Below are 115,343 nucleotides of genomic sequence, written 5' to 3' on the forward strand. Positions count from 1 at the left end.
ATTTGCAGGAATACCTTTCCCTGTATCAGTAATGTCAATATAGACCTTCTTGGGACCTTGCTCAAGGAGGACGGTGAGTTCTCCCTGTCCCTCCATAGCATCTACGGCATTTTTACATATATTTTCGATTACCCATTCCAACAACGGAGCGTTATGCGCCAGTATAATTTCATCTTCAGAATGCGTAAAGCGAAAAGTAACCTTTGAGGAAATCCGGGAACGCAGATAGTCAGTTACGTGAGATACTGTATCCACAATATTCTGATCTGTCAACATAGCCCCAGAACCAATTTTCTGAAATCGATCTGCTATTATTGTCAGCCGGTCAATGTCTTTATTCATCTCATTCAAATCCTCTTTGGGGACTCCTTTTGCTTCCAGTAACTGAATCCAGGCCATCAGAGAAGAAAGAGGGGTTCCTAGCTGGTGTGCTGTTTCTTTAGCCATTCCTGCCCAAACCTGATTCTGTTCGGCTTTACGAAAAGTACTGAAGACAAGATACCCGATGAGAATGAAAAGTCCGATACTTCCAAATTGCAAATAAGGATAAAAACGAAGTTGTTGTAGTTCTTCACTTTCATCAAAATAGACAACTCCGGTTTGATAATCCTGAAAACTAATTTCAAGAGAATCGTGCATTGCAGAGATTATCTTTTTTTCATCAGGAAGAAGTTTTCCTATCCGGGAGGTGAGAGAGTCAATATTTGTTTCAATGACTTCCCGGTTGTTTTTATTAATAAATACAACCGGAACAAGAGATCGGTTGTCAATCAACTCGCGGTTAAAGGCATGAATCAGCGAATCTCTCTGGTTCTCAAGATGACCTAATTTTCTGGAATCAAAATAGTAAAAACGCTGATTGATATTGCGGTACACTTCTACTTCAATAGGTTCATGCGAGTCTTGCCACGATTCACTTAGTGTCACTAATGAATCATTGAATTTTTTATCGATAGCCTTTTTGTCAGATTCAGGATATAATTCACGCAGTTTATCTTTATCAAACCCAAGGTTAATATGACTAAGTACTTTGTTGTTCCTGTCCATCAATATGACTGGAATATCATCATTTGCCTGGATAATTTCAAGCAGGAATGTGTAATCCATGTTCATATTGAAGTCCTGAGAAGGTTTGGCGAGTTCGCGGGTTGCTTTTGCCCATAATTGAACCTTCTGTCGTTCTTTTTCCCTAAGTTCATCAAACGTACGGTTTGTCAGGTTAACGAGGTCAGCTTTTTTCCGGATTGCATCGGCCCAGTGTGTAATCCGTTCCTTTTCCCGCTCGCGAACTTTAGTAACGATCTGGTTGGAGAAGAACAGGGATGCAGCAACCAGTAATATAGCAACCAGTAGTAATGCTATTTTCCATTTTTGTTTGTTGGAGTATAGATTCATTATTCGATACTAAATTCAGTTTCCTTTTCTTTTTGGTTTTCTTCACGCATTTTTTCGAGATCCATTCCGAAAAGTTTTTTCATTTTCTTTTTTTCTTTCGGGAGTTCCTCCGGATTGCTTTCTTCTTCGTTCGTAAAGATTACCTCTAGCCTTTCCTGAGGCTTTTCTTTCACGGTAAACTCACCAATAGTTGTGTCCTTACCAAAAAGTCCCATTTCGGTTTTGAACATACTTTTTATCGTCTCTTTCTCTTTTTCCCGCTGTTCTTGTCGGTGTTCTTTATTGGCTTCCGCATCCCAACCAAAATTGAGATTACTTGTACTTCCGTATACATGCAGAAAAATGCGTTTACCGGTGCCATCATCAATAACATCCCCAAATTCGGATGATTTTTTATTGAACTTCAGATCGCGTAGTCTGAAATCGAAGCGATAATCCAAATCATTATCAAATGTATGCCATCCTGAGAAATCAATATCCAACGCATTTGATCGAATAGCCATTTCCGGAATATTGATTTTTCCTTCCCGGATGGAAAGTTTGTTCTCAAGTGTTGAAAAAGTAAGATTCAGTAATTTGGCTTCCAGTGCATCAATATTTTTGCCCAGAACTGTTTTTACCAGATTACTTTCCCGCATACTGGCAGTGATCGACCGGAAAGTCTCAACATTCCTTAAGGCCCCGTTCTTTATAGTAAAATCGGCTGTAGCTTCCAATTTTTCTTTTTGTAATCCTTTTTGAAGGTTGAAAGGAAGTTTAAAATGAAGAGATACATCAGCTATTCCTGAAATCTTATCTGAGGTGATAAGTTTCTGTTCAAAGTTATCCCACTCGCTGAATAACTCCCTGAATCCAATTCCGGAGGCGCTTAAATCTCCAGAAACCTCAATTTGAGAGGGTTTGGCTTCACGTATTTCCAACGAGCCATTGGTAGTAGAACCTGCATGTTGGAATCGTATTGCAGATGCTGAATATGTTCGGTTGTTGATATAAAAACGGGATGAAATATCTTCGAATAAGTGCTTGTCCAGATAGAATTTTTGAATACTCAGGATAACCTTTCCGTTCAGGTTTTTAGGAAGTAAATAGGCTCCTGGATTACTGACTGTTTCCTGTTGTGGATTTTTATTGGAATAAAAGTCAGCCGAATACAGTTCACGTACATCTACTACAGCATCAACGGAGAGGTTTGCCTTTTCTGAGAAATAGGCAACAATATTTCGGATCGAACCGGATAATTCAATGCGTGATTTACCGGTTCTGATTGTAATTCCGGATAGTATTGCATTATCACCTGAAGTACTGACCTTCCCGGATAGTTCACTGATTTCCGGTAAATCCTCTCTGATCTTCATTCGGATTCCGGAAAAGTCAAAATCCCCTCTTGAACTGTAGAGGGTAATATTGCCTAGATCTCTTTTCGGATCATTCATTTTTAAATGAATCTGACCATCTGCAACAACTTTTCCACTGATATGATCAATACCTGAGATTGGAAAAAAGTGGAATAACGTTGCCAGATCAACGGTTCCGTTCATACTGGTTTTGATTGTCGGGGCACTAAAATTTTCGACAAGAAGCGTTCCGTCAAAAGAGCTGTTTAATGTTACGAAGTGTAGTTCACTAAGTGAGAGAACTTCATTTTTTCCATAGTTATTAGAAAATTCGCCTGTTAGTTTCACTTGTTTTAGAGCGACTTTACCGGAAGGATCTTTCAGACTTCCATTGGTAATCGTGAATCGTGCCTCTGTGAGAGGAGGTTGTTCCAAAGCGATAGGACCATGGATGCCAAGAGTGAAGTTTACATTTCCGCTGCCCTGGTATTTCTTTATAGCGTCAATACCCGACTGGTTGAAGTTTTCAGCGAAATCGGTTAGAGAAATGTTATGTCCGGAGAGTAAAAAATCAATGGAATCGCGGGCGATTTCTCCGGATACATGAAACGGAAGATTTTCGATAGCTACAGAACTCTTTTCTAACCGAAAGACTTTATTCATTTTATCGATAGAAAGAACGACATCAAAACGGGCATTTTTATTTGTAATGAGAGCAACGGATTTACTTTTGATCCGACGAACAAACAGATCTCCTGCTGTACGCATATCGAAGGATTTCTCACTGAACTCACCGAAGAAGTTTAAATGTTGTGCATGAGCCTGATAATGTTGCTGAGTGATGTAATTATCATACGTGAAATCCAGATTTTGAATATTGACTTTATCCAGAACAAACCGGAAAGCCTCCCCGGTTGAGGTAGAATCTGACCGGATAATGTCATAATTCACTTTTCCCTCTTTGTTGACTCGTAAGCCCAGTCGGGCGTTATCAATATCGATAGATTTCACAGTGTAATCTCCCTTCCAGAAATCAGAAGTATTCAGTTTCAAAAATACTCTTTCGGCATAAATCATGGTGTCGGGGACAGTCCCTTCCACAATCATCTCGTCCTTAATAAGCACTTTGTCAAATTGAATGGAGATATTCGGGAACGTTTTCCAAAATGCAATATCTATGTCATAGACATAGACCTTGGTAGTAAGATAACTGTCCAGTTGAGAGAGTGCGTAATTCTGAATGTCTTTCCTGAAAATCAGTAGTAACAGGGTGATCAGCAGAGCTAACCCTGCAATTCCTGCTATTAACCACCTGATCCATTTCAGCACTTTTCTCCACATAGTAACGTGAATATACGTTATACCTTTACGTTACTAACGTTAAAAGGAGTGAATTTATTCACTTTTACCCTTTGAAAAGCCCGATGTGGGCACTTATCAGGATGTAATTACGGAAACTTACCCCATTCGTAGGAAAGCAATTTCTTTTTCGGTAAGATGACGGAAGTGACCTCTTGGAAGATCCTTTTTGGTAAGTCCGGCAAACATGACGCGATCCAGTTTAATAATTTTATATCCTAATCGTTCAAATATTTTGCGGATTACTTGGCTTTTTTCTGATGCAATTTCAATTCCAGCCTCCCTGTTATCTCTTCCGGGAACATACTCAGCCTTTCGTACTTTTAATGAGATATGCTCGTCCATTTGTACACCTTTTGTCAGTTTGGCAAGATCTTCCGGTTTGATAGGATGATCTGTTTCTACATGAAAAAGGCTGATGGCTGTTCGTGATGGATGTAATAGTTTTTTTGTCAAATCTCCGTCATTGGTAAACAACATGAGACCTGTTGTATCGCGATCCAGTCGCCCTACAGGATAAACACGTTCTTTGCAAGCACGCGCAATTAGTGACATAACCGTCTTTCTTCCCCATGGATCGTTTGTTGTTGTGATAAAATCCTTAGGCTTATTGAGAAGTACATATCTCTTTTTCTCAGAGTTAATTGTCTCTCCGTCATATTGAACGACATCAGTAGGTTTGATCTTCATACCCATTTCAGTGACAACTTTACCATTTACGGTAACGACACCTGTTTGGATCAATACGTCTGCTTCTCTTCGCGAACAGATTCCCGCGTTTGACAAGAATTTATTCAGACGAACTTCATCTGTATTCATGTTGGGGAGCGGATCTCCTACCTTTGATTTTGACCGTTTGGGGAAGGACTTGAATTCTTTTTCGGACTGTGTTTTTTTCTGGGTTCCGAATTTACCTTTCGCATTTGTTTTTGTGTTGCGATTTTGGTTACTGCGTCCTCTCGACGGATTTTTCTTAGAATTCATACTTTGCAATTTGGAGCAAAGGTACGACCTAAATTTGTATTGTGACGTATATCTAGCTCATTATATTGGCTATGATCCTTGTTTTCGGGAACTGTTCCAGTATCGTTTTGATGAGAACTGTCAGTGGAATAGAAAGAATCATACCCGGAATGCCCCACAGGAAGCCCCAGAACATAAGGACAATAAGAACGGTTATCGTATTGATCGAAAATGTTTTTCCCATAAAAATAGGTTCAAGAATACTTCCGAATAATACCTGAACACCAGTTATGGTCAATGCAAACACAAGCAAGGTTCCGGAGGGCTCCATCTCAGCTAATGCAAACAGGGTAAGTAATACAGTCGATATTATCGAACCGATCATCTGCACAAAGTTGATGGCAAAAGTGAAAACTCCCCAGAAAAGCGGGAAGGAAACATCAAAATAAATACAGGCAAGGGAGAACCCGATACCGGTTAACAGACTAAGAATGAACTTTACTTTGATGAACTTCACCATACTTTTTTCAATCAGGCGATAAGTTCTGATAGAAGGAAAGCTTTGTTGATTAAAGATGGTTCTTTCCATGATTTGTTGTACATTCATAGATCCTGAAATCAATAGAACAAGGAAGAATAGAGTCATTAAGAGCATGGTTACTGTACTTCCCATGGAGCTGATTGTCTCGCCCGAACTACTGAAAATAGCATTAGTAACTCCTTCACTTTGCATGAGATCTGAGAAAGTTGCCATTCCCTGAAGGGATTCAACACCGAGTGTATTGAGAACCATGGTGAAGAGTGTGTCCAGTTTTGTTGTGAGCTTCTCCCAAAAACCGGAGTCTGCACTTAAGATTTCCTGAGCAGATAAACGAACCAGTAAGAATGCTGTAGAAACTCCCACTACCATCAATACCACAGAAGTAATAACAGCAATAATCTTGGGAACTTTTCGCTTGTCCATCCAACGCATCAGTGGCATAAAGAGTAACGCAAGAAGTATTGCTCCCATAAGTGGAATGAAAATAAATTTCAGAATATGAAGCACGTAAAATACCAACGGAATTACCAGGATCAGTAAAATTCTCTTTATTGTTTTGAGTTCGTTCATACAAATATCAAAATAGAAATCTCCCGGAGCGGGGCTGTAAAGATAGGAATTACTTTTTCGCAATGTTTCTGATGGTCTTGATTTTTCTCAAAAACTATCAGGAAGGATAAAAGGCATTGTCGATATGGCTTATTTCAGTTCTATATTGATTATGAACGATTGAAACAATATCAAATCGGGCATTGAGGTCTGATTCTGTTGACAAAATATAGTGTTCGGCAGTTTTGATCAGAAGCTTTTGTTTCCGTTTTGTAACAGCTTGAAAGGGTTCGCCGATTTCGGAGGTTTGCCGTGTTTTCACTTCGATGAAAACAAGTGTGTCAGCATCTTCCATAATCAAATCAACTTCTCCTTTTCCGAACCGGTAGTTTCTTGTTTTCAGTTTATAGCCTTTGGTGAGCAGGGTCTTAAGAGCGAGATCTTCGCCCAGTTTTCCCAGGTCATTGTGATCAGCCATGGTGTCTTTAGGTTGTGGTTAGTAACGTAAAAATACAAATTTTTAAATCAATTCAGATCTGAAACAGGATACGAGGAAGTCTGAATTGTAACAAGATTGACTTTTGTTCTTATTGGTTATAAAGGTTTTTAAAAAGAAAAAATCTACTTTTGTCTGTGATGAAGAAGGTACTGCTAATTTCGATTTTACTTATCGTTACTGTTCCGGTGATGGGGCAGAGAAAAAAAAGTAAGCCCAAAAATTCGTATGCGCGTGGAACACTGAATTTTTACTGGGGATATAACCGTGAGGCATATACAAGGAGTGATCTTCAACTTATTGGTAGCGGGTATGATTTTACAATAAATAAAATTCAGGCAAATGACCGCCCGGAGCCTTTTTCCTCGACCTATATCAATCCGAAGAAAATAACAGTTCCGCAGTTTAATATCCGGATCGGATATAACTTCTGGAACAACTGGAACCTTTCGTTGGGATATGATCACATGAAGTACATACTGAGTAATGGGCAGCAAACTTCAATTAATGGGTACATTGCTCCCGGAATAGATGATTTGTGGGAAGGGGAGATGAACGGGCAACCAGTCACGATAAATGATAAACACTTTCACTATGAAAATTCGGACGGACTGAATTACATTCGATTGCAACTTTCCCGTGTAGATCAGTGGTACAGAACCCGGAGAAACGGATGGTTTGCGTTTAATACACTTATGGGAGTCTCTGCCGGAATGATTCTTTCGTATAATGACTTAAATTTTGGAGGAGAGTTTACACGACGAACAATAAGTGCGAGTGGTTATGGGGTTTCCGGGCATATCGGGTTGCGTTTCGAATTTTGGCGCCATCTGTTTCTGCAAACTAATTTAGCAGGAGGATTTCTACACCAAACCCGTGTCAGAACCCGACCGGGAGGAACAGATCATGCGAAACAAAAGTTTGGATATATAGCTTCCGAAACGGCTATCGGAGTATTGTTCTACATTCGACCAACGAACGACTGTAATAGTTGTCCGCATTGGTAGAAGGAATTACTGAATTAATGTTGCTATATCTTTTTCGACAGTAAGCTTTGCTTCTTTACCCAGTATGATTGCACGGTTATCCGTGATATGTCCACCTGGAAAATGAAACGCAACGGGGATATTTCTGAACGAAAACATATTATTTATGATCTCTTCTACGCTAAATCCGGTTTTTGGAGATGTATCTTTCATATCAGTCATTCCACCGACCATAAGTCCCGAAATCTGATCCAAAGCTCCTGATTTTTCGAAACTATACCACATTCGGTCAAGTACATAAAGTTGCTCGCTTAAATCCTCAATAAAGAGAATTGCATTTTCAAAATCAGGACGGTCATCGGTTCCGAGAAGACTGTAGAGAATGGATAAGTTCCCTCCGATAACTTTTCCTTCCGCAATTCCTGATTTGGAATGGGAAGTAGAAAAATGATACGTATTGTTTTTTCCTTCCAATGCGTTAAATAAACTGTAAATAGCTTCCTGAGAATTATCGGGGAAATTCAGTGGCATAGTGGCATGAATACTTGGGAGTCCATATCGTTGAATATGTTGATGAAAAACGGTTATATCCGAAAAACCGACAATCCATTTCGGGTTTCTTAAGAATCCAGCCCAATTTAAAAGATCCACAATACGAATGCAGCCATACCCTCCTCGGGCACAAATAATTGCTTTACATTCGGTATCATCCAGAGCTTCCTGCATATCATGAGCACGTTGTTCATCCGTTCCGGAAAAATAATTCGATCGCCCGGCAGCATATTGCCCTATTTTTACCCGATATCCTTTGTCTTCAATTAATTTACGGGCATAGTCAAGAAGCTCCTGGTCAATCGCTTTGGCAGGACTTACAATGCGTATGAGATCGCCTGGCTGGAGGTGTGGAATCGATTTAATCATTGTCCTGTGTTTTATCCTTGTATTTGTTTCCGGTCACTTTTTCCGGTTTAGGAGCGCCTTCAATAACTACGACAATTTCCCCTTTTGGTTCATTTTTAAGGAAATGCTGTAAAACTTCTTGAGTTGTTCCCCTTACAAACTCTTCAAAAAACTTGCTGATTTCTCTGGCTACACAGATTTTTCGTTCTGCTCCGAAGAACTCAACCAATTGTTCCAGACACTTCTGTAGACGGTGAGGAGATTCGTACAGAACCAATGTTCTTTCTTCTGTAGAAAGTTCTTTGAGCTTTGTTTGTCTTCCTTTTTTGTGTGGAAGGAATCCTTCAAATACAAAACGATCACAAGGAAATCCACTTGCAACAAGTGCTGGGATAAACGCTGTAGGTCCCGGAAGACACTCTACAGGGATTTGTTCTTCCAAAGCAGCACGTACCAGTAAAAATCCGGGATCGGATATTCCTGGGGTTCCTGCATCAGATACAAGCACCGTCAATTCTGAGTTTTTTAGTTCCCGAAGAGCTGATTCTAAAGCCTTGTGTTCATTGTGAGCATGAAAGGGCAGCACTTTTTTATCAATTTGAAGATGCGCGAGCAATTTTCGTGTTACACGGGTGTCTTCAGCGAAAATACTATCACATTCTTTGAGATAGCGTATAGAGCGCAACGTAATATCCTCCAGATTTCCGATAGGAGTGGGAACTAAAGCTAATTTTGACATACGTTTGTATTTTGGGTAAAGATAAAAAAAGCAAACCGGATAAAATAAAAGAGCCGCAGAAGGAACTACGGCTCTTAGAGATATCATGTGGGAGATGAATTACAATCCGAAACGAGATTTTACTTCATCAACATAATCCAATTTCTCCCAGGTAAATGTTTCGATTTCTTTCGATACTTTTTTTCCTGCGTTTTCAAAAACAACTGTTTTCTTTTCAGACTTACGTCCCATGTGTCCATAGGCAGCAGTATCCGAATAGATAGGTTCGCGAAGTTTCAAACGACGCTCAATAGCTGCCGGACGCATATCAAAGACCTCTCCTACGATCTGAGCAATCTCTCCGTCGGTCATATCAACCTTTGCAGTTCCGTATGTATTTACATAAATCCCCATAGGCTCTACTACACCGATAGCGTATGAAACCTGAACAAGGATTTCATCACAGACACCTGCTGCCACCATATTTTTAGCAATATGACGAGTCGCATAAGCTGCTGAACGGTCTACTTTGGAAGGATCTTTTCCTGAGAATGCTCCACCACCGTGTGCTCCTTTTCCTCCATACGTGTCCACAATTATCTTACGACCTGTCAAACCGGTATCTCCGTGAGGACCACCAATCACAAACTTACCTGTTGGGTTGATGTGATATTTGATTTGATCATTGAATAATTTTTGTAGTTCAGGTTTCAACTGAGCTTTTACACGAGGAATCAAAATCTCAATAATGTCAGATTTGATTTTAGCTAACATTTTAGCTTCGTCTTCATCAAAATCATCGTGCTGGGTAGAAACTACAACAGCATCAATTCGTTGAGGAACATTGTCATCGCTATACTCAATAGTTACCTGAGCCTTAGCATCCGGACGAAGGTATGTGATGTCCTTCATTTCGCGACGTAGTGCAGCTAACTCGATAAGGATTTTATGTGAAAGATCAAGTGCAAGAGGCATGAAATTCTCCGTTTCCTTTGTTGCATAACCGAACATCATCCCCTGATCTCCGGCACCTTGTTCTTCCGGGTTTCCACGGTCTACTCCGCGGTTAATATCCTCAGATTGCTCATGAATAGCAGAAATAACAGCACATGACTTTGCATCAAACTGATATTCGCTTTTTGTATATCCGATTTTAGTAACAACGTCTCTGGCGATTTGCTGAACGTCGAGGTATGTATTGGATTTAACCTCACCTGCTAAACAAACCAAACCTGTGGTTACTAAAGTCTCACATGCTACTTTAGAATCCGGATCAAATGCTAGGAAATGATCGATCAAACCATCAGAAATCTGGTCGGCAACTTTATCAGGATGCCCTTCAGAAACTGACTCCGAAGTGAATAAATATGGCATTTCTTTCGAAAATTTAAAGTTTTGAATCGCCAAAAGTAAGCATTATTCTTTTGAATTGGAAAACATTTATTTTTTGTTTTACATCGGGTTTTGTTTTAATTTTTTGCGATTTGTATGAGGATATAGAATTCTGTACTATCTTTGTATCAGTTCTTTAAAAAATGCTTATAGAGAAAGGTGGAGGGACAGGCCCTGCGAAACCTTGGCAACCTCTCGGTTCTGAGACCGAAAAGGTGCCAAATCCGATTCTGACGAATTTGTTGGAAAAAGATAAGTGTTGATTCTGATTGTTCAGGCAGTCTTCAATTTTTTCATCTCTCTTTATAATTTTTTTAGAACGTATGTTTACGAAAAGAGAGATATGAGTACACAGGAAAAATCATCACGCACCCGGCTTTTGAGAGAGACACTTCTCCGACGTATTTTAGTGTTGGACGGAGCTATGGGGACAATGATTCAGCGATATAATCTTACAGAAGACGATTTTCGCAAGGGTTGGTTTGAAAATCATGAGAAACCTCTGAAAGGAAACAATGATCTTCTTTCTTTAACCCGTCCGGATGTGATTAAGGAAATTCACGCGGCTTATTTTGAGGCAGGAGCGGATATCGCAGAGACAAATACCTTTTCAGGAACCAGTATTGCCCAGGCCGATTACGGACTGGAACATATTGTGTATGATCTCAACTATCGTTCGGCGAAGATAGCAAGAGAAGTGGCAGATGAATTTACAGCTGCTAATCCGAAGAAACCCCGGTTTGTTGCCGGGTCAATAGGCCCGACAAATCGTACGGCTTCTTTGTCTCCTGATGTAAACGACCCGGGATTTCGGGCGGTTACTTATGATGAGTTGGTAAAAGCGTATTCGGAACAGGTTGAAGCGCTCATTGACGGAGGGTGTGATCTTTTGTTGGTTGAGACGGTTTTTGATACACTGAATGCAAAAGCTGCTTTATTTGCTATTGATTGTGTTCAGGAAGAAAAAGGTACGGATTTACCTATAATGGTATCGGGAACGATTACTGACGCAAGTGGAAGAACATTATCAGGTCAGACAACAGATGCATTTTTAATCTCAATTGAACACATGCCTTTACTTTCGGTAGGGCTGAATTGTGCTTTGGGGGCAGAAGCAATGCGTCCTTATTTACAAATATTGAATGAACGATCTTCATTTGCTGTGAGTGCTCATCCGAATGCAGGGTTACCGAATGAATTTGGAGAGTACGATGAAACACCCGAGAAAATGGGAAAACAAATTAAGGATTTTCTGGAGGAAGGATTGGTAAATATAGTGGGAGGTTGTTGTGGAACAACACCTGAACACATTCGCGTAATAGCTGATTTAGCAAAAGAATATTCTCCCAGACAACTTGAAAAACTAAACACTAACGATTAAAAGGAAGATCAGAATTATGTCGAAAATCATTCCCCCGCTAAAGCTTTCAGGACTTGAACCTCTGGTTATAACGAAGGAAACCAATTTTGTTAACATAGGAGAGCGTACCAATGTAACGGGGTCCCGGAAGTTCTTACGACTGATTCAGGAGGAGAAGTACGAAGAAGCGCTTGCGGTGGCATTAGATCAGGTGCAGGGAGGAGCGCAAATCATCGATATTAATATGGATGAAGGGATGATCGACGGAGAGAAAACGATGGTGAAGTTTCTTAATCTGATTGCATCCGAACCGGATATAGCACGGGTACCGGTCATGATTGATAGTTCGAAATGGGAAATTATTGAGGCGGGACTGAAATGTATTCAGGGAAAAGGAGTGGTGAATTCTATTTCTTTGAAAGAGGGGGAGGATTCTTTTATTTATTATGCAAAAAAGATCAAGCGATATGGTGCGGCTGTTATCGTAATGGCGTTTGATGAGCAGGGGCAGGCAGACACTTACGAACGTCGGATCGAAATATGTGAAAGATCGTATCGGATCCTGGTTGACAAAGTCGGTTTTCCCTGCCAGGATATTATTTTCGATCCGAATATTTTTCCGGTGGCTACCGGGATGGAAGAGCATAACAATAATGCGGTTGATTTCTTTCGGGCGACGAGATGGATTAAAGAAAATCTACCGGGAGCAAAGGTAAGCGGAGGTGTTTCTAATGTGTCTTTTTCTTTCAGGGGGAATGACAGAGTGCGGGAAGCCATGCATTCGGCCTTTTTGTACCACGCAATACGAGAAGGGATGGATATGGGAATTGTCAATCCATCTATGCTTGAGGTGTATGATGATATTGATAAAACATTGTTGGAGTATGTAGAAGATGTGTTGTTGAATCGTCGTCCGGATGCAACAGAACGATTATTGGAGTACGCTGAAACAGTAAAAGGAGAAGGAAAAAAAAGAGAGATAGATTTAAGCTGGCGGCAAGAAACGGTTCAGGAGCGGTTAGCACATGCTCTTGTCAAAGGCATAGTAGAGTTCATAGAAGAGGATGTTGAGGAGTGCCGTCATCAGTATGAACGACCTATTCAGGTGATAGAAGGACCTCTGATGGACGGAATGAATATTGTAGGGGACTTGTTTGGAAGCGGAAAGATGTTTTTGCCTCAGGTTGTAAAGTCTGCCCGGGTTATGAAGAAGGCTGTTGGTTATTTATTGCCTTTTATCGAAGCCGAAAAAGATGGGAAAAGAGAAGCCGCCGGAAAAATTCTGATGGCGACAGTTAAGGGAGATGTGCATGATATCGGAAAAAATATTGTTGGTGTAGTTTTGGGATGTAACAACTATGAAGTAATTGATTTGGGGGTAATGGTGGCTCCGGAAAAGATACTTGAAGCCGCCAACAAAGAAAATGTGGATGTGATCGGACTGAGTGGACTAATCACTCCTTCACTGGATGAAATGGTTCATCTTGCAAAAGAAATGGAAAGAGCAGGACTTTCTATTCCACTTATGATTGGCGGTGCAACAACCTCAAAAGTTCATACGGCAGTAAAAATTGAACCGCACTATACCAAAGGTCCTACAGTACATGTGCTCGATGCTTCCCGTTCCGTGACAGTAGTGGAGAGTTTACTGGGGGATAAAAAGACTGCTTTTGTAGAGGGATTACGGACGGAGTATTCTCGTATGCGTGAACATCACATGAATAATCGGGCAGCTAAGACTTATTTGTCATTACCGGAAGCGAGAAAAAAGAAACAAGATTTAGATTTTCAGGGAAATATAGTGCGACCAAAACGAACAGGATTGTTTGAGTTTAACGACTATCCATTGGAAGAGCTGACCCGGTATATTGACTGGACGCCCTTTTTTCAGACCTGGGAATTAGCCGGTCGTTTTCCGAAGATACTGGAAGATGAAATAGTTGGGGAAGCAGCGCAAAAGGTGTACGCAGATGCCCGGGAAATGTTGCGACGAATTATTGACGAAAAATGGTTGACGGCTAGTGCTGTTGTGGGAATCTGGCCGGCAAATAGTGTAGACGAGGATATTGAAATTTACTCGGATGAAACGAAAAGTGAAGTCTTGTATGTTCAACATACGTTGCGTCAGCAATTAAAGAAGGCAGAGGGAGCTTATAACCATGCTCTTGCGGACTTCATTGCACCTAAAGACTCCGGGATAACGGATTATATAGGAGGGTTTGTTGTAACAGCAGGGTTGGGAATAGACAAACACGTCCAACGATTTGAGGCGGACCATGATGATTATAACGCCATTCTTCTAAAAGCATTAGCTGACAGGTTGGCGGAAGCGTTTGCCGAATGTATGCATGAAAAAGTGCGTAGGGAGATATGGGGGTATGTTCCGGATGAACATTTTTCAAATGAGGAGTTGATCAGAGAAAAGTATAAAGGGATTCGTCCGGCACCCGGATATCCTGCCTGTCCCGATCATACGGAAAAAACCGGATTATTTGCTTTGTTGAATGCAACAGAATTGACAGGAGTTTCCCTTACAGAATCTCTGGCAATGTTACCCACAGCTTCAGTGAGTGGGTGGTATTTTGCACACCCTGATGCGAAGTATTTCGGAGTTGGGAAGATAACAATGGATCAGGTAGAGAGTATTGCAGCCAGAAAAGGACTTCCGGTTGAGGTCATGGAGCGGTGGCTTGGTCCGAATCTGGCTGAATAAAGAATGTCTGTTCGTAACAGGGTTTCTTTATCTTTGCATGAGAAAAATAACTGTTTCATGAAACTGAATTATAAGAAATACGGAGAAGGACATCCTTTTATTATTCTTCACGGACTTTTTGGGTCATTGGATAATTGGCAAACACATGCTAAAAAAATAGGAGAGTATTACGAAGTAATTCTTGTCGATAATCGGAATCACGGACATTCTCCACATGCTGAGCTTCATACGTATGATCTGATGGCTGAAGATTTGAGAGAATTAATGGATGATCTGGGGATTCAGGAAGCAATTATTCTGGGGCATTCCATGGGGGGTAAAGCGGCTATGCGATTTACGCAATTATTTCCGGATCGGGTAAAGAAATTGATTGTTGTTGACATAGGGGTGAAAGGGTATCCGATGCATCATGACGCGATTTTGGAAGGGCTTTGTTCTTTAGATTTTGACAGGATAACTTCAAGAGGTGAAGCAGATAAGCAATTGGAGCAGTATGTTGGCAATATAGCTGTTCGGCAATTTTTGCTGAAAAATCTATATTGGGTAGAGAAGGGTAAACTGGCTTTTAGAATGAATCTTGCTGTTTTACAGGAGCAGATGCCGGAAATTTTAAAAGCGCTTCCTAAACAAGAAGTGTTTACCCTGACACGATTTATAAAGGGAGAATTATCGAATTATATTCTGGATGAGGACATTCCCGAATTGGAAGAGTATTTCCCGGATAGTGATGTTGTAACTATAGAAGGAGCAGGGCATTGGGTGCATTCTGAAAAACCGGAAGAGTTTATTGAAGCCGTTCTGGAATTCTGCTTGAGATAAAAATGAAATCAAAGAAGGAGAAATATTTGTTTCTCCTTCTTTTTTGATAGCTTATTAGTGAATAACGACAAGACGTTTCGTCTGTCTGCTTTCATTATGATTCGTATACATAATGGTATAAATTCCTTGTGGGAAATCGGCTGTTTTGATTTCTATAATTTTAGATGTTCCTGAAGGTTGATACATTTTTATCAATTGCCCGGTAGTAGAGTAAACAGCTACACTCCCATTTCCTAACTGTTGACCGAAGTCAAGAATTGCGTATTCATTTGCCGGATTAGGAAACAGACTGATAGATGAGGTTTCATTTTCTGTAATTCCGTTAGTTTCATCTGTCAGATTGTAAAGGAGCTGGAAGTCATCAAAATAGAAACCATCTTCCTGAACACCTCCGTCGGCATGAAGAATGAAACGTAATTGAACCATTTCTCCCAGATAATCATTCAGGTAAATTTCTTCAAGCACCCATTCCGATTGTATTCCGTCATAAATAGGGAAGCCTACGGGTTGTATCCCTACACTTTGCCCTTGCCAGTTTGTCTGATCTACTCCCGGATTGGTGTATTGCCCACACAGTTGAGTCCAGGAATTACCATTGTCAGAGGAAATTTCGAACGCCGCGTAATCCCAATCCGGTTCAATATCCCACTTTGCGTAGAAACGCACCATGGCAGCGGTCGCTTCGGTAAGATCTATCGTTTGATGATATTTGTAAATCTTGTAATCGTCAGCCTCATAATTGGACATAGGACTATCTGTGAATGATTTGGAAGGGGAGAAGAATTCCTCTCCGGTCAGTGCCCAATCACCTATCCAGTTTCCGGTAGTAGCTGCATCATCAGCAAATTGGAGGGTTGGAGTTCCAAATGTCTTTCGTATCGTATCACGTCTGACCCAGGTGCCATTATCCGTTAGTAATTCATACACAATTTCACTGCCGGGTTGAAAATCGGGAAGTATAGAATAAGCGATTGCTCCGGATTGTTCTTCGCGTATATTCAGGTCATATTGAATGGGATTTCCTACCGAAGCTAAACCGGAAATCGGATGTATTGAAACGGTAATAGTACCATCTTCAAGTCCCAGTCTTTTGATAGAATGGTTAAACACTCCGGTAGCATTATCAAGTGTGGAAGGATCAAGATCCTTTACCAAAGCGTATCGGTGTGCAAGATGAGAAAGTACCATATTCGTAAAAAGCATTTCTTTGCAAATGGGTTCTATCTGATTGGCTGCAGGCCAGAAACTTTCACCTATTTCCGGAGTCATAGCAAAAACACTGTCTTTATTTCCAACGCCAATGTCCACTTTGTACATGTAATCGTCTGAATCACCGGATGCAGGGTACAATCCTGAACTTTTTTGCGGGAAGTAATTATTATGTTCGCACATGTGACCGGAGATATCGTCAAAATAGTCGTGGTGTTCGGCAAATTCTTCGGCTGTTGTACCTACGGGATACAGAAGTGTATTCCCATAAGTGTGAGCGTTCAGCGCAAGTTTAATAGTGTATTGCTCATTCAGCCATTTCATAGCTTGTGTTTCCGGTTCGGAAAAAGGAGCAGTTCCGGGATAGGTCTCACCATCTGTTTGATTAGAGACTCCTGTTGTATTCCATCCGTACGAGTAATTTCGGTTCAAATCTACTCCGTACGTTCCGTTGCCGTGATTCCGTCTGTTTTTGCGCCACATTCCTCCTCCGTTGGGATCAGTTGTTTCATTGTAGATGTATCCGTCAGGGTTGATAACCGGAACAAAAAGCAGCTGCGTATGGTCAACAAGATAAGTTACTTCATCGTCAGAACCATAATTTTCTAGTAAGTACCACATAAAATACATCGTTTGAGATAACGATGCCGGTTCACGAGCATGATGAATAGCAGAGTATAGAACATAGGGATCACCGTCGTCTGTATTGGGATTATTTGAAATTTTCACATGATAAACAGGTCTTCCTTCAAAGGTCTGAAACGTTGAAATAGGGGCTTTAGCTGAAACCAAACCGGGATAAGCAGTTGCCATAGCGTCCAGATCGTCCAGAAATTCAGCATAGGTATAATACCCGCCCATTGATCCTAATTCAAAATTGGAAGGGCTGATGATATTATCAATTGGGTTTTGTTGAGTTCCCGAACATATTCCCCCCTCTTTTTCCAAATTATTTTTGATGTTTGATGTATTTTGTTCTGCATAGAAGCGGCTTACATCATCAATAAGAATTTCATGACGAAATCCCGATTGTTGTATTAATTCGATCTCAAATTCAGAGAAGTCACTGATGAAAAAAGTGTTTTTTCTGAGATGTCCGTGGTCAATAGCCACACCCATTTCTGCAAGGGCTCTCAGACCTTCATTATCGGTATAAATTTTGACTTTCGAATACTTCTGCCCGTGCATGGATAGTGAGCATAGTATTGCTAATAAGACCAACGTGATCTTTTGGGTAAATATGCGTTTCATTTTGGTTTAAAATTTGTTACAATTTATGAAAAATATGAACATCTTCTAAACCAAAGTTTTCAAATTCAGATTCTTTGGTGAATTCAGCTATTTTGTGAATAGTATCTAGAATAAAGACAAACTGATTCCGAAACTGTATGGAAGTAGTTGTGAACTTTGGGAATTTGTAAACAGATCAGAGATAAAAAATGATCCGAACAAAGCCCAGTTGCGGATTCCTATTCTCGCAGTGATACCATATCGAAAACGAGCAATATCAGGATGATTAAATTCTTTGAATTTTTTTGAACCCTCTTTCCATCTTTCAAATGAACTGATTCGTACACCTGCCTTAAATCCAAGATGGAATTTAAAGTGTTGGTATCCCGGAGACCGGAATCGGAACTCAACAGGAATTTCAATATAATTAGCAACAAACTTATTCATTTTTCTGGGAGTTTCTCCCGCAAAATGTGGAGTTAGAGTAGTTGTTTCAAGCGAATCATTACTACGCAGGACACCATTGTTCATAAGGTTGACGTGAGAGAAACTCAGACCTATTCCCATTGAAGCGGTACTCTGTTTATTGAAGGGCACATCAAAAAGCAGATTAATATTGTATCCAATAGAATACCACTGTGTCTTTGTCCCATTTTTATCTCCTAGCCAGTCGTTATAACAGATGTCAACAACAAGCCGGTCATATTTTTCACCCTCTTTTCCGTAACGGGGCTCAAAGCCGGTAAAGCGCCATAGTAATCCGGGGTTGTACCTGCTCTGTGTATCTTGTTTTTTAATGGTATCTGCCTGAGAAAAGCTGTTTTTCGTAAAAAACAGACAGATAAAAGAAACGAATATAATTAATCTGTAATTCATTGTTTTCTGTACTTTTTTTCCCATTCCCAGGCATCCTTTACTGCATCCCTGACAGAGAATTTTGCGTTCCAGTTTAATACGTGTTCTGCTTTATCAACTTTTGCGAAAATTTCTGGAACATCTCCTTCGCGTCGGGGGGCAAACTCCCAATTAACTTCAATAGCATTAACCTCTTCAAAAATACGAATTATTTCGAGGACAGAAGTTCCTTTGCCCGTGCCGATATTAATTGCGTCAATGAAAGCTTCTTCCTTCTTGTGCATCATTGTAATTGCTGAAACGTGAGCACTTGCCACATCACAAACATGGATGTAGTCGCGGATACACGATCCGTCAGACGTCGCATAATCGTTACCGAACACGGCAAGTTTTTCCCGTATACCCATGGCCGTTTGCGTAATATAAGGAAGCAGGTTATTTGGAATTCCCTGTGGTAATTCACCTATTTTCCCTGAAGGGTGTGCCCCGATCGGATTAAAATACCGTAATAATGCGACCCGCATTTGTTTTTTATGCCGGACTACATTTTCAAGCATTTTCTCTCCGGCCAGTTTTGTAAACCCATAGGGTGATTGTGGATCCTTGAGAGGTGTTTCCTCAGTGACAACCGGGTCATCGGGGTCACCATAGACTGTACAGGAAGAAGAGAATACCAGATTTCTGATAGAAAACTTATCCATAGCTATTAGAAGCTGGTTTAATCCGTTGATGTTGTTATCAAAATAAGCAAGAGGTTTGTGTACGGATTCTCCAACGGCTTTAAAAGCGGCAAAATGGATTACTGACGAGATCTGGTGTGAAGAAAAAATCTTATCATAGATGGCTGCATCACGACAGTCACCTTTGTAAAAAGCAGGTTTCACTCCCGTAATATCCTGAATAGCATCGAGAATGCCTTCATGACTGTTGGAGAGATTGTCCAAAATTATTGGCTCAAATCCCTGAGTTATTAACTCTACTACTGTATGGGATCCGATATAACCTGTTCCGCCTGTGACAAGGATTTTTTCTGACATTGTCAAAATTTGTTTTTCCAAAGGTAAAAAAACCACTTAATTTTGTAAGCAGATGTCAGAAAAGGACAACATAAAGTTTAACTTCTCGCAATACCGAAGGCATTCGAAAAGTTACAGATACCTGATCAGGATAGGAATTTATATTCTCATCCTCGGGGTTCTTCTGTGGTTGATACAGGTCAAACAGCAAAAGAAGAGCAGACCTGCAGAAGATATCTATGTTCCTGAAATCATTCAGGAGTAGGAACAGTGGCAGGTAATTCAGAGAAATAATCATAATTCTGTTTACATTTGTCGTTTTAATCCGATAGTTCATGCAAAAAACCAGATATACAGTTACAGCGGCGCTACCATACGCTAATGGTCCATTACACTTAGGTCATGTTGCCGGGGTTTATTTACCGGCTGATATTTTTGTACGTTTTCTGCGAATGAATGATGAAGATGTAGCTTTTATTTGCGGGAGCGATGAGCATGGAGCTGCAATTACCCTACGGGCAAAAAAAGAAGGTATCACTCCTCAGGAAATCGTAGATAAATATCATGGCATTATAGGGAAAGCATTCAAAGATTTTGATATTTCTCTGGATATTTTTCACCGGACATCTGCTCCGCTACATTATAAAACAGCTCAGGATTTTTTTAAAAAACTGGATGATGAAGGACAGTTTATCCAGGAAACTACAGAACAATATTATGACGAGGAATACAAACAATTCCTTGCGGACAGATACATAACCGGAACGTGTCCGAATTGTAACAGTGAGGGGGCGTACGGAGATCAATGTGAAAAATGCGGGACGACTTTAAGTCCCACTGAGTTGATTAACCCGATATCAACGTTGAGCGGATCGCGTCCTGTGTTGAAATCAACCTCTCATTGGTTCCTTCCAATGGACAGGCATGAAGAATGGTTGAGAGGATGGATTAAAGAGGGTGTGTTGGAAGGGAAACAGCATCATGATCCTAAACAATGGCGAAACCAGGTAATAGGTCAGTGTATGTCCTGGATCGACGGGGGATTAAAACCCCGTGCAATGACAAGAGACCTTGACTGGGGAATTCCCGTTCCTGTCGAAGGTGCTGACGGAAAAGTATTATACGTTTGGTTAGATGCACCGATTGGTTATATTTCAGCTACTAAACAGTGGGCAGAAGATACAGGGAAGAACTGGGAAGATTACTGGAAAAATGAAGATACAAAATTGATTCATTTTATAGGAAAAGATAATATTGTTTTCCATGCGATCATCTTCCCTATCTTACTGAAAGCTCATGGCGAGTTTATCCTTCCGGATAACGTTCCTGCTTCCGAGTTTTTAAATCTGGAAGGAGACAAATTTTCAACATCCCGAAACTGGGCAGTGTGGCTGCACGAATTTTTAGCGGATCATCCGGATAAAGTGGATGAATTGAAATATACCCTAACAGCTATTGCTCCGGAGTCGAAGGATGCTGAATTTACCTGGAAAGAGTTTCAGGCGCGCGTAAATAATGAGTTAGCTGATATTCTTGGTAATTTCATTAACCGGGCTTTGGTATTATCTCATAAGTACTACGAAGGGACAGTTCCTCCTCAGGGAAAATTAACAGAGGAAGACAAAAAGCTTATGGCTGAGGTAAAACAGGTTCCAGAGCGAATCGCTACCCTAATTCATAGGTATAAGTTTCGGGAAGCTCAAAGTGAAGCTATGAATCTGGCACGTATGGCAAATAAGTATCTTGCCGATACGGAGCCATGGAAACTGGTAAAACAAGATCCTGAGCGCGTAAAAACAATTATGAACATTGCATTACAGATTTCAGCTAATTTGTCTGTTGTTCTTCGTCCTTTCTTGCCGGGTACAGCGGATAAAATTGCCGACTTCTTAAATCTGTCGGAATTGAAATGGGCAGAAGCCGGACGCATGAATCTTTTACAGGAAGGTGATATGATAAACAAGCCTTCCATATTATTTGGTAAGATTGACGACGAATTTGTTGAACAGGAGTTGGAGAAATTGAAAGCATCACAAAAATTAAATGCTGATAAAGCGAGCGATATGACACCACAAAAAGAGCTTATTAATTTTGATGATTTTGTCAAGATGGATATTCGATTGGGTAAAATCCTCGAAGCGGAACGTGTTCCTAAAGCGGATAAACTTCTAAAACTTTTAGTCGATACCGGAATTGATAAAAGAACGATCGTTTCTGGCATCGCTGAGCACTATTCAGCAGAAGAGGTTGTTGGAAAGACAGTTAGTGTTTTACTTAATCTGGCTCCAAGAAAAATCAGAGGAGTTGAATCTCAGGGAATGATTTTGATGGCAGAAGACGCTAACGGAAACCTTGCTTTTGTTTCTCCGGAAAAGGAGATGAATCCGGGGGGAGAAGTACGCTAAAATCAACTATTTTTTGATCGGGACTAATTTTTTGTGAACTTAATCTACGGAGGGTTGTTCTAACCGTATGGCAGAGTACAAGATAAAAGATCTTGAAAGTTTAACGGGGATCAAGGCGCATACGATACGTATGTGGGAGAAGCGTTATAGCTTGTTGGAACCTTGTCGTACCGATACGAATGTAAGAACATATTCAGATGAAGATCTACAAACAATATTGTTAGTTTCAGTTCTGGTTAATAGTGGATTAAAGATTTCTTTTATAGCAGAAATGACACCGGAAGAACGGTCGTCAAGAGTACAGAAGTTATATAATAAATCACTTGAAAACAGTTCTGTTGAGCAGTTAGTGCTTTCATTATTACGATTAGACGAAACCCTTTTTAATTCGGTCTTTGATGATCTGGTAAAAGAGAAAGGGATGGAGGTTGCATTTTCACATTATGTTATTCCTTTTCTCGACAAAATCGGTATCATGTGGCTTGTCGGCACAATTAATCCTGCACAGGAGCACTTTGTAGCCCACCTAATTCGTCAGAAGATTATCGCTTCCATTGATAAGGTAAGGACGAAAGTAGAAAATCCCGAACGTAGAGCTGTACTTTATCTTCCAGAGCATGAATGGCATGAGTTGGGACTGTTGTTTTATCATTATATTCTAAAAGAGGAGGGATGGAAAGTTTTCTATCTGGGACAATCAGTTCCTTTGGATGCACTGGAGGCGATTGTAAAACAGATCCAACCTGATTTTTTGGTGACTTCCTGGGTGGTAAATGCAGATGATAATGCACTTGATGAGCATGTTCGAAAGGTGAGAGAGTTTTACTCCGGAGTATTGGCGATTGGAGGAAAACAGGTAATGGAAAAGGGGAAAAAAGACTTTTTAGTGATACAAAATCACGAAGATTTACACCGGATTATTTCTGATTTGAAATAAAGTTATGACCTTGTTATTCATGGTGATATGGCTCATTCCGAAGAATCGTCATTGCTCTGTACGTTTGTTCCAGAAAAAAAAGACGAATCATCTGGTGTGAAAAAGTCATTTTGGAGAGAGACAGCTTTTCATTGGCTCTTTGATATACGGTTTCACTAAAACCATACGGACCTCCAATTACAAAAACAGTTGTTTTTATTCCCCTGTTGAATAGGTTCTGATAGTAGTCTGCAAACTGAACAGAGGTATACATCTTACCCTTGTCGTCTAATAAGACAAGATGATCACCTGATTGAATTTTGTTAAGAATTGCAGTTCCTTCCTGTTCTTTTACTTGTTCGTGGGTAAGCTTTTTCGCATTTTTTATATCCAGGATTTCAATTTTTTCAAAGGGGACATATTTGACTAATCGTTTTATGTATTCTTCTTCTCCTTTCTCCAGAAAATCTTTCCCTGTTTTTCCTACACAGACTAACTTTATCTTCATGAATCGCGAATTTACGCTGATTTTTCCGATTTTTTCAAACTTTCAATCCATGAGAAGGCTTCATCGGAAGAGTCAAATCGCGCAAACGGAATTTTTCTCTTGTTAAGTTTTACATAATTGTCTACAATTATTTTCTGTGCCAGATTTCGGGTGATAAAAGCTTCGGCTTTAAAAGGTTCATCTGTTCTGTTCATTGAAAACAGGCGTGTATCTAGGTCTGTAGTTGAAAATTCCCCGAACTCAAGAATAAGGTAAGCATCTTCAATACCATATTCTTTACGAAAGTCAATAGATTTTCTTAGACAATCCAAGGTCATTGTTTCGTCTTTTTTTAGTCGGGCATAGTATATAGCACCATCCAGATAGGCGATTTCGATAGTCCCAAGATCATACCATTTTCCGATAATAATTTTTTTCATGGTAATTTCCACCAACATTATTTTGTGCCTAGTTTTGGGTTACACAACTCAAATATATAGACAAACAATTGATTTTACAAGATAAAACAGTATAATAAGCAGATTGTTTTTGTTTTTCGGTATTTATACTTAATGAAGTCTCTTAAACAGACTTTTGCGTTCAGCGAAATCTGTGTATTTTTAGCGAAAAGTACCTTAGAATGAATAAGTGGTTGTTGGTCTTATCTTTTTTTACAGCTTTACCAGGGTTCTCCCAAAAAGCAGAGTTGACGCATGAGCAATACGATGAGTGGAAGTCGTTGAAAAATACCGGAGTTTCCCGATCGGGAAAAATACTATTTTTTGAAACAGCCCCTTATAGAGGAGATGGTTTTTTAAGCTACAAAAACCTGAATGGTACTGACGCAGATACATTAGTACGTGGATATGATTTTCAAATTGGAAATAATGATTTGTTCTTTGTTGCCAAAATCAGACCACAGTTTGATACAATTCGGAAATTGGAAATCGAAAAGGTAAAAAAGGAAAAACTTCCAAAGGACACTTTGTGGATCCATATTCCAGGGCAGGATACATCATTTTATCTTGCAGATCTTCTGGATGTTAAAGTCTCTTCTTTTTCTGATTGGTTAATGTACCGAACGAATTCAAATGAATTGCCTCTTGAAAAAGGGAAGAAGAAAAAAAAGAAAAGAAAGAAGAAAGGAAAGGAACGACCTGATTCAAAAGGAAAATTGGTTACCTTATTCAACCCGATTACGTATGAAAAAGAACAAATATTGGATGTTACGGACTATCATTTTAGTGATAGTGGAAGCTATATAAGTTTTGTTACACACCAGAAAAGAGAAGGTAAAGATGTGTACACGTTAGATGTTCGTAATCTGAAAGACCCTTCAAAAAATCAATTTTTCGGACCTTTTACTTTTGTAGGTAGGATGGTTTGGAACTCCGGAGAGGGTAAATTTGCTTTTTTGGCGAGCAGGGATACTGTTGAAAAGAATAAACATTTCGAACTATTTATTACTGATTTGGAAACGGATCAGCCTCAATTAGTGATTGACAGCTTATTTAGAGGGATGCCTAAAGGTCATGGTCCCAGTGAGTATGGTAATCTTATGTTTGCAGAGGATGCCGATCGATTATTCTTTGGGACATCTCCGCTTCCTGAAAGAGAGCAAAAAGATACACTAACAGAGGATGAGAAGGTAAAAGTAGATGTATGGGGATGGCAAGATGAAGAAATTCAACCCCAACAGTTGGTGAGTTTAAAAAGAAAACAAAAAGAAAATTTCCTCAGTTTCTATGACTGGCAAACCGGAAAGTTAGGAATTTTAGAAAGTGACTCGATGCAGGTGGTTTCTTTTAGTAAACATCGTACAGGACACTTTTTACTTTCCAGTAATGAGCGTTACAGATGGGAGTCCGGGTGGAGTTTTCCCTGGAAAAATGATTACTATTTTGTACGAATTGAGGACACTGAACCACAATTGTTTTTAGAAGGATGTACAGAGTCTTTGCATTTAGATCCGGAAGGAACAAAAGCAGTGTATTTTGATTCCAAAAAGGAAGAGTACATGTTACATGATTTTGTTGCCGATAAGATCAATTGTCTGACATGTGGGTTTGATGCAGATTGGTTGGAGGATAATAATGGACAACCATACAAACCTACTGCGATTAATAAAGTGTATTGGGAAAACAGCAAAACACATCTTTGGCTAATGGCCAAACACGATCTATACAGAGTCCGGTATAATGGGACATCTTACCGGAATATTTCAATTGCTTCGGAAAAGAGTTATCCTCAAAATTATGAAGTAATACAATGGGATAAAGATAGTTTGTATTACGACCCACATCGGGTGTGGATCAAGTCTCAGGATGATAAAACAAAGCAAGAAGCAATTTTCACCATTGATGAGCAATGGAATCTTGTAAAGCGAATGGAGGACAATGCGGCTCTATTTGGTTTTAATAAGTCAGAGGAAAGTGATGTAGTTACCTATCGAAGATCAACGGTAAGCGAGTATCCGGAGCTGTGGGTGACAGATGTACAGTTCACAAACCCTAAAGTGGTAACACATACGAATCCGCAACAAAAGGACTATAATTGGGCGAATGTTGAGTTGATTAAATGGAAAACCCCTTCAGGAAAGAGGCTTCAGGGATTGCTCTATACACCGGAAAATCTTGATCCAAAGAAAAAGTACCCACTATTGGTGTATTTCTATGAATTGAATAGTGATAACCTACACAGGCATTGGGTTCCCCGACCAACAGCGTCCATTATTTTTCCTACGGAGTACGCTTCATCAGGATATGTCGTATTCATTCCGGATATCAGGTATGATGCAGGGAATCCAGCAGAGTCAGCTTACGATTGTATTGTTTCCGGGACAGATTATGTCTTAAAGAAATATCCGTTTACTGATTCAGGAAGAATGGGACTTCAGGGGCAGAGTTGGGGAGGTTATCAGACAGCGCAACTCATAACTATGACGAATAGATATAAGGCTGCCATGGCTGGTGCTCCGGTGGCAAATATGTTCTCTGCTTATGGAGGAATTAGATGGGGAAGTGGTTTTAGCCGGATGTTTCAGTACGAGAGAACGCAAAGTCGTATTGGAGGAACCATTTGGGAAGAACCGGAACGTTATGTAGAAAACTCACCGTTATTTGGTCTTCCGAATGTAAAAACACCTCTTTTAATTATGCACAATGATAATGATGGTGCTGTTCCATGGTATCAGGGAATAGAGTTGTTTATGGGATTACGTCGATTAAATAAACCCGTTTGGTTGTTAAATTACAACGGCGACAAACATAACCTGATGAAGGAATCTAACCGACGAGATTTAAGTATACGGATGAAGCAATTTTTCGATCATTATTTGTTGAACAAGCCTGCACCTAAATGGATGGTAGACGGAATCCCTGCGATAGATAAAGGGAAAGACAATGGTTTGGAATTGGTAGATTAAGTGTCTTTTTTGCTTGCTTTTCAGTGTTTTATATTCAGGCTTAAATTTTTTATTGAAATTGATTTTTGAAATAGAAAATACTATAAATTCGATGAAAAATTGAGTACTGCTGAGTAAGCGATAGTCACCTACTAAAAGGGATGAGGCCGAGGGGGCATTAATTAGTAAATTGATGGTTTTATGATTCATCCAAAAACTGAACTGAGGTTCATTGATGACCATGTGGGATATGGCGTATTTGCAACTGATGATATTCCCGAAGGAACAATTGTATACGTAAAAGATTCTTTGGAGTTAGTGGTTACTCCTACCGATTACCTGTTGCATTCTGAGGAAGTAAAAGAAGTTATAGAGAAGTATTCCTATATTGATCAGAATGGGAACCGTATAATTAGCTGGGATTTTGCAAAGTATGTAAATCATTGCTGCAATTGCAATACAATAAGTACAGGATATGGTTTTGAAATAGCTATTCGTGATATCCAAAAAGGAGAACAGATTACTGACGAATATGGGATTTTTAACCTGACTTACCCTATGGAGGTTAGTTGTGGCTCTGCTAATTGCAGAAAAGTAATTAAACCAGATGATTTTGATACCTATTATAAGGAGTGGGATAATAAAATCAGGAAGTCAATTGTAAGATTGTTTGAAGTAGAGCAACCTCTTATGTCTTTTGTAGAAAAAGAATCCAGAGAAGAACTAGATTCTTTTTTCCAGAATCCGGACTCCTATAAATCAGTTTACGCCTTAAAGTTTAAATCTTAGCAGATTAGATGTATAACTGAGTTGTATGCCATGCTGAAACCAGCCCACAAAAGCACATTTCCAATTCGCACTTTCCAACACACAGACCAAAAATTGCAAAAGAGCTATTTCTACCCGACTCCCTGACTGAAATGCTAACTTTAGTATGTAGTACAAAAAGAAGACTATAATTAGCTTTGTACATACTACAATTAGCAATGGATTCAAATTCAGATATACTAAAAAGGTTCGGTGACAGAATAAGAGACTATCGAAAGAAAAACAACATGTCACAAGAAGAACTTGCTGAAAAAGCTAGGCTTCATAGGACATATATTGGTATGATAGAAAGGGCAGAAAAAAACATAACCCTGATAAATATTGAAAAAGTTGCTAATGCACTTGAAATTAATTTATCAGAGATCTTCAATGACTTATAAAGAAATACTTGAATTAGCAGGAAAGCATTTAGAGTCACTAGTTGGCTCACAAATGGATGTAGTTGATATAACAAAACCACCAACACTTGAATATGCTGAACATCTTGCTAAAACAGTTTCTAAGCTTTCGCCTTTAGTAGGAAATATGATTGAGTTTAAAGTTTGTGAAGAATTAAATACTCTTGACTGGAAAGGGCTTGGAGAGTGGAAAAGACAAGACCCAGGATTTCCTGACACTATTTTTGATGGTAAAATTGAACCGCAACCAGGAATAGAAATTAAGACATGGTTTCCTCTTGCTACAGAGATTACTGCCAGATTTAAAGACAGTATTAATCATTTTGACCAAGATCAAACTCATGTTGCTCTTGTGGCATGGTTACCTGAATATATTATTTATGGTAAGCCTGTTTTAATTGATGTTTGGGTTGGTTCTGCTAAAAGCTTAGCAAGTGCTAGAGATAGTCATTATCACAGACCTCCTGATTACTTAGTTTTTGAGCCAGAAGATACCTCTTCAAGAACTTCAAATTTGCAACAAACAAATACAAATGGTTATAAATTTCAAGGTGATTCTTCTTTACTCAAAAAAGCAGAGAAAGATATTTTAAGTTGGGGGGCAAATGGGAAAGTATATGAACCGACTGTTGAATACCAAACCAAATTAAAAGGTCTCCTTGGCAAATACCCATATCGTTTGGATACTAACTTTGCAAAAATGGATAGAATTCAACATGAAAGCATGGAAGAATTTAAGTCTAAAGTACTAGAATCAAAATTGCATGGTCATAGGATAAAAGAATGGGCAAAACTGATTAGTGATTCTAAAACAAACACTATTGATCTAATAAAAGATTTAATTTAGGTTGATCTAAAATAGATTTCACCCTGTTTTCAGCGTGCTTAAATATTTCTCCATTTATTTCAGACGCATAAGCAACTCTGTTTAAATTGTGAGCTGCAATAGCACCTGAAAACAATCCTCCAAATGGTTCCCATATTACATCACCTATATCAGAAGAGATGTCAATTATTATTTCCATTAATTTTAATGGTTTTTGATTGAGATGTAATGATTTTGAGCCGTTTTTTAAGCGTTCTTTACCGTTTAATGGTGGGTGTTCCCATACGTTAGATACACCAAAAGGGCATTTGAATTTAGCCCTCATTTTATCCCATTCATCTTTTGAAATAGGATCGATTCCATTTAAAGAGAAATATGGTTTGCCTTCAACTTTACCATTTTCATTTGCATATTTTGTGAACTTCTCAAAAGCTTCACTAGGTGGGAAATACCATAAATCGCAGGTAGTGAAATATTTTCTCGTTGCAGCATTTTTCACTCCACAAGCCTCATTGGTTTTAGATAATGGTAAGCCTGTTCTTTTCCATTCATATCTTAACCACTCTTGCATGCTTAAGCTGTTTCCATCAATAACAAACTCTGGCTTTAATACATATTGAACACAAACTTCAGTCACTACTGGTAATTTTCTCAAAGTTTTTGTGTTTGCATTTCCTGCAATATGAGCTTTACCTTTATTCCAAATATGGCAATTAACAAACTCCCAACCATATTTTTCTAGAACCGGATGAACATTTGCCCAACCAAGTTCAGTATTCCAAAACCAAAGAGTTGTATTAGGAGTTGATGATTCAGCCCATGCCTTAATGAAAGGTTCATAAACCTTTCCAAGATTTTTAGCTGATTTTGGGTCACCAGGAAAGCCACCAATACCATATGGACCATCTGAAATTATAACAGTTGGAGCATCCCAACTTTTATATAAATTTAAAAAATCGCCTTCTTCAATTAGTAATCTCTGATCCATCTAAATTTGATAATACATGATAATTATAGTATGCAAAAATAAAACTTATAAATGGTTTTTCCAACCCTAATTCAATGCACATTTGCAATTCGCACAACCTAGCCCCCAGACCAAAAATTGCAAAAGAGCATTTCACGCTGACCCTGAAAGCAGAAAGCACGGGCATACAACAATTTGTATAAGCAATAGCGGCAAAAGTGCTAAATTTTAAGGTCTGCAATCCGCTCAAATTTCATCATAATTTGATAAGTTTGTAGCACGCAAACCGCTACTGCTCATACAAGTGGCCGTTATGGGTAATAAGCTAAAAAAAATGAAATCGAAATGAAAACAAGGTTCTCAATAATCACAATATTCCTGATGGGGTTGCTATTGTTTGGTTGTGGTGAAAATTTGAATCTGATAATTGATGAAACTAGAGAGATATGCATCATGGATCAGAAGAAATATTGGACAGAACCACTTAAAGATTCAATTCAAAATTCAGGATGTATAATGCTCAAACCAAATTCAGCGGAAATTATAGCATTGTCCAGTTGGTTTAAGGAAAATCAATCAAACTGGAGAAGTAATATAGCTTCATTTGCCATGCCAAAGTATTCATTTGAATATGACCATTATAAATTTAGAATATTAGAAAAGGTCATCGTGGTAAATTTCACCGATGAAAAAGGAGAACCGAAACAATATACACAGGATATTGATATATCGAATTTCAATTTCCTTGATTAAAAAATACCCATAACAAGCGCTAAGCAAAATGGCGCACGTACACACGTGTTAGAAAGCACCAAATTGCCTAGCGCCAAACCGTTAGTTTTCATACCTGTATTTTAATGCCTTCAGATCATTTCTGAAGGCGTTAAATGTTTTTATTACCTACTATTTTCCTATTGAATTACTCATCTTATATAAACTTTATTTAAGATTAAGTCTTTTATTATCAGGTATAAAACCATTTTTTAAATGATTTCAAACGAATAACTTCCGTATACAAATAATTAATAAACGAAAAGCTTCTTGATACTGTCTCAACTTTGCAGTGTCGATTGATGATCAACTCACTCGACGTGTTGAAATTAACTAACATCAAAAAAATTAACAGTATGAGCACGTTAAGAAACAAAGTAGCATTAGTTGGACGTACAGGAATTGAGCCTGAAGTTAGAAATTTTGAAAACGGACGTAAATTTGTGCGTTTAACATTAGCAACAAGTGAGTCATATCGAAACAAAAGTGGCGAACGCGTTGAAAATACCCAATGGCATACCGTTGTTGCGTGGGGAAAACTTGCAGGGATTTTTGAAAGCTATGTCAGTAAAGGACAGGAAATCATGGTGGAGGGTAAACTTATTACCCGGAGCTATGATGACAAAAATGGCGATAAGAAGTACTTTACGGAAATCGAGGCATCAGACGTATTGCTTTTAGGAAAGAAAAATTAACCTTAAAACTTACCGATTATGAATACACCAGTGAATCATGTACACCTGATTGGGAGCCTTACAAAGGACCCGGCTGTAATTACAACACCATCAGGAAAGAAAATGGCACGTTTTGCTTTGACAACCCGGGAGTATCGCAAGGGGCTGGAAGGAAAAGTCGAAACAGAAAATCAATGGCACAAAATAGTTGCCTGGGGAAAATGGGCCATAGTTCTTGAAGAGTTTGCTCATAAAGGAGCAAGAATAGCGATCGAGGGTAAATTGAGATCACGTTTTTTTCGCGGAAAAGACGGGAAAAGTCACTACTCTACAGAAATAGAAGTAAAAGACCTTATACTTCTTAATCATGGAGAGTTGGCAAAATCAGCTTAGTTCAATGTAACCCTAACCTACACCTAAAAGGCTGCCTCTGACGGGGCAGCTTTTTTAATTACTTAACCAGTAGGAAGGGTTTAGTTTTTCTACTGAGTTAGCTTTTACTTCATGAATTTCGAAGTGCGCTATTGATATATTTCCTTGGGGGAGCAATGTCCCTATAACCTGTTTTACAGAGATTTTGGTGCCTTTATCCACGTAGACATCCTGAAGGTTAGAGTACACCGTTCTATAGTTTCCATGTTTAATAATCACTACCTTACCAGCTCCGGGAATACTTAAAACAGAGGTAACTTCTCCCTGAAAAACAGCTCTGACATTAGCTCCTTTGGCAGTACTTATATCAACACCATTATTGTATGTATATATGTGAGGAACTGTAGGGTGGGGATTCTTTCCGAATTTTTCAGTAATGGTTCCACTTTCTACAGGATAAGGAAGCTTTCCTTTATTTGTAGTAAAATCGGTACCGATTAATCTGGCTTCAGGTGTCAGTCCAAATTTTTCAGCGGCATCATTTACATTTTCTTTAGGAACAACAGCTACTCCACCCTCTTTTTCAGCTTTTTCTTTTGCCGCGCGTTCGCGGGCAAGACGTTCTGCTTCAGCCTTTTTTCTAGCTTCCTCCAGTTCACGTGCTATTGCTTTTTGAATTTCTGCCTGTAATGCAGCCTTTTTTCGTTCTTCCTCTCTTAGTTTGGTAAGTAGTTCATTTTCGCGGGACTTAAATTCATTGTAGAGTTGCTGTTGATTCTCTTTGTCAGCTATAAGCGCTTCTCTTTCTGCACGCTTTGTACTCGCTAGCTTTAAAGACTCCTGCTTTTGATCATTTAGTTCTATACTTTCCTTTGCAAGCAGATCTTGATTTTGTCGGATAAGAAGCACCTGACGAAGCCGGATTTCTTTTATTTTTTCCAGATAAACCATTCTTTTGTAGGCCTGATTAAAATTATCGCTGGAAAAGATAAACATAATGCGGTCGTACTTATTTCGTTTTTTATAGGCGTAGAAAACCATTGCCCGGTATTGCTCTTTTAAGCTTTCAATTTTTGTGTTTAGAGAAACTATTGAAGATTCTATATCCTGAATCCTGTTGTCAGTAGCTTTTATTTGCTGATCAATATTTTCCAGCAATTGTTCCCGAAAACGAATATTCTGTTCTGTGAGCTGTAATTCCTGAAAACTTTTTTCAGTTCCTTTTTTTGTAGTTTCCAGCAATGATTTAGTTGCCTGAATCTGTTTTTCAAGTTGTGCCTGCTCTTTTTTTAGTTTCTCACTTTTCTGTTGGGAAAAAACAGGAGAGAGAGTAAAAAGGAATAAAAACAATATGTAACTAGTTACATTCTTCATAGCTATCAGGAATAGTCAAAAATATGACCTTTTCCTTTTCTGTTTCGGGTTTTTGAAATTTCATTTCTACTGCAATTGTATCTCGTGGAGTAAAGATTTCCAATTCAGTTCTCTGCGGAAGTGGAATTCCCATATCTGTATAGCGATCATAAAACTGTATCCGTATAGATAAGGTATCCTGCGGACTATCCAGTGCTATTTGTTCCAAATCCAACGTTTGAGGATGTAGAAAGTATCTGATGAGAATATTGTTTTCAGGTCGGCTTTCCCGACGGTTGATAAAGCGTTTTTTATGGGAGCTAATAACGTAATGTTTCAGGTCATCTAACTGGTGATATTTTTCGTCTGTTTCCCAGGCAAGAGGAAGTCCTAATAATAATTCTTCAACCTGAGGAAAGTCAAATGGAATTTCAAATTTATCCTTCAGAATATCCAGATCAGCCAAAATAAAACACTTGTCTTTTTTGTTGACAACTTTTAGTGAATCGTAAGTTAAAACAGAGTTGATTATAGGGATAGCAGCAAAAGTGATGGTTGCATTTATCGCACTGTCCTTTTTCATTTTCAGGGTGGTCTTGAAACTTTGCTTTTGTTCTCGGGAAGAAAAGCGTATAGCAATTTTGGTGGATAAGAAGTCCCACTCTGCTTTTGATAATTCTTCTAAATGCTGAACAAGTTCTGATGTGCGCTTTCTTTCAATTTTTCCGAATCCGCTGTCCAAACTTTTTTTGGAGCATGAAATCAATACAAGCCCGGCTACTACAATCCATTTGAAGTGATTATTACGGATTGCGTTCATAATATTCACCTGTTTCAATTTTTCTCTCCAGCACTTCATCTTTGTTTCCTAAATCGCGCGAAGTTAACCATAATTCTTTAGCTTCATCTTTCTCTCCCAGTTTAAAAAGAATATCACCATAATGTTCTGCTATAACAGCGCTTTTAGGGGAAAGTGAAAATGCTTTTTTTATTTTCACAAGAGCTTCACTATAATCTGATTTTCTGAATAATATCCAGGCATAAGTGTCAAGAAAATTAGGCTGGTCAGGACTTATTCGATCCGCAGATTGTATGGCTTTCAGAGCTTCGTCGAGATGTACGTTATGAACAGCTAATTTATAGGCGAAGTTGTTTAGATAAACAGCATTGGAAGGATCCTCTGATAGCGCATTTTCATAATGAGTAAGGGCTTCATCATATTCTTTAATTGCCATGTGCGCTTCACCAAGATAAAAATCAAACTCAGCAGAGAGTAATTTGTCTTTTACCACGAAATCTTTCCCTATTGTTAAGTATTCAATCGCCTCGTCAGTTCTCCCGGTTGATAATGCTCCAACACCGGCAAATAAATAGATATTGGAGATAGTTGGGAAATACTCCAAAGCTGCTTTACTATCCTGATAGAGATTTTCGTATTGCCCTAGCATAAAAGCCAGATAAAGGGTTTCATGCCAAATCGGATATTTGGTTTTATCAAATTGGAGGGCAGTTCGGAATGCTTCCAAAGCTTCCAGTCTGTTACCATTCTTTAGAAAAAAATCTCCCTGAATAGAATAGGTTTTAGCATCTGCACCGTGCATTTTAATCAAAATCTCCAATAATTCAAAGGCTTCCTGATCGATCGGATTCTGATTATCATGAATATCTATCAAGAGCTTTATTTTTGAATCAATCTCTAACGCCTGACTAGCGAACGCTTTCTTTAAATATTCATATGTTTTTTGCTTATCCCCTTTTGAATTATAGTGATCTGCCATTGCGAGCAGCGTATGAGGATTGTTTGGATCTTTCTCGAGCATCTCATCCAGAAGACTGATAATCTCGGTTTCTTTACCCAGATTTTTGTAATAATCCAAAAGCATAGCAGCATACTCGGGAGAATCGGGATACTCATTCATAAGTCCACGTAGTTCAGTGACAACTTTTTCGGTCTCCCCCTGATCTACCAGCATTTCAATTTTTCGATGAACAAGATCAGGAATGGGTCCAGCTTCTGTAATCATCCTGTCATAAGTAGAAATGGCTCCTTTGATATTACTATTATATAACTGTGCTTCTGAATAATAATAAAGCCAGTCAAGATTGTAAGGTTCTATATCCGTAAGCTTTTTATAACTTTCTTCTGCTTGATCATAGTCTCCTGAATTTTGCTGGATATATGCTAAAAGTTCGAGGTACCAAATGTTGTCAGGGTCGATACTGTATGCTTTTTCGATATAGTTTTTGGCTTTTGTTGTTTGTCTGTTCCCTGCATAAAAATTGGCAAGTACGTACAGTACTGCATCGTCTTTGGGGTTCATTTTTATACATTCCTCAAACAAAGCGACTGCACCATTATAATCCCCTACAGTTTTTAATCGGAGGGCTTCATAAAATTTAGCCTTATAAGGAGTCCGATCTCCGGGAAGTGTTAAGGCAGATTCTTTCGCTTCTTCACGTATGCGCTCTTCCGTTTTATTCTTCTTATCTCGCTTTTTCTTCTGTGCAAGAGCTGTATTTCCTGCAAATAAGAGGAAACAAAGAAACAGAGTTATATGCCAAAAAAATTTCATTCTTTACTTGTTGAATAATCACCAATACTAAGATCGCTTGATCTGCCGGTAACTTTACAATAATTTCCGATCATTGAATTTTTTAGGTTGGAAGAATCAATTTCCGTACCATTTTGAATCAGCGAATTGGAGATGACCGAACTCTTTACTTTTGAATTGCTTCCAAGACTGACGTGGGGTCCTATCACACTATTTGTTACGGTTACATGGTCTCCGATAAAGCAAGGAGGGATAATGACTGAATTTACAATATTTGCGTGATTGCTAATTGTGGACAACCCTTTTTCTCTGTCGTACTCCAGTACTCGCTGATTGGTGTGTACAGTGACGTTCTTGTTTCCACAGTCTAACCACTCTGAAACTTCTCCCGGCTTAAATTTAGTACCTTTTTCAGTTAATCTTCTTAAAGCATCCGGAAGCTGATACTCACCTCCTTTGATAATATTGTTATCAATGAGATAATTAATTTCGGTTCTTAGTTCTTCTCCCTTTTTGAAATAATAAATTCCTATCATAGCCAGATCGGAAACAAAAGTTTGTGGTTTCTCTACGAAATCAATTATTTCTTTGTTTTCATTCATTTTGATTACTCCAAAAGAACTGGGGTCTTCAATTTGTTTTACCCAAAGCACACCATCAACGTTGTCTTCCATGGTAAAGTCGGCTTTAAATAAAGTATCTGCAAAAGCAACAACGACTTTGCCATTAAGCAAAGGTTCGGCACAAAGAACCGCATGAGCCGTTCCTAGTGGTTCTGTCTGGTGAAATATATGCCCCTTGGCACCTAGCTTTTCAGCCACTTCAATAAGTTCCCGTTCAACTTCACTACCAAAATCCCCGATAACAAAACCAATTTCTTCTATTGGCTCGTTACAAACAGCTGCAATATCTTCAACAAGCCTATGAACAATTGGTTTTCCTCCCACAGGAATGAGAGGTTTGGGAGTCGTTAATGTATGAGGGCGCAAACGGCTACCTCTACCGGCCATTGGAACAATAATTTTCATCTATTTAATTTCGTTTTTAAGTCGTTAATTTATTTTATTCCGGTGCTGCCAAATCCCCCTGCACCACGTTCCGTTTCTGATAAGTCGGAAGTCACTTCCCAAGTTGCCTGTTCTACTTTAGCAAATACCAGTTGAGCAATACGCTCTCCATTTTCCAGAGTGACAGATTCGTTGGATAAATTGATGAGAATAACACCTATTTCACCTCTGTAGTCTGCATCAATAGTGCCTGGAGAGTTCAAAACTGTAATCCCCTTTTTTAGTGCCAAACCACTTCTTGGTCGCACCTGAGCTTCATAACCGGCAGGGATTTCCAGAAAAAAACCGGTTTTGACCAATGCTCTTTCCATGGGTTGTAATGTAATTGGGTGCGTGCTGTTTGCTCGTAAGTCAACTCCGGCAGAAAGAGGTGTTTCATAAGCCGGAAGTCCGTGTTCGGATGTGTTTTTTATTTTGACAATCATTGTATCGTAATCTTTGGACGCAATTTACTTAATAATTCTCAAAGAAAAGGGGTGTAAAACTATAAAATAAGTAGATAAGGGGGCTTATAAATTCTATTTCCGTTCAAATATTCATGTTGCTCGTATTTGATTTGTAACTTTGCAAAAAAGAGAAGAAGAGCTATGTCTGATGTGTTTGATGTATATGCGATTAGAAACGATTTTCCGATTCTTTCGGAAAAGGTTGGGGATAAACAGTTGGTTTACTTTGATAACGGAGCAACTGCACAAAAACCACAGATTGTATTGGATGCGATTACTGCGTACTACTCAAAATACAACGCAAATATTCATAGAGGAGTACACCATTTAAGTCAGGTTGCAACTCAGGCTTATGAAGATGCACGGGCATTGATAGCAAGTTGTCTTGGAGTAAGTAATTCCAACGAAATATTGTTCACCAAGGGCACAACCGATAGTATAAATTTGGTTGCTTTCTCTTTTGGAGAACTGTTGAAAGAGGGAGATGAGATTATTATTTCTGCGATGGAACATCACTCGAATATCGTTCCCTGGCAGATGCTTTGTGAACGAAAGGGATGTGTACTTCGGGTAATACCGATGTTTGAATCCGGGGAGTTGGATATTGAGGCGTATAGAGAAATGCTTTCGGAAAGAACAAAGTTGGTGGCTGTTACGCACATTTCAAATGCGTTGGGAACCATTAATCCAGTTAAGAAAATGATTGATTGGGCGCATTCAGTAGGGGCTAAAGTTCTTATAGATGCAGCGCAGAGTGTACAGCACATGTCAGTGGATGTAAAAGATATGGATTGTGATTTTCTTGCCCTTTCAGGACATAAAGTTTTTGGTCCGACGGGAGTTGGAATTTTATATGGTAAAGAAGAGTTGTTGAATCAGATGCCTCCTTATCAAGGTGGAGGGGACATGATAGCTACAGTGACATTTGAGAAAACCACCTATAATACTTTGCCACATAAATTTGAGGCAGGGACACCACATATTGCAGGTGGAATTTGTCTTGGAAAAGCATTTGAGTATATTAAGACGCTGGATATGGGTGCTATTCAAAAGTACGAATCAGAGTTGTTGGAGTATGCTACTGGCAGATTGTTGGAAATCGAGGGTATGAGAATATACGGAGAAGCGAAGAACAAGACCAGTGTCATCTCCTTTTTAATCGAAGGGACTCATCCTTATGATGTTGGGACATTGTTAGATAAGATGGGAATTGCTGTGCGAACAGGTCACCATTGTACTCAGCCCATAATGGATTTTTATAAAATCCCCGGAACGATAAGAGCGTCATTTGCTTTTTATAATACGAAAGAGGAAGTAGATAGTATGATAAATGCTCTAAACAGAGCGGTAGGAATGCTGAAGTAAAAGGAAGAAATGAAGACAATTAAAGAAATAGAAGAAGAAATCGTTGATGAATTTTCAGTTTACGATGATTGGATGGATAAATACGAATACATTATTGAGCTCGGGAAAGAACTTCCATTGATTGACGAAAAATATAAGACAGATGACAGGCTTATTAAGGGCTGTCAGAGTCGGGTTTGGCTACATGCAGAAAAAGAGGGGGGAGAGATGGTTTTTACAGCTGATTCTGATGCGATTATCACAAAGGGTATAATAGGGTTGTTAATTCGTGTTTTATCCCATCAGAGTCCTGAAGATATTGCCCGGGCCGATTTAGGGTTCATAAAAGAAATCGGATTGCAGGAACATCTTTCACCTACACGTGCAAATGGTTTGGTGAGTATGATCAAGCAGTTGAAAATGGCTGCAATAGCTGAAGTTTCCGGAAAGTAATTTCTGGATCAGGGTTCAGGGAAATTTCCGCATTCATTTCTGAGTTCATATAATCGCTCAGGTCCCATTTCTTTAAACTGATCACAAATTTTATCTACTTCTTCTCTAAGTAACTGGAGTTTCTCTTCCTGCTCTCCAGTAATTGTTTCACTTTCCAATAGCTCGCTCGAGAATTGATTGAGTTCATCTCCTTTTTCGATACAAGTACATAGCTCATTTTTTGAGTTGCAGGCAGTCAACAAAAAGAATGATACTGTCAGTAAATTTAAAATTCGTTTTTTCATTTTAACTTTATCCAAATAAAACATCAAAGATACAAAAGTGAGACTGACATCAAAGCTTCCTAATGTAGGAACAACTATATTTACACAAATGAGCGCTCTGGCGGCAGAGACAGGTGCAATCAACCTGTCACAGGGTTTTCCTGGTTTTCCGGTGTCGGAAGACTTTAAAAGAATTCTAGCCGACACCATCCATCAAAATGTTCATCAATATGCACCTATGCAAGGCCTTCTTACATTACGTGAGCAGATTAGGCAAGTGGTTGATCAGGAATATCAGCGGAAGATTGGTGCTGGGGATATTTTAATTACAGCAGGAGCAACGCAAGCAATTTTTACGGTTGTTCAGGCTCTCGTTAATGAGGGGGATGAGGTATTGATCATTGACCCTGCGTATGATTGCTACAGACCGGCGATTGATCTTGTAAAGGCAAAGGCAGTTCATGTGTCTTTGGATAATGAACTTAGATTAGATGTGGGAGCGATTGAGGATGCTTTGACTCCCAAAACACGTATGATTATTGTTAATAATCCGCATAATCCCACAGGTACTGTTTTTCCCAAATCGCAAATGGATAGTCTGGTAGGTGTTCTTGAAAAGTATCCGGATTGTTTCATTCTTGCAGATGAGGTGTATGAGTTCATTAATTTTTTAGGCGAGCCCGTAAGCTTTAATTACTATCCTCAACTTTTTGACCGATTAATTTGTATTTCATCTTTTGGTAAGACATTGCATGCCACAGGTTGGAAAGTTGGGTATCTTACAGCGCCGGATAAGATTATGAAAGAGATTTTGAAAGTGCATCAATTCCTGGTCTTTTCAGTAAGCCATTTTGCCCAATCTGCAATAGCAGAATATCTAAAGATTTTTGACATAAAAGAACTTGCCGGATTTTACAGAGCCAAGCAAGAGATTTTGTCGAATAGTTTGAGTAAATCCTCATTGAAGTTAATGCCCTGTTCCGGGACGTATTTTCAGGTAGTCGATATTTCAGGTGTTACTGACATGGGAGATGTCGATTATGCGATCTGGTTGACAAAAGAGAAAGGCGTGGCAACCATTCCTTTGTCTGTTTTTTATACTTCCCAACCTTTTTCAAATTACCTGCGTCTATGCTTTGCAAAGGATGAAGAGACGCTTTTAAAAGCTGGAGATATATTATGTCAGATTTAGTAGTAGCGGGTGTTCAATCCAGACAATTCTGGGAAGATAAATGTAAGAATCTGGAGCATTTTGAGAATTTGCTCGAGAGAAGCGATTTGTCAGATGTAGATGTTTTACTTTTCCCTGAAATGTTCCATACCGGTTTTACGATGAACGCAAAACCGTTGGCAGAAACGATGAGCCAATCAGAAGGGGTTGATTGGTTAAAGACGGTAAGTACACGATACAATTGTCTTACGATAGCTTCTCTCATAATAGAGGAGGAAGGTCTGTTTTATAATCGGATGGTTGCAGTATTTCCTAATGGACAGTTAGAAAAATACGACAAAATGCATCTTTTTTCACTTGCCGGCGAGGAAAAAGTTTTCAGTCCCGGGATGACTGAGAAGATTTTAGAATTCAAAGGTTGGAGGATAAAACTTCAGGTTTGTTTTGATCTTCGTTTTCCTGAAGGTGCTAGAAATGGTATTGGGAAAGACGGGAAACCACTGTATGACCTCTTAGTGTATAATGCGAACTGGCCGACAAGACGAATTAAGCATTGGGACATTCTTGTTCCTGCAAGAGCAGTTGAAAATCAGTGCTATGTGTTGGCAGTAAATCGAGTTGGAACAGATGGCAATGGGATTGAATATGATGGTCATTCTCAGTTAGTAGATGCACAGGGAGAGGTTTTACAGAAATACGAAAATTCTGAAGAGATTGTTTTCACTTCTGTATTATCCCGAACAGGGTTAGAAAGCCTGAGGGAGAAATTAGCTTTTTTAAAAGATAGGAAAGAAAATGTTAGAATCTTTTGACCCCTGTTAATTGCGCTGTTTATTATGGATTATCAGAGTTTTTTTATTAATTTCGGAACTTATTAATTTAATAATCATGAAAAGAAAAGTTATTCTATTTTCTACTTTGCTTTTAGCTTCAGGTGTTTCTATGGGGCAGGCAAAGAAAATGTTACTAGCAGAAGATGTAACAAAAGGAGCAGAATTATATACATCTGTCCTTAAACCTAATCTTAATGTGGGTTCTATTGAAAAAGCAGGTGGTGACACTGTTTGGGAAAATGAATTTGAGACTGCTACAGAGTGGGTTGCAGCAGGGCCTGGAAATAGCTATGAGACAAACGGTTGGTCTATTGGAGCAACTGTAGCAAACAGTTGGGCATTTAGTTCAGGAGATATGGGTACCTCTGGTGAATTTGCTAGAATGGTTAATAATGCCCCTAATGATAATAGTCAAGTTAATGACGGACCTTTTACGTTAACTTATACTGGTTCAATCGATTTAACAGGTGTACCGGTTCCTCATCTTGAGTTTGAGCAATATGGAGCTTTGTTTGCAGATTCTCAGGTTGTACAGATCAGTTTGACAGGAGGAACTTCCTGGATTACTGTTGCAGCAAACAATGACTTAGAGAGGTTAACGGCTGCTGGAGGGTCACCATACGACAAACCGATGACACGTAGATTTAACCTTGCACCTTATCTTTCTGGTGACATTTCAAATGTTATGGTTCGTCTTTACTGGAACGGAGGAATGAATGGACCAAGTATGTCCTATACTACTTACGGGTGGTTTGTTGATAATATTCGTATCGTAGAAGGGTTTGAAAATGATGTAAAAATCAATGATATTTTCAGTTCTGTTGGTGCAGCAGGATTGAAATACACGAAAATTCCTGTTACTCAGGTAGACGGGGCTACTAAAGTTTCTTTTGGAGCAGAAATGCAAAATGTAGGAAGTCAGGATATTGATGCGTTATTGAATGTGTCAAATGCTGCTGGGTATAACCAGAATGGACCTACTTCTTCAGTTGTTTCTTTGGCTTTCGATTCATTGTTTGTTGATGAGCCAATTGGGTATACAATTCCTGCAACTGTTGGTGTTTATGACTTTACATATCAGTTAATGAATGCTAACCCTGTTACGGGTGTTGTTACAGGGTTGGACAATACTACATTAGTTGGAGGAACAGGGTATGCAGATGCAACTGACGTTGCTGTAACAGGTGGTTCAGGAACAGGTCTTACTGTTGATGTTGTAACAGATGGTTCAGGAGTTGTTACTGCGGTTACCGTAAATAATGGCGGTTCAGGATACGTTTCAGGAGATGTTATTACTATTTCTACTGGAAATGGTGATGCAACAATCGAAGTTTCTACGGTAGAGGATATTACATTGAATAACACTGCTGATGATGTTAAAACACACCCATTTGAAGTGACTAGTAAGGTGATGGCGGTTGATAGTTACGACGGTACAGCAGCTTCTTTCAACGGAGGATTTACAGGATGGGCAACTGAAGCACTTGATCCGGGAATCGGAACAGACTATGAAATTTTCGTAGATGCTGAGTTGGAACGTGTTCAGGTAGGTGTTTCTGCTGTGAATGATGAGGCAGAGTATATCGATAATATTCTTTTTGTTCAGTTGTTTAAGTTTGTTCCTGGTACAGGGTACGAGTTTGTAGCGATCTCTATGGAGCACGAAATGAAAGCAGGAGAATTTGGAGGGTTGGTAAATATTCAGTTTGAAGAGCCAGTTTCTCTTCAGGCAGGAGATATTATTCTTCCAGTTGCTTGTTTCTTCACAGGATCAGTTGTTCCAATCGCGTTCTCAGGATACACAACAGCAGGAAATGTAGTTGGAGTTGGAGATAACTCAATGATTAGTCTTGCGTCTGATGGAGACCTTGTTCAGGCACCAGTAGTACGATTGGACTTCGGAACATATCTAAGCGTAGAAGACAATGTAATCGAGTCTTCTAATGTATCGCTTTACCCGAACCCAGCGTCTAATAATGCAACTATCGCATATTCATTGAACGAAGGTTCTGATGTAGCAGTTGAAATCAGAGATATGGCAGGAAAGCTTGTTTACTCAGCAGAAGAGTCAAATGTAGCAGCAGGATCTCACACAATGGCGATTTCAACATCTGCAATGGCAGAAGGAATGTATACATACACGCTTGTTGCTAACGGATCTAAGGTTACTAAGAAGTTTGTAGTGAAAAAATAAGCTTCAATACAAATTTTCATAAAAGAGAGTAGGGTTTTAACCCTGCTCTTTTTTTTTATATAAAAATGTTGTAAATTAGCGTAAAACACTTAAGTATGAAGAAAAAATTAACTTTATTATCGACGGCTATTTTCTCGTGCTCTGTCTTTTTTGGTCAGGGAATCACTGGAGTTAATACCGTTGAGTCTTATCCGAAAAAAAATGGATTGACTACACAGGGTAAGTCAATTTCAAATCATTATCAAACAAAAGCCGAAGGCGATATAATTTGGTCTTCAGATTTTAGCACTCCTACAGATTGGAGTGTGGGGAATAGTTCTACTCCTTCTGTTGATTGGGTTGTTGGAACGGCGGCACCTACTGGTGAATTCTCTGCTGAAATGGGGGTTATTGAATCTACATCCGGAGGAAATTTTGCCTTGTTCGATTCAGATGGTTGGGGTTCTGGTACCAGTACTCAAAATTCTTGGATTGGTAATGCAAACCCAATTGATTTAACTGGAAATGCTGCTGTATTGATTCAATTTGAATCATATTACCGCGCTTATGCAGGAGAATGTTTTGTTGAGGCAAGTACGAACGGTACTGATTGGACAACGGTTCAGGTACATCAGGACATACCGTTGAATTCAGGAACAGAAAATCCTGTTGTTGTTCAGGTAAATATGTCAGGAGTAATTGGAGGAAGTTCAACCGCTTATGTCCGATTCAGATATCAGGGAGCATGGGATTATGCCTGGATGATTGATGATGTAAATATTATTGAAGCGTATGAGAATGATGTTACACTTCTTAATGTTTATTCAATAGCTGGAGCAGCAGGGTTGCATTATACAAAATTCCCTGTTTCTCAGGTGGATGGAGCAGCAGAAATCACGTTTGGAGGAGATGTTATTAATGATGGATCTACAGCTCAGAATCTTACATTTACAGCGTCTAACGCTTCAGGGTACACTTATACAACATCTGCAGTAGCAGTTGCTCCAATCGCAGGAGATTCTCTATCTATTGAATCTCCGAACGGATTCATAATTCCTGCAACTGAAGGAGTGTATGATTTTACAATGACTGTAGCAGGTGATCAACCATTTGTAGATCCTTCGAAAGCAACAAAAGTTGAGCCTTTTGAAGTAACATCTAAAGTGATGGCAGTTGATAGATTTGATGGTACAACTGGTTCTCTTTCTGGTGCCTTTACTGGATGGGCAAACAACGCGCTTGATCCGGGGATCGGAGCTGATTTTGAAATCTTCGAAGATGCTATGTTGGAAAGAGTTCAGGTAGGAGTTTATCCTGCGGCAGATCCGACTCCCTACATAGGAAATGGTCTATTTGTTCAGTTATTCAAATTTACACCTGGGACAGGATATGAGTATGTTGATATCTCATTGACACATGAAATGCAAGCTTCAGAGTTTGGTACGTTGGTCAATGTACAGTTTGAGACTCCTGTTTCTCTTCAGGCAGGGGATATCATTCTTCCGGTTGCTTGTTTCTTCTCTGGATCTGAAGTTCCGATTGCTCTTTCAGGATTTACACTTTCTGGTACTGTAGTTGGAGTTGGAGATGGAGGAATGATTAGTCTTGCTTCTGACGGGGATCTTGTTGATGCTCCTGTAGTACGATTGGATTTCGGAACATATCTAAGCGTAGAAGACAATGTAATCGAGTCTTCTAATGTATCGCTTTACCCGAACCCAGCGTCTAATAATGCAACTATCGCATATTCATTGAACGAAGGTTCTGATGTAGCAGTTGAAATCAGAGATATGGCAGGAAAGCTTGTTTACTCAGCAGAAGAGTCAAATGTAGCAGCAGGATCTCACACAATGGCGATTTCAACGTCAGCAATGGCAGAAGGAATGTATACGTACACACTTGTTGCTAACGGATCTAAGGTTACTAAGAAGTTTGTTGTGAAGAAGTAATTCTTTATAAAGGATAATTTTGAAGGCTATCAATTTTGGTAGCCTTCTTTTTTTGTTGATTAAAAATAGTAATTGATTGGTATATGCCATAAATGCACGAATGTATAGGTAATATTAGGTAAAAACACTTCGGTCTAGTCCCGATATCGGGGAGACATAAAAACAAAAAACCACCCCAAATATGAGGTGGTTACTAATATCTATTATGAAGAGATTTTAAATCCTACTCTTCGTCGTTGTCTTCTAATACTCTTTTTGGGCGAATTGCTTCAAACAATCCTAATGTTACCCAATAGGGAACAGCAAATCCAAGAAGGAACAATAACAACCAAAATGCCATTCCGCCAAATAAAAAGAAAAGTACAATTCCAACTACTGTCATATCACATTATTTTTTCTCATAAATAACGGGATAAAGCGATTTCCCGTTTTCTAACTATCGGTTAACTTTCGTAAATTTGATAGTATCCGACGTTGTAAAAGTAATAAATAATTCAGTTTTACAAATAAAAATTATGGAATATCGAATAGAAAAAGATACGATGGGAGAAGTCAGGGTGCCCGTTTATGCACTTTGGGGGGCTCAGACAGAACGTTCAAGGAATAATTTCAGGATAGGACAACCTGCTTCGATTCCGATTGAAATAATCCATGCATTCGGAGTGTTAAAAAAAGCGGCAGCACATGCCAATCATAGTTTGGGCGTACTAAGTGAAGAAAAGAAAGATCTAATCTCAAAGGTTTGTGATGAAATTATATCGGGGCAGCATGATGAACAGTTTCCACTTGTGATCTGGCAAACAGGGTCAGGAACACAGTCAAATATGAATGTCAATGAGGTTATTGCCAATCGGTCTCTCGTGCTTAGTGGAGGAAAACCGGGGCAGGATAAACCAGTTGTATTACCCAATGATGACGTAAATAAGTCGCAGTCGTCAAATGATACTTTTCCCACTGCGATGCATATTGCAGCATACAAGTTATTGGCGGAAAATACAATTCCCGTAATAGAACAATTGCAGCAAACGATTCATAAAAAATCAACAGAGTTTGATAAAATTATTAAGATCGGAAGAACACATCTTATGGATGCTACTCCTCTCACATTAGGGCAGGAATTTTCGGGTTATGCTGCTCAACTCACTTATGGATTGACAGCATTGAAGAATAGCTTGAAACATCTTTCAGAATTAGCTTTAGGTGGAACGGCTGTCGGAACAGGGCTTAATGCTCCGGAGGGATATGCAGTTCTTGTTGCGGAAAAAATTGCGGAGTTTACAGAGTTACCGTTTGTGACAGCAAAGAATAAATTTGAAGCACTTGCTGCACATGATGCAATTGTTGAAACACATGCAGCATTGAAACAAATAGCTGTTTCATTATATAAAATCGGGAATGATATACGTTTGTTGGCATCCGGACCAAGATCGGGGATTAGTGAGTTGATTTTGCCTGCCAATGAGCCCGGGTCTTCAATTATGCCGGGAAAGGTAAATCCAACGCAGATTGAAGCGCTGACCATGGTGTGTGCACAGGTCATCGGGAATGATGTGACAGTTTCATTTGCGGGTTCTCAAGGGCAATATGAATTAAATGTATTCAAGCCGGTTATGATTGCGAATTTGCTTGAATCAGCAAGATTAATTGGTGATGCCTGTCGTTCTTTTGAGGTGAATTGTGTTCGGGGTATTGAAGCAAATACCAAGCGAATCAATGAATTGTTGAATAACTCATTGATGTTAGTGACAGCATTGAATACGCATGTAGGGTATTACAAGGCTGCGGAGATTGCCAACGCTGCTCATAAAAATGGAACAACTCTAAAAGAAGAGGCTGTACGTTTGGGGTACCTTACAGCGGAAGAGTATGACCAATGGGTAAAGCCTGAAAATATGGTATAAGTAATAGAAAGGAGGTAAACATATTTGCCTACCTCCTTTGCTATTTTTGCGATCGGGTATTGTTTTATTTCAGACTAAAGTTAATAGGTACTACATACCAAACATTAACAGGGCGTCCACGTTGTTTTCCGGGTTTCCAATCCGGCATTTTTTTAACAACACGGATAGCTTCGGCATCCAATTCGGGAGTTACTCCCTTAACGACATGAACATCGCTGATGGCTCCATTGTCTCTTACCAGAAATTTGACATAAACACGTCCCTGGTCTCCTATTCTTACAGAAATTTCGGGATATTTTATTGCTTTTCCGAAATAGTTCATCATAGCTTCTTCTCCTCCGATGAACTCTGGCATTTCTTCTACAATTTCAAAACGCTCATTACTGAGAACCGGATCTCCGGGAGGGAGAGAAGTAGAGGTTCCTACTTTAAAGTTTCCTGGCTCGATAAATGGTTCGATAATACCATCATCTTTTTTCTTGAGGTCATCAACAGGGTTTACAATGTCTGTGATAACAGCCACAGTTCGTTCCTGTTTAGATACTTGTTGTTTCTGTTCAATGACTTTGGGTTTCTCAATGATGTCGTAGGTAAATTCCCGTGTTAGTTCCGGGGCAACTTCTTCATTTTCCGTAATTCCGGTCGGTGTTGCCCAACGAAAAGCGACCAACGTCATAGTTCCGGCTACAATTAAGCCGATTTGGAAGAAGGCGAATCTTCTTCTTTCGAAGTTCAACTTCGGATTTTTTTTTGCGATCATACTAATAGATTTTAATTAAACATTAATAATCTACATTCAATCTTTATGCCAAAGTTGAAACTCCTTTGTTTACAAGGTGTGCAGGTGCTCTTTCGTTAACTTTTGTTAAAGTTAATCGTTAACGATCAATCGGAATCCCTTGCCATGAATGTTAATGATTTCAATACGACTTTCGTCACGAAGTAATTTTCGTAACTTGGCAATATATACATCCATGGATCGTCCATTAAAGTAGTTGTCGTCCCCCCAGATTGCCCGCAAAGCGACTTCTCTATCCAGTACATCCGGACGGCTTTTACACAAAAGGTGAAGGAGCTGATTTTCTTTTGTTGTAAGCTTCTTTTCATCTCCTGAAATACTAAGAACCCTGGTAATAGGATTGAACGAAGCGGATGCCAGAGTAAAGGTTTCTACAGGTGATGAGGAGGTGTCATTTTTTGACATTCGTTTGTTGATTGCATTGATTCGGGCAAGCAACTCTTCCATGGAAAATGGTTTGGTAAGATAATCATCTGCTCCAATGGCGAATCCCTTTAGTTTGTCATCCTTCATTGATTTGGCAGTCAGGAATAAAATAGGAGTTTCTTTATCGATTTTCCGAATATCTTCAGCAACAGCAAAACCATCACGTTCAGGCATCATTACATCGAGAATGAGGAAATCGTATTTTTTTGTATTAAATTTTTCGAATGCAATTTTCCCATTGACAGCAAGATCCGTATCAAAACCCTTTGCTTTGAGAAAAGTTGTGAGAAGTTTTCCCAGATTTTCATCATCTTCTGCCAGTAGTATTCTTTGTTTACTCATAATAATTCAAGTTTAATCCTGAAAGTAGTTCCGACACCAGGTTGACTTTCCACATCAATACTACCGTTATGAAGGTCTGTAATTGATTTTACATAGCTCAATCCTAGTCCGAACCCTTTAACATTGTGTACGTTACCAGTGGGTATTCTGTACAATTTATCAAATATTTTTGAAAGATGCTCTTTTTTCATTCCAATTCCGTTATCAATGATCTCCAGAATAACATGGTGCCCCTCTGTTTTCGTGATAACCCTGATATCGGGTTGTTTGTCACAATACTTTATGGCGTTATCCAGTAAGTTATTGACGACATTGGTAAGGTGGAATTTATCTCCGTTCACCATTGCAGAGCCTATAGCAACTTCGTTGTGTAATGTTCCTCCCAATGATTCCACGCGGAGTTTAACTTTGTTGAGCACGGCGTGTACCAACGAGTTGAACTCAGTAGCTTCCTTATTAATTTTTAATTCACCTTTTTCTATGATTGCAATTTGGAGAATGTTCTCTACCAGTGACTCTAAACGCTTGTTTTCTTCCTGGATCATACCAATGAAAGAAGCAGTTGCATCCGGGTCCGCTTTTGATATGTCCGCATCTTTTAATGCTTCACAAGCCAAAGATATTGTAGAGATCGGTGTTTTAAACTCGTGGGTCATGTTGGAGATAAAATCTGATTTCATCTCGGAAAGATTGCGCTGTGTTAACAGGGTTTTGTACATGATCCAGTATGAAATGATCATAAGTAATACAACGAGAAAAGCTGTTATGGCAACTCCCTGTATTTTTTTCCATAGGAATGTAGTTTGGTCAGGGAAGAAGACTTCTACGTAGAGGGGTTCATGAAACAACTCGGCCGGAAATAATTGGGCAGTATGATTGATCTTCTGTAAAGCTTTTGAATAATTAGGAAGACTATCCGGAACACTTAATACTTCTCCCTTTTCGTCAATAACCCTGTATTTATAGGACGTTTTTAACTCTCCCAGATACAACTCTTCCTGTAGAATGGAATCCAGTAAATGGAGGTCAATACGCTCACTGGATTTCATAAAAAGGTCTTCCCTGAAAGCCTGAACCATCAGCTCGTTGATATATTTTGATTTTTTGAACAGGTTTTGTGCAGCACGAACATCCCATTCCATCATCCTGCCAGTTGTGTCCAGAGACATGTAGTTATTTTCAGGGGAGATGAGTTCATGGAATTCCTGTACATTTCTTGCTAATACACGATGTTGAACCTCAATACCTGTGATCGTATCAACGGCTTTACCGGTTATAATAAGATAGTTGAGTTCCTCACCTCTGATGTTAATAATGGTATCTTTAATCTCGACCTTTTCTTTTACCGACATCAGGTTTTGGAATTCCTGTTTCAGCACATCTTTATATTTCCCGGAAAAATTCTGTCCCAATAATTCCCGGTACTTACGATACTCTTCTGATTTCTCGTGTCGAAGAGCAACACGTTCAAGAATAGTATGTGTTTTTTCGTCAAAGTCCTTTTTTTCCTGACCAATAGCCTCCTTCACCCAAAAAAACTGAAGGGCGATTAATGTCAGTAGCGCAATACTAATGACAGCTATAATGAAATATTGTCGTCTTTTATCCAACTATTTATTGTACAATTCTATCAACAAAAAAACTCATAAATCTTGAAATTAGTCTGGGCTTAACTTTTTTTAACAGGGAAATACAATAGCTTTCCGGTACGCTGTTCTTCTTTGAATTTTAACTGTACAATTTCCTGAACCGTTTTTCCTGTTAGTTTTGATTCTAACCACGAGATAATATCCAGATACAGGAAGGGTCTCTTTTCATAAGGTTTATGACTTAATGCAACCAGTTTTTCAAGAAGGTTTCCGAAGGCCAGACTCTCCTGGTCTCTTGAGCTTAAAGGTAGTTTACGTAGAAATCCCAGAATCTCAATTTGTACACCGTTTAAGTCATTCTTTTTTAGTAAGAAACGATACACAGACTTCACCTGATACTCCACCAAAATATCATTCCCCAGCTCATAGTGAGCAATGAGATTAAGGATTCTTGCAAAGGACTGGATATCTTCCCGCCATGCCTGTACCTTAAATTGGATAACACGGTTGAGATAACGTATCGCCTCTTTATTCATCCCGGCGCCAAAGAATAAGCAGCCGATTTTGTAATATAAAACCATAATTCGGTGTTGGTCGAGAATGTGTGCATGGCGATCTATGAATTCATCTATAGTCTCTGCCAGTTTTGTTCCCTCAGAGAACGATCCTTCCAGATAGTGTTTGTTTATAAGTGCTGTATACAAAAAGAGATAGTACTGTACATTCACATTGTCACCTCTGTAATCCGGCATTTCGAGTTGTTCAAAATCAGTAATTGCCTGGGTAAGTCTCGGGTGATTCCGGATATTAAAAAGCGCCAGAAGTAAATTGTTATATCCTTTAAGGTACATCTCAAATTCAATGGTTCTCATTGCGGGGAATTCATCGAATAAATCCACCCATTTTTGTGAATATCGGTACCCCATTAAAAAGTCCTGTGTGATAACATAATACCATACATACGCATTGTAAAGCATCAATCGTTCATGAAAACCGAGTTCTTCTGCTTCAAACTTGGGAAGTTTGTCTTCAAACATGGATTGTATAACCTGGAAATCTCTTTCGTTACGGACAACCCCGACTTTGGTGTATAATCCGTACAGTTCAAGAGTTAAATTGGAATAAGCAACAGTTTTACTTACCTGATTACTGAGCCGGGTGCTGTCTTCAATCAGCTGTGCTGCGCGATCCTTAAATCCCCGGGTTATATAAAGAGCTTCAATTCTTTTCTCAAACTCAATAAGCTCGAGTAGAAGCACTCTATCATTGGCTTGTTCGGCTTTACATTTAGTTCGTTCAATTATGCGTAAGGCTGAAGAATGGAGTCCTTTAATGTAAAGGATATAGGCATGGTCCAGACTCTCCCGGAGTTCCATTAGCTTATAGTGACCGGAATGTAAATTCCGCAAACTATTCAGAATCTGATGATATAAATGAGACTTGATATTGGGGAGCTGAATCTTTTTGATCTCCGGGTGTCTTTTCAGAAATAGTGTATCATCATAATTAGAGGAGCGGTCAATAAAGTTAAACAACAGAATGAATTTTGCACTTTCCGTACTATTGCCTGATCGTTTAGCGAAAAGCTTAAAAGATCGTTTTTCGGAGGAGCTTAACGACTGAATAAGTTGAACGAGATGAATAGTTATGTTTTTAGTCATCGTAGTTATTTTTTCGTTAACTTGTTGGTTTACATGTGTTTTATGTTTATTTGTTGTCAGTTTGACATCGTGAATATATGAAAAAAAATTTTGTAGAATTAGACTTTCCTTCACACATTTGTTACGAACCTGATGGTTCAATATAGATACAGGCAGTTTAAAGCCCTTAAATGGGAAGGAGTATTACTCCGCGTTTTTCGATTAATAGCATATAGAAAGTTCGCCTAGGCGAACTTTCTGTTTTATAAGGAGTAAAGGGACTTTTCATTTCCAAACAAATCAAGTACCTTTGCACAAATTTCAACGCATGGCATTCGAAGTTACGAAGGAATTTCTAGAACAAATCAGACAAGCCGTTGAAGAAGGGAACAGCAGTTTTATTGAAAGTGCAATAATTGACCTGCACCCCGCTGATATCGCTGAGATTATTGATGAGCTGGATGCTCAGGAGGCAAAGTATGTTTTCTCCCTTTTAGATGATGAACAGGGAGCGGACGTACTGATGGAATTGGAAGATGATGTCAGAGAACGGTTTTTGAAAATTCTTTCGTCCAAAGAGATTGCTGAGCAACTGGAGCAACTGGATTCGGATGATGCTGCCGATATTTTGGGGGAACTTTCCGAAGATATACAGGAAGAAGTTATTTCCCAGATTGAAGATGATGAGGTCGCTTCGGAAATTGTAGATCTTCTGAATTATGATGAAGATTCAGCCGGGGGATTGATGCAGAAAGAGTTCATCCGGGCTCAAATGAACTGGTCCGTGATGCGTTGCATTGCTGAATTACGTCGCCAGGCGGAAGAAGTTGAGAAGGTTTACACTATTTATGTAGTTGATGAAAAGAATGAACTTATCGGTCTTCTGTCCTTAAAAAGATTGTTGTTTGCTTCTCCTAAGTCGTTGATTGAGGATCTGTACAGTAATAAAAAGATCATTTCGGTTAAGGCACACGATACAAAAGAGTTTGTTGCGCAACAGATGAGTAAGTATAATCTGGAGAGTATTCCTGTTGTTGACAGACAAAACAAGCTGATAGGTAGAATTACTATTGATGACATTATTGATGTGATTCAGGAAGAAGCGGAAAAGGATTACCAGATGGCTTCCGGTATCTCCGGGAATGTTGAGGCTCGTTCCAGTGTTTTCAGATTGACTCGTGCGCGTTTACCCTGGTTGGTAATTGCGCTTTTCGGAGGGCTTTTAGGTGCTCAGGTTATTAAAACTTTTGAGCCTCAGATTGCGCTCCATGCAATGCTGGCAATTTATATTACACTGATTCCTGCGATGGCAGGTAATGTGGGGGTACAGTCCTCTGCATTGATCGTACAGGGGCTTGCAAATAATACATTGCGAACGACGGACCTGAAAACCCGGTTGACAAAAGAAGTATCAGTAGCCTTGCTTAATGGAGCTATATGTGCCGCATTGATCTTTACCTTTAATTATATTTTTTATCAGGATATCCGATTAGGTGTAACGGTAAGTGTTGCATTAATGACAGTGATTCTTTTTGCTTCGTTTTTCGGGACAGTGATTCCACTAATTCTGGATCATTACAATATTGACCCGGCTTTGGCTACAGGTCCTTTTATCACAACACTAAACGATGTTGTTGGACTCTTTGTTTATTTTGCGGTAAGTTTATTATTATACTAAGATCATGTCAAAGAAGGTTGTTTTCCTGGATGTTGTTCATGAGGTACTTGAACAACGACTTGCAAAAGCAGGTTTTCAATGTATTGATGCAACACAAATTTCAGATAAAGAAGCGAAAATACTTGTACAACAAGCCGAAGGAATTGTCGTTCGTTCGCGGTTTCCTTTAGATTCTGAATTGCTTTCTTCAGCGGAAAAACTTGAATTTATCGCCCGGTCAGGAGCAGGTATGGAGAATATTGATCTTACATTTTGTGAGAAAAAAAATATCAAATTGTTTAATGCTCCTGAAGGGAATAGAAATGCTGTGGCTGAACATGCCTTGGGAATGTTGTTGGCGCTGTTCAATAATCTGTTGAAGGGAGATCGTGAAATTCGTTCTGGAGTTTGGGATCGTGAAGGAAACAGGGGAATTGAACTGGACGGGAAAACAATTGGAATTATCGGGTTCGGAAACAATGGACAGGCTTTTGCGAGAAAATTAAGTGGTTTCGATGTGAATGTTCTGGTGTATGATAAGTATAAAACAGGCTTTTCTTTGGGACAGGTCGAAGAATCTTCCATGGAGCGTATTTTTGAGGAAGCCGATGTGGTGAGTTTTCATATTCCACAGAATGAAGAGACCATGTATTGGGCAGATGCATCTTTTTTTAACCGTTTTACGAAACCTTTTTTTCTGATCAATCTTTCGCGGGGAAAAATTGTTCGTATAGCCGATCTTTTGGAAGCGATTGATTCAGGGAAGGTTGCAGGAGCATGTTTGGACGTATTGGAATTTGAGAAATCAAGCTTTGAAAATATGTTTGAAGGAGATCAGTTACCAGAAAGTTTCAGAAGGCTGATGGATTCGGAGAAAGTAATTTTAAGCCCGCATGTTGGTGGTTGGACAAAGGAAAGTTATTTCTTGTTAAGTGATGTGCTGGCTGACAAAATACTACATGAAATTTCCCCGTTATAACCTGATAGAATCTTTGTATTTTCCTCCCTTATTAGTAGTTTCGTGTGCACAAGTGCCTGAAAAGTTCAGGTAGTGTCGAATGAATTGTAAACAAAAGAGAACAATATGAAGAGATTAGCAGTAATGGCTATTGGTTTAGCTATAGCAACAACTTCGGTAGCGCAGAAGTTACCCAGAACAAGTCCGTTAGCAGAGGTAGAACAAACAGTTGGTTTGACGGATATTGAAATACAATACAGCCGTCCGGGAGTAAAAGACAGAACGATTTTTGGTGACGTGGTTCCTTACGGAGAAATGTGGCGTGTAGGTGCAAACGAACGAACAACGATCGAAACAGAAGACAATATTAAGATTGAAGGGAAGGAATTAAAAGCCGGGAAATATGCTATTTTAGTAAAGCCCGGAAAGGATACCTGGCAGGTTATGTTCTCTTCGAATATCGAATCATGGGGAACAAATGACTATGATCCGAAAGATGACGTGTTAACAATTACGGTAAAACCTGAAGAGGCACAGTTTACTGAAAACATGTTATTCTATTTTGATGAAGTAGTTTGGGATAAAGCCAATCTTGTTTTGCAGTGGGATAAAGTAAAAATCCGTATTCCTATTGAAGTGGATGTCGATACTAAAGCGTGGGCCGGAATTGAAGAGGCTATTGCAAAAAATCCAAAGGATGCAATGGTATTGAGAAATGCGGCACGTTATTGTGCAGATTCAGGAAAACGTCTGGATAAAGGATTGAAGTTTATTCAGGAGGCAAATGAAATCAAGTCATCATGGTTGCACAAACTGATTGAGGCAAGAATTTATGCCGCGAAAAAAGAATACGATTCGGCAAAATCTTCAGCTAAGGAAGCAATTAAACTTGGAGAAGAAGAAGCAAAAGAGAGCGGAAAAGAGTTCTCTTATAAACGTATGATTGAGTCGGAAATGGCGAAGTGGAAATAAGTCCCGAATAAACTTAGTTTTCAGAGCCGGAGCACAGATCGCTTCGGCTTTTTTGTTTTTCTGTTTATATTAATGTTACTTTTGTTTAAAACAATAATAACATACGTTGGATAGTAGTAAACAGGTTTTGAAGTTTATCGTATTCTGGTGGTTGGTATTTACGTTTCAACGGGTTCTCTTCTCAATACATCATGCAGACCTGGTTCTCTCGTCAGGATGGGGAGAGTTTTTGGGAGTATTTTTTCAGTCTTTCCGTCTGGATCTTGCAATGATCGGATTCATTGCATTGGCTACATTGCCTTTTTGGTTGTTGTATCACCTTTCGAAAGGTAAGATGCGTAAGATTGTCTGGCAGGTAATGAAATGGGAGCAAATCATTATTTTGTTGTTGATTTCTATGATCCATGTGGGAGAGATAAACGCCTATGGAGAATGGATGCATAAGCTTTCCGTACGCGTATTTAATCATTTAATTAACCCGGATGAAGTATTCCGAACCGCGACAGGGGCCAATTATTTTTTCTTTTTCCTGTACGTATTTCTTGAAATGCTGTTTGGGATAAAAGTACTGAAGAAGATGTTTCGGTTTGAGCCCTCGCATTCTGTTTCTCCCATACGGAACAGTATATCTGTTTTGGGAATGACGGTTGTTTTGGGTGGTTTATCTTTTCTGAGTGCAAGAGGGGGGTGGCAACCAATTCCAATTGGGATTAATTCGGCGATGTTTTCGGTGAATCCGGTTCTCAATGATGTATCTGTAAATTCAACCTATTTCTTTCTACACAGTTTACGTCTTTACGGAAAGGTAGAGCTGGACCATTATTTGGAAGAGGTAACACTTGAGGAATCAAACGAATTTACGACAGAAGTTCTTAGTTATACAGCGGATCATACTGCTGTTTTTCTTGCTGAAAAACGACCGAATATAATTGTCGTTGTATTGGAGAGTTGGGCAGCAGACGCGATCAGTTACTCAGGGTTGCACGATGGGACAACACCCCATTTTGATAAGATGATCAGTGAAGGGGTGTATTGTAGTGAGTTTTATGCAGCTGCAGGAACATCAGAGATTGGTAACGCGGCTATTTTTGGAGGATACCCGGCTCTTCCTCAGGTTTCTCTGACAATGCATCCTGAGAAGAGCAGAAAACTTAAATCGTTGAATCAGACACTTAAACCGTATGGGTATTACTCATCTTATTTGTTTGGAGGAGATTTGAAATATGGAAATATAGGGGGGTATTTTCTGGATCACCAATTTGATAAGGTGATGGATGAAAAGGATTTTGACCCTGGATTAGAAAGAGGTGTGCTTAATGTGTATGATGAAGATCTCTACAAAAAGTTTTTACAAGAGATTAACCAAACCAAAGAGCCGTTTTTGCAAATTGCATTTTCCGGAAGTACACATTCTCCGTATGATATTCCTGAAAAGTGGAAGCACTTCTGGAAAGGAGATGAAGCGGGAATTATGAATAGTATCCGGTATGCGGATCACGCGTTATATGAATTTGTGGAAAATTGCCGAAAAGAAGAGTGGTTTGAGCACACACTTTTTGTGTTTGTAGCCGATCATGGTCGGACGACACCAACTAATCAGAATGCAACAGCCGCGTCGTATTTCAGAGTCCCGTTGTTGTTTTGGGGACCATTGATTACGGAAGAGTTTCGTGGTTTTGATATGGACAAAATTGCGACACAGTCAGATTTTGTTGCCACGTTGTTGTACCAAATGGAGATTCCATCGGACGATTATCCCTGGAGTAGAGACATTATGAGTCCCGACTTTTATCCGTTTGCCGTTTATTCCAGCTCACTGGGATACGGATGTAAAGATGAGGACGGAGATATGTTCTGGTTTATGAATGCCGAAAGATTTACAGCAAATACTTTTTCGGAAGAACAAATCAATGAAAAGATGGATAAAACCCGAAAGTATCTGAAAGTACTTTGGGAAGAATTTAAAGCACTTTGATTCATTTCAGGATTATGCTGATCAACTGTAATTTTCGTCGTAACTTTGCAGTGAAATGGTAAACACTTCGGGACTAAATATCAGAAATCTTGATTTTCCTGCTCTTCAGACCAAAATGGAAGAGATGGGAGAGAAAAAATTCCGTGCAAAACAGGTGTATGAGTGGCTGTGGAAAAAAAATGCCCGCTCATTTGAAGAAATGACCAACCTGTCAATAGAGTTACGGAAAAAACTGGAGGATCATTTCTTTATCGATGGAATTACACTGGATGATCAACAGATCAGTTCGGATAAGACCATTAAATGTGCTTTTTCTATTACAGGAACTAATCAGGTAATGGAAGGTGTGCTAATACCGACTTCTTCGAGAACTACAGCGTGTATTTCTTCGCAAGTGGGTTGTAGTCTCGCCTGTAAATTTTGTGCGACGGGAAGACTCAAATTGCTACGAAATCTTACAGCAGGAGAGATTGTAGATCAGGTAGTTTATCTCAAAAATCAGGCGGAAACAAGATACGATCAATCACTTTCGAATATTGTTTATATGGGGATGGGTGAACCTCTCCTCAACTATAAAAATGTACTTCGTTCGGTAGAACTGATTACTTCAGAAGAAGGATTGGGAATGTCTCCCCGACGTATTACCGTATCTACTGCCGGAATTGCCAAAATGATTAAAAAACTCGGAGACGATGAGGTGAAATTTAACCTTGCTTTGTCGCTTCATGCTGCAAATGACATGAAACGCAGCAAAATCATGGAGATTAACGATACAAATAATCTCGAAGCACTTGCTGAGGCGTTAAAGTATTTTTACGATAAAACCGGTACACGAGTGACGTTCGAATACATCATTTTCCGGGATTTCAATGATGGAATAGAAGATGCGGCAGAACTGGCCGTTTTCTGTAAAAATGTACCCTGTAAAGTGAATATCATAGAGTATAATCCTATTGACGATGGCGAGTTCAAACAGGCTGCACCGGAAAGGGTGGATCGTTTTGCGGCATTTCTTGAAGAAAGAAACATCATTGTAAATGTGAGAAGAAGCAGAGGAAAAGATATAGACGCTGCCTGTGGTCAGTTGGCAAATAAAAATAAGGTTGCCAACGAAGAGAACCGCATTCTCAAGTAGATTTTCAAATCAGACGATTAACGGGTGAAAAAACTTCCTTATCTTCGGAGTAATGAGCCGGTTGTTGATTACCTCTTTTTTTATGTTTGTATTCCTGCTGATTAACGGACAGGAACAAGGATATACAGGTCCGGTTTTCAGAACGAATTCCAAAATACAGTTTCAGGGCTTTTTCGGGATAAAGGATTCGACAGTATATGGCGTTGAAACAGAATTTGGGTTGCGAAGATTACGATCCATCTATTTATCCGGGTATAACAGAAATAGTCTTGAACAAATCGGACAGGTGGATATCACACCTCCTGTTGATGAGGATATAGAATGGTTTCCGACTGAAATTGTGTCTTTAGAAGGAGGAGTTTTTCTATTGTCTGAAGCGAAGAACAGGAAAACAAAAGAAAGATTTCTGATGGCCCATAAAGTGGATGAAAAGGGGAATCAAGCTGATCCGATATGTCTTGATACACTGGCTGCGAATAATCCTCCCGGAACAGAGTTTCATATTATCGGGGATACCTCTGATTCATTCTTGACAGTGATGACGTTGCACCCGTTTGAGAGTTTTCAAAATCAGAAAATTACGATTAAAAATTTTGACGCAGCATTGAACTTTAACTGGTCATGGGATGTGGAATTGCCGAATAAAGACAATAATTTCAGTTTTCTGACACTTCTTTCTGATGCGCCTGACAGGATTTATTGTCTGGCTGAGCAGAAAATGAATATCTCAAATGAGTTTAATATCATTAAGGAAAACAACAAGTTTACTGTATTAAGCTTCGATGTAACAAACCGGAAGGTGGAAGAGCTTGAGTTAAGGTTGGAGAACGAATGGATTCAACAGATAGAGCTACTTAAGTCCGGAAATGATTTAGTGGTTGCAGGTTATTTTTCCAATGAGCCGGAAGAGCAAATCGGTGGCATTTTTACTGTATTTCTGACACCTGATTTACAAATACGGGATGCGGTATTGGAAGAAATTACGATTAGGGATTTTCATTTAACCGATTATTCAAACTTATCACTAACCAACGTCAAATTGCTAAAACTCCACCGGTTTTCAAACGGAAATTATGTGGTAGTAGGAGAGAGAAGTTATAAAGAGGTTAACCCGAGATATGATATGCGTACGGACATAACATCCTATACGGATTTATATTATTTTCAGGAAGTCTTTGTCAATATTCTTGATGAAACCGGAGTTCCGATCCGGAATATAGTAATTCCCAAATACCAGGTTACAAATAACGATATGGGTATGTATTCTTCTGTGTTTTTGGCTGAGTATCCGGATAAAATAGCAGTTTTATACAACGACAACGATAAAAATTTCAACAAACATCTTACTTCTCCTTCCGATTACCGGATAATGAGTAACTATCGGAAAAACTCGGGAGTAATGGTTGTAGTCAGTGAAGAGGGAGAAGTAGAAAAGAAACGAATATATAAAGCTGATCTGAAAATGAACTTTCGTCCGGGAACGGCTAACCAGTTTAAGAATGGGTCAGTATTCTTAATGGGTGAAAGAGTAAAGCAAAACCGAGTGATAAGGCTTGATTAAGCGTCTTTTTCCCGTTCCGTTTTCTTTTCTGCCGGAGTAGGTTTCATTCGCCAATCTTCAGCATAATGTATAATCCCCGGAGTTTTATCCAGCTTTGTTTTATCAATTCTGCCATCGAAATAAGCTCCCAGTGCAGAGAAAATTTTGGGTTTGCTTTGCTTTAAAATCAGCAGGGAGGAATTGGCAGCTGTTGAGACAGCAATAGGAACACCTCCACCAAGGTTGGCCCAATGTCCACTTAATAAAACATTTTTCAAAGGTGTTTTATAGTGGGCAATACGCGCCTGGTAATTATTTTTTCCGGGGCGGGCTCCCATCATTGTTCCATCTTTATTTCCGGTATATCTGTAATGTGTAATGGGAGTAGCAACATCAAGGTAAGCAATATGTGACTTGATATCTGTTTGCATAGCTTTTTCTACCCTTGCTATCAGAATGTTTGCATATTCCTGTTTTACCTCTTTATACCGTTCTCCGCGAACAATATTCCCGTTTTCGTCATAATCAATCCCCCAGTTATTGTATTGGTGAAAATGGGCAGGTGCATATATTGTTAGCGTTCCTTTCCCCTCCGGTGCCATTGATTTGTCGCGTGTAGTAGGAGCAAGGACGCTCAGATCACTTTTATGCGGATCACCGGCATTGTGATCAGAACGTTTAACAGTTGCGTCTACAATTAACAACATTTCATCTCTGAAACCAAGCTCTTCTGCAGGGCAATCGAGACCAATGGAAAGCGTGACAGCCGAACTATACAATTCAGCATTTTTTAATTTCTTAAGAAACCCGGCATCAGATAGTTCCGGATCCATTATACGCTCATAAAGTGTCTCGACATCGCAAGCTGCGACAAAATAATCCGCAGAGAAAGCCAGTTCATTTCCTTTGTGATCTGCCAGTATGTGTGTGGCTTTGTCACCCTGATGAACTATTCTTTTTACTCTTGTCTGATAAAATATCTGATTGCCGAGTGATTTGGTAACGTATTCCAACCATTCGGGGAAAACCTGCCCACCACCTTTCGGTGGAAGTTGATAATCTTTATTATATGCCCAGGCAATGGGAATTAAGCAGGATAAAAGATCCTCTTCTGCTGCCCAGATTTGCAAAAGCTTGGGATCGGAAAAATATTTTTTAAGTCCTTTTATTACACCTTTTTCTCCCCCGTAAAATACATGAGGAACAAAGGTAAGTCCGAACTTTGCCAATTTTAACCCGTAATAGGCTTTCCCGAATACATTTCGGGTTTGCATATCTCTGAAATTGGTTGAATAGTTAGCAAAAGCTCCTGCCATTTTTTTTGCTGTGCCAAAAAATCGAAGTAAACCTTTCTTTTCGTGAGGGAACTCTCGTATAAGCTCATCCCTTAAATCATCAGGCGTATTTGTAAGAAGAAAATCAATATCCTGTGTGATAAACCGTCGGATGTTAACCTGATCTTTCGTTTCAGGGAAATCCGTTCCGATTGCTCCAAAGATACGGTGCACAAAGCCCTTTGGTCCACATTGATTCAACCAGTGAATTGCTGAATCAAACCGATAGTTTTTACGTCTGAACCCTGCCAGATAACCGCCGGGACGGGCATCCATTTCAAGTACAGCAACAGAGAGACCGGCTCTTCCTAACAGAGCGGCAGATGTCAGACCGCTTACTCCGGCTCCTATTATAACTACATCGTAATGACTTTTGACTTGTTCTTTCACAGTTTTGTAATGAGTTGTAAATATACTATAAAGGAGAACACTACAGGCCTGATTTTGTTTTTATCAGACAGCAATTTACTTTTTGAACGGGGTAGAATATCTAGTGAGCTGGCAGTCCTAGTTCAACAAAATCTAGTAATTTTACGTTCTTACAAAGAAAACGATGAAATGAAATTCATGAAAATAACGATATCTCTGGTGTTTACCTTGTTTTTAATAGTTTCGTGTGACGAAACAAAAAATAAACCGGAGGAAAAGGAAGAAGGCAAGGAGACCGTAACAGTAGTTGAAGAAACAGTTGACCATGAGAAAAAATTAGCTGATCTTGAGAGGCAGTTGGCGTCTGACCCGGACAACTCAAAATTATTGACGGAGCGGGCATTGCTTTTGATGCGTATAAATAGATTGGATGAGGGGTTCTCAGATATGTCAAAAGCATTTCGTCTGGATTCTCTGGATTTGGATGTGCGAAAAGCACATGGAGATTACATGTTGGCGATGACGAGAGTACTTGCAGCCCGAAAAGATTACAATTATGTTATTGAAAATGATCCCTCCAACGCACAGGCTTATTTGGGGATGGCGCGAACGTATGCGATAGAAGACTACTACGAAAAAGCATTCGAATTTGCTGACGAGGCATTGAAAAGAGATAAGTTCCTGAGAGATGCTTATGAATTAAAAGGGCTAATGTTTAGGGCACAAAACAAGACTGAACTGGCGATTTCTTCGTATCAGACCGCTGTCGAAATGGATCCGGACTTTTATAGTGGATTTATAGCACTGGGAAACTTGTTTGAACAGAAAAATGACCCGATTGCTTATGAGTATTATAAAGCCGCTCATGAAATTGATACGGCTGGTTTAGAAGCATTACATGGGATGGCATTGTTCCTCCAGTATCATAATGGAGAAACAGAAGCAAAAGATTTATATCGCAAAATTCTGGAGTATGACTCGACCTATTTCATTGCCTATTACAATCAGGGTTGGATCAAGCTGGTTCTGGAGAATGAAATGGATAGTGCTACTTATTTCTTCGAGCGAACACTGGAAATAGTGCCGAATTATGCGGATGCATGGTACAACCTTGGGTTGTCTCAGGTGGAAAAAAATAATCGAAATAAAGCGATTGAGTGTTTTAAGAACGTTTTGAAAATAAATCCGGAGTATAAAGGGGCACAGGAACAGATTAATGATCTGTTGAAATTGTGAGAAATCAGATTATAATACAGGCAGTAGGTGAGTTATTCATTCCAATTCTGGGCTTCTATTGGTGGGAGTGGGATTTACACTTTATTTTGCTTTTCTATTATCTTGATGTATTGGCTTCGTTGGTATTGTTTATTGTAAAAGCGGGGAAGGTAAACACGTATAGAACCGGGAAACAACTCACTATTCAGAATTACCGCCCCTATCTGACAAACTATTTTTTTGTTCTGGTGGGATTGATTGGTTTTGAGATGGGAACCCTGTTGGTTTATAAGGATATGAACCTGATGGCTTCGCTACTGGATTTTCTGACTTATAAAGAGTTGGGAATTCCACAGGGAATCATTTTGTTGCCTCTTATTGTTCTGATGAATTATCAGAATTATAAACTTACTTTCCTGATGAATGGTACTTTTCGCTTTTTTACCGTATCCTCATTATCTGTCATAGCTCGTTGGGTATTTGTTTTATTTGCTGTTGCAGGAATTGTGTTTCTGGGAGTAAATGTATGGCTTTCTATACCGGATCAGGTATGGTTATGGATACTGGTTGCCGGAAAGTTAGGGTTTGATTTGTATCTTTATCCAAAGTTGGAAAACAAGGTGCTTAGAAACCAGGTCTGAATGAAAGATACATTAAATATCATCCGGAAACTAACTTTTAAAAGAGTGTGGAATCTGTTCCTTTTGAAAGGTTCTTATCTTTTAGGAAGGTATTTAAAGTTGTCAAAAGTAGCAGGTGCACCCTATGCGTTAAGTATTGAGCCGACTACAGCATGTAATCTGGGGTGTCCTGAGTGCCCGAGCGGATTGAAACAGTTTACCAGAAAAACAGGAAGACTACAGTTGGATATGAACAAAAAAATTCTGGATGAAGTAGGTTCCGGAGTCTTTTATATCAATTATTATTTTCAGGGAGAACCGTATTTGCACCCTCAGTTTACCAGCTTGATTCAGGAGGCAAAGAAGAGAAAGATATATACGGCTACTTCTACAAATGCTCACTTCCTGTCAGCGAAAAAAGCGGAGGAAACTGTAACATCGGGATTAGACAGGCTGATTATATCTATTGATGGCTTAACCCAGAATACGTATGAGAATTACAGGATCCATGGTAAACTGGAAAAGGTAATAGAAGGAACCCGACAAATAGTTGCGGCAAAAAGAAGACTGAAAAGTACTACACCACATCTTATTTTCCAGTTTTTAGTAGTGCGCCAGAATGAACACGAGATTGAAGAACTTCACCGGCTGGCAAATGAATTGGGAGTAGATGAGGTGCGATTGAAAAGTGTTCAGGTATATGATTATAAGAATGGGAATGAATTACTACCATCAGATATCAGGTATAGCAGATACAAACGTAATCGTGATGGTACTTATTCCCTAAAAGCAAAAACGGGAAACCATTGCTGGCGAATGTGGAGTTCTACTGTTTTTACCTGGGATGGAATTTTAGTCCCTTGTTGTTTTGATAAGGATGCTCAACACCAGTTAGGAGATTTGAAAATACATTCTTTCCGTAAAATCTGGTTCGGCGAAAAATATACAGCTATGCGAAAAGCCATCATCACCCAACGAAATCAGATCGATATTTGTACGAACTGTTCAGAGGGAGCAAAAGTATGGGTGTAACGTAAAATTCGGCGGAAGTAAGAAACTGATAGCTGTTATACTTTACGTATCTTTGTCTCGTCAGAACAAGAGAGAAATCATGAAATATTTGGTTGTAGGTCTTGGAAACCCAGGATCTAAATACGAAAACACACGACACAATATAGGGTTTAAGGTATTAGATGCCTTTGCCAAAGAGATAGGAGAACCTTTCTATGTAGAAAAACATGCAGAAGTAGCACGTTGTAAGTATAAAGGGCGGCAAATTATTCTTGTTAAACCAACTACTTATATGAATCTGAGTGGGAAAGCAGTAAATTACTGGATGCAACAGGAAAATATTCCTCTGGATCGGGTAATGGTCGTTACGGATGATATAGCTCTTCCGTTCGGGAAATTGCGGATGAAAGGAAAAGGGAGTGATGGGGGACATAACGGATTGAAAGATATTCAGGCTGTCCTGAATACGAATCTGTATGCACGACTGCGCTTTGGTGTGGGAGATGCTTTTTTTCCCGGTCAGCAATCGGATTATGTGTTGGGAGAATGGTCCAAAGAAGAGTCTGAAAAGCTTGAAGAACGCATCAAAACTGCGACTGAATTTATCAAAGGTTTCTGCACAGTTGGAATTCAGTTGACCATGACAAACTGGAATGGAAAGTAGATTCTATAAATAGGTCCGAACTTCCGTTTAGAAGGGGTAAATAAGGGATAAATTGAAAATTGAGGGGGCAGCCCTCTTTTTTTGTTTCTTATTGCGACTTAAATTTGTGTCAAGGTTGAAGCAAAGGATAAATAAAGAATAATCACAACATTAACAATTATATATTTGCTACTCAACTTACTATTACTGGTTTAAAAAATTAAGGAGGTTTCTCAAACCTCCTTTTTTTATTTGTAACAATATTCGCAGTATTTAGCTTCCGGACTATGTTCAAAAACTTCTAAACGCAGCATTTCTTTCCCTATATTGAGTAGTAACTGCTGCATGAAATCAATAAACTCAGGGTTGACTTCAGTTATTTCAGAGCGTTTTGGAAAATGTAAAGACTGGAACCCTTTGGAAAGAGCAGTCAGAGAAATAACTCCTGTTGCATCAGGGATACTGTTTTCGGCATAATAATACAACACATTGTAAATCCCCAACTGCAGTGTGAATTTATGCTTGGTGAGTTCCTTTTTTAGTTTTGGATAGTCCGGAACAGAAGAGTAAGATGAAAAATTGAACTTCACATCCTCTTCTTTACAATTTCCGGTTTTATAATCTACAATTCTTCTTCTATTTCCCCAGTTATCAATACGATCGATAAGCCCCAATAGTTTGAAAGGATACTTTTTATTATCCCATTCTATTTCGAATTCGACCTCGATTTTATTTTCGAGTGATTCGATATAGAGCTCCTTGTCCGGATTTTCTTCAAGCATTTTCTTTTCGGTCCGTAAAAACCGGTCAATCTGATAGGAAGCCATTTCGAAGGAAAGTAGATTCCGTCCCTTTTCGAAGGTTTCTTTCTCTGCATTGAATACTTCGGACACTTGTTTTTGTAACTCAACAGGATACACTTTCAACATCTTTTCAATATCGTAAGTGGTAACCTGAATCTTCTTTTCAGCAAAGGGAGTATAGAGGGCTTCCAGTGTCCGGTGTACGATATCTCCGAACGTACTGCTTTCCATCTCTTCTTCCACCTCTTCATTCTCGTACAACCCGAGTATGTACCGATAATAAAAATCGAGGGGGCAGGTAATGAATTTTTTTAGTGCAGAAGCTGAAACCCCCGAACTGAAAAAGTTCAGGATGGCATCCGTTATCTCCTTGGTTCGTTCTATCTGGACTGGATGGCTTTCTTCCTTTTCGAGAAGAAAAGTCTTTTCCGACCAGTTGATATTCTTATTCTCACGGGCAAGTTCCAGTTCCAGTTGGCGTAAATAGCGACTGGGTTCATTTGTCGCTATTCCTTCTCCCGGTGCATTATTATAAGTAATATAAATGTCTTTTGCGGAGGGAAGCAGTCTGTAAAAGTGATGAGCAAATAAAGCATCCTTTTGTGTGGGAGTCGGAAGTCCGAAATACCTCCTGAGATCCATTGGTATAATCGTTTGAATATGGTTTCCGGGAGGCATTTTCCCTTCGTTCATTCCAATAACGATAAGCGTTTCAAAATCCAGCATTCGCGTTTCCAGTAACCCCATAATTTGTAACCCTTCTGTGGGGTTTCCGTAATAGGCTACCGCTTTATTCATCCAGCCTGGATTGAAGAGTTGTTTGAATGTAAACAGACCGATGGTGGGAGATTGGGAATGGAAAACGGGAACCATTTCACGTACAACCGTGTCAAACTGGTTGATGGCACTGCGCTCCAAAAGATCCTGTTGTATATCGAAGCAGGGAAATACTAAAGCGTTGATTGTATGCATGCGTTGCAGAGCACTTCCCCAGTTGTCCTCCCAGGATGCGAATACAAGTCGGATCAGCTCATTCAGTTTTTCCGATAGTTCTGGAAAATCCGGTTTTGAGAAAAGCCTGTTCTTTTTAATGATGCGCAATTGTATCGCTTCAATTTCCCGGACATCTTTTTCTGAAGCCAGCTTATGTACAAACGGATGTCGGAAAAATCGGACAATCGTTTTGTGATATACCGCTGTTGTTTTAAAATAATGGATGTTTTCCTGCGCTTCAAATAACAAATCTACCCACGTTCGGAGCAACGTATTTTTTAAGGGAAGTCCAAGTGTAATATTGGCTTCTTTTGCTTTTAGAGGAATGTGTTTAATGGCGGGAACAATAAGTGATTCATCGGCAAGAAGCAGGAGTGTTTTTTTTATTTTTTCTTCCGGAAAGCTCTCCAGTACCGTCATAGCAGCTTTCACCTGACTGGTTGGTTGTGCGCAGGCGATTACTTCGATGTTCTTTTCTTCTTTAAGAAGAAGGTCTGAAGTGTAAATCTGAGTACCTGGAACCTGTTGTTTTAATTCACGGATAAACGTTCCGGCTTCATGTTGACGGTCGTCAAGAAAAAAACGGTCAGCTTCCAGCAAAATATGACCACGTCCTGTTTGTTGCAATTGTTTCATAATACTAATCTCTGCAGGAGAGAGTGCATTAAACCCAACAAACAGAAAGTGAGCCTCTTTATTTTCTCTGAAGCACAAATCAATATTTTCAGCTACTTTACGATAGGCAGCCCCGTTATATGTTTTTCCGGATTTCGTTAACCGAAGTTGTAGGGTTTGATAATAGGCTCCCAACTTATCCCAGAACTCCATAAATCGCTTTTGATTTTCTGTAAGCTCCTTGGTAGAATCAAAAGACCAGTTCTCAATATCCTTCACATCCCGGAGATTTTTAAAGAGATCCGTAGGATTGATTAAATACCTGTCAATTTCGTCGCAATCACTCAATAGTGTTTTTCCCCAGCGTATAAACTCGTCAAACGATTCTTTCTTATCAGCTAGGGAAAGATGTACCTCATACAATTGAAACAATAATTCGGTCTGAGAGAGAACTGTTTCAGAAACCAGTTGTTGTATCCATGTGTTAATCGTAATAAATCGTGGAGAAAAGAAAGGTTTCTGTACAATAGAAAAAAGCTCCTCCTGAATATACTTACCCGCGCGCTGAGAAGGCAGAACAACGGTTACCTGCGATTTGTCAGGATATTGATCGTGGATGAATTGAGCGATGTTTCTTACAAACAGGGGCATTTTATGAAGATTTCTTCGAAATTAACAAAAGAACTCATAAATTTATTTGGCAAGAACTAAATAATTTTTATTTTTGACGAAAATATCGTCAATAAAACGACAAAAAATATAGCGACATGACGACATTAAAGGTTGGAGACAAAGCACCGGATTTTTCGGTAACAGATCAGAATGGGAAAGTTCACACGCTGGTAGATTATTCAGGTAAAATTCTGGCGATTTATTTTTATCCTAAGGACATGACTCCCGGTTGCACGGCGCAGGCCTGTGACCTGCGGGATCACGAAACTGTCCTGATGAAAAAGAACATACAGGTAATTGGAGTGAGTGCAGATGATGAAAAACGGCACGCAAAATTTGCCGAAAAGTATGAACTACCTTTTCCCCTTTTGGCAGATACGGATTTGACAATGATCAAAGCGTATGGTGTTTGGGGACCTAAGAAATTTATGGGAAAAGAATACGAGGGAATTCACCGGACAACGTTTATCATTGACGAAAAAGGAATAATTAAAGCAATTATAGAAAAAGTAAAAACAAAAGAACACGCTGCGCAGATTCTTGATGTTTTATAAAGTGCGTAAATACTTTACGTACTGACGCACCTAAATTTGTAGAAAAATAGAAAACATGGCAAATTCGAAAGAGATCAATAAAGAGAAATTGAAAGCACTTCAGCTGACAATGGATAAGATGGAGAAAACCTTTGGAAAAGGAGCTGTAATGAAGCTTGGTGATGCTCCGATTGAAAAGCTGGATGTTATTCCGACTGGTTCGGTAACACTGGATCTTGCTTTGGGAGTGGGAGGTTTACCTAAAGGACGTGTAGTTGAGATATACGGGCCTGAATCATCCGGTAAGACTACCCTGGCAATTCATGCGATTGCAGAAGTGCAGAAGCAGGGAGGAATTGCTGCCATTGTCGATGCAGAGCACGCTTTTGATCAGTTTTATGCTGAAAAACTGGGCGTTGATGTAGCAAATCTTTTAATTTCTCAACCGGATAACGGAGAGCAGGCTCTGGAGATTGCTGACAACCTTATTCGTTCCGGAGCTATTGATCTTTTGGTGGTGGATTCAGTTGCTGCACTTACACCAAAAGCTGAGATCGAAGGTGAAATGGGAGATTCCCAGATGGGACTTCAGGCACGTTTGATGTCAAAAGCTCTACGAAAACTTACCGGATCAATTAATAAAGCAAATTGTTGTTGTATTTTCATCAACCAGTTGCGTGATAAAATTGGAGTGATGTTTGGAAATCCGGAAACAACAACCGGAGGGAATGCACTTAAATTTTACTCTTCGATTCGTATAGATATCCGTCGTGCCAATCAGATTAAAGACGGGGAAGAAGTGATCGGGAACCGTGTTAAAGTAAAAGTCGTTAAGAACAAGGTTGCACCACCGTTTAAGAAAGCTGAATTTGACATCATGTACGGAGAAGGAATCTCAAAAGTGGGTGAAATCATAGATTTGGGTGTGGAATTAAATATCCTGAAAAAGGCAGGTTCCTGGTTCTCTTATGGAGAAACACGTCTGGGGCAGGGACGAGATGCGGTAAAAACATTGATCGCGGATAACCCTGAACTCATGGATGAACTGGAATTAAAAATCAAAACAGCATTAAATGGCTCAGAGGTAGTAGGGAATGATGAACCGATAGCTACCGGTGAAGAATAGAGAGAACAACATCCTAACAGATGAGAAAGCCTGTGAAATTTTTCACAGGCTTTTTGCTTTCTGCAAAACAGCAGTTTGTTCTATAATTTGATTAACTTAGCTAGAAGATTAACTTATAACTACGAAGCTATTAATGAATTCAGGATTCCTGCTGACATATTATTTGCCGGATAATGTGGTGACGAATGAAGAATTGGCAGATCAGTTCCCTGATGTGACGCCTGAACAGATATTTAAGCAGTCGGGAGTTAGAAAAAGATATCTTACAAATCCTGATGAAATTGGGTCTGATTTAGCGTGTAAAGCAGCAAAAAAGCTCTTTTCGGAAAATGAGTCGCTTGTTGTTGAGGAAATCGATTTACTGGTAATGTGTACACTATCTCCGGATTTTAAAGCCCCATCTACTTCTGTTTTTGTACATGAACAACTTGGTTTAAGAGAAGATTGTCTTAGTATTGATGTGCCAATGGGGTGCTCCGGATACATATATGGGCTCAGTCTTATTAAAGCAATGATTACAGCTGGTTTGGTTAAGAATGCTCTTTTTTTACTGGCAGAGACTTCTTCCCACGCGACACATTCGGAGGACTTGTACCTGAGGATGATATTTAGTGATGGTGCATCAGCAACCTACATTTCAAAAGAGGGTGTAGATAAAATTGGAGATTTTGTTTTTGGTACTGATGGAAAAGGGGCAAAGTCTTTGTTTGTAGACAGAAGTGCTACCCGGAATCCGGTTGATCAGAAGTGGATTACTCAATACAAAGATGAACCGGGAAATATGCTGAATGGGAGAATGTATATGAACGGAGCAGAAATAGTGACGTTCGCAATACGCAGAGTACCAAAGCTTCTTGCAGAAACATTAGAAAAGAACAACCTGAATTTTGAGGATATAGATTTGTTCATTTTTCATCAGGCAAGTGGTTTTATTCTACATGTATTAAGGAGGAAATGTAAAATTCCTGAAGATAAGTTTTTTGTGTATTTGGAAGAAGTAGGTAATACTGTTTCAAGTTCCATCCCTATCGCTCTGAAAGAAGCTATTGTTCAGGGAAAGGCAAAAAGAGGGATGAAAATTATGCTTCTGGGTTATGGTATCGGATATACATGGGGAGGAACCGTTATTAAATTATAAGGTTATGACAGTTGTTGAATTTACAAGGCTACTTGAAAAAGAGTTTGAAGATATAGAAGAAGGGACATTAATCCCTTCGATGAATTACAGGGAAATTCCTGAATTTAGTTCAATGCACGCCCTTATTCTAATCGCTTTGATTGATAGTGAGTTTGATGTCTTGTTGAATGGAGAAGATTTACGATCGGTGAACACGATAGAAGAATTGTTTAATCTTGTAACTGAAAGGTTATGAGTGTAGTGAAGACTTCCGGTGTACAGATTGAAGCCATTTCGGCCTGTGTTCCGGGAAAAATTGTCAAAACGGAAGACTATCCGTTGTTTACTAAATCTGAACTGAAGTTTTTCCAGTCCGGAACAGGTGTAAAGGAACGGAGATTTGCAGATAACAATGTTTGTGCATCGGATTTATGTGAGCGGGCTGCCCGTGCTTTTTTTGATTCAGGAATAACGAAACCGGAGGAAATAGGAGTGATTATCTTTGTTACGCAGTCACCGGATTATATTCTTCCGGCAAGTGCAATCCTTCTTCAGCAGCGGTTACAACTTGGAAAAAATGTATTGGCATTTGATATTAATTTGGGCTGTTCAGGTTATATCTATGGATTAAGCGTTATATCGTCATTGATGACAGCTTCAAATATAGAGAAAGGATTGCTTTTGTGTGGTGATGTTTCCTCTCCTTCGCTTAGCTACGAAGATAAGAGTGTTTATCCGTTGTTTGGTGATGCAGGTACAGCTACTCTGTTACGGAAGGGAGAAGTAGAGTCAGTATTTAACTTGCAGACGGATGGAAGTGGACATGCTTCTATAATCATTCCAGGAGGGGGGACACGAAATCCGGTTTGTAGTACTACGTTTGAAAAGAAAGATTTTGGGAATGGTATTATAAGAGCAGATCGGGACTTACATCTGGATGGTGTAGAAGTTTTCAATTTTGCGTTGAGAGAGGTAAAACCTAATGTAACAAAAGTATTGGAAACTGCTGGGGTGGAACAGGATGAGGTTGATTACCTGATTATGCATCAGGCGAATAAATTGATGAACGAAACTGTTCGCAAAAAGATGAAATTTCCGGAAGAAAAAGTACCCTACTCAATTGATGTATATGGTAATACAAGTTCGGCCTCTATACCGTTGACAATAGCACATTGTTTTACAAATGAGGAGCTATCAGGAAAGAAAAAATTATTGTTAAGTGGTTTTGGAGTTGGGTATTCTTGGGGAAGTGCAATTGTTCAGACAGACAATTTGAAGGTAATTCCGGTAATAGAATTTGATGAATGAGGTTAAGAAATAAGAAAATACTGATTACAGGTGCTTCAAGTGGTATTGGAAGGGCAACATGTATAAAAGCTGTAGAAGAAGGAGCTACTATCATTGCAGTTGCAAGAAGAGAAAACCTGTTGATAGAATTGATAAAACTACTGGAAGAAATTTCGACTGAAAAACAAGAATATTATGTCTGTGACATAACAGATGAGAATCAGGTACAACATCTTTCCGAAAGTATAGACACAGTGGACGGTATCGTTCATTCGGCAGGAATGGTTTTTCCGCTTCCCGTTAAGTTTATAAAAAGAAAACACCTGGACAAAGTCTGGAATCTGAATACGTTTGCACCAATTGAATTAACAGCAATGCTGCTAAGTAAAGGAAGAATCAGAAACGAAAGTTCATTGGTGTTTTTGTCCTCTATATCGACAAAACACCCGTATTTTGGAGGTGCTGTATATGTTTCCTCTAAAGCGGCTCTAGAAAGTTATAGCCGCAATCTTGCCTTAGAATTAGCGCCTAAGAAAATCCGGTCAAATGTTGTTTCTCCAGCGTTGGTTAAAACAGCAATTTTTGAAGAAACGGTGAAAGCTACCGATCCTGATAAGCTGCAAACTTACGAAAAGCAGTACCCGTTTGGACTGGGAACTCCTGAAGATGTTGCTAATGCAATACTATTCTTCCTTTCATCTGATTCGCGATGGATAACCGGGCAGAACCTTGTTATGGATGGAGGATTAACACTAAGTTCAAGTCAACAAACATGAGACAAGTGCGATCTATATCGATTATAATACCTGTTTTTAACTCAGAAAACTGTATAGGAGAATTACTGGAAAGACTTATGGATGTTTCCCGGCAACTTGATTTACAGACAGAAATTATAGCGGTGGATGATGGTAGTAGTGATAACTCCTGGGAAGTCTTAAAAGGTACCGGAGCGCAAAGTTTATTTCCAGTAAAACGAATCCGTTTGTCCCGTAATTTTGGTCAACATCATGCACTGATTTGCGGAATGTCGAAAGCGAAAGGAGATGTGGTTATAACGATTGATGACGATCTTGAATTTTTGCCGGAAGATATCCCTGTTCTTTTGGAGAGATATTTGTCTGGAAATTCGGAGGTCGTATATGGTGTTCCTCAGTCAAAGAAGATCTCGGCATGGAGAAAATCCCAGTCATTTTGTTATAAAAAATTAGCTGGGTGGGTTAATAAAAGTGGTGTGGGGTCAAGCTTTAGGTTATTGTCTTCATCTTTGGTGAAAGAGATCGTTAAACATTCCAGTCCATTTATTTTTATTGATGAACTTTGTTTGTGGTACACAGATAAGGTGGAGGTGGTGCAGGTTCGTCACGAATTATCAAAACGTTCGCGCTCAAATTACAATTCGTTTAAACTGGTAGCACTTACTTCAAACCTGATATTAATTTCGTCAACATTTCCCTTGAAATTAATAACAAGACTGGGCTTTATTTTAATGTTGACCAACTTTTTTATCGGCTTTTATATCATTATCCAAAAGATGTTCTTTTCGATAAAAGTACTGGGATATACCTCATTGATTGTCAGTATTCTTTTTTCGACAGGAATCATCTTATTCAGCCTCGGAATCATTGCTCAGTATGTCTCAAAGATTCTTTTATCGCAGTATGGAAAACCATCTTATCATATAGCGGAGGAGATATGATTATTGAACAGTATGGTATACGATTAAAAAGAGTAGAGTTCAATGATATTGAATTGATTCGTCGCTGGAGAAATGACCCGACTATCCGAAAGACAATGGAGTATAAAAAGAGGATTTCGGAAGAAATGCAAAAAAAATGGTTTCAATCCATTAATACTCCTTTCAACTATTATTTCATGATTCAGGTTGATGATGAACCGATAGGGGTTTTGAATTGTAAGAATATAAATCTGGAGGAAGGCTATGGAGAAGGAGGAATTTTTGTTTGGAAACACAATGCGGGAGAATATATTCCCGTTTTTGCCAGTTTATGTTTTTTAAATGTTGTTTTTACGGAACTCGATATTTTTAATAAATCATTCATAAAAGTGCATAAAGAGAACAAGAAAGCAATTGTTTTCAATCGTTCTTTGGGGTACGTGCTTGTGCCAGGGCAGGAGAATAGAGACTTTCAGTATTATGTGCTGACACGAGAAGATTATAACAGAAAATCACAGAAATGGATACAACTTGCAGAGAAGTTAAGTGGTGATTTGGAAAAACCGAAGTTTTGGGGAGTACCCGGCCCTCTGAATTTGGATGTTATTAATGAAAAATTATCATTCCAAGCGTCTTAACCATTCTTCTTTAGGTGCTATCCGTAGCAGCACTTCATCAGTAAGGTTCTCAAATTTGTAACGGGCTATTTCTTTTGCTCCATAGGCTGAACCGGGAACTGGGGTATCAATCATAAGCACCCAACGATCTTCTTCTGTTCTGTTCCATGCTTCGTGCAATTCTCCATCATTGAAAGAGAAGGTATCGCCCTCTTCCCAGGAAACACTTTCGGATTCTGTTTTGAAACCAATATCTCCATCGGGAACTTTTAGGCCAAGATGTGTTCTCATAACCTGTTTGGAATAGCCTATATGAGGACGAATCTCCGTTCCGGGTAAGAGGATCGAAAATTCGGCACTAATTAATTCTGGAATAGCCTGGATAATCTTATGTGTTTTAGGAAAGTGAGTTATGAATTCAGGATTTTCGATTGTGAAAAAGACTAATGGAATAGTTCTCCACCCATCTTTATTCGTGTAAGCTTTGTAGTTGTTGTGAAGCGATGATACAGGACACTCCCGCAGAAAATGAAAAAGTTCTTCACGGATTACTGAATAGCCGGATTTTAAATTGGGTAACCAACTGTGTTCAATAGTGTATAGCATTTTTCAGATCAGATTAATTATTAATAAATTCTTCTTTTATTAGCGTACCAGGCAGCAACCAGTGCAAACGGACGGAGTATAAAAATAAGTGGCCTGATCCACTTGCGGGGAATTCTTTCGATCTTTTGTGGATCTTGTATTCGAAACAGGAAGACAAAGAACAATGCTACTTTTTGAAGGAAAAGGAATGAGAGAACAGTGGATACAACTCTTTTCTTTTGCTGATCGAATTCATCTCTCATAATGTCAAATAGAAAAATATAGCGATCCTTTTCACTTAAATTCCAGGCTTCGTGTCGTTTAGCGTCACAAAAAATAAGAAGCTCTCCTTTTTTCCAACTTTGCTGTTCATCCCCCACCTTAAAACCACATTTCGGTAAATCTGCAGGGATATATATTCCCAAATGGCAACGAAATATGGCATTTGTATCTCCACAGTGCGAACGGATACTGGCTCCGGCTTCCAACTTATTGAAAGAAGCGGAGTACAATTCAGGAATCCCGTTAATAATTTCTGTCGTCTTTGGAAATTTTTTCTGATTACTAAAATTGTTAATTGACCAGAACTTAAGACCGATTGTTTTCCATTTGTTTTTTTCGGAAGTAAGAGACTGATTAAAATAGGGGTCAAATTTCTCTTTTGTTTGTAAGTACTCAGAGAGTTCTTTTTCAATAACTTCTTTGTGAGCAAGAATTTCTTTTGCCCACTTAAATTGCTTTGGATCGTAAAAACTACTTTCCTGACCCTTGTAATCGTTATTATCGTATGCAGAATACCATATCGAGGGTTTCATAATAACTCTTTTAAAATGAAGAGAGGGAAGGCTGGTTCACAACCTGTATGACAGTAATGTATTGTAATACAATGTTTTTCCACCATTCTCTTTTTTTTATATCATCAATTTCACTTAGCCGGATAACAGCGACAATGATTTCCCATTTTTCATGATCTTGTGGGGTACACCCGGTAATCTTTTGATAAGCATTCAGATAATTTGCAGCAATACGACGTTTTATAAAAGTAGCAAAAAAGCGGTATATCCATACCGGCTTTTCAGAAGGTGATTTGAGTAAAAGATATGTTCTGCAGACATCATACATAGCATTCCCTTTATGCGTATCTCCCCAATCAAGAAGAGTTACCGATTGCGCTTTGGATGATGAAAGTAATAGGTTTCCAAAATGAAAATCTCCATGACATAATGAAGTCCCTTTTGGTAGAGTATGGAAATATTGCTGTAGTTTTTCTTTTTTTTCGTCGGGTAAAAAATCTAATCGGGTTAATGAATAAAAAAAGCGATGTTCCAGTTCTGGGAGCTCATCTACAGTGTTTACTTCATGAATTTGTGTATGTATTTCAGCCATTTTTTTGGGTATGCTCAACAACTTGGAAGGATGTTTTAAAACATATTCGGAAAGAGAAATCCCTTTGCTCAGGTTCAATAATAAGCCGATCCTGCTTTTCACTTTGACAATCCCATAGGTTTGAACCGAAAAAGAAAGTTTACTTCCCGCGATCAATGTATTTTGGTATTCTGTTCGTGCCCATTCTTCCGGAATAAAAGGAAAGAAGAGCTTGATGACACCTGAGAAAGTGCTGGTAGAAAACTCAAAAATTTCGGCGGTACTTCCGGATTTAATCAGATCACCGAGTGTGTATGTCTCCTCTGGGAGTTCGATTAAGGTGTTCATGATTCAGCAGTTTTTTGAGAAGTAACCCTGGCTTTTATAATTTTTATTCCGCGTTGGAATGAAAATGGTAACATGTACCATGTTTTTACAATAAGCTCTTCTGAGAAGAAAGGGTAACCTCCTTTTTTTGAAGTATCTTCAGATAAGGATTCTGTTTTTTGGAGGATGTATTGAATTTCTTTATCTGAGAACTTTCGATACCCTTCACCTATTTTATTTTTATCAGGTTTCTTGAACGACATTTCATGAAAATGAGTGATTTCTTTAAAATCTGATGTTGCGTAATAGTCTGAAGAAGATGTGTTTTTCAATATTTCAGGAGAATAGGGAATGTTCAAAAAAGAACAAATAGTTGAAATTGTTTTCTCAGTGTCGTTGATGAGGTTTTCATAGGTAATTAATAAAACCTGTGATGTGGGCAGCTGTGACAATTGCTGTAATATGTTTCTTTTTCTATATGACCAGAGCTTTGTCAGATGACTGAGCTTATGTTTGCGTTTCCTCTTTTTGCGCATAAATTGCCATCTGTATATATTGTCGACAGGTTCACGAAACAGGACAATAAATTTTGTTTGTGGGTAGCGTTGAGCTACTTTTCGGATAAACTGGTAGTATTGTAGTTCTTTATCCAGAATACAGGAAATAGCTGACTTATCTTTATCCGGGAAAAAAGCCATATAAGCAAGCCGGATAGCTTTTTCAAAATTTAAGCCCTCAGAGTTAGTCGTTAGTAGCCCTTTTAGTGTGTCAAAATGTACGGATTGCATTTCCAGTTTATGATTGGAAAATAGAAAGAAATCCGCGCAAAAGCGATTGATGACTTCAGTATTCCAGTCTTTTATCTTTTTGTATTTAGGGTACAGGTTAAAATAAAAAGGTTCTTCGATTGTAGACAGAATTTGCGGATGCTTGTTAAGCATGATGGACAATAACGTACTCCCCGTTCTCGGCATAGCTATCAGATAATGAACGGGGATATTGGCTATTCCGGAAGAAGGGAGTTGATGGCTCATTCTTCCAGTTGTTTAAGTGATGTTTGCGTTAGCGAAATACTATTCACCAATTGATTAATCCTTTCCCGGTTAGCAGTCTGGTCTTTTGAACGAAGTAACTGTAGTTCTTTTTCGTAGGCATTCAGAGCCAGATTGAAATAGAATGTTGCGCTATCCTTCTGTTCTATTCTGCGGAATGCTGCACCTGCTTGCCGATATCCTCCTCCTGCCTGATCAGGAAAGTTCTCCGCAAATCGTCTTCCCCAGGTAATAAGGGGTTGAGGGTCGTCATTTGCAGAGGCAAACTGGGCAACGGCATTGTACATGTGACTAAATTGCGGATCAATGCGGTACAATTCTTCAAATGAGTTGTAAAAAGAATCTCTATATACAGAACTTCCTGCAATCAGAAGTGTTTCTGCTGAATGGGGGGCCGTCTCATCAGCTATCGAATTCAAGATTTTGTTAGACAGAGCTCTGCGCAGTTGGTCAAATAAATCCCTTAACCGAGCGTATGTGAGGTTATCCGGTGCTGAACAGGTAGATAGGATAACTTCATGCGCATTGGTGGATTCCAGATAAGGAGAAGTCCAGGTTATATATGCGTTAGCATACTTTCCATAAGAGGTGATAATTCCGGGGTCAGGACGCTGTGACCAAATTGAATTAGCCATCTGCTCCAGATGATTTAAAACTTCCCAGGCAACAAGAGATTCTGAAATGTGTTCTGTAGAATGGTTCTTTTGGAATTGCTTTTTATAAACGGGTAATGTGTTTTGATCAATGGAGTCGGAAATAGCAAGAGCCAGAATGACCTGATCGATATTCTTCTTGATTTTTCCATACGAGTTGGCAATATTGTACCGGGCCTCTTGATAATCCGGTTCAAGTTGTAGTGCTTTTTGCCAGTAAGGAATACTTCCTGTAATATCACTTTTCTGATTGTAGAGTAAGAAACCAATATTGTTATAAGTATTGGCATATTGATCATAGATTGCTAAAGCCTTCGTATAATACAACAAGGCGGAGTCTACATTCTCAATCAACCGATTGATCTGGTCTATATTACCGGACCTTTTAATCTGATTGGCAATCCCTGCATATTCAGTAGCCAACAATGAGTTTGCTTTCATCGACTTATCCAGTTTGGATATATCATTGTGGTAGAGTGTGAAAGTAGATTCCCAGTCTTTATTTCTTTGAAAGGAATAAACCAGTGATGTGATAAAAAGAATGGATAATCCCACTCCCAGTGTCCGCGACAATTTTGTCGGAAGTTGGCTGATAAGAGACGTTTTAGAAAAATAGAAAAGAAGGTACACCAATAGGGCACAAAATCCGACAGAACCCACAAAAGCAAATCGCTCGGCAATGATTCCGGGCAGAGGAAGAAGTAAATTACCTGCGCCGCCAATTCCTAAGAAAAAGAATAAGAGGAAATAACTGCTTTTTTTCTTCGATCGAATACCTGAAAACGTAAAGTAAAGAAGCACAAGTATCACAAGCAGTGATGCATAGAAAGCAGGATCCGAATAACCAACTAGCGGGATTTCATTGTACCCATAATAGTATTTCAATGGATAGGGAAGAATCAGAAGAAGAATATACCGACAGATAGAGTAGAAAAACATGGGAATACGAGAAGCAAACCCGAGTTCATACAATGGATTTTCGAACCAGCTGAAATAGCGAATAGATTCCTGATTCAGGATGAGTTTAGATCCTTTTTTGTAGGAAATGTAAGCAACAGCGAGAGCAAGTGTAAAGAACAGTACATGCTTGAGTTTAATATCTCTGAAAAAATAAAGACTGACCGGAACGAGAGCTAAAAAGATAGTCCCGGTTTCTTTACTGAAAATTGCCAGAAAAATAAATAGGAGTGAAAAAAACAAGTAGCGCTTCTTTCGGGTATCATAAAATTTGACTGAATGGATCAAAAGGCTGATTCCGAAAAGAAAAGCGAGTAACTCATCTCTTGATTTAATGTTGTTCACAACTTCCGAATGAATGGGGTGAATCAAAAATAGTAAAACAACTAAAGCATTGAAACGCCATGCCTGCTGACCAATTGAGAGCTGTAAAAAAACAAAGAGTAAGTACCCGCTGAGTGCGTAGAGTAGAATACTGATGATATGACTAATCGCTGCCCGATTCTCAACATTACCAAACAAGTCGTATTCGATAGCAAACGAATAAACAGTTACCGGACGATAAGCATACTGTTGTTTTCCATCTTCTGCATAACGGGAAGAAAAGATATTTGCAAATCCGTTGAATCCCTGTTCGATTTTCTCGTTTTTCTTCGTATCCGTTGAGGTTACAAGTTCGTCATCAAGAGAATAACCATTTTGGATAGAATTGCCATAAAAAAGAAGCGAAATAACAATACAGATCAACAGTATGAAATAATTCTTCGGCTTTTTAATGTTTCGTAGCATAGAATACTATTAGTAGTAGTGCCTTCGAATTTACGAAAAAATGTCAATAGAAAAGAACAGAAGAAAATTTTAACCCACTATTGAAATGAGACCTTTTTCTTCTTTACAGAAGATACGTAATTTTTGTAGAAAATGACAGAAAAGTCGTTCCCTCAGCCCCATATTCATCAGAAAAGAAGCAAGATAAATAACGGCAGAGAGTTATTTTATCAGAGATTCTCCCGTCATCTCTTCCGGTTGCTCAATTCCCATTAATTGAAGAATAGTTGGACTCACATCCGCTAAAACTCCGTCGTGTAGGGTCCCTTTGGAAGTGCCTACCCAGATTACAGGTACTGGATTTAAAGAGTGCGCCGTATTAGGACTTCCGTCAGTATTGATAGCATAGTCCGCATTTCCATGATCTGCAATAACAATGAGATCGTAATCGTAAGCCAACGCAGTGTCAATTACTGTTCCCAGACAGGAATCCACCGTTTCCACTGCTTTAATAATAGCATCGTAAACCCCTGTATGACCTACCATATCCGGGTTCGCGAAATTGAGACAAATAAAGTCCGGTTGATGATCCCGGATTTCAGAGACAATATTTTGGGTAACTTCCGGAGCACTCATTTCCGGCTGAAGATCATAGGTTGCAACTTTCGGAGAGTTCACCAGAATGCGCTTTTCTCCTGAAAATGTATTTTCCCTGCCTCCGCTAAAAAAGAACGTAACATGCGGGTATTTCTCCGTCTCAGCGATACGTACCTGAGATAATCCGGAGTGTGAGAGCACTTCACCCAATGTATTCTTTAAATTATCATTTTCAAATACAATGTGGACATTTGAAAAACTCTTATCATAATTGGTCATGGTTACATAATGCAGATTCAATTTGTGCATATTGTACTCATGAAAATCTTTTTGTGTCAGGGCAATAGAAATTTCACGGGGACGATCAGTCCGGAAATTGAAACAGATGACAATATCACCTTCCTGAATGGTCGCCAAAGCTTTACCCTGTTCGTCCGTAATTAACGAAGGTTCAATAAACTCATCCGTAATTCCTGCTTCATACGATGCGTCAAAAGCTGCTTTTGCTGAAGGGTAAGAAGTCCCTTCTCCATTCACCATCAGGTGATAGGCCTTTGCAACCCGTTCCCATCGGTTGTCCCGATCCATGGCATAATACCGACCGATAATACTGGCAATTTTTACAGGTTTGTCAGCGATATACTCCTCCAGCTCACGAACAAATCCTTTGCCGCTTTTCGGGTCACAGTCACGCCCGTCCGTAAAGGCATGAATATAAGTATCAGGAACACCTTCTTTTTGTGCCAGATCACAAAGCGCATACAAATGTTCTTGCGATGAGTGTACTCCGCCTTTGGAAACTAATCCGATAAAATGAACGGAACGATTTTCATTCCGGGCTTTTTCAAAAGCGTGAAGAAGTGTTTGGTTCGTGAAAAAATCTCCTTCGCGAATAGCCTTGTTAATGCGGGTAAGTTCCTGATAAACCACTCTTCCTGCTCCGATGTTTAGGTGACCTACCTCTGAATTCCCCATTTGTCCTTCAGGTAATCCAACCTGTTCCCCGCTTGTAATAAGTGTTGCGTTGGGATAATCACGCATAATGCGATCAAAAACAGGTGTGTTAGCGTTAAAAATAGCATCGGATTTTGTGTGGTCTCCTAATCCCCAACCATCAAGTATAACAAGGGCAACTTTCTTTTGCATCGGAACAGTTTTATCTATCTGTCTACAAAGTTCATCAAATTATTTGTAAACGTCAATTACAGACGACTTTTTTGCTTTTGACAGCCTTGTTTTACTTGAAATATGCGATTTGTATCTGATTTTCGAGTAATTTTGTACGGTGCGAAAGCAAGCATACATATTGGTGTTGTTTTTGGGCGTTTTACTGTCAGGTTTCTTTGCTGAGACATGGGTAATTAATCAATATGTTTTCAATAATCAGAATTTTACCGAGGAATTTTGTGAGAATAAAGATAAACCCGAATTGGAGTGTAACGGTTCCTGTGCCGTAAAGAAAATAACGCACAAAGACCCTGTTGATGATTCACCATTGCAGACAGAGCAGGAAGAAGTTAAAAAATACTCACTTACTTTTTTTATTGAAATAAACGAGGAACAAGTCCATGCTGGTGTTGGTATTCCTGATTTTTTTAGACTCAATACAAATCTTGTTGAGGGTGTTACCCGTTCGGTAGACCACCCTCCGGTATACGCATAATTTTCTTTATGTGATTTTAGAATCACTTTCCGGTTGTTTTACTAGTTTATTTAAAAGAATTATGCAAAAGATTTTTGTTCTTGCCGCAATTCTGTGGCAGACAACGATACTTGCCTGTGATATCTGTAGTGGATTTTATGAAATCATTCCAAACGATAGAAAAAGCAGTATCGGGTTTAATTATACAACATTGTTTCGTAATGGTTACCCCATCGTTCATACCAAACATTCAGGACATTTGAACCTCGTTGGTAGTGAAGTGAAAGAGATTTTCGATACCTACGAACTTAGGGGAAGATATAGTTTCACCGATAGAATTTTCGGAGAAGTAGCTATTCCGATCCGTAATATTTATCAGGGAGTCAATGGTAACAGACGTTTTGACTATTGGGGAATGGGAGATATTCAATTACAGGTTTCAGCACGACCGCTTTCCAAATTGTCGCCAAATGGATGGAATAATCGTCTTGATTTGTTTGGAGGAATGGATGTCCCGTCAGGAAACTGGCTGGATAGTAACGCTAACATCCTTATAGACCCGGTGTACCAAATGGGGAGTGGTTCCTTCGACTTTTGGGGAGGCTTGTCATATATGGTGCGTTATAGGTTTATCGGGTTAAGTTTACAAGGAATGTATCGACACAATACAAGGAATGCGCTGGATTATAAATTCGGCGATATGGCTACTGCAGATGCGGCTTTATTTGGTCTGATTAGTGCAGGAGATGTTAAATTTATGCCACGTGCAGGTGTGTTTTTTGAGTGGGGAAGAAAGAGTGAGGTGAGAGGGTTACTGGACGAGTTTTCAGGTGTGTCTATTCTTTCTATGCAATGGGGTCTATCAGTGAGTTATAAGCAGTTTCAGGTAAATATGTTCCTAAGGAATACTATGTTGCAAAAGACAAATGGTCCGGAAGCACGACAACATTATGTGGCCCAGGTTGGGTTGGTCTATGCATTCAAAAAGAGAGAGAAGAGCGAAGGAATGACCAACTAAAACGTCGAAAAAATCGTATATTTAAGGAGAGAAGTTATATGCTCTGCTGTGTAAAAGAAGAAAAATGAAAAAATCAATAAAATTTCTGTTTTTAGTAATAGGTATAGCTGTGTCATCCTGTAAGGAGGATAGTCCGGTAGTAATTCCCGAACCCGGAGAGGATCCGATCATGCTCGAAGCTGTGGTGGAACCTTATTATGGAGGAGAACCTTTGGCGTTGGATCAGGTAGTAGAAACAGTTCAGGGGTACCCGATAAAAATCAGGGAATTAAAATTTGTTGTTACCCGGTTAATGAATGGAGAAAAGCGGTTAGTTAATTCCGCGAAAATGGATTGGGCATCGGAGGGACTTACTTTATTCAAAGCTCCGGGTGATCCAGGGAATTTTGAAAATATACAGGGAAATCTGGGAGTGATCCAGGAGTGGAACCACCTTGATCCGGTTTCTTTCGAAGAAACAGATCCGCTTTATCTTACCAATATCAATGATATGCACTGGAGCTGGAATCCGGGATATATTTTTGTAAAAGTAGAGGGGAGTCATGATACGATACCCGGTTCGGCAAATTTCCCGTTTAACTATTCTTTCCATTTGGGAATGGATGCGCATCTCAAACAGTTTGAATGGAATAATATACAGTGGGAAAAGATAAATGAAAAACTGTACAGGATGAAGATAAAAGTACATGTTGATCAGTTTTTTACAGGACCGGGAGGTACAATTGATCTCAAAACAGAGTTTGTGACGCATTCCATGCCTGAGACAGAAGAGTTGACAAATAAAGCAATGATAAATTTTTCCAATGCAATTCAAGTCGGAGAGTAAAAGAAGCTTGTTTATTCTTGCAGGCTTACTTTTGATAGCAAGTTGTAGAAAGGATAAGATTTCGGATTTTGAACCCACACCATATAATCTGAGCATACCCTCTCATTTTCCAAATATGCCGATTCCCTCAGATAATCCCATGACAGTGGAGGGAGTAGAACTGGGGAGGTATTTGTTCTATGAGAAGAAACTTAGTGGAGATAATTCAATGTCATGCGCCAGTTGTCACCATGCAGAAGCGGCCTTCTCAGATCCAAATCAGTTTAGTACAGGAATTACCGGTGCTGTTGGAACAAGAAATTCGATGGCTTTGATTAATCTGGGGTGGCAACAATTCTTCTTTTGGGATGGCAGAGCAGCTACACTGGAAGCACAATTATTGGAGCCGGTTCCGAATCCGATTGAAATGAATCAGTCATGGAGTGATGCCGTTGAAAAATTGCGAACGGACGATCGTTATCCTGAAATGTTCGCGAAGGCCTTCGGAGAATATGGAATTGACTCGGTAAAGGTGACCAAAGCTCTGGCACAATTTCTCCGCACAATGATATCTGCAGAGTCCAAATTTGATGTGATGTATAAATACCAGAACGGGCTTCAGTTGACGGCGAAGGAACAACAGATCTATTCTTCAGTGACCATCGAAGAATGGGCCGGTTATGATCTCTTCCTGAGTTTGAATGGTGCTGACTGTCTGCATTGTCATAACGGACCATTAATGCAGGTGCAGAAATACTCCAATAATGGTCTGGACGCCAGTTTTACTGATCCGGGGCGAATGGAAGTGACAGGAAACGGTACGGATAACGGGAAGTTCAAAGTCCCTACGCTTAGAAATATTGCATACTCAGCTCCATACATGCACGACGGACGATTTGCAACATTGGACGAAGTAATTGATCACTATAGTTCGGGGATCATTCAGAGTGAGACCATCGATCCGATGATAGAATTTGCTCACATGGGAGGGGTGCAGTTGGATGATCAGGAAAAACAACTTCTAAAAGCATTTCTTCTTTGCCTGTCGGATGAGAACTTTATTCAGGACCCCAGATTTTCAAACCCGCATTAGTTTTGAAATCTGCACGCTAACAATTACTTTTAGTGACATTTTGAAATTTAGCAAAAATGAAAATTCTGATATCTCCCGCAAAATCAATTGATCTGGATCAGAACATCCCTGTAACTGATTTTACTGTTCCTGTTTTTATAGAAGAGGCAGACTATCTGGCAGGGAAACTAAAAAAAATGAGCGCTGCAAAACTGGGGAAGTTAATGCATCTTAGTGAGGCGCTTTCGACGTTGAATTACGAAAGATACCAGAACTGGAAAAAGCCGGAGAACCCGGATGACAATACGCGACAATGTGGTTTTGTTTTTACCGGAGAAGTATACAAGGGGTTGGACATGATCTCCTGGAAAAAAGAAGATATTATACAGGGGCAGAATCAAATACGTATTCTATCCGGATTGTACGGTTTATTAAAACCGTTGGATTTGCTCTATCCGTATCGTTTGGAAATGGGGACAAAGTGGGAAGTTACGCCCAAAACCAAAAATCTGTATGCATTCTGGAAAAAGAAAGTGACGGAGCAATTGAAACAAGAGACCGATAAAGACGAAGTGATTGTAAACCTGGCTTCAGGGGAGTACTTTAAAGCGATAGATACTAAAGTAGTAGACAGAAGAATTATTACACCGGTTTTCAAAGATCTGAAAGGAGACACGTTTAAAGTAATAATGATGTATGCCAAACATGCCCGTGGAGCAATGGCAAGGTATATTGTGGAGAAAGGTATTTCTGATGTCGAAGAGTTGAAGGATTATGATGTAGACGGATACCGTTTTCACGAATCTCTGAGCTCAGACGAGGAATGGGTTTTTACCCGCTGATCTTGTGAAAATCAAAAAATAGTCATAACTTTTTTGAGTTAAATATGAAAGTTATGAAAACAATGAAGTATTTTTTTCTGTTCACAGTACTCTCTATAGCAGTATTATCGGGATCCTGTAAAAAAAAGGATTGCGATTTAAAAATAACACAATGTTCTGAAACTCCTCCTACAAATGAAGCTTGTCAGGCGGCATTTAACAGGTGGTTTTTTAACGAAGATGCAAATGCGTGTGAATTGATCGGTTATAGCGGTTGTTCACAGAAAGGATTTGCTACTCAGGAAGAATGTGAAGCATGTAAATGCAAGTAAAACAGATGTATGTGAAAGTACTTTCATAATTATCATTATTTTAGTGAAAAAATCGACCAGATGAAATTTCTTACAACTTGTATAGCAATTAGTATGCTAATAGTACTGTCTGTAACCACTGCTCAGGCACAACGTGTAATGAACGGAAGCAGAAGTACCATTGGTTATATTGAAAAAGACCGTGTGATGAATAGCTCACGAAGCACCATTGGATATATCGAAAATGGACGGGTTATGAACAGTTCCCGAAGTACTATCGGATATTTTGAAAATGGAAGAGTGATGAATAGTTCCCGCAGTACAATCGGATACATAGAAAATGATCGTGTGATGAACAGTAACCGATCGACCATTGGTTATGTGGAGAATGACAGAGTCATGAACAGCAACCGTTCTACTATCGGATATACAGATGGAGTAACCCGGGAGAATGCGGCTCTATGGTTCTTTTTCTTTTTTAATGACTAAATACTAAACAGAAGTTCTTCATGAAAAGAAACTACTTACTACTCACTACTTGTTTAATTTTCTCGTTTTTTTCTTCATTCGCACAGGACCTTCTGCATTGTGGAACGGATAAAATGCGACATGAAATGGTACAGCAAAATCCGGAACTTCATGAAGGAATTGCTATTGCCTATGAACAATTGTCAACATACACGGAATGGTTTAAACAACAACCGACTCTACGAGAAGGGACAACTTATATCATCCCGGTTGTATTTCACATCATTCATAACTATGGAGATGAAAATATAGGTGATGCGCAGATCTATGACGCAGTTAAACAGGTCAACACACAAATGCGTAAGCGAAATGCTGATACGACTGATATCGTAAGCCCATTTAAGGCATTAGCTGCTGATGCAGAAATCGAAATTCGTCTCGCACAATTAGATCCGCAGGGAAACTGTACCAGTGGTATTACAAGAACCGTATCTGACCTGACATATATCGGTGATCATCAGGTAAAAAGTCTTATCCAGTGGCCGCCGGATCAGTATTTGAATATTTATGTATGTGACGCAGCTGCAGGATTAGCAGGACATGCTCTTTTACCGGCAGATGCGGCAGCGGCTCCGGAATGGGATGGAATTGTCATGCAACATTCCTATGTGGGTACTATCGGTACTTCCGATTATTTCAGAAGAACAGTATTGACGCATGAGATAGGTCATTATTTTAACCTGCAACATATTTGGGGTGGAAATAATGTACCGGACTACTTTTACCTTACAGTAGCACAAGCGGGAAATTGTGAGTATGATGATGAGGTAGAAGACACACCGCTCACCATAGGTTGGCAAACATGTAACCTGAGTGGAGCCACATGCGGGACATTAGATAATGTTCAGAATTATATGGAGTACTCCTATTGTGCCCGAATGTTCACAGAAGGTCAGAAAACGAGAATGCACGCCTGTTTGAATTCTCCTGTAGCCGGACGAAATAACTTATGGCAACCGGGAAATCTGTTGGCAACCGGAACGGACGATGCTACTTATTATTTGTGTGCAGCTAATTTTGAAGCGGATAAAAAAATAATCTGTGCGGGCGAAACAGTCGAATTTTCTGATGTGTCTTATCACGGTATTGAACAGAGAGACTGGACATTTGAAGGCGGAACGGCTTCATCGTATACAGATTCCTTGATTGAAGTTACCTACACAAGTCCCGGAGTATATGGTGTGACACTAGAGGTTGGAAATGGAGCAGAAACAGAGATTATAACTAAAGAGGAATATATTACCGTATTACCTGCTCAGGGAGCGTATTCAGGAATGCACGAGTCCTTTGAACATGTAGATCCTTTTTTTGAAAGATGGGTGCGAATACCCACAGAAGCTCCGGTAAACTGGGATTTTACTCCTGTTGGATTTGAAAGTTCTACTTCTTTTTACATAAATAATTTTGAAGCAGGTGCATGGGAATACACATTTCATTCTAAACCTGTTGATGCTTCAGCATTAAGTGATCTGGCGGTGACGTTTGATTATGCCTATGCGCAAAGAGAAACCGGAAATAATGACCTGTTGCAGATTGCAGTGAGTAATGATTGTGGCAATACATGGGCTACGAGAAAAGTGTTTTACGGAGCGAGTACCTTGAAAACAGTTGATGCTGCTATTTCTGAAGAAGCATTTACACCGGTGGATGAAACACAATGGAAATCAGGAGCAGTTACCAATATAAATGCCTCCTATCTGGTGGATAATCTGATGATTCGTTTTCGGTTTATAGGAGACGGAGGAAATAATTTGTATATTGATAACATACGTATCGCTCACCCGGATGCTCTTCAGGTTGAGGAGAAAATGACCGGAGAGTTGAGTGTGTATCCGAATCCGGTTACGGATCAGTTAACTGTAATCCGGGAAATGGAGACAGGTAAATCATTCTTGCTAAGGATAGTAGATCTTTCAGGAAAAGTTGTTTATGAAGAGGAAGCAATGCAACAAGAAACAACAATATTTACCGGGAACCTTAATCAGGGATATTACGTATTACACGTAGATGGGAAGACTGTTCCCTTTGTGAAATTGAAATAATTGACATGATTAGAGTAGTGTTTATGCTTCTCCTGATGGGAATTGTCTTCTCCTGTGCGCCTACCCGGTTTTATCGCACGTTGGATGAAGGAGAGCATGCGATATCCGCTAATGTACTTGGACCTGTGATTAATGTGCCGGGTGTCTCACCTATGCCGATACCATTATCTGCTCTGGGATATGGGTACGGGATAAAAGAGTATGTAACAGTATTTGGGAACTGGCATACAACAGCCGCTGCATTTAATGTGTGGCAGTTTGATGCGGGAGCTTCTTTCAGAGTCTGGCAGAATACGCAGAAAACAATGGGGGTAAGTATCGCACCCGTAGCTAATATCATGATAGGAAAAACAGCATCGGATTTTCGGTTGTATCCGCAACTGGATATGAATTATTACATCAATTATCCGGTGAAACAAAAAGAAGGAAAATTCAGACGAAATGATTTCTTTGTAGGATTTGACAACTGGTTTGATCTATACAATATGCAGGCACATGGAGAGCCGAATGCCGTAAAATGGCTCTGGAATACACATGTAGGAACAACATTTACGCGAAATCGCTGGTCCGTACAAGTAGAATTGAAACTGTTGGCTCCCTATTTATCTAATGAAGATATTGTTCTGGACTACGTGAGTCCTCTGGGGAACAGGGGAGCTATGGGGATTTATATAGGAATTGTCAGAACGCTAGGAGGTAAGAAATGAAAAGAATAAGTATAGTTTTAGCTTTTCTGGGAGTGTTGACAGGAACATCCTGTAAGAAAAAACTGGATAGTTTTTTGTTCAATAATTCGGAAATAGAAGCCTATTATCTTGATGCCTATGATGGGGATAAACCTTTTGATGTACCTGCATCCTTTTCCGTTTCACAAGATAAGATTACCGTATTTTCCTATGATATAACTTCCGGTGACGAAACACTGAAAATCTATGCGATTTATATTGGTGATATCGCACAAATAGCTACGGATACTGTGATTTTTTACTGCCATGGGAATAAAGATCACATGGATTATTATTGGAACCGACAGAAGTTACTGGCCTCGGCAGGGGATCAGTATAGATACGGAATCTTGTCTATTGATTACCCCGGGTACGGCATGTCTTCAGGTGAGCCCACAGAACAGAACATGTATGATGCGGTAAACGGTGGGTTAAAATGGTTAAAAGAAAAGGGGCTGACGAACGAAAGATTAGCTGTATATGGATATTCTTTAGGGTCTGCACCCGCCTGTGAGATAAGTGCTTCTGACCAGTACGCATTAAAACCGGGTTGGTTAATTCTGGAGAATCCCTTTGCCTCTTCGGAAGTAATGGCACAAAGCTCGACAGGGTTGAGTTTACCTTCTTCCTATTTTACAAATGCCAAAATAGAAAATGCGGAAAAAATAAAATCTGTTCAGCAACCTTTTCTTTGGTTTCATGGTAAGAACGATGATTTTCTTTCGTTGGAGACACATGGGGAAATTGTATATAAAAACTACTCAGGGGAATATGCTGAAGCGCACCGAATTGAAGGAGCTGAGCACGATGGAGAAAATGGCGTGCCGAAGGTAATGGGATTTGAAAACTACCTTGAGGTGATTCATGAGTTTATCAGCACGCATTAGTGTTCAAAATCGTACATTTGCCGGACACAAATACATCAGATACAATGAAAATTAACGGTCACGGCCATTTGCTGCCTTATCCCGAAGATATACCTGCGTTCATGCGGGATAAAAAATTGTTTTGGATAGATGAGGATAAGCAGTTTATGAGACAGGGAAATTGGTGCAGGCCGATTACTGATCCTAGTTTTTTTCTGAACGAGAAGTTGGAGTGGATGGAAAAGAACGGGATTGACCACGAGGTTGTATTAACCTTATCACAATTGTATTGTAATGGACTTTCTGAAAAGGAAACATTAGATGCTGTTCGTTTTCAGAATGATTTCAATGCCCGGATTCAATCCGGAAACCCGGACAAGTTTACAACAGGTTTTGTTGTACAGCCGGCATACATTGAGCAGTCTTTAAGAGAAATAGAACGGAATGTAGAAGAGAATAATTTGCGCTTACTCTGTCTCCCGACTCATTTTATGAATGAAGAGCAACAATGGGTTTCTGTAGCTGATGAGTCCGTTTTTCCCCTATTTGAACTGGCTGATAAATATAAACTTGCAATAGAAATCCATCCGTATGATGGAGAAAAGATGGTTAATATCGCAGATAGATACTGGAGATTTCATCTGGTGTGGATGTGCGCCCAGACCGCAGATGCTTATCATCTATACACGTTACTTGGAATAGCACAGAAATTCCCGAATATACGTACCTGTTTTGCGCATGCCAATATGTTGGGACAGGCAAACTTCGGAAGGCGATTGCAGGGATATGATGGCAGACCGGATTTATTCGAAGGTGCCATGGATCCGAGAGAATCAAACCAACATCCGAATATCTATTTTGATACACTAGTGCACGACGTGGAGACTTTCCGTCTTTTGGTCAATCGATCAGGTGCTTCTCAGGTATTGGCAGGTATGGATGATCCTTATCCGCTGGGAGAAATGGAGTCTGTTCCAGGGTCATATCCCGGGAAGGTGATAGATGAAGCTCTGGAACAACAAATTATTACACAAAATGAGTTTGATTCTATCTGGTCGGATAATGTGCTAAGGTGGTTGGGGAAAAAATGGTAGTTTTTCGGGTTAAATAATACGCTAAAATAGTAGATGCCAGCGGGAATTTGACTAAATTTGCATGGGGTGAGAAATGTTCTTGTTTCCATATTGTTTGTCGCATTGACTTTACCTTTCCTGGTGAGGTTTGTTGTTGTTTCTCACTATTTTTCTAATTACGAATATTACAGTGAAGTTCTTTGTGAAAACAAGGATAAACCGGAGTTGAAATGTAACGGTTCCTGTCAACTTTCAGAAGAATTGAAAGATTCATCTCCGGAAAGCAATAATGACCCTAACAGAACGATTGAAAACCTCAGAGTTGAGATCAGTTTTTTTGTTGTTGATACCTACGAATTCCCGAACTATGGATGTAGTACAGAATTAACGGATAAGCCTCTTGAGGGAGGTCAGGATACATATACCTATCTGTTAATCGAGGAGATTTTTAAGCCGCCCATATATACTTCATTTCTTTAACCTGACTTTTTCTTTAATCTGAACAGGGAAGTAGTGAAATTACTTCCCCTGGTAGTGTAGTATTTAAAAATTAAGAAATGAAAAGAGTAAAATATTTATATAGTATATTGATAGTTAGTTTGTTAGTTGGATTTGTTAGTTGTAAAAAAGACAATCCTGAGCCAACCCCTGAGCCTTCAGCTACAACAGGAACAGTTAAAGTGAAATTGGATCACAAATGGGGTATGAATTGGGATGCTTTTGCAATGAATACAGCATATACTCATCCAATGAGTGCTGAAGAAATCACATTTACAAAACTGAAGTATTACATTTCAAATGTAAAGCTGAAGAAAACAGACGGTACCTGGTGGAGTCAGCCGGAAAGTTATTTCCTGGTAGAAGTAGGTGAAAACACAGTTCCTGAACTAAGTATTTCTGGCGTTCCGGTTGGGACTTATACCGATATAGAATATACAATTGGAGTGGATTCGACGAGAAACGTTTCCGGTTCACAGACCGGGGCATTGTCTACATCAAACGGTATGTTCTGGTCATGGAATTCAGGCTATATTTTCATAAAAGCTGAAGGAACTTCTCCTGATTCGCCTTCTGGTGCATTTGAGTATCATATCGGAGGATTCAAAGACGAAAACAATACCAATGCAATTCGAGTAAATACGCAAAGTTTTGGTGGAGAGCTTGCCGTAACAGGAAGCAATAATCCTATGATTCACTTCTATGTAAATGCGGCCCGATTCTGGCATGGAGGCATTCTACTTGCAAATGTGAATACCGTTCACATGCCGGGAGCCAATGCAATTACGCTTGCCGATAATTTCCGAGAAGCCTTTATTGTTCACCATATTCATTAGTAGGTGAGGGGAATTGTTGAAAGCATTGGGATAATAACCCTGCTTTTTCTTACTGCATGTAAGAAAGAATTGACAGAAGTGCCGGGAGGGAATGAATATTCCTTCCTGGTGCCTTCTCATTTTCCTGAGCCGTATTATCAGTTTGAAAATAACGAAGTAAGTCAGGAAGGCTTTATACTTGGTCGTAAATTGTTTTATGACAAAAGGTTGTCATTAGACAATACAGTTTCCTGCGCCTCCTGTCATATCCGGGAATATGCATTTAGTGATCCCGGGAAAAAAGTAAGCACAGGTGTTGAGGGTAGAGTGGGAGTTCGCAATTCCCCGGCACTGTTTAATTTGGCATGGAATCCTTCTTTCATGTGGGACGGAGGGATTAATCACATTGAGATAATGCCGCTTGCACCTGTAACAGATCATAACGAAATGGATATGAGTATGCAGGATCTTATGAGCAAACTGGATACGCTTGAAGAGTACTCTCTGTTGCTACAGAGTGCTTTTGGTACAAGAGAGATGAACGATCAACGCTTCTTTTATGCGTTAACACAATTCTTAACTCTATTGGTTTCGTCTGAATCGAAGTACGACAGGTTTTTGGAAGGAAAAGTCCAATTAACAGACGAAGAGCTGGAAGGGAAGCATCTATTTGAGCAGAATTGTGCCGTTTGTCATGCAGGAGTGTTATTCACAGATTATTCATACAGGAACAATGGACTTCTACTAGATCCGGAGGACAACGGTCGAGAGCGAATTTCCCTGAATCCGGAGGATAGAGGGAAGTTTAAAGTCCCTTCTTTGCGTAATAGTGTATTGACATATCCTTATATGCACGACGGAAGATTTGAAACACTGGAAGAAGTGATCGATCACTACAGGTTCGGAATTAACCTGACAGCAACAACAGATCCTACTCTGGTTAATGGTATACCACTTTCAGAGGAAGAAAAAGCTAAGTTAATTATCTTTCTCTCTACGCTTACTGATGCTGAGTTTTGTTACAATCCTGTTTTTGGTAACCCTTTTGGAGAGTAATCGTTTTTTACTATCTTACGGAAAACCATAAACGCAACGGAAATGAAATGGTCTTTTCTTTGGATTACACTTGTTCTATCTTTTTCCGGCTTTTCTCAGACGGAAGAACTGGATTCATTAATGGAGATCTGGCATAGCGCAGCGGCACAATCAGACTGGGATTCATATGCGGAACTGTTGTCGGATGATTTTGTTTTTCTGGGAACAGACCCTTCCGAAAGGTGGGAGAAAGAAGAGTTTGAGACTTTTGCTCGACCCTATTTTAAGAAAGGAAACGGATGGAAGTTTTCTACAATTTCCAGAACATGGTACCTTTCATATGATGCCAGTACAGCCTGGTTTGAAGAAGAATTGGATACATGGATGAACAACTGCCGGGGTACGGGTGTTCTGGAACAGGATCAGCAAACGGGAGAATGGAAACTCAGGCACTATAGCCTTTCTGTCTTAATAGAAAATGAAAAAATCGAGTCCTTTATTGAACTAAGGAAAAACTAACTTTTCTGTTTTCGTATATTTGCTTTCAAGCGATAGACATAAGTTGAAAAAAATATTACTCATTGAAGATGATCCCCAGGTGTGCTCGTTTGTCCGGAAAGGATTAACCGAACAGAACTTTTCCGTTGAAGTTTGCCTGAATGGAGCAACAGGGCTGGAGCGCATTAATTCCGGAAATTATGATGTGGTTTTACTGGATATTATGCTACCGGATATATCGGGGCTGGAGGTTTGTTCAAGAGTACGGGAACAAAATGTAAATGTGCCCATTATTCTGCTTACAGCTTTGGGGACAGCAGAAAATGTAGCTTTGGGACTCAATATGGGCGCAGACGATTACATTGTAAAACCATTCAAGTTTATTGAGTTAGTCGCCCGGATAAAATCATTACTCAGAAGATTTGAGAGACAGGAGCCCGAACCGCAGATCCATCGATTTCTGGATATTGAAATGAATGATGAGACAAAGGAAGTACGAAGAAACGGAGAATTGATATCACTGACATCCACAGAGTACCGGCTACTCATGATGTTTATTGACAATCCGAAGCGGGTTCTGTCCCGTGCTGATATACTGGAAGCGGTATGGGGGAGCGAATTTGACCTCGGAACGAACGTAGTTGATGTGTATATCAATTACCTGAGAAAAAAACTGGAAAAGAATGGCGATAGCCGGGTGATTCATACTGTTTTTGGTATGGGATACGTAATGAAAGAAGAACCTTGATTTGAATATAAGAACTAAAATAGTATTAATGCTGGCTTCAACTTTTGTAGCTTTGATACTGGCATTCAGTGTGTTTATTTACTATTTTAATTCAAGATACGCGTTTTCCGATTTTTACAAGCGGCTTGAAATCAGGGCTTTTTCTATGGCAAAAAGTGACCTTGACCAAAAATCCACTGCAGATTTAATCAGAGATTTTAAAGGAGAGTACCTGGAACCGTTACATGAAGAAAAGCATGTGTTTATTGAGCTGGACGGAAAAAACAGAGATTTTAAGAAAATTGCCAATGAGAATAATCTCAATGAAGATTTTGTCCGGGAAATTTATGAAAACGGATCATCAACCTACCGAAGAAATAAGTTGTTTTTCAGTGGGATTCGATATGATGTCAATAATAAGAACTATCTGGTAATCACATCAGCCATTAATTATTATTACGAGCACCACATGGTGTATATGAGGAACTTATTAGTTATTTCAATTAGCATTTCCTCCATTATAGTGGTATTAATAGCATATTGGTTATCAAAACGCCTGATCAACCCGATTAAAGTCATAACAGAAGAAGTGAACCTGATCGGTACGGAAAATTTGCATGTGCGTTTGGATGTCTCTGATAACGAAGATGAGTTGACGCAATTAATCAGGACGTTTAATAACATGCTGGATCGATTGGAGACAAGTTTCGAGACCCAAAAGAATTTTATCAGTAATGCTTCTCATGAATTGAATACACCATTAACATCTATTATTGGAGAGGCAGATGTTGCTTTGGCCAGAGATCGGTCGGCAGAAGAATACGTTGACGCGTTGCAACAGATTCTGAAAGAGGCCGAAAAACTGGATAAAAAAACCAAAGCATTACTCTATTTGGCACAGACTGGATTTAACGGAAAAGTACTTGTTTTTGATAAAGTACGAATCGACCAGTTGATTTTTGATGTACACAAAACAATCAACAGGATTCACCCGGACAATAAAATTGTGATCGATTTTTCATTATTACCGGAAAACCCCGAAATGCTTAAAATTAAGGGGAATGAACAACTGCTGCATCTGGCACTTTCCAATATACTACTCAATTCGTATAAATATTCTTCTAATCAATCGGTTAAGGTGTCTTTGGGTCTTTCTGAGAATCAGGTTATTCTGGTCGTGACTGATTCAGGAATCGGCATTCCGAAAGATGAATTACAGTATATCTACGATCCTTTCTTCAGAGCTTCCAATACAAGAAATTTTGAAGGATATGGTATCGGATTACCTCTGACACGAAACATTATTAAAATTCATAAAGGAGAATTAAATGTTTATTCTGTTCAAAATGAAGGGACTATTGTTGAGATTAAACTTCCTGTCGGGAAGTATACGCTTTAATTCTAATCAAATCTTAATTAGTTTCTAATCCCATCCTAAGAGCGCAGAGATAAGTTTGTTCCAAAAATTAGGTTATGGAACAAACGATCATGATTCTTACAGATTTCTCTATCGATTCACTTTATCTCGTAAAAAAGGCATTGGATGATTACGAAGATCAGTCCGTGAATATTCTGATGGTGCATGGGGTTGATGTCTCGTCTTATCCTTCAGATCTGTTGTTTTTTTCTAAATCAGTGCTTTATAGTAAGCTGGTGTCGGAGGAATTTAAAGAAGCCTGTAGTGTTTTAAGAAACAGATACTCTTCACGGATAAACTCGTTTCGGTTTGACTTTTTTACCGGGTTTACGAATGCGGCATTCGGTAATTTCCTGGAAGGAAACAAAGTCGATAAGATATACGTTGCAGGCAATTTTCAAAGTCGGCATCTCTCAGGAATGAGCGCTGATATAACAGGTTTTGTAAGGAAATGTAAAACAGAGAAAGTAGAAGTTAATTACGTAACATCCGAAGAAGGTCCGGTGTCCGGACAGCTTGCCCGATTGTTTCAGATGAATGCATAAAATGAAAAAGAGGTATTCACATATCATTTTATGGGTAGTCTTTCTCGGAATGATCTTTTCTGTGTATATCCTTTCCGGTAATATGGAACACCCGGAAAAGAATCTGATCGGAACCTGGAAGGAAGTTTCTTGGCACTATGAAAAAGTAGACAAGACGGAAGATGGAGAATTTTTCAAAGAGATTGCTCGGGATGAATTGAAAGATGAAATTGCGAAAAATCTGGTTATTCATAAATCGGAAGAATGGACTTTTGAGCAAAACGCAGATTTATTACTAACCGGAGAGGATAAAGAAGATAAGAAACTCAACTGGCGTCTCAAAGGAAGAGGACATATCCTGAAGCTGAAATATGACAATGATAAGTTTGAAGTGTATCAGATTAGGGAATTGAACAGGAATAAGTTGGTGTTGCACTTTGAGAATGACATCCACGCCCGTGGTATTGTAAGAATAGAATTTGAAAAAAAGAAGTAAATATGTTGAGGAAATACAGTAACTCAAGAAGTCTTGGAGATAATATAAAATTGGGTGCAATGACCGCTTTTTCAGCGGGAATGGTTAATGTTGCATCGCTGATTTTATTCTTTTCATTTACTTCAAATGTAACAGGTCATTATGCCATTTTGGCTGAAGAAATAGCAAAAGGGAACTGGTTTCAGGTTTTGGTTGTATTTTCTTGGATTTTTTGCTTTTTCGCAGGTAGTTTTTTTTCGAATTACATGATTATTCACGGTGAAAGAAGAAGTAGCTACATCACCCACTCGATTCCGTTGATCCTGGAAATGATTTGTATTCTTACTGTAGGATTTTACGGGCATTTTATATACTCAGAGACATTGATGGAAACAGAGATCATGGTTGCTGTATTATTACTCGCTATGGGGTTGCAAAATGGTTTGACAGCCAGTATTTCTAATTTTTCCGTGAAGACAACACACCTCACCGGGTTAACGACTGATCTTGCAGCACACTTGTCTATGTTGACAAAGAAGAAGTACAGACAGAACAAACAAGTGAGGGACAAGGTGAAATTACTGTCGTTTATTGCCGCAGCTTATCTGACAGGAGGTGTTATAGCTGGATCAATTACGTATTGGTTTGAGTTTACGGTATTTTTTGTCATTGCGATTACCATTGTAGTTGTACTGATTTATGACATATCTAAAATATACCTGACAAAAGCGATACGAAAGAAAAAGGTTAGAATTTCAGTGTCTTTGGTTCCTCAGTCGGGAAACAACAGTAATTAGAATTTATCCGACCTCACCCAAAACATATAATTCTTCGAGATTGGGAGTAGGTTTTCCACCACGCTCTTCCAGTGTAATAGCGAAAGCAGCAGCACCGGAAACAGGTTTCATTTCAAGTAGGGTTTCTTGGTCTCCCATATCAAACACACCAAGGTCTACCGGAGTTCCGTCAACAATGGCCCAGAGTTGGTATTGTTTATCAGGCGGGTTTTGAGGCAGATTTCCTTTATTTAGAATTACTTTGTTATCGGTCGGATTCCAGGCGACAAGAACATTCCCTTCCGGATATTTACCGGGAATTCCCTTCAGATAAATACTTTTTGATGCAGGATCTGTTACGAAAGTAAGAAGACTACTTTTGAACTCAAGTGCAGCTACTGTTCTCGACAAACTGTCATTCATAGATGCATTCTGAGCAGATAGAGTCGATAATTCATCCGAAATGGTATTTATTTTTTTTGTTGTGTTTAGATACAGAATACCTAAAAAGACAGCTGCAACTGCACTGATAAGCGAGATGACAGGAGCAATTCGCGTTGGTTTTTTCTGAGGAATGACAGCGGAATCGGCTTCGTTTTCATTGATAGAAGCGCTTGTTTGTGCCATCATCGGTTCATCATCTATTTCTTGTGCAATAGCATCCCATAAATCAACAGGAGGAGCAACTTGTTGTTCCATGAAAAAGTTTTCCATTGAAACTTCAAGGTTCGTCAACTCTTCACGAATTTCGGGATATATATGAGACATACATTCCACTTCCTGTTGTTCCTGAGAAGAACAGTTACCGAGAATGTAGTTCTCCAGTATACCTGATGCTATGTATTCTTCAATATTCACTATTCTGTGCCATATATTCGTTTCAATTCTTTCATCGCTGAACGAACCCTGGTTTTTACAGTTCCCAGCGGCAGTCCCAGCTCTTTGGCGGCATCTTCATGTGTGTGCCCCATTAAGTATACGGTGTTAATTACATTTCTGTGATCTTCACTTAATGACCTTAATTTGTCTTTTAAGTCAATTGTGTCCGTTTCTTGTTTTGTTTGATTCACCTTGTCTGCCATACCTACGAATTTATCCTGAACATGGATTTCGTATTTAGCAGCTTTTTTGCGAAGCTGATCAATAGCAGTGTTTTTGATGATGTTGGACATCCATGTGAAAAGAGTTCCTTTCTTTTCATCATAGGAAGTGAAGTTTTTCCAAATTTTGACAAAGCCATCTTGTAAAACATCTCGTGCGATGTCTTCAGATATGACAACACGTAGTGCAATACCATATAAAGCTCCGGAATACAGATCATACAACTTTTTGAAAGACGTTTTATCTCCACTGCGTATCAGGGTAATGTCGTCAGCTGTAATTAATTTTTTATGGTTGGTTGCACTCACATATCAAAGGAATGAAATTTTTTTTAAATCATAGCATAGTGGGATGCTTAAATCATACTTTTTGTTTTTAATAAGCTCATTATCAATTGATTTAATATTTTTTTTCAAGAAATGAAATCCAAATGATTTGCAAAGAACGTATATGAGTCAAACAAAAAACAAAACGTTATGAAAAACAAAGAAAACACAGCTAAGGCAATCATGGGCGGACTGGCATTGGCAGCTGTATTTACTACGGGTAACAATGCGAATGCATCAGAGATTATTGAATTAGGAAATGGTTGCGAAGTGAGAAGTGCTCTTATAAATGGAGTGGAAATTCTTACGGGAGACAGAGCCATGGAGTTAAAATGCGGCGAAGCGAAATGCGGTGAAAAATCACAGGAAGCAAAATGTGGTGAGAAATCGAAAGAAGCTAAGTGCGGCGAAAAAACGAAAGAAGCTAAGTGTGGAGAGAAATCACAGGAGGCGAAATGCGGTGAAAAGTCGAAAGAAGCAAAATGTGGTAACCTGTAATAAAGCGTGATGATGAATTGTCCGTTGAGTGGTGTGGGCCTGGGGTTTCGAAGGGATATTGCAGATCTCTTGTTGAATTGGGGTGATGAAAACAAACCTCGTTTTGTTGAGTTGGCCCCGGAGAACTGGATGAGTCTCGGAGGAGCTTCCAAGGTCTTATTGGAAAAAGTAGCAGCGCAATACCCGATAACCACTCACGGACTTTCTTTATCTATTGGTTCACCTGATGAAATAGACTTCGGATTTCTTGCCCAGGTGAAAGATTTTCTCGATCGGTTTCAAATAGAGCATTATACGGAGCATCTTAGTTTTTCTCAATGCAACAACGTTCATCTTTATGACTTACTTCCTGTTGCGTTTACGAATAATGCCGTAGAACATGTTGCGGCAAAAGTAGCACGGGTACAGGACTTCATGAAGCGGGAATTAATTCTTGAGAATATATCCTATTACACCAACGTACCATCCGAAATGTCGGAATTGGAGTTTATCACTAAAATTGCTGAAAAATGCGGTTGTGGACTACTGCTTGACGTGAATAATGTTTACGTCAATGCATTTAATCATAGCTATGATCCGTATGCGTTTCTAAACTCATTTCCCTTAGATAAGGTAAAGTATATTCACATGGCAGGGCACACGAAAGTGTCGGAAGACTTGATTATTGATACACATGGAGAGGAAATTATTCAGCCGGTGTACGATTTGCTAAAATTTGTTTTGCCTAAGTTGAGTCGTGTACCGATACTATTAGAGAGGGATTTTAATTTTCCTGAAAATCCGGAAGATCTGAAGAGAGAATTGAGACAATTGAACCGGATTGAGAATGAAGTCATAAAACAAAGTTATCATGCGTAAGAAATTAGAGGCTCAACGGGAAGATCTGGAGGTAAATATGAATGCATTTTTTAATTTTTGCCTGGAAGGTAAGCTAGGAGAGGTGGCTGTGCAGGACGTGTCCAGAATTTGGAATTACAGACGGTTGGTTTTTACTGTTTTTGAAGATGCGCTTTCCACGGCTTATCCAATCGCCAAATCAATTATGAAGAAGGCAAACTGGATTGATTTGGTAACGGGATTTATGAAAGAAAACAGGCATGCTGAAAAAGAGCTTTGGAAAATGCCTGTGGAATTGATCGGTTATTGTGAAGAGTTCAACATAGCTGAAAAAACAGACATGCCCTATTTGGTCGATTTGTTACGATTTGAATGGGCCGAGACAATTGTCTTCTGTGAGAAAGATTTTTCTGACGAGGAGGCTGAGAGATTCGTTTTTCAGTATAAAGAACAAACGTTTCTGTTTGGGCCGCATTTTAGGTTAGTAGATTCAAAATGGGAAATTCATACCGGCGAAAGAGGTGAGCTGCGACCCACCTTTTATTTTGTGTACCGAAACGCTGACTTACAGGCAAGTTACCTGCTAGTTCCTCCTATCTATGCTTATGTCATACAGAATATTGAAATTCTTTTTGTGGAAGGGGTAGAAGAATTTTTGAAAATTTTGGAGTTTAGTACGCAGGTTCCGGAAAGTGAGCTTCGAAAAATTTGGGAGCAATTCTTTTCATCTTTTTGTCGTTTGGGAATAATTAAACAAGTTAATCGGATTGAGTAACTTGTCTGTGTTGATAGTTAGAGATTTACTATTTTCACTTTGTGTAAAAAATCAAAACAAAATTTTAACTAACTCGTTAAGCTTAGGCAAAATAAATTCTATCTTCGGCAACATGTAAATGTTGTGATATGAGAAAATTAATACTGCTAACTGCTTTGTTGACATCGTTTGCCGGTTTCGTGACGGCACAATGTTCAATTTATTATGTAACTGTAGACGGAGCGGAAGATGCTTCCGGTACTATTGAAGACCCACTGGCAATTGAAATTGCTTTTTCAGATGCTGTGGATGGAGATGTGATTAGAATTGCTACGGGGGAATACGCTCTTGATGCGCCTCTTGAGATAGCAGGGAATAATATTGTTGTAGAAGGAGGTTTTATTGCAGAGGAAGACTGGACAAAAACCAGTGTTGCAGGAGCGACGACTCTGTATCGTTCTACAAATGCTCCGGAAGGAGCACTGAATCAACAACGATTGGTTGCTTTATCAATTAGTGACAAAACGGGTTTTGAGTTACATGACCTGACAATCCGAACGGCAGATGCCAATTTGCCGGGAATGTCAACGTATGGAGTGTATCTTTCCAATTGTTCTTCGTATCGCTTTGTGCGATGTATCATTGAAGCGGGTAACGCCGCAGACGGAGAGTCCGGGCTTGTAGGAGATGCCGGAGAACCGGGTGAGCAGGGAATTACCGGAGGAAATGGTAGTTGTAATGGAGGAGAGTGCACATTTGGTAACGGACAAGCCGGTGGAGCCGGAGGTTCAGGAGGTCTAGGAGGAGGTGCTGTAGCAGCAGGTTCCGGAGCAGGGTCGAATAACGGACAACAGGATAACGGAGTTGCAGGAACCGATGCGTCAGGAAGAAATGGCGGCGGCGGCGGTGGCGGCGGTGCCGGTGGAGATGAGTGTTCAACGAATAATGCGGGATTAGGAGGTGCTGGAGGTGCTTCAGCTTGTAATTCTGGTGCAAATGGTGGAAGTCCTGGGGCTCAGGGTGACCCGGGAGGAGATGGTGGTACCGGAAATCCGGGGATTAACGGTATGGCAGGTAGTATTGGAGAAGCCGGTTTACCCGGAGGTGAATATGCAGGATTTTGGATTCCCGGATCACAGGCGGGGACTGGTGGAGACGGATGTGGTGGTGCCGGTGGCGGTGGCGGTGGCGGAAGCGGTCGTCAGACATGTACTTTTTGTGATAATGGTCCAGGGAACGGTGGCTCCGGTGGCGGTGGCGGTGGCCAGGGAGGAATCGGTGGAACCGGAGGTTTCGGTGGAGGTTCTTCATTTGGGGTATACACGCGTCAGAATGGAACCGGATCAGCATTTATAGATTGTCGGGTGATTGCCGGTAATCAGGGATTTGGCGGAGCTGGTGGTCAGGGCGGAGCCGGAGGAGAAGGCGGAGCTGGTGGAGCAGCTAATGGTAGTTGTTCCGGAGAGATTGGTACAGGTGGAGCTGGAGGAAAAGGCGGTAACGGTGGTGCCGGAGGAAATGGTGGTGATGGAGCCATGGGAATTTCTTCTGCTGTCGAACTGGCTTCCGGAGAGGCATACACAGTTTTAAGTACAAATTATAACCTGGAAGCTCAGCCGGAAGTTAAACTTTCGTATACTGAATGCATGACACCTCAATCGGTAGTTGTTATCGAAAATCTGGATCTGAGTCAGGGAGAAAATGTTACAACCTGGAATTTTGGTATGAATGCAAATCCTGTTTCAGGAGTTGCAAACCCACAAGAAGTGACATTCCTTCAATCCGGATTTTTTAATATCGTAAATGGAACAAACACGTACCGTGCTTTTGCGTATTACTGCTGTGGAGACTTTGCAGGTGTAGAAGACCTTGATCCTATTGATAGAATAATGGTGTATCCGAACCCGACTTCAGGGACTATAACGATGGAACTTCCGGAAAGTATTGATAATGCTGTTGTTCAGATAACAGATGTGAGTGGGAGAGTCTGGATTGATACAGAGATTAATAATAAGACCAATCCTCAGTTTGACGTACAGGGAGCAGCCGGAATTTACTTTATAAAAATCAAAACCGGAGAAAAAGAAAGAATAATTAAACTGGTCAGAAAGTAATGACCAAATAGATCAGAGAAAGAGGTTGTTTCGTTAGGAGCAACCTCTTTTTTCTGCCATAGTGGCAGGGATTTGTTTTGGCATGATTTCTGACAAAAAATAACCCGATAGAACAGTGCAAAACCGATTATTAGACTTATTTTTGAGGTTTGCAATAAAAGAAACAGGCAATGATAGCAGGAATTTTAAAGAAGATTTTTGGAGATAAATCAGCTAAAGACCAAAAAGAATACCAACCCTATATAGATCAGATCAATACATTTTATGCAGATTTAAAAACTGTTTCGGATGATGATTTGCGTGCTAAAACAAGAGAATTTAAAGCAAAAATAAAATCAGCTACGAGCGAGCTGGAAGATCAGATTACAGCTCTTCGTACAAAGACAGAAGATCCAACACTAGAGGTACTCCAGAAAGAGGAATTGTTTGTCCAGATCGAAAACCTGGAGAAAAAAGTAAATGATAAGATCGAAGACATTCTTCTTGAATTGCTTCCGGAAGCATTTGCAGTGGTTAAAGAAACTGCCCGGCGTTGGTCTGAGAATAAAGAACTGGTCGTTACAGTAACCGAAATGGACCGGGATCTGGCAGCCAGAAAAGACGGGATCATAATTGAAGGCGAAAAAGCAGTTTGGAAAAATCAGTGGACTGCGGCTGGTGCACCTGTTGAGTGGAACATGGTACACTATGATGTACAGTTGATGGGAGGAGCCGTATTACACCGTGGAAATATTGCTGAGATGCAGACCGGGGAAGGAAAAACGCTTGTTGCGACGCTTCCTGTTTATCTGAATGCTCTTTCTGGAAAAGGTGTGCACGTCGTTACAGTGAATGATTATCTGGCAAAACGAGATTCTGAGTGGATGGGACCCCTTTATCAGTTCCACGGACTTAGCGTTGACTGTATTGATAAGCATCAACCCAACTCTGATGAAAGAAGAACAGCTTACAATGCTGATATCACGTTTGGGACAAATAATGAATTTGGTTTTGATTACCTGCGTGACAATATGTCAAGTGATCCCGGTCAGTTAGTACAAAGAAATCACCATTATGCAATAGTCGATGAGGTCGATTCAGTATTAATTGATGATGCCCGTACTCCTCTTATTATTTCGGGACCTACCCCTAAGGGAGATCAGCACGAATTTTACCAGCTGAAACCGAAGATCGAAACGGTAGTCAACGAACAGAAAAAGTATGTTACAACTGCCCTTTCGGAAGCAAAGAAATTATTGGCGTCACTTAATAATCCTGAATCTGCAGGAGATAAAAAAGAAGTGAAAAAGCAACTGGAAGACGGAGGAGTAATGTTGTTGCGTGCTTACCGGGGACTTCCTAAGAATAAAGCTTTAATTAAGTTTCTAAGTGAACCGGGAATAAGAGCTCACCTGCAAAAAACAGAGAACTTCTATATGCAGGAACAAAATAAACACATGCCGTTTGTGGATAATGAATTGTTCTTTGTAATTGATGAGAAAAACAACTCGATTGAGTTGACTGAAAAAGGAATTGCCTTATTATCCAAAGGTGAAAACGGAGATTATTATGTCTTGCCGGATCTTGGTTCAGAGATTGCCGAGCTTGAAAAGCAAAACCTTCCGAAAGAAGAGCTTCTTGAGAAAAAAGATGGTTTAATCAGAGAGTTCAGTGTTAAGTCCGAGCGAATTCACAGTATGAACCAGCTATTGAAAGCATATACACTTTTTGAAAAAGAAGTTGAATATGTGATCATGGACGGTAAGATCAAGATCGTAGATGAGCAGACAGGGCGTATTATGGAAGGACGTCGTTACTCGGACGGTTTGCACCAGGCAATTGAAGCAAAAGAGAACGTTACAGTTGAAGCGGCTACGCAGACATACGCAACGGTTACCTTACAGAACTACTTTCGTATGTACCACAAATTGTCCGGTATGACAGGTACAGCGGAAACTGAGGCAAAAGAATTCTGGGATATTTATAAATTGGATGTGGTTGTTATTCCAACTAACAAACCGATTCAGAGAAATGACGAGAATGATCTTGTCTATAAAACAGCACGGGAAAAATATAATGCTGTTATCATTGAAATTGAACGTCTGGTAAATCAGAAAAGACCTGTTTTGGTGGGGACGACAACAGTCGAGATTTCTGAATTATTGAGCCGGATGTTAAAGATGAAGAATATTTCGCACCAGGTATTGAACGCAAAATACCACCAGAAGGAAGCGGAGATTGTTGCGGAAGCCGGAAAACCGGGTACAGTAACGATCGCTACCAACATGGCCGGTCGTGGTACGGATATTAAACTTGGAGAAGGGGTTAAAGAAGCTGGAGGTCTTGCTATAATTGGTACAGAAAGACATGATTCAAGACGGGTGGATCGACAGTTAAGAGGTCGTGCCGGTCGTCAGGGGGATCCGGGGTCTTCGCAGTTCTTTGTTTCTTTGGAAGATGACCTTATGCGTAAATTCGGTTCTGAACGGATTGCCAAAATGATGGACCGTTTAGGGTTGAAAGAAGGAGAGGTGATTCAGCATGGAATGATCTCTAAATCAATTGAGCGTGCGCAGAAAAAAGTAGAAGAGAATAATTTCGGTATTCGTAAACGACTACTGGAATACGATGATGTAATGAACGCCCAGCGAAAAGCTATTTACCGTAAGCGTAAGAGTGCTTTGTTCGGAGATCGTCTTGATCTGGATATTGCCAATATGTTCTACGACACAGCAGAAGATATGGTGATTAACGGTATTCAGGGGAAAGACTTTAAATCCTTTGAACTGGAATTGTTTAAAACGTTTAGTATTGAATCTCCTGTTTCCGAAACAGAGTTTGGAAAATTAGATCAGTATGTGATTGTCGATAAAGTATTTGATGCGGCAATGGATTATTACGACCGTAAAAACCGTAAGCTGATAGATGTGGCAATGCCGATTATTAGTCAGGTGAAAGAGCAGCAGGGAGATAAATTCCAGAATGTCGCATTCCCGGTAACAGATGGTACAAAATCCATGCAGTTAGCGGTACATATAGATAAAGCAATTCAGTCAGAAGGACGCACTATTATCAAGAATATTGAGAAGAATATTGTGCTTGGAATGATTGACAACGAATGGAAAGAACACCTTCGTGAAATGGATGACTTGCGTCAGTCAGTTCAGCAGGCAGTGTACGAACAAAAAGATCCGTTATTGATTTATAAACTGGAGTCATTTAACCTGTTTAAAGAAATGATGGCGCGACTGAATACAGAGATTTCTGAATTTTTGATAAAAGCGCAATTGCCGGTTACTACAGGTCAGCCGAATGTTCAGTCGACGAATAAAGAAATAAATCAGGATAACTACGCTAAGGCACAGGCAACTTCTGCTCCTAATCAGTCAAGTACTGAAGCTCCGAGATTTGAAGGTAGCCAGGGATATCAGCAGGCTATGCAAAATTCACACCAGGACAAAGTAAAACAACAACCGGTTACAGTAGAGCCGAAAATAGGGCGTAATGATCCTTGTCCTTGTGGTAGCGGGAAAAAGTATAAACAATGCCACGGCAAATAGTGGAATAGTGAGTTCTTCTTATTTTGTTCCATTTTTTGGTAATGGTTTGAATATCATATAACTTTTTTACTATATATTTGGAGCGAATAATAAAAAAACAATGTGCTATGAAAAAAGTAATTTTTACTTTGCTTGGAGGATTAATGTTGACAGCTTCAGTTACATCTTGTAACAAGTGTGCTGAGTGTACTGGTACGACGAATAATATTTATGAAGGTGAGTACTGTAAAGGAAACGCAGTGAAGAATGCTATGTATGAAACTGCAAAAACTAACTGTGAAGCAGCAGGAGGAACTTTTAAGTAATTAGATCTTAAAGTGTAGAAAAAACCGTTCTGAGGAGGACGGTTTTTTTAGTATATAGACTTTTGTTCTGCAATTTTTTTGTTGTAACAATTTGTATTTTGTTTAATTATTTATTTAATTTGTTAAACAGTTTTGTTTAAACTTTTTAATTTAAAATTAAACAATATGTCAACACTTGAATTTTATACCGCCTTAACAGGTCTCGAAAGTTATCTGAAATCGTTTGCTATGACGTATACCAGAAACGAGGAAGATGCAAAAGATCTGACGCAGGAAACAATCTTAAAAGCTATTGTTTACAGAGACTATTATATTCCTAAAACAAACTTTAAAGCATGGGTTTTCACCATTATGCGTAATATCTTTATTAATCAATATCGAAGAAAAACAAAATCAAATACTATATTTGACCACTCTAAAGATATGTTTCTGCTAACCAATGCTCCCGGGAGATCAGGGTCCCCTGAAAATTATATGGACGGTTTGGAATTAGAGAAGCAAATCCATAAATTAGAGGAAGAGTATCTGGTGCCTTTTCAGATGCATTTTCAGGGATTTAAATACAAAGAGATTGCTGAAAAGTTGGGTATTCCGATAGGCACTGTAAAAAGCAGGATATTTTTAGCCCGGAAAAAACTAATGAACTGGTTACCGGGGTATGAGGAGTAGATGGTATGAGTAGAGTTATAGTAATAGGCTCGGGGATTTCTGGATTAGCAACGGCTTCTTTTCTTGCGAAGCAAGGTCATGAAGTAACTATTCTGGAGAAGAATAAAAGTGTTGGTGGGAGAGCCCGTCAATACGAGGAGAAAGGCTTTGTCTTTGATATGGGACCTTCCTGGTATTGGATGCCGGAGGTCTTTGAAAACTTTTATGCAAAATTTGGATATACTACCTCTGATTTCTATGAATTAAAAAGAGTAGATCCTTCTTATAGAGTATTCTGGAAAAATTCGGAGAAAACAGATGTTCCGGCTTCTTATGAAGCACTATTAGACCTGTTTGAAAGTATAGAGAAGGGGAGTGCAAAAAAACTGGACTCTTTTTTGAAAGAAGCTCAGTATAAGTATGAGGTTGGGATGAATGATCTTGTCTTCAAGCCGGGGATATCTATACTTGAGTTTGCAGATAGAAGAGTTATAGAAGGGATCTTTAAATTACAATTGTTTTCTTCTTTTGAAAAGCATATAAAAGCACATTTTGCAAACCCTAAACTCTTGTCACTTCTCGAGTTTCCCATATTATTTTTGGGAGCAACGGCAAAGGAGACTCCTGCTCTTTATTCTTTAATGAATTATGCTGATCTGAAGTTAGGTACCTGGTATCCGATGGGGGGGATGTACAAAGTGGTTGAAGCATTTAGAACAATAGCTGAAAAACAAGGAGTTCAGGTTCTTACCGATCATGAAGTGACAGGTTTTGATTATGAAGGTAAAGAAGTAAAAAGAGTAAAGACGGATAAAGGTACTTTTGAAGCCGATATTGTTGTTTCATCAGCGGATTATGCACATACGGACAAGCTGTTGAATACTAAGGCAAATTATACAGATGAATACTGGGACAAGCGGACGATGGCACCTAGTTCCCTGTTGTTCTATATCGGAGTGGATAAAAAGATAGATGCGTTACAGCATCATAACTTATTCTTTGATGAAGATTTTACGCTCCATGCGCATGAAATTTACAAAGATCCTAAATGGCCTTCAAAGCCTTTATTCTATGTGTGTTGTCCCTCCAGAACAGATGCTTCAGTAGCTCCGGAAGGAAAAGAGAATTTGTTTATTCTTATTCCGATTGCTCCGGGTCTTGAGGACGATAAAGATCTACATGAACATTACTATAACATAGCGATGGATAGACTTGAAGAAAGAGTAAATACTTCCGTAAGAGATGCTGTGATTTATAAAAGAAGTTATGCTTTAGATGACTTCAAGAAAGATTATCATGCGTTTAAAGGAAATGCTTACGGGCTTGCAAATACATTGCGCCAAACAGCGATACTTAAACCGAAATTGAAAAATAAGAAACTATCAAATTTCTTTTATACCGGGCAACTAACTACTCCCGGTCCCGGACTCCCTCCCGCAATAATTTCTGGAGAGGTTGTTGCCGGACAAATTCATAATAGCCTGAAATACTGATACAATGAAAGAAGTTTTTGATCAATTATCCCACCACACAAGCAAAGTTACTACAAAGAGGTATAGTACTTCTTTTTCTTTGGGTATCAGATTTCTTGAAAAAGAATTGAGACAACCTATTTATGATGTGTATGGTTTTGTCCGTTGTGCTGATGAAATTGTGGATTCTTTCCACGGTTTTGATAAAGAAAAACTAATGGCTGATTTCCGTATTCAGACGTTTGAAGCTATTGAAAAAGGAATCTCACTGAACCCGATCTTGAACGCATTTCAGCATACGGTCAATAAGTACAAAATTCCACTTGATCTGATTGATACATTTCTGAAAAGTATGGAGATGGATCTTGATTTTGAGAAATATTCAAAAAAAGATTTTGAAACCTACATTTTAGGATCAGCGGAAGTAGTTGGTCTGATGTGTCTTAAAATCTTTGTTTTTGGAGATGAAAAGGAATATGAGCGATTGAAACCCAATGCAATGAAACTGGGGTCGGCTTTCCAGAAAATTAATTTTCTCAGAGATCTGAAAGATGATTATCATATCTTGGGTAGAACGTACTTTCCGGGAATAAATATGGCTGATTTTACCAACGAGGTAAAACAAGAAATAGAAGCGGATATTGAACGGGACTTTCACGAAGGCTATTTAGGTATTCTTGAACTACCTAAAAATTCCCGGTTTGGTGTGTATATGGCTTACGTCTATTATTACAAATTGTTTTTGAAAATCAAAGCCTGCCCTGCTGATAGAATTCTAAAAGAGCGGGTACGTATTCCTAATAGGAGAAAATACCGTTTGTTTCTTTCAAGTTATGTACGGCATAGCTTTAATTTAGTCTGAACAGCATACATTACAAGAGAACGTAAATAGATTCTGTCCGAAGTTTAGTAAACTTGTGAAAAATCGAGTGTATGGCGAAGCAAAAGACAGCATATTTTTGTCAGGAATGTGGTTATGAATCTCCCAAATGGTTGGGGAAATGCCCCTCCTGTAGTTCGTGGAATTCTATGGTTGAAGAACTGGTAACCACGTCAAAAGCTGCGTCTCAGGTTGTTGCTTTTTCGAAAAATAAGCGTGTCAAGAGTGAGTCGCGTTTGATGCAGGATATTGAGGTGATCGGACAGCCACGTGTGGAGACAGGAGACAAAGAGCTGGATAGGGTTTTGGGGGGTGGTGTTGTCCCGGGTTCATTGATCTTATTTGGCGGAGAACCGGGAATCGGAAAATCAACGCTTCTGCTGCAGCTTTCTGTTCGTATGGGAAAGAAAATTCTTTATGTTTCAGGAGAAGAAAGCGAACAGCAGATTAAAATGCGTGCAGATCGTATTGGTATAGCGAACAATTCCTGTTATATCCTGACAGAGACCAATACACAACAGATTTTTACACAAATAGAACAAATAGAACCGGAACTGGTTATAGTAGATTCAATTCAGACGCTGCACTCTGACCTGATTGAATCAACTCCCGGAAGCATTTCACAGATTAAAGAATGCACAGCTGAATTTCTGCGTTTTGCTAAAGAAACCCACACGCCGGTTTTTCTGATCGGTCATATAACAAAAGAAGGAAATCTGGCAGGACCTAAAGTATTAGAACATATGGTGGATGCCGTTCTTCAGTTTGAGGGAGATCGAAATCATGTATATCGTTTACTGAGAACCGTAAAAAACCGTTTCGGTTCGACGAATGAACTGGGGATTTACGAAATGCAAAGTAGTGGGTTAAGACAAGTCGAAAATCCGAGTGAAATTCTGATTGGTCAAAATCCGGATCAACTGAGCGGAGTTGCTATTGCTGCGACTATTGAAGGGATTCGCCCGATTCTGATAGAAGTACAGGCATTGGTTTCAACAGCTGCGTACGGAACTCCGCAGCGTTCTGCAACAGGGTTCGATTTACGACGAATGAACATGTTACTTGCGGTACTCGAAAAACGCTGCGGTTTCCGTTTGGGAGCGAAGGATGTGTTTCTGAATATTGCCGGTGGAATCAAAGTAGATGATCCGGCGATTGACTTAGCTGTTGTTTCTGCTATCCTCTCTTCAAATGCTGATATTTCTATTCCCAGAGATACTTGTTTGGCAGCAGAAGTTGGGCTGAGTGGAGAGATTCGCCCGGTACAACGAGTGGAACAACGTGTACATGAGGCTGAAAAACTGGGGTTTGCCAGAATTATCGTTTCTTCTCAAAATAAGGGAATAGCTGCTTTACGAACCAAAAGTATAGAAGTCATTCAGTGTAGTAAAATAGAGCAGGTATTAAAGGCATTGTTTGCCTAATCGCAACTCAATATAGTTCCCTGATAATCTGAGATGAGAATAATTACAAGTCACGCAATAAAAGTAAATTATTTACGTCTTATGACTGAATTTTTGTTTCTTTGAAAGAAAATAACGCAAACTTACAACTTGATTTATGAAAAAGGTAGGATTGATTTTAGCGATGCTTTTTGTTGTTTCGATAGTGATGGGACAGCAACAGACAAATAAAGAGAGAATTGCTCAATTGCCTGAGTTGATTGAAGAACAGGCTGCTGCAGAAAAATATGATGAAGCTGCAAAACTTTCAAGAGAGCTTGAACTTCGTGAGGAGTTGGAAATTGCATTGAAAGATAAAGATTATAAAAAAGCAGCTCAACTGAAAGATGAGTTGGATAAGTTGGAGAAAGAAGGACTGAAGACGTCAACAGATGCTGTTACAACTGCTCAAAAAACAGAGGAACGTCCTGTTTCAAGAAAAAAAGAGAATATTAAACTGTATCTGGATTTGACATTTGCCGGCTTTGACTCGTATGTCTATGATAGACAGGAGTATGTGGAAATGTACGATGAAAACGGATATTACATAGGCTCAACAATGCAAACCGTGCGAACACGTGATAATATGTTTGCATTAAATCTGAAGTTGGGAAATAAATTCTTTTTTGGTCCGGGAGAGAAGAAATTTCGTTTGGGATTAGATGTTAATTATTTGTCCTTGAATATGGGGCTGTCTAATTTCAACAATGGTGATTTTTTTCCAAATATGAACTTTTCAATTGTTCGCCCCGGAATTGTGGGAACATTATTCCTGAATGAAAAGAGAAATATGGGAATCGATTTTCAGGTAAATGGAGGAATGATGTTTGCCTTGACAGGATACGATGACTTTATATTCCCTCCTAATCTAGGTGTTTCCGTTAATCCTCACATTAAGTTTTGGTACAACAAGATAGGTGGAGGAATCGAATTTAACTACGGAAGAATGAGAAATACAAATGATATTGTTTATCAACATGTAGGTCTGTTTTTCGGTTTCCGATTCTAATGTAGAGGAGAATACGCTCTCTTTTCGCTGAAATTCTACTATATTTAACGTCAAATTGAACGATTGACAGAATGAAGGCAGATCAGGTACTTGCAGATAAGAGAGAGAAAGCTAAAATTGGTGGTGGAGAGCAGCGGGTTGCCGCCCAGCATGCAAAAGGAAAACTTACCGCAAGAGAAAGAATCGAATTACTGCTCGACGAGGACTCTTTTCAGGAAATGGGAGGGTTTGTTCAGCACAACAGTTCTGATTTCGGTCTGGAAAATCAAAAATTTCCCGGTGATGGTGTAGTTACAGGATTCGGAACAATTCATGGGAGGTTGACATACGTTTTCTCCCAGGATTTCACGGTTCTTGGTGGGTCTTTATCCGAAGCACATGCTGCGAAGATTTGTAAGATTATGGATCTTGCGATGAAAAACAATGCCCCGCTTATTGGTATGAATGATTCCGGTGGAGCAAGAATTCAGGAAGGAGTCGTTTCTTTGGCAGGATATGCAGATATATTTTATCGAAACACCAAAGCATCGGGTGTAATTCCTCAGTTATCTCTGATAATGGGACCCTGTGCAGGAGGAGCAGTATACAGTCCTGCGTTGACAGATTTTGTCTTTATGGTAGAGGATACGAGTTATATGTTTGTAACCGGCCCGAATGTTGTAAAAACAGTTACACATGAGGAAGTGAATGCTGAAGACCTTGGAGGTGCTGAGGCACACGCTGTGAAGTCTGGTGTAACACACTTTACTTCGCCAAATGACTTGACGGCTATTAAGCAGGTACGGAAATTAATGACGTATATCCCTCAGAATAATGCGGAGCGTATGATGGATCAGAAAGAATTCTCTTTTGATTCTGAGAAATTGACCCGAATTCGCAGTATTGTTCCTGAGAATCCAAACCAACCCTACGATATGCGTGAGGTGATTGATTGTTTGATCGATGATCAGACTTTCATGGAGGTACATGAAAAATTTGCTCCCAATATAGTAGTCGGGTTTGCAAGAATAAATGGAATAGCTGTAGGAATAGTAGCTAATCAACCGGCTCAGATGGCGGGGGTACTGGATATTGACTCGTCCCGAAAAGGTGCGCGATTTGTCCGTTTTTGTGATTCATTTAACATCCCGTTAGTTGTATTGGAAGACGTTCCGGGATTCCTTCCGGGTACGGATCAGGAGTGGCGAGGGATTATCAATCATGGTGCAAAATTATTGTACGCTTTTTGCGAAGCAACTGTTCCACGCGTTACGGTGATTACACGGAAAGCATATGGAGGTGCGTATGACGTAATGAATTCTAAACATACAGGTGCTGATCTCAACTATGCCTGGCCCAATGCAGAAATTGCAGTGATGGGAGCCAAGGGAGCAGCTGAAATTATCTTTAGAAGAGA

Annotated in this window: 106 protein-coding genes and 1 riboswitch (2 of these 107 running past the window's edge); of the genes, 71 read left to right on the forward strand and 35 right to left on the reverse strand. The window is 39.4% G+C overall.

What is annotated here, in order from left to right:
* The 5 genes from ABDZ97_RS03015 to ABDZ97_RS03035 form a co-directional block, all read right to left on the reverse strand.
* A protein-coding gene (locus ABDZ97_RS03015; RefSeq protein WP_343784965.1) for a sensor histidine kinase crosses the window boundary here: on the reverse strand, positions 1–1,395 show its 5' portion. It extends 171 nt beyond the left edge of the window; the window shows 1,395 of its 1,566 coding nt (coding positions 1–1,395); the start codon lies at positions 1,393–1,395; its stop codon lies beyond the left edge, outside the window.
* Positions 1,395–4,070, reverse strand: coding sequence for an AsmA-like C-terminal region-containing protein (locus ABDZ97_RS03020; protein WP_343784967.1), 2,676 nt, complete (start codon positions 4,068–4,070; stop codon positions 1,395–1,397). The genes ABDZ97_RS03015 and ABDZ97_RS03020 overlap by 1 nt, the downstream gene beginning before the upstream one ends.
* 117 nt (positions 4,071–4,187) lie before the next feature.
* Entirely contained in the window at positions 4,188–5,072 is an 885-nt protein-coding gene (locus tag ABDZ97_RS03025; protein WP_343784970.1) for a pseudouridine synthase, read from the reverse strand.
* A gap of 52 nt (positions 5,073–5,124) precedes the next feature.
* The gene (locus ABDZ97_RS03030; protein ID WP_343784972.1) at positions 5,125–6,225 is read right to left on the reverse strand and encodes an AI-2E family transporter; all 1,101 of its coding nucleotides are present in this window, start codon (positions 6,223–6,225) and stop codon (positions 5,125–5,127) included.
* Positions 6,226–6,259: 34 nt separating this feature from the next.
* The gene (locus tag ABDZ97_RS03035; protein ID WP_343784974.1) at positions 6,260–6,619 is read right to left on the reverse strand and encodes a YraN family protein; all 360 of its coding nucleotides are present in this window, start codon (positions 6,617–6,619) and stop codon (positions 6,260–6,262) included.
* 158 nt (positions 6,620–6,777) lie between these two features.
* Between ABDZ97_RS03035 and ABDZ97_RS03040 the strand changes: the two genes are divergently transcribed.
* Positions 6,778–7,644 carry a hypothetical protein gene (locus ABDZ97_RS03040; protein ID WP_343784976.1) on the forward strand — a complete coding sequence of 289 codons (867 nt, stop codon included), beginning with the start codon at positions 6,778–6,780 and terminating at the stop codon, positions 7,642–7,644.
* A 6-nt stretch (positions 7,645–7,650) separates the two neighbouring features.
* Here the strand turns inward: ABDZ97_RS03040 and ABDZ97_RS03045 are convergent, their stop codons facing one another.
* The 3 genes from ABDZ97_RS03045 to metK all read right to left on the reverse strand — a co-directional run bounded on the left by ABDZ97_RS03045 (position 7,651) and on the right by metK (position 10,615).
* Positions 7,651–8,544 (reverse strand): S66 peptidase family protein, encoded by an 894-nt coding sequence (locus ABDZ97_RS03045; RefSeq protein ID WP_343784978.1) that lies wholly within the window; start codon positions 8,542–8,544, stop codon positions 7,651–7,653.
* Positions 8,537–9,262 (reverse strand): 16S rRNA (cytidine(1402)-2'-O)-methyltransferase, encoded by a 726-nt coding sequence (rsmI, locus tag ABDZ97_RS03050; protein WP_343784981.1) that lies wholly within the window; start codon positions 9,260–9,262, stop codon positions 8,537–8,539. The genes ABDZ97_RS03045 and rsmI overlap by 8 nt, the downstream gene beginning before the upstream one ends.
* Before the next feature lie 99 nt (positions 9,263–9,361).
* Positions 9,362–10,615 (reverse strand): methionine adenosyltransferase, encoded by a 1,254-nt coding sequence (metK, locus tag ABDZ97_RS03055; protein ID WP_343784983.1) that lies wholly within the window; start codon positions 10,613–10,615, stop codon positions 9,362–9,364.
* Positions 10,616–10,777: 162 nt separating this feature from the next.
* Positions 10,778–10,892: riboswitch (SAM riboswitch) on the forward strand.
* A gap of 84 nt (positions 10,893–10,976) precedes the next feature.
* On the opposite strand from metK, the gene ABDZ97_RS03060 reads away from it, so the two are divergent.
* Genes ABDZ97_RS03060 through ABDZ97_RS03070 form a run of 3 tightly spaced genes read left to right on the forward strand, consistent with a single transcriptional unit; the run spans position 10,977 to position 15,525 of the window.
* Positions 10,977–12,014 (forward strand): homocysteine S-methyltransferase family protein, encoded by a 1,038-nt coding sequence (locus ABDZ97_RS03060; RefSeq protein ID WP_343784985.1) that lies wholly within the window; start codon positions 10,977–10,979, stop codon positions 12,012–12,014.
* A 16-nt stretch (positions 12,015–12,030) separates the two neighbouring features.
* Positions 12,031–14,706 (forward strand): methionine synthase, encoded by a 2,676-nt coding sequence (gene metH / locus ABDZ97_RS03065; RefSeq protein WP_343784987.1) that lies wholly within the window; start codon positions 12,031–12,033, stop codon positions 14,704–14,706.
* 57 nt (positions 14,707–14,763) lie between these two features.
* Positions 14,764–15,525: an alpha/beta fold hydrolase gene (locus ABDZ97_RS03070; protein ID WP_343784989.1), complete on the forward strand. Its 762-nt coding sequence runs from the start codon at positions 14,764–14,766 to the stop codon at positions 15,523–15,525.
* Between the two features lie 54 nt (positions 15,526–15,579).
* Here ABDZ97_RS03070 and ABDZ97_RS03075 read toward each other — a convergent pair whose 3' ends face one another.
* The 3 genes from ABDZ97_RS03075 to galE all read right to left on the reverse strand — a co-directional run bounded on the left by ABDZ97_RS03075 (position 15,580) and on the right by galE (position 19,856).
* Positions 15,580–17,985, reverse strand: coding sequence for a M14 family metallopeptidase (locus ABDZ97_RS03075; RefSeq protein WP_343784991.1), 2,406 nt, complete (start codon positions 17,983–17,985; stop codon positions 15,580–15,582).
* 105 nt (positions 17,986–18,090) lie between these two features.
* Positions 18,091–18,840 carry an outer membrane beta-barrel protein gene (locus ABDZ97_RS03080; protein WP_343784993.1) on the reverse strand — a complete coding sequence of 250 codons (750 nt, stop codon included), beginning with the start codon at positions 18,838–18,840 and terminating at the stop codon, positions 18,091–18,093.
* A complete protein-coding gene (gene galE / locus ABDZ97_RS03085; RefSeq protein WP_343784995.1) occupies positions 18,837–19,856 on the reverse strand; it encodes a UDP-glucose 4-epimerase GalE in 1,020 nt (339 codons plus the stop codon). Before galE ends, ABDZ97_RS03080 begins: the two co-directional genes overlap by 4 nt.
* A 52-nt stretch (positions 19,857–19,908) precedes the next feature.
* Between galE and ABDZ97_RS03090 the strand changes: the two genes are divergently transcribed.
* From ABDZ97_RS03090 to ABDZ97_RS03100, 3 genes are all read left to right on the forward strand, one after another.
* Positions 19,909–20,100, forward strand: a complete 192-nt coding sequence (locus ABDZ97_RS03090) for a hypothetical protein (RefSeq protein ID WP_343784997.1) — start codon at positions 19,909–19,911, stop codon at positions 20,098–20,100.
* Between the two features lie 70 nt (positions 20,101–20,170).
* Entirely contained in the window at positions 20,171–22,240 is a 2,070-nt protein-coding gene (gene metG / locus ABDZ97_RS03095; RefSeq protein WP_343784999.1) for a methionine--tRNA ligase, read from the forward strand.
* Between the two features lie 67 nt (positions 22,241–22,307).
* Positions 22,308–23,177, forward strand: a complete 870-nt coding sequence (locus ABDZ97_RS03100) for a MerR family transcriptional regulator (protein ID WP_343785001.1) — start codon at positions 22,308–22,310, stop codon at positions 23,175–23,177.
* Between the two features lie 13 nt (positions 23,178–23,190).
* Here ABDZ97_RS03100 and rlmH read toward each other — a convergent pair whose 3' ends face one another.
* Positions 23,191–23,664 carry a 23S rRNA (pseudouridine(1915)-N(3))-methyltransferase RlmH gene (gene rlmH, locus ABDZ97_RS03105; protein WP_343785003.1) on the reverse strand — a complete coding sequence of 158 codons (474 nt, stop codon included), beginning with the start codon at positions 23,662–23,664 and terminating at the stop codon, positions 23,191–23,193.
* An 11-nt stretch (positions 23,665–23,675) separates the two neighbouring features.
* Positions 23,676–24,083 carry a DUF7793 family protein gene (locus ABDZ97_RS03110; RefSeq protein WP_343785006.1) on the reverse strand — a complete coding sequence of 136 codons (408 nt, stop codon included), beginning with the start codon at positions 24,081–24,083 and terminating at the stop codon, positions 23,676–23,678.
* Positions 24,084–24,283: 200 nt separating this feature from the next.
* Between ABDZ97_RS03110 and ABDZ97_RS03115 the strand changes: the two genes are divergently transcribed.
* The 4 genes from ABDZ97_RS03115 to ABDZ97_RS03130 all read left to right on the forward strand — a co-directional run bounded on the left by ABDZ97_RS03115 (position 24,284) and on the right by ABDZ97_RS03130 (position 29,119).
* Entirely contained in the window at positions 24,284–27,067 is a 2,784-nt protein-coding gene (locus ABDZ97_RS03115) for an alpha/beta hydrolase family protein (protein WP_343785008.1), read from the forward strand.
* Positions 27,068–27,247: 180 nt separating this feature from the next.
* Positions 27,248–27,835 carry an SET domain-containing protein gene (locus ABDZ97_RS03120; RefSeq protein ID WP_343785010.1) on the forward strand — a complete coding sequence of 196 codons (588 nt, stop codon included), beginning with the start codon at positions 27,248–27,250 and terminating at the stop codon, positions 27,833–27,835.
* A gap of 197 nt (positions 27,836–28,032) precedes the next feature.
* The gene (locus ABDZ97_RS03125) at positions 28,033–28,254 is read left to right on the forward strand and encodes a helix-turn-helix domain-containing protein (protein WP_107820677.1); all 222 of its coding nucleotides are present in this window, start codon (positions 28,033–28,035) and stop codon (positions 28,252–28,254) included.
* Positions 28,217–29,119 (forward strand): hypothetical protein, encoded by a 903-nt coding sequence (locus ABDZ97_RS03130; protein WP_343785014.1) that lies wholly within the window; start codon positions 28,217–28,219, stop codon positions 29,117–29,119. The genes ABDZ97_RS03125 and ABDZ97_RS03130 overlap by 38 nt, the downstream gene beginning before the upstream one ends.
* On the opposite strand, the gene ABDZ97_RS03135 is transcribed toward ABDZ97_RS03130, so the two are convergent.
* The gene (locus ABDZ97_RS03135; protein WP_107820675.1) at positions 29,091–30,086 is read right to left on the reverse strand and encodes a DNA methyltransferase; all 996 of its coding nucleotides are present in this window, start codon (positions 30,084–30,086) and stop codon (positions 29,091–29,093) included. The two genes, ABDZ97_RS03130 and ABDZ97_RS03135, sit on opposite strands and share 29 nt — an antisense overlap.
* A 324-nt stretch (positions 30,087–30,410) precedes the next feature.
* Between ABDZ97_RS03135 and ABDZ97_RS03140 the strand changes: the two genes are divergently transcribed.
* From ABDZ97_RS03140 to ABDZ97_RS03150, 3 genes are all read left to right on the forward strand, one after another.
* Complete coding sequence (locus tag ABDZ97_RS03140) at positions 30,411–30,818, forward strand: hypothetical protein (protein ID WP_343785018.1); 408 nt, start codon at positions 30,411–30,413, stop codon at positions 30,816–30,818.
* Positions 30,819–31,192: 374 nt separating this feature from the next.
* Positions 31,193–31,531, forward strand: coding sequence for a single-stranded DNA-binding protein (locus ABDZ97_RS03145; protein WP_343785020.1), 339 nt, complete (start codon positions 31,193–31,195; stop codon positions 31,529–31,531).
* 18 nt (positions 31,532–31,549) lie between these two features.
* Positions 31,550–31,903, forward strand: coding sequence for a single-stranded DNA-binding protein (locus ABDZ97_RS03150; protein ID WP_343785022.1), 354 nt, complete (start codon positions 31,550–31,552; stop codon positions 31,901–31,903).
* A gap of 54 nt (positions 31,904–31,957) precedes the next feature.
* On the opposite strand, the gene ABDZ97_RS03155 is transcribed toward ABDZ97_RS03150, so the two are convergent.
* The 5 genes from ABDZ97_RS03155 to dut are packed head-to-tail and all read right to left on the reverse strand — an operon-like array spanning position 31,958 to position 37,279.
* The gene (locus tag ABDZ97_RS03155; RefSeq protein WP_343785024.1) at positions 31,958–33,256 is read right to left on the reverse strand and encodes a murein hydrolase activator EnvC family protein; all 1,299 of its coding nucleotides are present in this window, start codon (positions 33,254–33,256) and stop codon (positions 31,958–31,960) included.
* Positions 33,240–34,055: a lipoprotein insertase outer membrane protein LolB1 gene (gene lolB1 / locus ABDZ97_RS03160; protein ID WP_343785026.1), complete on the reverse strand. Its 816-nt coding sequence runs from the start codon at positions 34,053–34,055 to the stop codon at positions 33,240–33,242. The genes ABDZ97_RS03155 and lolB1 overlap by 17 nt, the downstream gene beginning before the upstream one ends.
* Positions 34,039–35,808 (reverse strand): tetratricopeptide repeat protein, encoded by a 1,770-nt coding sequence (locus ABDZ97_RS03165; protein WP_343785028.1) that lies wholly within the window; start codon positions 35,806–35,808, stop codon positions 34,039–34,041. Before ABDZ97_RS03165 ends, lolB1 begins: the two co-directional genes overlap by 17 nt.
* A complete protein-coding gene (locus ABDZ97_RS03170; RefSeq protein WP_343785030.1) occupies positions 35,805–36,815 on the reverse strand; it encodes a sugar phosphate nucleotidyltransferase in 1,011 nt (336 codons plus the stop codon). Before ABDZ97_RS03170 ends, ABDZ97_RS03165 begins: the two co-directional genes overlap by 4 nt.
* 29 nt (positions 36,816–36,844) lie before the next feature.
* Positions 36,845–37,279 (reverse strand): dUTP diphosphatase, encoded by a 435-nt coding sequence (dut, locus tag ABDZ97_RS03175; RefSeq protein ID WP_343785032.1) that lies wholly within the window; start codon positions 37,277–37,279, stop codon positions 36,845–36,847.
* 171 nt (positions 37,280–37,450) lie between these two features.
* On the opposite strand from dut, the gene ABDZ97_RS03180 reads away from it, so the two are divergent.
* Together ABDZ97_RS03180 and ABDZ97_RS03185 are read left to right on the forward strand one after the other, a co-directional pair.
* Positions 37,451–38,665 (forward strand): aminotransferase class V-fold PLP-dependent enzyme, encoded by a 1,215-nt coding sequence (locus ABDZ97_RS03180; protein ID WP_343785674.1) that lies wholly within the window; start codon positions 37,451–37,453, stop codon positions 38,663–38,665.
* A 9-nt stretch (positions 38,666–38,674) separates the two neighbouring features.
* Positions 38,675–39,097, forward strand: a complete 423-nt coding sequence (locus ABDZ97_RS03185) for a SufE family protein (RefSeq protein ID WP_343785035.1) — start codon at positions 38,675–38,677, stop codon at positions 39,095–39,097.
* A gap of 8 nt (positions 39,098–39,105) precedes the next feature.
* On the opposite strand, the gene ABDZ97_RS03190 is transcribed toward ABDZ97_RS03185, so the two are convergent.
* Positions 39,106–39,381, reverse strand: coding sequence for a hypothetical protein (locus ABDZ97_RS03190; RefSeq protein WP_343785037.1), 276 nt, complete (start codon positions 39,379–39,381; stop codon positions 39,106–39,108).
* Between the two features lie 37 nt (positions 39,382–39,418).
* Here ABDZ97_RS03190 and ABDZ97_RS03195 point away from each other — a divergent pair, with 37 nt between their 5' ends.
* The 4 genes from ABDZ97_RS03195 to ABDZ97_RS03210 all read left to right on the forward strand — a co-directional run bounded on the left by ABDZ97_RS03195 (position 39,419) and on the right by ABDZ97_RS03210 (position 45,486).
* A complete protein-coding gene (locus ABDZ97_RS03195; RefSeq protein WP_343785039.1) occupies positions 39,419–40,552 on the forward strand; it encodes a methionine aminotransferase in 1,134 nt (377 codons plus the stop codon).
* Positions 40,540–41,343 carry a nitrilase-related carbon-nitrogen hydrolase gene (locus ABDZ97_RS03200; RefSeq protein ID WP_343785041.1) on the forward strand — a complete coding sequence of 268 codons (804 nt, stop codon included), beginning with the start codon at positions 40,540–40,542 and terminating at the stop codon, positions 41,341–41,343. The genes ABDZ97_RS03195 and ABDZ97_RS03200 overlap by 13 nt, the downstream gene beginning before the upstream one ends.
* Positions 41,344–41,419: 76 nt before the next feature.
* The gene (locus ABDZ97_RS03205; protein ID WP_343785043.1) at positions 41,420–43,558 is read left to right on the forward strand and encodes a T9SS type A sorting domain-containing protein; all 2,139 of its coding nucleotides are present in this window, start codon (positions 41,420–41,422) and stop codon (positions 43,556–43,558) included.
* A gap of 95 nt (positions 43,559–43,653) precedes the next feature.
* On the forward strand, positions 43,654–45,486 hold the full coding sequence (locus tag ABDZ97_RS03210; RefSeq protein ID WP_343785045.1) for a T9SS type A sorting domain-containing protein: 1,833 nt from the start codon (positions 43,654–43,656) through the stop codon (positions 45,484–45,486).
* 223 nt (positions 45,487–45,709) lie between these two features.
* On the opposite strand, the gene ABDZ97_RS03215 is transcribed toward ABDZ97_RS03210, so the two are convergent.
* Positions 45,710–45,868: a hypothetical protein gene (locus tag ABDZ97_RS03215; protein WP_343785047.1), complete on the reverse strand. Its 159-nt coding sequence runs from the start codon at positions 45,866–45,868 to the stop codon at positions 45,710–45,712.
* Positions 45,869–46,001: 133 nt separating this feature from the next.
* Here ABDZ97_RS03215 and fumC point away from each other — a divergent pair, with 133 nt between their 5' ends.
* Positions 46,002–47,387 (forward strand): class II fumarate hydratase, encoded by a 1,386-nt coding sequence (fumC, locus tag ABDZ97_RS03220; protein WP_343785049.1) that lies wholly within the window; start codon positions 46,002–46,004, stop codon positions 47,385–47,387.
* 64 nt (positions 47,388–47,451) lie between these two features.
* Here the strand turns inward: fumC and ABDZ97_RS03225 are convergent, their stop codons facing one another.
* From ABDZ97_RS03225 to ABDZ97_RS03240, 4 genes are all read right to left on the reverse strand, one after another.
* Positions 47,452–48,147, reverse strand: a complete 696-nt coding sequence (locus tag ABDZ97_RS03225; protein ID WP_343785051.1) for an energy transducer TonB — start codon at positions 48,145–48,147, stop codon at positions 47,452–47,454.
* A 111-nt stretch (positions 48,148–48,258) separates the two neighbouring features.
* Positions 48,259–48,954: a response regulator transcription factor gene (locus ABDZ97_RS03230; RefSeq protein WP_343785053.1), complete on the reverse strand. Its 696-nt coding sequence runs from the start codon at positions 48,952–48,954 to the stop codon at positions 48,259–48,261.
* The gene (locus ABDZ97_RS03235; RefSeq protein ID WP_343785055.1) at positions 48,951–50,564 is read right to left on the reverse strand and encodes a sensor histidine kinase; all 1,614 of its coding nucleotides are present in this window, start codon (positions 50,562–50,564) and stop codon (positions 48,951–48,953) included. Before ABDZ97_RS03235 ends, ABDZ97_RS03230 begins: the two co-directional genes overlap by 4 nt.
* 59 nt (positions 50,565–50,623) lie before the next feature.
* Complete coding sequence (locus tag ABDZ97_RS03240; protein ID WP_343785057.1) at positions 50,624–52,204, reverse strand: hypothetical protein; 1,581 nt, start codon at positions 52,202–52,204, stop codon at positions 50,624–50,626.
* 307 nt (positions 52,205–52,511) lie between these two features.
* Here ABDZ97_RS03240 and mgtE point away from each other — a divergent pair, with 307 nt between their 5' ends.
* The 6 genes from mgtE (at position 52,512) to ABDZ97_RS03270 (ending at position 60,441) form a co-directional block, all read left to right on the forward strand.
* Complete coding sequence (gene mgtE, locus ABDZ97_RS03245) at positions 52,512–53,861, forward strand: magnesium transporter (RefSeq protein WP_343785059.1); 1,350 nt, start codon at positions 52,512–52,514, stop codon at positions 53,859–53,861.
* Between the two features lie 4 nt (positions 53,862–53,865).
* Positions 53,866–54,819: an NAD(P)-dependent oxidoreductase gene (locus ABDZ97_RS03250; RefSeq protein WP_343785061.1), complete on the forward strand. Its 954-nt coding sequence runs from the start codon at positions 53,866–53,868 to the stop codon at positions 54,817–54,819.
* A gap of 105 nt (positions 54,820–54,924) precedes the next feature.
* Positions 54,925–55,770, forward strand: coding sequence for a DUF2911 domain-containing protein (locus tag ABDZ97_RS03255; RefSeq protein WP_343785063.1), 846 nt, complete (start codon positions 54,925–54,927; stop codon positions 55,768–55,770).
* A gap of 106 nt (positions 55,771–55,876) precedes the next feature.
* Positions 55,877–57,745 carry an LTA synthase family protein gene (locus ABDZ97_RS03260; RefSeq protein WP_343785065.1) on the forward strand — a complete coding sequence of 623 codons (1,869 nt, stop codon included), beginning with the start codon at positions 55,877–55,879 and terminating at the stop codon, positions 57,743–57,745.
* 55 nt (positions 57,746–57,800) lie between these two features.
* Complete coding sequence (rlmN, locus tag ABDZ97_RS03265; protein ID WP_343785067.1) at positions 57,801–58,880, forward strand: dual-specificity RNA methyltransferase RlmN; 1,080 nt, start codon at positions 57,801–57,803, stop codon at positions 58,878–58,880.
* Positions 58,881–58,962: 82 nt separating this feature from the next.
* Positions 58,963–60,441: a hypothetical protein gene (locus ABDZ97_RS03270; RefSeq protein WP_343785069.1), complete on the forward strand. Its 1,479-nt coding sequence runs from the start codon at positions 58,963–58,965 to the stop codon at positions 60,439–60,441.
* On the opposite strand, the gene ABDZ97_RS03275 is transcribed toward ABDZ97_RS03270, so the two are convergent.
* On the reverse strand, positions 60,438–62,144 hold the full coding sequence (locus tag ABDZ97_RS03275) for a phytoene desaturase family protein (RefSeq protein WP_343785071.1): 1,707 nt from the start codon (positions 62,142–62,144) through the stop codon (positions 60,438–60,440). The two genes, ABDZ97_RS03270 and ABDZ97_RS03275, sit on opposite strands and share 4 nt — an antisense overlap.
* A 177-nt stretch (positions 62,145–62,321) precedes the next feature.
* On the opposite strand from ABDZ97_RS03275, the gene ABDZ97_RS03280 reads away from it, so the two are divergent.
* From ABDZ97_RS03280 to pth, 4 genes are all read left to right on the forward strand, one after another.
* Positions 62,322–63,359: a tetratricopeptide repeat protein gene (locus ABDZ97_RS03280; RefSeq protein WP_343785073.1), complete on the forward strand. Its 1,038-nt coding sequence runs from the start codon at positions 62,322–62,324 to the stop codon at positions 63,357–63,359.
* A complete protein-coding gene (locus ABDZ97_RS03285) occupies positions 63,356–63,979 on the forward strand; it encodes a hypothetical protein (protein WP_343785075.1) in 624 nt (207 codons plus the stop codon). Before ABDZ97_RS03280 ends, ABDZ97_RS03285 begins: the two co-directional genes overlap by 4 nt.
* Positions 63,980–64,990, forward strand: a complete 1,011-nt coding sequence (locus ABDZ97_RS03290) for a radical SAM/SPASM domain-containing protein (RefSeq protein ID WP_343785077.1) — start codon at positions 63,980–63,982, stop codon at positions 64,988–64,990.
* 79 nt (positions 64,991–65,069) lie between these two features.
* A complete protein-coding gene (pth, locus tag ABDZ97_RS03295; protein ID WP_343785079.1) occupies positions 65,070–65,633 on the forward strand; it encodes an aminoacyl-tRNA hydrolase in 564 nt (187 codons plus the stop codon).
* A 227-nt stretch (positions 65,634–65,860) separates the two neighbouring features.
* On the opposite strand, the gene ABDZ97_RS03300 is transcribed toward pth, so the two are convergent.
* Complete coding sequence (locus ABDZ97_RS03300) at positions 65,861–68,674, reverse strand: PD-(D/E)XK nuclease family protein (RefSeq protein ID WP_343785081.1); 2,814 nt, start codon at positions 68,672–68,674, stop codon at positions 65,861–65,863.
* A gap of 116 nt (positions 68,675–68,790) precedes the next feature.
* Here ABDZ97_RS03300 and bcp point away from each other — a divergent pair, with 116 nt between their 5' ends.
* The 8 genes from bcp to ABDZ97_RS03340 all read left to right on the forward strand — a co-directional run bounded on the left by bcp (position 68,791) and on the right by ABDZ97_RS03340 (position 75,071).
* Positions 68,791–69,249: a thioredoxin-dependent thiol peroxidase gene (gene bcp, locus ABDZ97_RS03305; RefSeq protein ID WP_343785083.1), complete on the forward strand. Its 459-nt coding sequence runs from the start codon at positions 68,791–68,793 to the stop codon at positions 69,247–69,249.
* Positions 69,250–69,304: 55 nt separating this feature from the next.
* A complete protein-coding gene (gene recA, locus ABDZ97_RS03310) occupies positions 69,305–70,354 on the forward strand; it encodes a recombinase RecA (protein WP_343785085.1) in 1,050 nt (349 codons plus the stop codon).
* A gap of 133 nt (positions 70,355–70,487) precedes the next feature.
* Complete coding sequence (locus ABDZ97_RS03315; RefSeq protein ID WP_343785087.1) at positions 70,488–71,492, forward strand: 3-oxoacyl-ACP synthase III family protein; 1,005 nt, start codon at positions 70,488–70,490, stop codon at positions 71,490–71,492.
* A 4-nt stretch (positions 71,493–71,496) separates the two neighbouring features.
* Positions 71,497–71,727 carry a hypothetical protein gene (locus ABDZ97_RS03320; protein ID WP_343785089.1) on the forward strand — a complete coding sequence of 77 codons (231 nt, stop codon included), beginning with the start codon at positions 71,497–71,499 and terminating at the stop codon, positions 71,725–71,727.
* Positions 71,724–72,779 (forward strand): 3-oxoacyl-ACP synthase III family protein, encoded by a 1,056-nt coding sequence (locus tag ABDZ97_RS03325; protein ID WP_343785091.1) that lies wholly within the window; start codon positions 71,724–71,726, stop codon positions 72,777–72,779. The genes ABDZ97_RS03320 and ABDZ97_RS03325 overlap by 4 nt, the downstream gene beginning before the upstream one ends.
* The gene (locus tag ABDZ97_RS03330; RefSeq protein WP_343785093.1) at positions 72,776–73,534 is read left to right on the forward strand and encodes an SDR family NAD(P)-dependent oxidoreductase; all 759 of its coding nucleotides are present in this window, start codon (positions 72,776–72,778) and stop codon (positions 73,532–73,534) included. Before ABDZ97_RS03325 ends, ABDZ97_RS03330 begins: the two co-directional genes overlap by 4 nt.
* Positions 73,531–74,454, forward strand: a complete 924-nt coding sequence (locus ABDZ97_RS03335; protein ID WP_343785095.1) for a glycosyltransferase — start codon at positions 73,531–73,533, stop codon at positions 74,452–74,454. Before ABDZ97_RS03330 ends, ABDZ97_RS03335 begins: the two co-directional genes overlap by 4 nt.
* Positions 74,451–75,071, forward strand: coding sequence for a GNAT family N-acetyltransferase (locus ABDZ97_RS03340; protein WP_343785097.1), 621 nt, complete (start codon positions 74,451–74,453; stop codon positions 75,069–75,071). The genes ABDZ97_RS03335 and ABDZ97_RS03340 overlap by 4 nt, the downstream gene beginning before the upstream one ends.
* On the opposite strand, the gene ABDZ97_RS03345 is transcribed toward ABDZ97_RS03340, so the two are convergent.
* From ABDZ97_RS03345 to gpmI, 6 genes are all read right to left on the reverse strand, one after another.
* Complete coding sequence (locus ABDZ97_RS03345; RefSeq protein WP_343785099.1) at positions 75,054–75,656, reverse strand: aspartyl/asparaginyl beta-hydroxylase domain-containing protein; 603 nt, start codon at positions 75,654–75,656, stop codon at positions 75,054–75,056. The two genes, ABDZ97_RS03340 and ABDZ97_RS03345, sit on opposite strands and share 18 nt — an antisense overlap.
* Positions 75,657–75,676: 20 nt before the next feature.
* Positions 75,677–76,450 (reverse strand): aspartyl/asparaginyl beta-hydroxylase domain-containing protein, encoded by a 774-nt coding sequence (locus ABDZ97_RS03350; RefSeq protein ID WP_343785101.1) that lies wholly within the window; start codon positions 76,448–76,450, stop codon positions 75,677–75,679.
* 10 nt (positions 76,451–76,460) lie between these two features.
* A complete protein-coding gene (locus ABDZ97_RS03355) occupies positions 76,461–77,348 on the reverse strand; it encodes a phosphotransferase family protein (protein WP_343785103.1) in 888 nt (295 codons plus the stop codon).
* Positions 77,345–78,361 (reverse strand): sulfotransferase family protein, encoded by a 1,017-nt coding sequence (locus ABDZ97_RS03360; protein WP_343785105.1) that lies wholly within the window; start codon positions 78,359–78,361, stop codon positions 77,345–77,347. Before ABDZ97_RS03360 ends, ABDZ97_RS03355 begins: the two co-directional genes overlap by 4 nt.
* Entirely contained in the window at positions 78,358–80,778 is a 2,421-nt protein-coding gene (locus ABDZ97_RS03365; RefSeq protein WP_343785107.1) for a tetratricopeptide repeat protein, read from the reverse strand. Before ABDZ97_RS03365 ends, ABDZ97_RS03360 begins: the two co-directional genes overlap by 4 nt.
* A 201-nt stretch (positions 80,779–80,979) precedes the next feature.
* Positions 80,980–82,500 (reverse strand): 2,3-bisphosphoglycerate-independent phosphoglycerate mutase, encoded by a 1,521-nt coding sequence (gene gpmI / locus ABDZ97_RS03370; RefSeq protein WP_343785109.1) that lies wholly within the window; start codon positions 82,498–82,500, stop codon positions 80,980–80,982.
* A 139-nt stretch (positions 82,501–82,639) separates the two neighbouring features.
* Between gpmI and ABDZ97_RS03375 the strand changes: the two genes are divergently transcribed.
* From ABDZ97_RS03375 to ABDZ97_RS03470, 20 genes are all read left to right on the forward strand, one after another.
* The gene (locus ABDZ97_RS03375) at positions 82,640–83,017 is read left to right on the forward strand and encodes a hypothetical protein (RefSeq protein WP_343785111.1); all 378 of its coding nucleotides are present in this window, start codon (positions 82,640–82,642) and stop codon (positions 83,015–83,017) included.
* A gap of 61 nt (positions 83,018–83,078) precedes the next feature.
* Entirely contained in the window at positions 83,079–84,014 is a 936-nt protein-coding gene (locus tag ABDZ97_RS03380; protein WP_343785113.1) for a transporter family protein, read from the forward strand.
* A gap of 64 nt (positions 84,015–84,078) precedes the next feature.
* Complete coding sequence (locus ABDZ97_RS03385) at positions 84,079–84,840, forward strand: MbnP family protein (RefSeq protein WP_343785116.1); 762 nt, start codon at positions 84,079–84,081, stop codon at positions 84,838–84,840.
* 115 nt (positions 84,841–84,955) lie between these two features.
* A complete protein-coding gene (locus tag ABDZ97_RS03390) occupies positions 84,956–85,912 on the forward strand; it encodes a cytochrome-c peroxidase (RefSeq protein ID WP_343785118.1) in 957 nt (318 codons plus the stop codon).
* A 56-nt stretch (positions 85,913–85,968) separates the two neighbouring features.
* Positions 85,969–86,733, forward strand: a complete 765-nt coding sequence (yaaA, locus tag ABDZ97_RS03395; RefSeq protein ID WP_343785120.1) for a peroxide stress protein YaaA — start codon at positions 85,969–85,971, stop codon at positions 86,731–86,733.
* Between the two features lie 53 nt (positions 86,734–86,786).
* Positions 86,787–87,044, forward strand: a complete 258-nt coding sequence (locus ABDZ97_RS03400; RefSeq protein WP_343785122.1) for a BPTI/Kunitz domain-containing protein — start codon at positions 86,787–86,789, stop codon at positions 87,042–87,044.
* Between the two features lie 60 nt (positions 87,045–87,104).
* On the forward strand, positions 87,105–87,512 hold the full coding sequence (locus ABDZ97_RS03405) for a 5-fold beta-flower protein (RefSeq protein WP_343785124.1): 408 nt from the start codon (positions 87,105–87,107) through the stop codon (positions 87,510–87,512).
* A 20-nt stretch (positions 87,513–87,532) separates the two neighbouring features.
* Positions 87,533–89,593, forward strand: a complete 2,061-nt coding sequence (locus ABDZ97_RS03410) for a zinc-dependent metalloprotease (RefSeq protein WP_343785126.1) — start codon at positions 87,533–87,535, stop codon at positions 89,591–89,593.
* A 5-nt stretch (positions 89,594–89,598) separates the two neighbouring features.
* Entirely contained in the window at positions 89,599–90,300 is a 702-nt protein-coding gene (locus ABDZ97_RS03415) for a hypothetical protein (RefSeq protein ID WP_343785128.1), read from the forward strand.
* Positions 90,297–91,205 (forward strand): alpha/beta hydrolase, encoded by a 909-nt coding sequence (locus ABDZ97_RS03420; protein WP_343785130.1) that lies wholly within the window; start codon positions 90,297–90,299, stop codon positions 91,203–91,205. Before ABDZ97_RS03415 ends, ABDZ97_RS03420 begins: the two co-directional genes overlap by 4 nt.
* Before the next feature lie 44 nt (positions 91,206–91,249).
* Entirely contained in the window at positions 91,250–92,278 is a 1,029-nt protein-coding gene (locus ABDZ97_RS03425) for an amidohydrolase family protein (RefSeq protein WP_343785132.1), read from the forward strand.
* Positions 92,279–92,344: 66 nt separating this feature from the next.
* Positions 92,345–92,737, forward strand: a complete 393-nt coding sequence (locus ABDZ97_RS03430) for a hypothetical protein (RefSeq protein WP_343785134.1) — start codon at positions 92,345–92,347, stop codon at positions 92,735–92,737.
* Between the two features lie 77 nt (positions 92,738–92,814).
* Positions 92,815–93,591, forward strand: a complete 777-nt coding sequence (locus tag ABDZ97_RS03435) for an MbnP family protein (protein WP_343785137.1) — start codon at positions 92,815–92,817, stop codon at positions 93,589–93,591.
* A gap of 3 nt (positions 93,592–93,594) precedes the next feature.
* Positions 93,595–94,626 (forward strand): cytochrome-c peroxidase, encoded by a 1,032-nt coding sequence (locus ABDZ97_RS03440; protein ID WP_343785139.1) that lies wholly within the window; start codon positions 93,595–93,597, stop codon positions 94,624–94,626.
* A gap of 42 nt (positions 94,627–94,668) precedes the next feature.
* Positions 94,669–95,124, forward strand: a complete 456-nt coding sequence (locus ABDZ97_RS03445) for a nuclear transport factor 2 family protein (protein ID WP_343785141.1) — start codon at positions 94,669–94,671, stop codon at positions 95,122–95,124.
* 43 nt (positions 95,125–95,167) lie between these two features.
* Complete coding sequence (locus ABDZ97_RS03450) at positions 95,168–95,851, forward strand: response regulator transcription factor (protein ID WP_343785143.1); 684 nt, start codon at positions 95,168–95,170, stop codon at positions 95,849–95,851.
* A 28-nt stretch (positions 95,852–95,879) separates the two neighbouring features.
* Entirely contained in the window at positions 95,880–97,229 is a 1,350-nt protein-coding gene (locus ABDZ97_RS03455) for a sensor histidine kinase (RefSeq protein ID WP_343785146.1), read from the forward strand.
* Between the two features lie 74 nt (positions 97,230–97,303).
* Entirely contained in the window at positions 97,304–97,792 is a 489-nt protein-coding gene (locus tag ABDZ97_RS03460; RefSeq protein WP_343785148.1) for a hypothetical protein, read from the forward strand.
* 1 nt (position 97,793) lies between these two features.
* Positions 97,794–98,267 carry a hypothetical protein gene (locus ABDZ97_RS03465; RefSeq protein ID WP_343785150.1) on the forward strand — a complete coding sequence of 158 codons (474 nt, stop codon included), beginning with the start codon at positions 97,794–97,796 and terminating at the stop codon, positions 98,265–98,267.
* Positions 98,268–98,269: 2 nt separating this feature from the next.
* Entirely contained in the window at positions 98,270–99,043 is a 774-nt protein-coding gene (locus ABDZ97_RS03470; protein WP_343785152.1) for a YoaK family protein, read from the forward strand.
* A 3-nt stretch (positions 99,044–99,046) separates the two neighbouring features.
* Here the strand turns inward: ABDZ97_RS03470 and ABDZ97_RS03475 are convergent, their stop codons facing one another.
* Together ABDZ97_RS03475 and ABDZ97_RS03480 are read right to left on the reverse strand one after the other, a co-directional pair.
* Entirely contained in the window at positions 99,047–99,880 is an 834-nt protein-coding gene (locus tag ABDZ97_RS03475; protein ID WP_343785154.1) for an anti-sigma factor, read from the reverse strand.
* Positions 99,880–100,431 carry an RNA polymerase sigma factor gene (locus ABDZ97_RS03480; RefSeq protein ID WP_343785156.1) on the reverse strand — a complete coding sequence of 184 codons (552 nt, stop codon included), beginning with the start codon at positions 100,429–100,431 and terminating at the stop codon, positions 99,880–99,882. The genes ABDZ97_RS03475 and ABDZ97_RS03480 overlap by 1 nt, the downstream gene beginning before the upstream one ends.
* Before the next feature lie 168 nt (positions 100,432–100,599).
* Here ABDZ97_RS03480 and ABDZ97_RS03485 point away from each other — a divergent pair, with 168 nt between their 5' ends.
* The 12 genes from ABDZ97_RS03485 to ABDZ97_RS03540 all read left to right on the forward strand — a co-directional run.
* Positions 100,600–100,947: a hypothetical protein gene (locus ABDZ97_RS03485; protein WP_343785158.1), complete on the forward strand. Its 348-nt coding sequence runs from the start codon at positions 100,600–100,602 to the stop codon at positions 100,945–100,947.
* A gap of 9 nt (positions 100,948–100,956) precedes the next feature.
* Entirely contained in the window at positions 100,957–101,805 is an 849-nt protein-coding gene (locus tag ABDZ97_RS03490) for an MbnB/TglH/ChrH family RiPP precursor modification enzyme (protein WP_343785160.1), read from the forward strand.
* Positions 101,798–102,559 carry an HvfC/BufC family peptide modification chaperone gene (locus ABDZ97_RS03495; protein ID WP_343785162.1) on the forward strand — a complete coding sequence of 254 codons (762 nt, stop codon included), beginning with the start codon at positions 101,798–101,800 and terminating at the stop codon, positions 102,557–102,559. Before ABDZ97_RS03490 ends, ABDZ97_RS03495 begins: the two co-directional genes overlap by 8 nt.
* A gap of 128 nt (positions 102,560–102,687) precedes the next feature.
* Positions 102,688–104,652, forward strand: coding sequence for a T9SS type A sorting domain-containing protein (locus ABDZ97_RS03500; RefSeq protein ID WP_343785164.1), 1,965 nt, complete (start codon positions 102,688–102,690; stop codon positions 104,650–104,652).
* Positions 104,653–104,822: 170 nt separating this feature from the next.
* Positions 104,823–108,191, forward strand: a complete 3,369-nt coding sequence (gene secA / locus ABDZ97_RS03505) for a preprotein translocase subunit SecA (RefSeq protein WP_343785166.1) — start codon at positions 104,823–104,825, stop codon at positions 108,189–108,191.
* A gap of 107 nt (positions 108,192–108,298) precedes the next feature.
* Positions 108,299–108,496, forward strand: coding sequence for a hypothetical protein (locus ABDZ97_RS03510; protein ID WP_343785168.1), 198 nt, complete (start codon positions 108,299–108,301; stop codon positions 108,494–108,496).
* A gap of 165 nt (positions 108,497–108,661) precedes the next feature.
* Positions 108,662–109,165 carry an RNA polymerase sigma factor gene (locus ABDZ97_RS03515; RefSeq protein WP_343785170.1) on the forward strand — a complete coding sequence of 168 codons (504 nt, stop codon included), beginning with the start codon at positions 108,662–108,664 and terminating at the stop codon, positions 109,163–109,165.
* A gap of 5 nt (positions 109,166–109,170) precedes the next feature.
* On the forward strand, positions 109,171–110,637 hold the full coding sequence (locus ABDZ97_RS03520; protein ID WP_343785172.1) for a phytoene desaturase family protein: 1,467 nt from the start codon (positions 109,171–109,173) through the stop codon (positions 110,635–110,637).
* 4 nt (positions 110,638–110,641) lie between these two features.
* Entirely contained in the window at positions 110,642–111,478 is an 837-nt protein-coding gene (locus tag ABDZ97_RS03525; protein WP_343785175.1) for a phytoene/squalene synthase family protein, read from the forward strand.
* A gap of 71 nt (positions 111,479–111,549) precedes the next feature.
* Entirely contained in the window at positions 111,550–112,920 is a 1,371-nt protein-coding gene (radA, locus tag ABDZ97_RS03530) for a DNA repair protein RadA (RefSeq protein ID WP_343785176.1), read from the forward strand.
* A gap of 136 nt (positions 112,921–113,056) precedes the next feature.
* On the forward strand, positions 113,057–113,947 hold the full coding sequence (locus ABDZ97_RS03535) for a hypothetical protein (RefSeq protein ID WP_343785177.1): 891 nt from the start codon (positions 113,057–113,059) through the stop codon (positions 113,945–113,947).
* Between the two features lie 71 nt (positions 113,948–114,018).
* Positions 114,019–115,343 carry the 5' portion of an acyl-CoA carboxylase subunit beta gene (locus ABDZ97_RS03540; protein WP_343785178.1) on the forward strand. 217 nt of this gene lie beyond the right edge of the window, so the window shows 1,325 of its 1,542 coding nt (coding positions 1–1,325); the start codon lies at positions 114,019–114,021; the stop codon falls past the right edge of the window.

Source organism: Wandonia haliotis (assembly GCF_039523435.1).
Taxonomy (GTDB): domain Bacteria; phylum Bacteroidota; class Bacteroidia; order Flavobacteriales_D; family Crocinitomicaceae; genus Wandonia; species Wandonia haliotis.

Coding starts and splice junctions, on each gene's coding strand:
- ABDZ97_RS03020 (WP_343784967.1), bottom strand. CDS start 4,070: ATGTGGAGAAAAGTGCTGAAATGGATCAGGTGGTTAATAGCAGGAATT.
- ABDZ97_RS03025 (WP_343784970.1), bottom strand. CDS start 5,072: ATGAATTCTAAGAAAAATCCGTCGAGAGGACGCAGTAACCAAAATCGC.
- ABDZ97_RS03035 (WP_343784974.1), bottom strand. CDS start 6,619: ATGGCTGATCACAATGACCTGGGAAAACTGGGCGAAGATCTCGCTCTT.
- ABDZ97_RS03040 (WP_343784976.1), top strand. CDS start 6,778: ATGAAGAAGGTACTGCTAATTTCGATTTTACTTATCGTTACTGTTCCG.
- ABDZ97_RS03045 (WP_343784978.1), bottom strand. CDS start 8,544: ATGATTAAATCGATTCCACACCTCCAGCCAGGCGATCTCATACGCATT.
- rsmI (WP_343784981.1), bottom strand. CDS start 9,262: ATGTCAAAATTAGCTTTAGTTCCCACTCCTATCGGAAATCTGGAGGAT.
- metK (WP_343784983.1), bottom strand. CDS start 10,615: ATGCCATATTTATTCACTTCGGAGTCAGTTTCTGAAGGGCATCCTGAT.
- ABDZ97_RS03060 (WP_343784985.1), top strand. CDS start 10,977: ATGAGTACACAGGAAAAATCATCACGCACCCGGCTTTTGAGAGAGACA.
- metH (WP_343784987.1), top strand. CDS start 12,031: ATGTCGAAAATCATTCCCCCGCTAAAGCTTTCAGGACTTGAACCTCTG.
- ABDZ97_RS03070 (WP_343784989.1), top strand. CDS start 14,764: ATGAAACTGAATTATAAGAAATACGGAGAAGGACATCCTTTTATTATT.
- ABDZ97_RS03075 (WP_343784991.1), bottom strand. CDS start 17,985: ATGAAACGCATATTTACCCAAAAGATCACGTTGGTCTTATTAGCAATA.
- ABDZ97_RS03080 (WP_343784993.1), bottom strand. CDS start 18,840: ATGAATTACAGATTAATTATATTCGTTTCTTTTATCTGTCTGTTTTTT.
- galE (WP_343784995.1), bottom strand. CDS start 19,856: ATGTCAGAAAAAATCCTTGTCACAGGCGGAACAGGTTATATCGGATCC.
- ABDZ97_RS03090 (WP_343784997.1), top strand. CDS start 19,909: ATGTCAGAAAAGGACAACATAAAGTTTAACTTCTCGCAATACCGAAGG.
- metG (WP_343784999.1), top strand. CDS start 20,171: ATGCAAAAAACCAGATATACAGTTACAGCGGCGCTACCATACGCTAAT.
- ABDZ97_RS03100 (WP_343785001.1), top strand. CDS start 22,308: ATGGCAGAGTACAAGATAAAAGATCTTGAAAGTTTAACGGGGATCAAG.
- rlmH (WP_343785003.1), bottom strand. CDS start 23,664: ATGAAGATAAAGTTAGTCTGTGTAGGAAAAACAGGGAAAGATTTTCTG.
- ABDZ97_RS03110 (WP_343785006.1), bottom strand. CDS start 24,083: ATGAAAAAAATTATTATCGGAAAATGGTATGATCTTGGGACTATCGAA.
- ABDZ97_RS03115 (WP_343785008.1), top strand. CDS start 24,284: ATGAATAAGTGGTTGTTGGTCTTATCTTTTTTTACAGCTTTACCAGGG.
- ABDZ97_RS03120 (WP_343785010.1), top strand. CDS start 27,248: ATGATTCATCCAAAAACTGAACTGAGGTTCATTGATGACCATGTGGGA.
- ABDZ97_RS03125 (WP_107820677.1), top strand. CDS start 28,033: ATGGATTCAAATTCAGATATACTAAAAAGGTTCGGTGACAGAATAAGA.
- ABDZ97_RS03135 (WP_107820675.1), bottom strand. CDS start 30,086: ATGGATCAGAGATTACTAATTGAAGAAGGCGATTTTTTAAATTTATAT.
- ABDZ97_RS03140 (WP_343785018.1), top strand. CDS start 30,411: ATGAAAACAAGGTTCTCAATAATCACAATATTCCTGATGGGGTTGCTA.
- ABDZ97_RS03145 (WP_343785020.1), top strand. CDS start 31,193: ATGAGCACGTTAAGAAACAAAGTAGCATTAGTTGGACGTACAGGAATT.
- ABDZ97_RS03150 (WP_343785022.1), top strand. CDS start 31,550: ATGAATACACCAGTGAATCATGTACACCTGATTGGGAGCCTTACAAAG.
- ABDZ97_RS03155 (WP_343785024.1), bottom strand. CDS start 33,256: ATGAAGAATGTAACTAGTTACATATTGTTTTTATTCCTTTTTACTCTC.
- lolB1 (WP_343785026.1), bottom strand. CDS start 34,055: ATGAACGCAATCCGTAATAATCACTTCAAATGGATTGTAGTAGCCGGG.
- ABDZ97_RS03165 (WP_343785028.1), bottom strand. CDS start 35,808: ATGAAATTTTTTTGGCATATAACTCTGTTTCTTTGTTTCCTCTTATTT.
- ABDZ97_RS03170 (WP_343785030.1), bottom strand. CDS start 36,815: ATGAAAATTATTGTTCCAATGGCCGGTAGAGGTAGCCGTTTGCGCCCT.
- dut (WP_343785032.1), bottom strand. CDS start 37,279: ATGATTGTCAAAATAAAAAACACATCCGAACACGGACTTCCGGCTTAT.
- ABDZ97_RS03185 (WP_343785035.1), top strand. CDS start 38,675: ATGAAGACAATTAAAGAAATAGAAGAAGAAATCGTTGATGAATTTTCA.
- ABDZ97_RS03190 (WP_343785037.1), bottom strand. CDS start 39,381: ATGAAAAAACGAATTTTAAATTTACTGACAGTATCATTCTTTTTGTTG.
- ABDZ97_RS03200 (WP_343785041.1), top strand. CDS start 40,540: ATGTCAGATTTAGTAGTAGCGGGTGTTCAATCCAGACAATTCTGGGAA.
- ABDZ97_RS03205 (WP_343785043.1), top strand. CDS start 41,420: ATGAAAAGAAAAGTTATTCTATTTTCTACTTTGCTTTTAGCTTCAGGT.
- ABDZ97_RS03210 (WP_343785045.1), top strand. CDS start 43,654: ATGAAGAAAAAATTAACTTTATTATCGACGGCTATTTTCTCGTGCTCT.
- ABDZ97_RS03215 (WP_343785047.1), bottom strand. CDS start 45,868: ATGACAGTAGTTGGAATTGTACTTTTCTTTTTATTTGGCGGAATGGCA.
- fumC (WP_343785049.1), top strand. CDS start 46,002: ATGGAATATCGAATAGAAAAAGATACGATGGGAGAAGTCAGGGTGCCC.
- ABDZ97_RS03225 (WP_343785051.1), bottom strand. CDS start 48,147: ATGATCGCAAAAAAAAATCCGAAGTTGAACTTCGAAAGAAGAAGATTC.
- ABDZ97_RS03230 (WP_343785053.1), bottom strand. CDS start 48,954: ATGAGTAAACAAAGAATACTACTGGCAGAAGATGATGAAAATCTGGGA.
- ABDZ97_RS03240 (WP_343785057.1), bottom strand. CDS start 52,204: ATGACTAAAAACATAACTATTCATCTCGTTCAACTTATTCAGTCGTTA.
- mgtE (WP_343785059.1), top strand. CDS start 52,512: ATGGCATTCGAAGTTACGAAGGAATTTCTAGAACAAATCAGACAAGCC.
- ABDZ97_RS03250 (WP_343785061.1), top strand. CDS start 53,866: ATGTCAAAGAAGGTTGTTTTCCTGGATGTTGTTCATGAGGTACTTGAA.
- ABDZ97_RS03255 (WP_343785063.1), top strand. CDS start 54,925: ATGAAGAGATTAGCAGTAATGGCTATTGGTTTAGCTATAGCAACAACT.
- rlmN (WP_343785067.1), top strand. CDS start 57,801: ATGGTAAACACTTCGGGACTAAATATCAGAAATCTTGATTTTCCTGCT.
- ABDZ97_RS03270 (WP_343785069.1), top strand. CDS start 58,963: ATGTTTGTATTCCTGCTGATTAACGGACAGGAACAAGGATATACAGGT.
- ABDZ97_RS03280 (WP_343785073.1), top strand. CDS start 62,322: ATGAAAATAACGATATCTCTGGTGTTTACCTTGTTTTTAATAGTTTCG.
- ABDZ97_RS03290 (WP_343785077.1), top strand. CDS start 63,980: ATGAAAGATACATTAAATATCATCCGGAAACTAACTTTTAAAAGAGTG.
- pth (WP_343785079.1), top strand. CDS start 65,070: ATGAAATATTTGGTTGTAGGTCTTGGAAACCCAGGATCTAAATACGAA.
- ABDZ97_RS03300 (WP_343785081.1), bottom strand. CDS start 68,674: ATGCCCCTGTTTGTAAGAAACATCGCTCAATTCATCCACGATCAATAT.
- bcp (WP_343785083.1), top strand. CDS start 68,791: ATGACGACATTAAAGGTTGGAGACAAAGCACCGGATTTTTCGGTAACA.
- recA (WP_343785085.1), top strand. CDS start 69,305: ATGGCAAATTCGAAAGAGATCAATAAAGAGAAATTGAAAGCACTTCAG.
- ABDZ97_RS03315 (WP_343785087.1), top strand. CDS start 70,488: ATGAATTCAGGATTCCTGCTGACATATTATTTGCCGGATAATGTGGTG.
- ABDZ97_RS03320 (WP_343785089.1), top strand. CDS start 71,497: ATGACAGTTGTTGAATTTACAAGGCTACTTGAAAAAGAGTTTGAAGAT.
- ABDZ97_RS03325 (WP_343785091.1), top strand. CDS start 71,724: ATGAGTGTAGTGAAGACTTCCGGTGTACAGATTGAAGCCATTTCGGCC.
- ABDZ97_RS03330 (WP_343785093.1), top strand. CDS start 72,776: ATGAGGTTAAGAAATAAGAAAATACTGATTACAGGTGCTTCAAGTGGT.
- ABDZ97_RS03335 (WP_343785095.1), top strand. CDS start 73,531: ATGAGACAAGTGCGATCTATATCGATTATAATACCTGTTTTTAACTCA.
- ABDZ97_RS03340 (WP_343785097.1), top strand. CDS start 74,451: ATGATTATTGAACAGTATGGTATACGATTAAAAAGAGTAGAGTTCAAT.
- ABDZ97_RS03345 (WP_343785099.1), bottom strand. CDS start 75,656: ATGCTATACACTATTGAACACAGTTGGTTACCCAATTTAAAATCCGGC.
- ABDZ97_RS03350 (WP_343785101.1), bottom strand. CDS start 76,450: ATGAAACCCTCGATATGGTATTCTGCATACGATAATAACGATTACAAG.
- ABDZ97_RS03355 (WP_343785103.1), bottom strand. CDS start 77,348: ATGAACACCTTAATCGAACTCCCAGAGGAGACATACACACTCGGTGAT.
- ABDZ97_RS03360 (WP_343785105.1), bottom strand. CDS start 78,361: ATGAGCCATCAACTCCCTTCTTCCGGAATAGCCAATATCCCCGTTCAT.
- ABDZ97_RS03365 (WP_343785107.1), bottom strand. CDS start 80,778: ATGCTACGAAACATTAAAAAGCCGAAGAATTATTTCATACTGTTGATC.
- gpmI (WP_343785109.1), bottom strand. CDS start 82,500: ATGCAAAAGAAAGTTGCCCTTGTTATACTTGATGGTTGGGGATTAGGA.
- ABDZ97_RS03380 (WP_343785113.1), top strand. CDS start 83,079: ATGCAAAAGATTTTTGTTCTTGCCGCAATTCTGTGGCAGACAACGATA.
- ABDZ97_RS03385 (WP_343785116.1), top strand. CDS start 84,079: ATGAAAAAATCAATAAAATTTCTGTTTTTAGTAATAGGTATAGCTGTG.
- ABDZ97_RS03390 (WP_343785118.1), top strand. CDS start 84,956: ATGCCGATTCCCTCAGATAATCCCATGACAGTGGAGGGAGTAGAACTG.
- yaaA (WP_343785120.1), top strand. CDS start 85,969: ATGAAAATTCTGATATCTCCCGCAAAATCAATTGATCTGGATCAGAAC.
- ABDZ97_RS03400 (WP_343785122.1), top strand. CDS start 86,787: ATGAAAACAATGAAGTATTTTTTTCTGTTCACAGTACTCTCTATAGCA.
- ABDZ97_RS03405 (WP_343785124.1), top strand. CDS start 87,105: ATGAAATTTCTTACAACTTGTATAGCAATTAGTATGCTAATAGTACTG.
- ABDZ97_RS03410 (WP_343785126.1), top strand. CDS start 87,533: ATGAAAAGAAACTACTTACTACTCACTACTTGTTTAATTTTCTCGTTT.
- ABDZ97_RS03415 (WP_343785128.1), top strand. CDS start 89,599: ATGATTAGAGTAGTGTTTATGCTTCTCCTGATGGGAATTGTCTTCTCC.
- ABDZ97_RS03420 (WP_343785130.1), top strand. CDS start 90,297: ATGAAAAGAATAAGTATAGTTTTAGCTTTTCTGGGAGTGTTGACAGGA.
- ABDZ97_RS03425 (WP_343785132.1), top strand. CDS start 91,250: ATGAAAATTAACGGTCACGGCCATTTGCTGCCTTATCCCGAAGATATA.
- ABDZ97_RS03435 (WP_343785137.1), top strand. CDS start 92,815: ATGAAAAGAGTAAAATATTTATATAGTATATTGATAGTTAGTTTGTTA.
- ABDZ97_RS03445 (WP_343785141.1), top strand. CDS start 94,669: ATGAAATGGTCTTTTCTTTGGATTACACTTGTTCTATCTTTTTCCGGC.
- ABDZ97_RS03455 (WP_343785146.1), top strand. CDS start 95,880: ATGCTGGCTTCAACTTTTGTAGCTTTGATACTGGCATTCAGTGTGTTT.
- ABDZ97_RS03460 (WP_343785148.1), top strand. CDS start 97,304: ATGGAACAAACGATCATGATTCTTACAGATTTCTCTATCGATTCACTT.
- ABDZ97_RS03465 (WP_343785150.1), top strand. CDS start 97,794: ATGAAAAAGAGGTATTCACATATCATTTTATGGGTAGTCTTTCTCGGA.
- ABDZ97_RS03470 (WP_343785152.1), top strand. CDS start 98,270: ATGTTGAGGAAATACAGTAACTCAAGAAGTCTTGGAGATAATATAAAA.
- ABDZ97_RS03485 (WP_343785158.1), top strand. CDS start 100,600: ATGAAAAACAAAGAAAACACAGCTAAGGCAATCATGGGCGGACTGGCA.
- ABDZ97_RS03490 (WP_343785160.1), top strand. CDS start 100,957: ATGATGAATTGTCCGTTGAGTGGTGTGGGCCTGGGGTTTCGAAGGGAT.
- ABDZ97_RS03495 (WP_343785162.1), top strand. CDS start 101,798: ATGCGTAAGAAATTAGAGGCTCAACGGGAAGATCTGGAGGTAAATATG.
- ABDZ97_RS03500 (WP_343785164.1), top strand. CDS start 102,688: ATGAGAAAATTAATACTGCTAACTGCTTTGTTGACATCGTTTGCCGGT.
- secA (WP_343785166.1), top strand. CDS start 104,823: ATGATAGCAGGAATTTTAAAGAAGATTTTTGGAGATAAATCAGCTAAA.
- ABDZ97_RS03510 (WP_343785168.1), top strand. CDS start 108,299: ATGAAAAAAGTAATTTTTACTTTGCTTGGAGGATTAATGTTGACAGCT.
- ABDZ97_RS03515 (WP_343785170.1), top strand. CDS start 108,662: ATGTCAACACTTGAATTTTATACCGCCTTAACAGGTCTCGAAAGTTAT.
- ABDZ97_RS03520 (WP_343785172.1), top strand. CDS start 109,171: ATGAGTAGAGTTATAGTAATAGGCTCGGGGATTTCTGGATTAGCAACG.
- ABDZ97_RS03525 (WP_343785175.1), top strand. CDS start 110,642: ATGAAAGAAGTTTTTGATCAATTATCCCACCACACAAGCAAAGTTACT.
- radA (WP_343785176.1), top strand. CDS start 111,550: ATGGCGAAGCAAAAGACAGCATATTTTTGTCAGGAATGTGGTTATGAA.
- ABDZ97_RS03535 (WP_343785177.1), top strand. CDS start 113,057: ATGAAAAAGGTAGGATTGATTTTAGCGATGCTTTTTGTTGTTTCGATA.